Consider the following 114,460-nt stretch of genomic DNA (forward strand, 5'->3'; position numbering starts at 1 on the left):
GTTGTCGGGTTGTCCATTGGCGGTATCATCGCGCAAGGGTTGGCTGCAGAACGGCTGGACCTGGTGCGCGGTCTGGTGATGTCCAACACGGCGGCCAAAATCGGCACGCCCTCGATCTGGGAGGACCGGATCAAAGCGGTGCGTGACGGAGGGTTCGACACGATGGTCGAGGCCACGATGCAGCGCTGGTTTTCTCGCGCAACCCATCGGGACCATCCTGAGGTCGTGAACGTCGCCCGCGCCCGCATGCACGCCACACCAATTGCCGGATACCTTGGGTGCATGGAGGCCATTGCCAATACCGATCTTTACGAAAGCACCGTCCGCCTGCGCCTGCCCACGCTGGTCATCGCAGGGTCGGAAGACGGTTCGACCCCCGCCGATCTGGTGCGTGAAACCGCCGGATTGATCCCCGGTGCCCAGTTCCATCTGATCCGGGGTGCAGGTCACATGCCACCAGTCGAAAATCCAGATGAATTCACCGAAATTCTGTCCTCGTTTTTGGTCAGTATCGGCCATCGTTGACCCACTGCACCATTTGTCTTTTCAAGGCCAGGTATTCACGCTTGGCAATCACCCTTGATTTGCGCCACGATGCTCAACAGCATATGTAGGAGGTCCTGATGGACACAATCAAAGCCGCTGTCTGTCACGCGTTTGGCGACCCTCTTGTGGTCGAGGATATCTCGATCCGCTCTCCCGAGGGCAGCGAGGTCGAGGTGACGCTGGATGCCGTCGCAATCTGCCACAGCGACATTTCCTATATGCAGGGCGATTGGGGCGGCTCTTTGCCCGCCGTCTATGGTCACGAAGCTGCAGGGCGCATCACCGGATTGGGTGATCGCGTCCGGGGTTTGTCCGTCGGTGACCCGGTCGTTGTGACCTTGATCCGCGCCTGTCAATCCTGCCCCAGTTGTGCGTCGGGGTCGCCCGTCACTTGCGAAACGCCCTATGACGGCGATCAGGGACCGATCAAGACGCAGAACGGTGGCAAGTTGCATCAGGCCATGGCCACGGGGGGATTTGCCGAGCGTGTGGTTGTGGAACAAAGCCAAGTGGTTCGGATACCCGACGATATAGCGATGGACGTCGCGTCGCTTCTGGCCTGTGGTGTGATCACTGGCGTTGGCGCAGCCGTGAATGCCGCCAATATTCGTCCCGGCGAAGTTGTTGTGGTGATCGGCGCTGGCGGCGTCGGGCTGAACGCCATTCAGGGCGCGCGCATTGCCGGGGCATCACGCATTATCGCCGTCGACATGAGCCAGGATAAACTGGAAGCTGCGATTGAGTTCGGCGCGACCGACGGAGTTCTGGCCACTACGGACGCGCCATGGAAATCGGCCTTCAGGGCAGCGGGGCGCGGAGCGGATGCGGTGCTTGTTACAGTTGGTGCGATTCCGGCGTACGACGCCGCCCCGCGTTACCTTGCTCCCGGTGGCAAGGTGGTGATGGTCGGAATGCCCCACTCAGGCGGTCTGTCCCACTATGAACCCGTGATCTTGGCAGCCCTTGGTCAGGGCATGGTGGGCAGCAAGATGGGCGATGTTGTAATCCAACGCGACATCCCATGGATGATTGACCTGTATCAACAGGGACGCTTGAAGCTGGACGAGTTGATTTCAGGCCGCTGGCGTCTGGATCAGATCAACGAAGCGATCGCCGACACCAAATCTGGTACGGCCCGTCGCAATGTCATCATCTTTGATCACAGCTAGGAGGTCGTAATGCGCCTGCAAGATCTGGAAATCTTCGTGGTCGCACCACCCGCGCCGGGTTGGGGTGGGCGCTATTGGATCTTCGTCAAGCTGACCTCCGATGACGGGGTTGTGGGATGGGGCGAAGTCTATGCCGCCGCTGTTGGCCCCACCACCATGCGCGCTGTCATCGAGGATGTCTTTGTCCGCCATATGCAGGGCGAAAACCCTGAGAACATCGAGCTGATGTTCCGCCGCGCGTATTCCGCCGGGTTTACCCAGCGCCCCGACCCAACTGTGATGGGGGCTTTCTCGGGCCTTGAAATTGCGTGCTGGGACATTCTGGGCAAAGCGCGGGGGCGGCCGGTTTGGGCGCTTCTGGGCGGTAAGATGAACGACCGCCTGCGATCATACACCTATCTCTATCCTGATCCCGGCCACCCTTTGCCAGCCTTCTGGACTTCACCTGAAATGGCTGCCGAAGCCGCAGCGACCCGCGTGGCCCAAGGGTTTACAGCGCTGAAATTCGATCCTGCCGGACCCTATACAATCCATTCAGGTCACATGCCCGCAATGCGCGATATCACGCGTTCGGTCGAGTTCTGTGCAGCCATCCGCGAGGCGGTTGGAGACAAGGCAGACCTTCTGTTCGGCACCCATGGGCAGTTCACCACAGGCGGCGCGATCCGCATGGCGCAAGCCATCGCACCTTTTTCTCCGCTGTGGTTTGAAGAGCCAGTCCCACCCGACAGCATCGCAGAAATGGCAAAGGTGGCCCGCACCAGCCCGGTCCCCGTGGCGACGGGTGAGCGCCTGACCACAAAGGCCGAATTTGCAGAGGTTCTTCGCCAAGGCGCGGCGTCCATCCTGCAACCCGCTCTTGGCCGTGTCGGCGGTATTTGGGAAGCCAAGAAAATCGCCGCCATCGCCGAAGTGCACAACGCCCTTATCGCCCCACACCTTTACGCCGGGCCCATCGAATGGGCCGCGAATATCCATCTCGGCACCTCGATTCCCAACCTTCTGATGATTGAGACCATCGAACAGGGGGGTGACTTCCACCTTGCCTTGATCGGTCACACGCTGCGTTGGGAACAGGGTTTTGTCATCCCACCAGACGCGCCGGGGCTTGGGATCGAACCTGACGAAGACTTGATGCGCGCGCATCCCTATACCGGCGACGGTTTGCATCTTGAACCGCAAGAAGGGCCGTGCAGTTACACAGAAGAAAACTGCTTTGAAGGCGGTGCACCTGCGCGAAAAGACTGATGTCGATCCTTGCAGGGATTGCACGCTCACCCCGCCGACCTGCAAGTCGGTTCATCGGTGGGTCGTGCGATTTCAGCATGCAGGCCAAAATCCAGTACAACCGGATCATTTGCTTTTCCGCAAAGCCTTTGCAGTCATTTCCAGACCGTCCCCCATCGCACGATAATAGGCTGCGTAATCGGCAACCCGCGCGCGTGGGCCGGCCTCGGACGCAGGAATGTCTCTCAGTGATTCCTCAATATCCGTTGCCGCACGCCGCACACGTGTTGCAGCGGCTTCGACCATGTTGGCGAAAGCGTTGTCAACGACCTGAAAGTAATCCTGACGATCACCCGGCTTGGCGACACGTTTGATCAATTGCTGGCTTTCCAGCATCCGAACACTGGAACTGACGCTGCCCCGACTAACCTGCAAAGCATCGGCAAGTTGTCCGAAGGATACCCGCTCGCCATCATACAACAGCATGGCCAAAACGCGACCGGCGATACGTGGCAAACCTTCTGATTGTGCGATCACACCGATTTTTTCGATGAATTCTGCCCGTGCCGTCTTTGCAGCATTTGCATGTTCGACCCTGTTCACGTCAGGTCTCCTCAATTCGCACGTTGTTGACAAGTTAGCGGCGAAGGCCGTATCTGTCTAGTACGTTCAGTCTAAATTGAACGCCTAAGTCGCGAGATATTGCATGCGGAAGAATACCTTTTCGACCAAGGGTCTAACGAAGGTCTATGGCGAGGGTCGCTCTGCCGTTCATGCGTTGCGTGGCGTGGATCTGGATATCCCGGAAGGTGAGATCGTCGTGCTTCTTGGCCCTTCGGGCAGCGGCAAATCCACTCTTCTGAACATTATCGGTGGTCTGGATCGCGCGACGGAAGGACAAGCATACTTTCAAGATCAAGACCTTTCAGAGATGACCGATAAGCAATTGACACGTTATCGGCGCGATCATGTTGGCTTCGTCTTTCAGTTCTATAACCTGATGCCCAGTTTGACCGCCCAAGAAAACGTCGAACTTGTCACCGAGATCGCCCGCGATCCGATGAACCCCGTCGAAGCCCTGGCTATGGTCGGGTTGCGCGAGCGGATCGACCATTTTCCGGCGCAAATGTCCGGTGGCGAACAGCAGCGGGTCGCCATCGCGCGGGCGGTCGCAAAGAACCCCACTGTGCTGTTTTGCGACGAACCGACCGGTGCGCTTGACAGCACAACTGGACGTGCGGTGCTCAACGTATTGAAAGATGTGAACGAGAAGCTGGGCGCCACCGTGCTGATCGTCACCCACGCAGCCAGTCAGGCCGCGATGGCGGATCGGGTCATCCATTTCGCCGATGGTGATGTTCGCGAAGTCGTTGTGAACAAAACCAAGTTGACACCTGAAGAGATCGAGTGGTGAGCCCTCTCGATCATAAGCTTCTACGCGATTTGTGGCGTATGAAGGGGCAGGCCATCGCAATCGGCATGGTAATCGCCGTGGGCGTAGGCATGCTTGTGATGATGACCGGGCTTGTGACGTCGTTGAACGAAACACGCGCCGCGTATTACGAGCGCTATCGGTTGGCCGACGTTTTTGCACCTGTAACCCGCGCCCCAGATCGGATGGCTCTGCAGTTGGCAGCCATAGACGGCGTCAGATCGGTCGAACCACGCGTCGTTGGCGGTGCTCTCATCGACCTTCCTGATTTCGACCTGCCGGTGCAAGCACAAGCCGTGTCACTGCCCGATCTTCGCAGCCCACGCCTTAACGACGTGTTCCTGACAGATGGGCGGATGATTGATAGCGACCATTCAGATGAAATTCTTTTGCTGCAAGCCTTTGCACATGCCCACAAACTAAGCCCCGGCGATCGCATCAGCGCCACCATGAATGGCGCACGTCGCAGCTTTCAGATTGTAGGCCTCGCGCAAGCACCCGAGTTTCTCTATACAACTGCGCCCGGCGAGCTGATCCCGGACGACGCCCGTTTCGGAGTGATCTGGATGAGCCGCTCGGCGCTTGCCGCGGCTTATGACTTGGAAGGCGCGTTCAACGAGGCGCTGTTGTCGCTGTCACGCGGTGCAAACGAAGCTGCTGTTCAGGACGCCGTGGATCGTATCCTGAACCCCTTCGGCGGCACAGGTGCCTATCCCTTGGCAGACCAGACATCGAACACATTCGTCAGCGAAGAAATCGGCGGGCTGGAAGCTGCGGCCACCGGCGTGCCGCCGATCTTCCTCGCTGTTGCGGCCTTCCTGCTCTACATCGTTATCAACCGCATGGTGCAGTCCGAGCGCGAAGAAATCGGGCTGATGAAGGCGTTCGGCTATACCAACGGAGAAGTTGGCGCGCACTACTTCAAGCTGGTTCTGGCGATTGCAATCGGTGGAGCACTTGCAGGATGCCTGATGGGCATCGCGGGCGGAAGGGCGTTGATTCAGGTCTATGTTGCCTATTTCAAGTTCCCGTTTCTTGTATTCCAGCTTGATCCGGCATCGTTTGTGACAGGCGTCAGTGTAAGCATCCTGTCGGCATCTGCAGGTGGGCTTTTGGTCTTGCGCAGTGTTTTTGCCCTTACGCCTGCGTCTGCTATGCGTGCACCAACCCCTGCCGATTACAGCCGTACGGGCACGTTAGGACACGCCCTGAACCGCTGGCTGGATCAGCCTTCTCGGATGGTATTGCGCCGCATCACACGGCAGCCGGGTCGTATGGCCGGTGCAATGATCGGTATTGCCTGCGGTATGGCGCTAAGTCTGTCGATGATCACGATTTACGCGGGCTTTGACCGAACCATCGACCTGACCTTCAACGTGATAGATCGGAGTGACGTGACCGTCAGCTTTACACATGCGGCTTCTGAAGCGACGATCTTTGAATTGCGTCGTATGCCCGGTATCACGTTGGTCGAACCCGTACGGCACGTGCCCGTAGTGCTTCGAAATAGGCTCGAAACTCATCGGGGCGTCATAAGCGGGCTTGCCCCGGATGCTCGCCTCAGCCGCGCGATCGACAGTGACCTTGCCGAGATACCACTTGAGGGTGGCGGCATTGTTCTATCCAAGGCGTTGGCAGATAAGCTTGATATCCGCCCTGGTGACTCCCTGACCGTCGAGGTGCGCGAAGGTCGGCAACCTGTCTTGCGCATCCCGGTCACCGCGGTCGCCGAAAGTTTGCTCGGGGCGCCTGCCTATATGGATCTTGCGACACTTAATCGGGTTCTGCGTGAACCGAGCCGTGTATCGGGCGCGTATCTATCCATTGATCAAGCACGCGCCACCGATATTTACACAGCCCTTCAAGACATGCCGACCGTTGCGGGTGTCAGCCTGAAGACACAGGCTGAGATCGCCTTTCAAACCCTGATGAACACAGGCGCAGGTGCAATCCGCTACGTCATGGGGGCTATCGCCTTCGTCATCACCTTCGGAATTGTCTACAATGCCGCACGCATCGCTTATGCCGAACGCTCCCGCGATCTGGCTAGCCTACGTGTTATAGGCTTTACAAAAGGCGAAGCCGCGTTTGTCTTGCTAGGCGAATTGGCCATTGTAACGCTGGTCGCCCTACCGATCGGCAGCTTGCTGGGCTACTATCTATCATTCGGCATCGCCGCCGGATTTTCCAGTGAGTTGTATCAGATCCCCGCGATCTTCGATCCGGCAAGCTATGGCTTTGCAGCAATGGTCGTGATCGGGGCTGCTGTTGCATCGGGTTGGCTGGTGAAACGCGATATCGACCGGGCAGATCTCGTATCGGCTTTGAAAACAAGAGAGTGACCAAAATGGCCAAAGCAAAAAAACGATCCCGCCATATCCTGACGACCGGTGTCGTTCTGTTGGTTGCAGGCGCCCTTGCTATTGCCTTCTGGCCCAAACCCACCATGGTCGACATAGGCGAGGTATCACGCGGGACAATGCGTTTGACCATAGACGAAGAAGGCCGCACCCGTGTTCGCGATGCTTACATCGTTTCGACCCCTGTGGCTGGTCAGTTACAGCGGGTCGAAGTGAAGCCGGGTGATCCGGTGATCCGTGGCGAAACCATTGTGGCCCATATGCGCCCCACGAACCCGGCTGCTTTGGACGTGCGCACCCGCGAACAGGCGCAGGCCGCGGTCAATGCAGCCCAGGCTGCATTACGTGTCGCTCGTGCCGATCTGAATGCGGCCGTTGCAAATCGGGACTTGGCGCAGACTGAATTGACCCGCACTGAACAACTGGTCAAGCGCGGCATCTCAAGTGAGGCAGCGCTGGACCGTGCCCGACAGACCGCGCGCGTCGCGCAGGCGAATGTGGATACTTCAGAAGCCGCTATTTCCATGCGCGAAGCCGAGATCGCCAACGCTCAGGCACAGTTGATCGGTTTCGACGACCCACGTCTGGCCGCTGCCATCGGCACAAGGTCAGACGACATTCCGCTCTACGCTCCGGCAGATGGGCGCATTCTGCGCGTCATACAGCAAAGCGAAACGTCTCTCTTAGCTGGGTCGCCAATTATGGAGATTGGAAATATTGAAAACGATCTGGAAGTCGTCGTTGAATTGTTGTCCACCGATGCTGTGCAGGTCAGGCCGGGTGACGCGGTCATCATTGCAGACTGGGGCGGCGGCACTGATTTGACCGGTGAGGTCATTCGCGTCGATCCCTTCGGCATCACGCAGTTTTCGGCCCTTGGCGTCGAAGAACAGCGCGTGAATGCCGTCATCGCTTTCACCAGCCCGCCCGCAGATTATGCAGGCCTTGGTCATGGGTTTCGCGTGGAAACTCAGATCATAGTTTGGGAGGCACAAGACACCTTGATCGTCCCCGCCAGCGCCCTGTTCCGCAGCAAAGACGATTGGACCGTGTTCATTGTGGAAAACGAAACAGCGCAACAGCGAACCATCGAGATTGGCCCGAATAACGGGATCGAAGCGCAAGTTACTTCCGGATTGGCCGAGGGCGATCGCGTGATCCTTTACCCCTCGTCTGGCCTATCCGAAGGAACAAACGTGTCTGAACGGGTGATTAACTAAAGTCTTTCAAATGATCGCGTCGCCAGAACGGGCTCTGTCGATGGTCGCAGAAATAGGAGTTGGTGCTGACTGTCCATAAATTTGCACATCTACCTGACTCGGCAATTTTTTTTTGGGATATCTAAACAAATAACACTACCTTGAAATCTAGCGACTCGGAATCGACAGCATAAATCTGCACGCCGGACAATGATGCAAAACGAAGTCAACCAAAAGTAAGGACACTCCGATGAATGTCGCAGCCCCTGAGGTCGTTTAGCCGATAGGAACCTTGCTTGCGGAACTCATCCACTGCCCGGCAGGCGATGCTTGCATCGCTGAGAGGGAGGGCCCGTGGCAATCGCCACGCAAACAGGCCGGACACACGACTGTACTGACAGACCATAGCAATCGCAAAAACATCTTGCGATGCAGGAGCAACCCTCACAGGACATTCGCACAGCGAGCGGAGTTCTGCGGTGCGGCCCCGGGAGATCTTCCTACGCTGCGAGTGCAAAAACTGAGGGCGTTCGAACTCACACTACGCGGGACAATCCGGACTTACGCTGCTGCGGCAATGTCGCCTAAGTCACTAACACAGCCATTCATCCAAGCCGAAAGACTGCAAACGCAAACCCTGATTTTACTGCGCGGTATTGGAGCCACCCGGACGCGGCATCATGTGCTGTCGGTATGGCCCCAGTAAAAACGCGTCAGGCAGCTTCATACTGCATAAACACTTCTGTGCTGCCATCTGGATGGATCAAAAAGACGTCGTAGGCTTCTCGCTCCTCCTCTGGTCCCATTCCGGGGGACCCGTAGGGCATGTCCGGCACCGAAAGACCTACGGCATCGGGACGCTCGGACAGCAGCCTGCGGATATCGGCAGGCGGGACGTGACCTTCGATGAAGTACTCACCAATCTTGCCCGTGTGGCAAGACATCATGTTCTGCGGAATACCGTTGTCGAGCTTGTATCTAACCAGTTTCGTGCCCAAACTGTTTTCGGTCGTGACGTCAAAACCATCGTCCTGCAATATGTGCACCCACGCGTCACAGCAGCCGCAATTGCGGTCTTTCAGAACGTGGATGGCTGGTGCGCCCTGCGCGTGGCCCAGATGAGGCGCGAATGCGGTAAGGCTGGCAGCGCCGATGAGCAGTTTACGGCGATTGAGCGTTTTCATGTCATATCCTCCAGATTTCATTTCAAGTTACTTTACCCTGCGACGTTCAGCGCCCAGCCAATTACCAGAACCTGCGGCACTGTCAAAAAGCGGCAGCAGAAGTGCCGCCTTTAGCCGTCCCGTGACTTCGCGCAAAATCAGGATTTCGGTATAAACGGTCGCAGCACCATGCGGCTGGCTGTGACGGAACGGCGCGCAACATCTGTTGCAAAGGCCCTGTCATAGCACGTGCTGCGCAGGCCCGCCTTTGCCTCACGCCAGACGTGGAAGTCTGCGGGCAGGTCTTCGCGGTTGGGGTTCGGCCTTACCCTGCCTGCGCGTTCCAGAGCCTCTACGACAAGGCCGGTAGCGAAGGCGATGACCAGAGAAGCGATCAGAAAGATCGCCATCCCTTCCCAGCCCATCAGAACACCGATAATGACTGTTAAAGGCAGCAAATTCCACGGGCTTGCGATCAGGAAGGCAAAGACCTGTCCAAGGCTCGCACCGCGCTTATAAAGCTTTGCACCCACCATCAGCACGCCTTGGTTGCACAGATCAAGCAGCATGCCTACAAGAATGCCCCACCACATCAGGTTCATCATCTCTTGAATGCCATGGGTGAAAACACCAAGCCCAAGGGGGGCATCATGCGGCAGAACAAAGCCTGCGATATAGCTGAGCAGGATAATCGCCCCCGAGCCCCAGAGCATCCAGTCCACACGTCGTCATGTCGGAGCGTCAACGCTTGTGGTCGGACCGCAACAAGAAGACACCGTGGTGTCGACGGTTCCACAGCAGCAGTCCAGTCCCTGCCTGGCCGTCAAACGTGGCGCGCCTTCACCGGGCAGTATGAACCCACCAGTGTCGCACGACCCTGTTTTTGCGTTGATGTTGCTATCACTCATGTCGTCTTCTCCGTTAACGACTCGCAACATAGAGCCTCTAGCTACTGTAGCTTCAAGAGGTTTTTGAAGTTTCTGAATTACAACCCCACGCGGGCTTGTCGAGCATTGTAAGCTCTGACTAAAACCTACATGCACTGCAGCAATCATAAGGCCTTCTATGTCGGCTATCGGCACCCTCGCCGAGCGCACCGGCACCAAGGTGCAAACCAACCGCTATTACGAGCAAATCAGACTTCTGCCTCAGCCGGAACGCACCGATGGCGGGCAGCGGCGATACCGCGACAAGGATCTCGACCGGCTGGCTTTCATCCGGCACGCGCGACAGCTTGGCTTCACGCTTGAAGCGATCCGAGAGTTGCTGGACCTGTCCGACAACCCTGACCGGTCCTGAGCGGACGTCGATAACATCGCGCAGCGTCAGCTTAAGGACGTCGAAGTCCGGATCGCGAGGCTGGAAGCCCTGCGCACGGAGCTTAAGCGGATGCTGCGGGAGTGTCGCAGGGATACGGTGTCCGACTACCGTGTTCTGGAGGTTCTGCGCGATCACTCGGCCTGTCTGACGGATCATGACAAACCCGCGTGACGCGGCGCTTCCCACGACTGGGGCCGATTTCAACAGTCGAGGGGCCGACAAACAAACCCACAGAATCCTGTTCGGAGTGATCATGGTCTGCAGTCGGCCGGGAAAGCCAATCTGATCACCTGTTGCTGTTGGTATGAATGTCACCTTCCAGATAAGAGCGGGGCAGTTCAAACAGACTATTTCTCGAAAAGGGTGGCGAACTTGTGTTCCACAAGTTCCAGAAATCGGCTCGCCACCCGCGATGGCTTGCGCAGAGCCGGTAGCAGAAGATCGTACCGAAACGGCTGCTCGGGAATCAAGGGGCGCACCAGAACCCGACCCGACAACCCGAAGTATGTCGCAGTAACCGGCTCAACAATCGAGATGCCAGCGCCTGCAGCGACCATCTCGCATATCGATGCGGACAGTTGCGCCTCGGCGACAATGCGCGGGCGCGCAGATGCCTTTGACAGAAAGAGATCGGTTTCAGATCGCGTGCCAATCTCAGCCCCAAGGGCGATGAAGGGTTGCTGATCAAAATCCTGAGGTTCCAAAGCCCTCTTTTGTGCCAAGTCATGGCCGATGGGCATGACCGCCAACATTCCGGCTGTGAAGGTCGGTTCTCGGATAACGGCTGGATGATCGGTATCCAATGCCGCAAACCCCAGATCGAACTGCTGCGAACTGAGGTGCCGCAGCACGGCTTGAGAGCTTCGAGCACGCAGCGATACAGTGATGCCAGGCTCTTCAGCGATAAATTCCGCAATCACATCCGGCAAAAACTTCAATGCCAAGGCTGGCATACCCGCAATCAAAAGACTGCCTTTTCGAAAGTCGCGGATGTCTTCGATGACCCGCGATATTTCGGCCATGCCGACAAAGGACCGTTCAACCTCTTCGTAAAGCGCAAGCGCTTCGGGGGTGGGAAAAACCTGTCGACCGCGCCGCTCGAACAGATCAAAGCCAGCGGTGTATTCCAGGTCCGATATCATCTTGCTGATGGATGGTTGCGTTGTCCCAAGGACATCGGCAGCCGCGGTGACCTTGCCGGTTTCAATGACGGCGCGAAAGGCTTCGATCTGGCGATGTGTGAGGCGCTGCAACATTACCAATACATATCCTGAAGGAATGAATAGCACAAATACTACGATTATTCATATGAAGTGAATCTTGCGACAGTGACTGCGGAGGAATTGCATGTCGCCCATCAACCCTGAAATCACCATCGTTGGCGGTGGCGTCGTTGGCCTATCGGTTGCGATGGGTCTGCTGCTCGCCGGACATCGTGTTCGGGTGCTTGACGGCGCGGATAGTGACGCGCGCGCCTCTCAGGGTAATTTTGGATTGGTTTGGGGACAGGGCAAGGGTTGGGACTTTGCACCCTATGCCCAATGGACAAACGATGCCTTGGCCGCATGGCCGGATTTTGCACACAGGCTCACCGAATTGTCTGGAATCGACGTGGCGCTGGATCAATCGGGCGGCTTTGAGTTTTTCACGGACCCTGACGAAATGGACGAATTTGCCGGGATGCTGGCAAAGCAGCAAAGCCATCTTGGCAACCGGTTCAGTCATGAGATCATTGGCGGCGATGAACTGCGCAAACAGATACCCGGTATCGGTGGTGATGTTGTGGGGGCCAGCTATTCCCAACTCGATGGTCATGTGAACCCGCTGCGCTTTCTGCGTGCCTTGCGCCTTTCTGTCAAAGCGCTTGGTGGACAGATCAGAGCAGAGGCGCATGTTTCAAAGATCACACCTGCGTCCGGCGGGGGGTTTGAACTAAATTTGGAAAATGGTGAAAGTCTTGGAACAGACAAGGTTTTGCTTTGCGCCGGATTGGGTGCGATGAAACTGGCCGCAAGCCTTGGGTTCAGCACCCAAATTCGTCCCCAGCGTGGCGAGCTTCTGATCACCGAGAAGCTGGGAGAACGGTTGCCGTTCTTGTCCAGCACCATCCGACAGGTGGACGAAGGCGGTGTCCAAATCGGCGGCACCAAGGCGGATGTAGGGCTGGACGATAGTGAAACGCTTGATGTCATGGCTGGTTTGGCCCGTCATGCCGTTGCGGTATTCCCGGCCTTGGCTGATGTGCGTGTTGTGCGGGCGTGGGGCGCTCTGCGTGTCATGTCGCCTGATGGCTTCCCCGTCTATTCGCATTCGCGGCGGCATCCGGGCGCATATTTTGTGACCTGCCACAGCGGGGTGACCCTTGCTCCGCTGCACGCGTCTGTCCTCACCGATTGGATTGAAAACACACCCGCAGCACCAGATTTGGAGGCATTCGATGAACATCGCTTCACGCTTTCAAACGCCGCTTGAAGACACGCCACAGGTGACGATCCATGTAGATGGTAACGCCATTATGGTATCGCCAGGCATATCTCTTGCTGCTGCGCTTCTCTCGTATTCGGGTGGGCCGACGCGTATGACCGCCAAAGGAAGCGAACGCACCGCGTTTTGCATGATGGGCGTGTGCTTTGAATGTCTGGTTGACGTGGATGGCACACCGAACACGCAAGCCTGTATGATCACCGTGCGCGAGGGTATGGTTGTGAAGCGCCAAATCGGTCTGCGAAGGCTGAACGGGGGCGGTGATGTCTGAGTTTGACCTGATCATCATCGGCGCCGGACCTGCCGGCATGTCTGCAACTGCGACGGCGGCCAAAGGCGGATTAAAGGTGCTGCTCTTGGATGAACAACCGCGTGCAGGTGGACAGATATACCGCAATGTTGGCGAGAATCGCGCGTCGCGCGGGTGGCTTGGTAGGGACTATGCCTCTGGTGCGCGCTTTGTGGACGCCCTTGATCGTCCCCGCGTGACCACTGAATTCGGCGCGACTGTCTGGCGGTTGGAAAGCGGGCCGCGCGTCGTGTGGTCTCGGGATGGTGTCAGCCATATCTCAACGGCTCGACATGTCCTGCTGGCAGGCGGCGCACAAGAGCGTCCGGTGCCATTTCCCGGGTGGACACTGCCCGGCGTGATGACTGCAGGTGCGGCACAGATCTTGATGAAATCGGCAGCGATGCTGCCAAAAGAGGCTGTGCTGGCTGGCTCCGGCCCGCTTCTGTATCTGATCGCCGCACAAATGATTGATGCCGGGTTTCCGCCCAAAGCGCTGGTTGAGACACAAACGCCGCGCATGATGTTAAAGGCTTTGCCACATCTGCCGAAGGCATTGTTCGGCTTGCCGACTTTGATGAAAGGGCTTGGGCTGATCCGTAAAAACCACGCGGCCCGCGTACCCCGCTATTCCGGTGCTTCGCAATTTCAGGCGCAAACCACGGATGATGGATCAGTTGCGTTTTCCTTTTCACATAAAGGTCAACGCAAGACCCTGACCTGCAGTCTGTTGCTGACCCATCTGGGCGTCATCCCGTCCACCCACATGAGCCGATCGGCGGGCATCACGCACGAATGGAATCCAAACCAAGTGACATTCCAACCAATCACGGACATCTGGGGCAGCACAAATCAGCAAGGCCTGCATGTGGCGGGCGATGGTGCTGGCATTGGTGGCGCTGAGGCCGCTGCTGCGTCCGGAGAACTTACTGCCCTGAACATCCTGCATCAGTCCGGTCATATCACCGTCGATGCGCGCAACCAAAGGGCGGCAGCCGCACGCGGCACCCTGTTTCGTGCCAACGCAGTTCGTCCGTTTCTGGATGCAGCTTACCCGCCGCCATCGGAATTCCTGTCGCCCATTGATGAAACGATCGTCTGTCGTTGTGAAGAAATAACTGCGGGCGAGATCCGCACCAGCATAGGTGAAGGCGCGTCAGGTCCCCGTCAGATCAAAACATCGCTGCGCACCGGAATGGGCCCGTGTCAGGGCCGGATGTGTGACGCCACTGTGCGCGGCATTTTATGCGCGGGCAAAACATCCGGTTTAACACAGATCGACCCGCCACGGGCGCGCACGCCCATCACCCCGGTCAAGCTTGGGGAACTTGCCGAAATGGCACCAAATCAGGAGGAAACGGCATGAGCGATCCCGCCGCACTCAAAGTTGACGATCTGCACAAGAGTTTTGGCGCCCATGAGGTGATCAAAGGTGTCTCGATGGAGGCCAAGAAAGGCGAAGTGATCGCCATCCTGGGGGCATCGGGTTCCGGCAAAAGCACATTCCTGCGCTGTATCAACCTGCTCGAGACGCCGAATTCCGGCGATGTGTTCCTTGCGGGTGAAAAAATCCGCATGACGCAGAACCGCCATGGCGAGGTTGTGCCAGAGGACATCCGCCAGGTGGAACGCATGCGCGCGCGTCTTGCGATGGTGTTTCAGGGGTTCAATCTGTGGTCCCACATGACCGTGATGGAAAACGTGCTCGAAGGGCCGCTCTACGTTCAGCATACGCCCAAGGCAGAGGCCCGCGAAAAGGCACTGGCCCTGCTTGAAAAAGTCGGTCTGTCGGACCGTGCCGACTATTACCCGGCGCATCTGTCGGGCGGCCAGCAACAGCGCGTCGCAATCGCCCGCGCTTTGGCGATGGACCCCGACGTGATGCTGTTTGACGAGCCGACATCCGCGCTTGACCCTGAACTGGTCGGCGAAGTGTTGGGCGTGATGCGTGATCTGGCCGAGGAAGGCCGCACCATGCTGGTTGTCACGCACGAGATGGGCTTTGCCCGCGATGTCTCAACCAAAACCGTATTCCTGCACCAAGGTGAGGTCTGTGAAGAAGGCCCGCCGGCGAAATTGTTTGCCAACCCGCAAACCCCCGAGTTTCAGGCGTTTCTATCGCGCATGAATTGACCCCAACCAAGACGTCCAAAAGAGAGGATCCTACCATGATCAGAAGAACTTTTATCTCAACAATCGCCGCCGCGACACTTGCTGTTGCCGCTGTTCCTGCGTTCGCCGAAGACGCGCTGCGCATCGGTGTCGAAGGCGCATACCCTCCGTTCTCGTCGAAAGCCTCGGACGGCACGCTTGAAGGCTTCGACATCGAAATCGCCATGGCTCTTTGCGCCGAGATGAAGCGCGAGTGCGAGCTTATCGAGCAGGAATGGGACGGCATGATCCCGGCGCTGAAAGCCCGTAAATTCGACGCGATCGTCGCTTCGATGTCGATCACCGAAGAGCGCAAGCGCCAGATTGATTTCTCGGAAAAGTACTACCAGACACCTGCCCGTCTGGTTGCAGCAAAAGGTGCTGACTTTGAAAGCACCGCCGAAGGGCTTGCCGGAAAGCGCATCGGCGTCCAGCGTGGCGCGACGCACCAGTGCTATGCCGAGAAGATGTATCCCAATGCGGAAATCGTTCTTTATGGCACACAGGAAGAGGTCTTTCAGGACCTGGCACTTGGCCGGATCGACGCACAGTTGTCCGATAGCCTGATCGCCCAGAACAGCTTCCTGAGCCAGGATGAAGGTGCGGACTTTGCCTTCCTTGGCGGAGACCAGCTTGACCTTGAGTGCTACGGCGAAGGTGTCGGCATTGCCGTGCGCCAGAACGAAGAAGAGCTGCGCGACGCATTCAGTGCTGCGATCAAGGCCATTCGCGAGAGCCGCAAGTATGCCGAGATCAACGACAAGTATTTCCCGTTCGATATCTACGGCGCGCGCCCCGAGGGCAGCTAAGCCACACGTCAGGGCAGCACGCCGCTGCCCTGACACACCCACCTGCCCTGAGGAGCGCATGATGGACCTGATACTGGAATATCAATCCCAGCTGATCGCCGGCACGTTGATGACGATCAAACTGGCGCTTGCGTCGCTTGTCGTCGCGCTCTTTTTCGGGCTGCTCGGCGCTTGGGCCAAACTGTCGTCCAACCGGTTGGCACGGCGCATTGCCAACCTCTATACCACAATCGTGCGCGGCATTCCCGACCTCGTGCTGATCTTGCTGGTCTTCTACGGCGGCCAAGTCACGCTCAACAACATCGGCGCCGCAACAGGCCTTTGGGGCTATGTCGAGGTCAGCCAGTTCATCGCAGGCGCAGGCACGATCGGTGTCATTTTCGGCGCTTATTTCACCGAAACATTCCGCGGCGCGATCATGGCCATTCCGCGCGGCCAGATCGAAGCCGGCATCAGCTGCGGGATGCGCCGCTCGCTTATCTTCCGCCACATCATCTGGCCACAGATGGTTCGCTACGCGCTGCCCGGCTTTACCAACAACTGGCTGGTGCAACTCAAGACAACGGCGCTTGTGTCAGTCATTGGTCTGCAGGATCTGGTCTACAACGCCTTCACGGCGGGCCGCTCGACAGATCAGCTGTTCACCTTCATGGCCGCCGCCTTTGTTATTTACCTGGCTCTGACCGGTATTTCCGATGTGCTGCTGCGCGCACTTGGCCGGCGTTACAGCCGCGGTGTGGTGAGGGCTTAATCATGGAAAACATACTCCCCTACATCCCGCTTGATATTGTCCTTATCGCTGACAATTTCGACCGCTTTCTTTATGGTGTGTGGATCACGTTGAACCTGACGTTCCTGTCGTTGTTGCTCGGCGGGCTTCTGGCCATCCCCATGGCAATCGCCCGGGCTTCGCGACACAAAATCTTCGATCCCATCATCCAAACCTATACCTACGTCTTTCGAGGCACACCGCTGTTGGTGCAGACCTATCTTATTTACTATGGCGTCGGTCAGTTTGATGTGATCCGCGAAAGCTTTCTCTGGGACCCGATCATATCTTCCGCTTGGTGGTGCGCGCTTATTGCATTCACGCTCAACACGGCAGCCTACACAACCGAACTGCTGCGCGGTGCCATCGCGGACACGCCAAAAGGCGAGGTCGAGGCGGCCATCGCCACCGGCCATTCCTATCGCAGCCGTATGCGCCGGATCATCTTGCCATCTGCCTTCCGTCGCGCCATTCCTGCCTATTCGAATGAAGTCATCTTCATGCTGCACGGTTCGGTCGTCGCCAGCACCATAACGCTTCAGGACATCCTTGGCGTGGGTCGTTGGTTGAATGGGCGATATTACCTGGCCTATGAGGGCTTTATCACCGCAGCCCTGCTTTATTTCCTGATCGTGTTGTGCATCACATGGGCCTTCCGCTGGTTCGAACGCCGCTACCTGCGCCACCTCGTGCGGCGCGACGTATCGAACGAGACCAATCTTCCAGCGCAAACAACCACTTAAAGGACCAATCCATGATCACGCGCATGTATACCAACGCTCGCATGAGCAAAATCGTCAAGCATGCAGGTGTCGTATACCTGTGCGGCCAGGTTGGCGACGGAGCAAATGTAACAGAACAAACCCGCGACTGCCTGTCACGCGTCGACGCGTTGCTGAACGAGGCAGGATCATCGCGGGAGCATATCCTTCAGGCAACGATATGGCTCGCCGATATGGCGGATTTTGATGAGATGAACGCAATTTGGGACGATTGGGCTCCAAAAGGCCAAGCGCCTGCCCGCGCCTGTGGAGAGGCAAAGCTGGCTGATCCTGATCTATTGGTCGAAGTTATCGTAACGGCAGCGGTCAGTGCTTAAACTGGTATGAGAAAGAGTTATTCACCGGTGTCTGACGTCAGCGCCTGCCGGACAGAATTTGGGGTTTGAGCAACGGAGGATTTTTGGTTCATCGAAGCCACTATGGAGCGAAGACGAACAAGAAATCCGGGACATCGAAGGACGCCGCTGACAAGTTAGTCAGGGGGATCAAGCGAAAGACGCGTAAACGCTATTCAGCCGAGGAGAAGATCAGGATCGTCCTGGCGGACCTGCGCGGCGAGTAGAGCATCGCCGCCCTGTGCCGCCATGAGAAGATTGCCGAGAGCCTGTATTATTCCTAGTCGAAGGAGTTCCTGGAAGCAGGGAAGGCCCGGCTTTCGTGGGACACCGTGCGCCAGGCGACAGAACCAGAAGTGAAAAAGCTGCGCTCGGAATCCGCTGCCCTGAAGGAAGGGGTCGCCGAACTGACGCTCAAGAACCGTCTGCTCAACAAAACATGATCGAGCCCTCTCGGAAGAATGCTTCGCATTCGCCTGTCGGCTGACGGCTGGGGCAGGATCTATCTCAGCACGTTCCTTGACGACTACAGCCGTTACATCATCGCTTGGATACTCTGTACGACGATGAAGGCTGCAGACGTCACCGATACGCTTGAACTCGCGTTGGACGCATCGGGCTGCAATTGCTCGACAGTCGTGCTGAAGCCACGCCTTCTCAGCGATAACGGGTCATCCTACGTTGCGGCCGATCTGGCTGAGTATCTCGTGGGCAAGGGCTTGGACCACGTTCGCGGTGCGCCGCATCAACCGCAGACACAGGGCAAGATCGAGCGCTGACACCAGACTATGAAGAACCGCGTGCTGCTCGAAAACTACTTCATACCTGGCGACCAGGAACGGCAGATCGGCGCCCTTGTGGATCACTACAACAACCACCGCTAACACGAGAGCCTGGCCAATCTGCCCCCGGCCGATGTCTATCATGGCCGCGGCGCGTAAATCCTGAAGATGAGAGAGGAGATCAAGAAACAGACAATCCGAAAACACCGGTTGCAGCACCAAGCCGCGGTCGCATAAACTCAAACAGAAACCGAACCAGAGCCTCCGTTACAAAGCGGCCCCACAAGTCCGAAAAACTCTGACGACGGACAGCCTTGGGGCGACGGTATGGGTTTGAAAACTTTATGAGCAAGAGTGGCGCACAAGTTCAAATAAGTCATTGAATTATAATCGTTAAATCCACAACGCGTCCGATAGCACCACAAAAATCCGTTTTGTTGTAAAAACGGACTTTGGATGTCGAACGTCAGCAATTTTGGCAATATGGCGATCCCTGAAGGACTCGAACCCTCAACCTGCTGATTAGAAGTCAGCTGCTCTATCCAGTTGAGCTAAGGGACCGCACGACGAAGCCTTACCCCCGGCGCAACACTCCTTTCAACCGTAAAACGACGGATCAGCCTTTGATTTGCTTGGCAACCACCCACGACACCGGCAATGCCACGACAAAACCTGCGATGGCGGCGTAGATGATGGGCTGCGCGGTATCCATGCCGACGGTCAGCGCGGCGATGATGAAAATCCCGGCAAGCGTGGCGCCGAGCAGGATATAGATGACGGCGGCGAGACGGAACATGGCATTCTCCTTCGATACAATCGCGAATACGCACGTGTTGTGGACCGGACGCCGCCGCGCCTCTTTGATCTGGATCAGTCGCCGATCATTGCCTTTGCGACAAAGTAGCTCACTGGCAACCCGACCACGAACCCGACACCCGCCGCGCCCAGCAAGGGCCACAGGCCGGACACGCCGTTGACCAGCGCGACCACCACCAGAACCGAGGCCAGTGTGGACCCGATGATCCCGTAAAATGTCATGACGATCTTAAAAAGCGGTGAACGCATCTGGGGCCTCCTTGCCGGGCGACATAGCCGACCGACCCTGCCCTGCCTACTTCTTCTTCACGAACTGCGTCAGAATGACAATGCGCTGCCCTTCAACGCGACCCTCAATATGCTCGGGGTTGTCGGCCACAAGGCTGATCCCCCGCACCGAAGTGCCGCGTTTCGCCGTGAACCCCGCGCCCTTCACGGGCAGGTCCTTGATCAACACCACGTTGTCGCCTTGGTTCAAAATGGCCCCGTTGGCATCCTTGTGCTGGGACGCGGCGGCGACATTATCGACCCACGCCTGAGTGTCCTCGTCCAGATACACCTGATCCAGCAAATCCTGCGCCCAAGACGCGTCAATCCGCTTGAGCATCCGCACTGACACCACCTGAACCGCCGCATCCTCGGACCACATCGAGGACGCAAGCCCCCGCCAATGGTTCGCCTCGGGCGTGCCGTCGATCTGAGCGGCACAGGTGGCGCAAATATCAACCGCCGCGCCCTCGGGTCCGCCGGGAACGGGGAAAGAGGAGAGAGGGGCGTCTGAGGCGCAGAGGGGGCAGGTCATGGGAGAGGCTCCGGGGTTTGAAAGTGTTTCGTATGTGAAAACTGGATGCAATAAAAGCAAACCCTTAACGAGGACTGAAACTGAATTTTGAAATACTCACTAATTCGAGGCGACCCCAGTGCAATCAGTCTAGATTTTCACACCTAGCAACCCTAGGCTGATTGCATTGAGGTACGGTTACTTATCGAGAGTATTTTTTATGGATATGGGCGGAATTATTGAAGCGGCGACATCTACATGGGAAGAAAGTGATATTCTGGATTTCAAAAGAGAGTTTTCACCACACAAGAAAGCGGCATTTTGGGCTGAAACCGTCAAAGATATTATCGCATTCGCAAATACTCGGGGAGGTATCCTTCTGTTTGGAGTTAACGATGACGGATCGCCATCAGAAATTGATTGCACAGGTTTGTTGACGTTTGATACCGCCTCAATTGCAGATCAGATTAAAAAGTACACCGGTTGCGATTTTGCTCTGATTTCGATCTTAAGCATTGAGAAAGAATCCCGAACTTACCCAGCCATCGCCATTAGCCCTGTCGATTTACCAATTGTATTCACCAAAGTCGGGACATATGAAACCCGGCCCGGCAGTCAAAAAACCGCATTCAGTGTCGGAACCGTTTATTTTCGTCATGGAGCCAAAAGCGAGCCTTGCACAAGAGATGACCTCAAGGCTTTCTTAGACAGACGCCTAGACGCTATACGAAAGGAATGGCTGGGCAACATTCGGCAGGTCGTCGAAGCTCCCTTCGGGACAAACGTTGTCTTGACGCACTCTGGAACGGCTATTTCGGAGGTAAACGTCACAGATAATCCGGACGCACCGTCAGTCAGAATTCCAAACCTAAGGGATAAGTATCCTTACCGACAACAAGATGTGATCAAAAAGATAAATGAGAAGATCGATGGCGGCGCCAGAATTAATACACACGATATTCAGTGCATTAAATTCAAAGAGGGAATTGATGATAACACGGGTGGGATTCACTCCCATCGGCCTCACGCGAAATCAAGCCCACAATATAGTTCTGAGTTCATAGATCTTGTCTGTAGCAAGTATGAGGAAAACAATCTCTACTTTAAGGAATGCCGGAAAGCTTATAAAGAAGCGAAATATTGATGCGGGCTGAGCTAAATCCCCTTTTCCTTGTCGAATCTGGCGTCAGATTAGCAGGTGCGAGAGACACTTGAACTAAAGCAATAGAGTAATTCGTTGCTCATTACTCACGAATACTTCCATGAGTTAATTATCCATCTTCAACGCTGAGATAAACGCTTCCTGAGGGATATCCACTTTCCCGAACTGGCGCATTTTCTTTTTACCGGCCTTCTGCTTCTCCAACAGTTTTTTCTTCCGGGTCGCGTCGCCGCCGTAACATTTCGCGGTCACGTCTTTGCGCAGGGCAGACAGCGTCTCGCGCGCGATGACCTTGCCGCCGATGGCCGCTTGGATCGGGATTTTGAACATGTGGCGGGGGATCAGGTCTTTCAGTTTTTCAACCATGGCGCGGCCACGCATTTCGGCGCGGTCGCGGTGAACCATGGTGGACAGCGCGTCGACGGGTTCGTCATTCACAAGGATCGACATCTTGACCAGATTGTCCTCGCGATAGCCCAGCATTTGATAATCAAACGATGCGTAACCCTTTGTTACGGATTTCAGGCGATCATAGAAGTCGAACACAACTTCATTGAGCGGAAGGTCATAGACAACCATCGCGCGCGACCCGGCATAGGTCAGGTCCATCTGGATGCCCCTGCGGTCCTGGCACAGTTTCAGCACGTCGCCCAGATATTCGTCAGGCACAAGGATCGTCGCCTTGATGCGCGGCTCCTCCAGGTGATCGACCGTTGACAAGTCGGGCATGTCGGCGGGGTTGTGCAACTCATGCATCGTGCCGTCGCGCATATAAATGTGATAGATCACGCTGGGCGCGGTTGTGATCAGCTCGATGTTATATTCACGCTCGATCCGGTCGCGGATCACCTCAAGGTGCAACAGGCCAAGGAAGCCACAACGAAAGCCAAAGCCCAGCGCGGCCGAGGTTTCCATCTCGTAACTAAACGACGCGTCGTTCAGGGCGAGCTTCTCGATGCTGTCGCGCAGGTCTTCGAATTCTGCCGTGTCCACCGGGAACAGGCCACAGAACACCACGGGTTGCGAAGGTTTGAAGCCCGGCAGCGCCTCGGTCGTGCCCTTCTTCTCGTGCGTGATCGTGTCACCCACCCGCGTGTCGCGCACCTGCTTGATCGAGGCGGTCAGGAAGCCGATCTCGCCCGGTCCAAGTTCGTTAATCGGGACCATCTGCGGGGTGAACACGCCGATCCGGTCCACCGGATAGACAGCGTTGGTCGACAGCATGCGAATACGCTCGCCCTTTTTCAGCTTGCCGTCGATCACGCGGATCAGAACGATCACACCCAAGTACGAGTCATACCAGCTGTCCACCAGCATCGCCTTCAGGGGCGCATCGGCATCGCCTTTGGGGGCGGGCAAATGCTGCACAATTGCTTCCAGCGTTTCGTGAATGCCCTGCCCCGTCTTGGCGGACACCTGAATGGCGCCGGACGCGTCGATGCCAATCACGTCTTCGATCTGTTCCGCCACGCGGTCGCAGTCGGACGCGGGCAGGTCGATCTTGTTCAGGATCGGCACAATCTCATGATCCGCGTCGATGGCCTGATAAACATTGGCCAGCGTCTGCGCCTCGACCCCTTGCGTCGAGTCAACGACGAGCAGCGAACCTTCGACCGCCCGCATCGAGCGGCTGACCTCATAGGCGAAATCGACGTGGCCGGGCGTGTCGATCAGGTTCAGGATGTAAGTCTCGCCATCATCCGCGCTGTATTCGATCCGAACGGTGTTCGCCTTGATGGTGATCCCGCGTTCCCGCTCGATATCCATACTGTCGAGCATCTGCTCTTTCATGTCCCGCAAGGACACGGTGTTCGTCTCTTGAATCAGACGGTCGGCAAGCGTGGATTTCCCATGGTCGATATGGGCCACGATCGAGAAATTGCGGATGTGTTTAAGGTCGGTCATAACGGAGGGATATGAGGGGGAATTGTGAGGCAGTCAAGCGGCGTTACAGCCCGCAACCTCAGAACCAAGAAGGAAATATATCATGTTTGGAAGGGCGATCAGGTAAGTGACCATCGAATCTGAAGAAGAACTTCGAAAGTGGTTGGCAGAACAAGAACCAGAGGTCTTCTTGATGATCGCTGTCCGTGCATCTATGCGTGTGCTTCCAATAGGGTTGTTGCCGCAATCGCAATATTTCGTCGAAGAAAGAGCGATATACCCAGCTCTGATCGCAACAAGGCGGCTGCTGACCGCAGCAGTTGCGGCTCGATTCCCGACACACGAGACTAAAGAAGCTGCAGGGTTTGCAGTAGCCAGCGATAAGCGCATCGGCCCACCACGCGGTGGCTATTCAAGAATCGTCGCTACGTACACAGCGGAAGCGGCATACAGTTTTGAAATCGAAAAAGTATTCGAAGTAATCCGCTACGTAAATATGTCTCCAGCAAACGGGTTGGAGAAGGCACAAGTACCAGCAGCAACGCGTGATGTTATGGAGATGATCTACTCCGACACCAGTTTGTCACTATCGCAGCTGCTTACAACACCCCTTTGGCAGAAAGTCGGTGAACCCAAATGGTTGTTAGATAGCAGGCCCTTGGATGACCGGATCATTGAGCAGGGGGACGAATGGTCCTTCTGGCGCGACTGGTATCAAGGTTTCCTCGACGGAAAACCACTGGACTGGGAGCTTCAGCGCCGCGTGGCCCTTATTCCCGATGAGGAGTGGGAGAAGGGGCCGGAGCATATTGCGGAGAAGATCGAAGAGATCAAAACCGCTTGGCTTGCCGAGAAAGCCCCACTTGCCGAGAAGATCGAGTTCAACACCGAGACCCAGAAATTCCGTTCAGTCCCGCTGGATATCGCGAAACCCGATCTGCTGGGCGCAACACTTTCGCAGATTAGGGATGCGTTGGAGGATGTGCTTGTCAGCCCCTCGAACGGGCTGCATGAACACTCGCGAGAAGTCCGCGTCCTCAATCGGGTATTCACCAAGTACGGAAACGATCCACAGCAGATTGAGATGGGTCTAGTCAACGCCCATAGGGGAATCACGCGGCAGTTCCTAAGCGATGAAATGCCCCAGAGCGAGGAGAACCTTGCACTTAGGGACGCTTTGGAAGAGGGCGCGCGGGGCATTCGGGCGACCCACCCTGACGTGGCGGAGAACCGTAAGATCCTAATAGATCAGGCGCTACGAGAGATATCAAAGGAAGACTTGGAGCTTCTGGAGGATGCCAAACCGCTTCTTGTAGCGATGTCGGAAGGTCAATTGGCGGAAGATTGGGAAACCGATATTCCGCAATTGATCAACGATGCAACTTTGCCGCTACCATTTGGTGCTCCGTCGTTACCGGGTGCGGATGAAGCGACGCGGATTTTTAGCAGGGCTGCAAAGATCAGAATTAGCTATAACTGCATGGTTTCCAAAGGGGCCGAGATATTTGATAGCAAAACCATGAAGACTGCACGGTTGGGGCTGACTGTGTCGGCGATGCTGACAGCATTGGTTAGCTTGGGTCTTTGGTTGTTCATTCTGATATGAGAACGTAAGACATCGCCTGACCCTAGGGTGACGTGAAGCGCCCGCCTTGGGGGCGGGGCGGGCGCTGCCCGGCGGGGCCGCCGGGCGAAAAGTGCGCTCCAACCCTCCCCCTACCCCATCGGCAACACATTCCGTCGTACCATCGTCCTCAGCGTGAAGCTTGACCGCATGCGCCTTATCCCCTCGACCCGCATCAGGCGGTGTTCCATGAACTCGTCGAAGGCAGTCAGGTTGGCGACGACGACGCGCAGGATGATGTCGCGATTGCCGCTCATCAGATGGCATTCCATCACCTCTTCCATGCGCGACACGGCGCGTTCAAACAAGGTCAGGGCGTCGCGGTTCTGGCTTTCCAGTTCGACCGAGATGAAGACCGTGACCGGCAGGCCCAACTTCGTCTGATCGACCCGTGCGCTGTAACCCGTAATAACGCCCGCGTCTTCCAGCGCGGCGATGCGGCGGGCGCAGGGCGTGGAGGACAGGCCGACAGAATCGGCAAGCTCGCCCAATTTCTGGCGACCGTTTTCCTGAAGGGCCGCTATGATACGTCGGTCGATGGCATCCATAAGAAAATTCTCATCTTTCCTGATAATACCGAGTAATATCACCAATAATGTGAACTTCCACGCTGTTTTTTGGTGAATATCGCCCACTGACCTTGGGTAATCTCGCGGCAAATTGGGAGGATCTCATGAACATCACGCAAGTGGCTACGGCCACCCACGAAGAAGTTTACCGGGTCGAGGATGCCAAATGTGGGCTGCTCGGCTTTATTGCAATTCATTCAACGGTGCTTGGCCCCGCTGCCGGCGGTTTGCGGATGCGCCCCTACGCCAATGAAGAAGCCGCGTTGACCGACGCACTGCGCCTGTCTGAAGGCATGACATATAAGAATGCCGCTGCCGGTTTGCGGCTGGGTGGGGGCAAAGCCGTGATCATTGGTGATCCGGCCAAGTTGAAAACCCCGGCCTTGCTGCACGCCTTCGGTCGCGCAGTCGAGGCCTGTGAAGGCCGCTATTGGACTGCGGAAGACATGGGTATGAGCCCAGCAGACATGGCCGAACTGGCGAAAAAGACACGCTTTGTGGCTGGTCTGTCCGATGGGGCGTTTGCTTCAGGTGATCCATCGCCCATCACCGCGCGTGGTATCTTCAACGCGGTGTGCCGCGTGGCCCTGCACCAGTTCGGCGACGCTGATCTGACAGGCCGTACTGTGTCGGTTCAGGGTTTGGGCAATGTCGGATGGAACCTGTGTGAATTGCTGACCGAAGCCGGCGCCAAGCTGATTGTCACTGACATTGACGCAGGTCGAGTTTCCGCCGCGACCGAGACATTCGACGCGCAAGCGGTTGGGTTGGATGACATCTATGCTGTCCAAGCTGACATTTTCGCACCCTGTGCCATCGGCGGCATTCTGAACGAAGACACCATTCCGCAACTTGGTGTGAAAGCCGTCGCTGGGGGGGCCAACAACCAGTTGGCGAAACCTTCGGACGCTGACCTGTTGGCCGAACGCGGCATTCTTTATGCCCCGGATTTCGTCGCCAATGGAGGCGGTATCATCAATGTTGCCACTGAAGTTTTGCAAATCGAAGGCCGTGTCGATTGGGTCGCCAAAAAACTTGTCGCGCTGGACGACACGATGGAGGCCATTCTGTCCGAAGCCGCAAAGCAGGGCGTTAGCCCAGCTGCCGTCGCGCAAGACGTGGTGGCCAAGGCTATCAAGGCCCGAGCTGCATAATATCAGCGGGGAAGGCGTTGCCGTGCTTTCCCCAACCGCCTAGTCTGACATCATCTTTCACATGCTGCAGACGCCATGCTCCATCCGATTGCCGACATTCTGACAATCACCCTGAACCCAGCGGTGGACATATCCACCGCGGTGGATGCAGTGCGCGCAGACGAAAAACTGCGGTGCGACGCGCCGGTTCTTGATCCGGGCGGTGGCGGGATCAACGTTGCCCGCGCCATCTGCCGCACGGGTGGCTCCGCCACCGCCTTTGTTGCTTTGGCCGGGTTTCGGGGGCAGCAAATGGCTGCTCTGTTGAAGGACGAGGACATTCCCACGATGGTCTTCTCACTGGCAGGTGAAACCCGCCTGTCGCTGGCGGTCAGTGATCGGCAGGCCGATACCCAATATCGCTTTGTGATGCCCGGTCCGGTCTGGACGAATAACGATGTGGACGCTCTTGTCGACCGACTCCGCAAAATCATCGCACCCGGCATGCAGGTCGTTTTGTCGGGTTCGCAACCGCCCGGTGTGCCGGTTGGGTTTCCCAAGGTGTTGGCGGCAGTCACCCGCAGCAATGCGGCTGTTCTGACGCTCGATACCTCCGGGGCTGCATTGGCAGTTCAAACCACAAATGAAGGGGCTGTGCCGGATGTCCTTAGACTTGATGGCGCGGAAAGCGAGGCGCTGGCGGGGCGGCCCCTCTCATCCAAGAAGGATGTGGCTGAGTTTGCTCGCACTTTGGTTGAAAGCGGCCATGCGGATGCCGTGATCCTGGCGCTTGGCGCAGAAGGATCGGTGCTTGCCTTCGAAAACACTGTGCTACACGCCGTTACCCCACCGGTACCGGTTGTGAGTAAGGTCGGCGCAGGTGACAGCTTTGTCGGAGCGTTCACTTTAGCCCGCGCAACCGGGGCGGACTGGATGGACGCCCTGCGCCACGGGACAGCTGCCGCCAGCGCCGCCGTGATGAGCCCAGCGACCGAGCTTTGCCGCGATAGCGACCTGCGCACCTTGGTGCCGCAGGTCACGATCACGCAGCTTTGAAGCGTATGGCAAATTGCATCCAGCCACAGCTAAGTGTATTATTGTCTGCAAACAGGCACCAAAGACCTGCATAACCCGAGGCAGATTTCGACGAGGACAGCTATGAAACAGGTTCTTCTCACCTTCGCACTAATCTCCGTCATTCTTCCCAGTCAGGCGGCATTTGCCGGTGGGTCGATCGAACGGGCGTGCCTGAGTGCAAATCGCGCCGCAGCGTCGCGCGCATTGTGTGGCTGCATTCAGAATGTCGCTGATTCAATGCTGACGAACACCGAACGCGCAAAAGTTGCCAAGTTTTTCAAAGATCCGCACCGCAGCCAGGCACTTCGCCAGTCGGATCGGGGTTCAGACGAACGCTTTTGGAAGAAATACAAGAAGTTTGGACAGACGGTCACATCTTACTGTCGCTAGGCGTTACCGCATCAACTCTGCAACCAAGCCGCGTGATGCAGCTTCGACAAGGTCCAGAGTCTCATCAAAATTTCGGGTATAATATGGGTCCGGCACATGATCCATCCCTGTGTCCCGCGCGAATTCCGTGAACAGTTCCACTCGCGTCGTTGACCGGTTGGGTCGCAGACGTTCGACATTAGCCAGATTGCTTTCATCCATCGGGACTATCAGGTCGAACCGGTCGAAGTCCTCCACGACAAATTGACGTGCCCGCAATCGAGACAAGTCATAGCCTCTGGTTTGGGCGGCATCCTGCATCGGACCATAAGGTGGCTCGCCAATATGCCAGTCCGAGGTGCCCGCACTGTCAATATGCACCTTCAACGTTGGGTGGTCGGAGGCAATGGCACGCAAGACAGCCTCGGCTGTCGGTGACCGGCAGATATTTCCAAGGCAGACAAACAGAATGCGATAAGTCATGCATCCTTCTAACCACGGCATTGCCAACTGTCACCACCCGTCAGGTGCGCCATTTCATCTTCATGTAATGGGTGCCGCCCGCCAGTTCATCCAGCATCTGAACCACCCGCTTCTCGCGGGTTTCAGGGCGCTTTGCGCGTGCGATCCAGGCCAGATAGTCATTACGCTGATAGGGCGGCCGCGCATCATAGGCGGCGCGCATCCCTTGCGCCCGAAGCCGCGCTTCAATATCCGACGGCATAGGCTGGATTGGTCTTTTCAAAGGCATGCGTAATGGTCTCACCACACAACCGGCCACGTCAAGCTGTTGAGGCAAGAGGGATCGGCGGGCATGGCTTCGCCCATCAACCGTTTGACCCCTTGCAAACCCCAGACAAGGCCGTCAAAACCGCGCCATGTCGCGCGTGAAACCCTATACCATGTCCTGCCCCATCTCGCGGTCGCTCGATCTGTTAGGCAATCGTTGGGCCATTCATGTGCTGCGCGAACTTCACGCTGGACCAGCCAGTTTTGCGCAGATCAAGGCGGGGTTGCCAGGTATCGCGTCCAACATGTTGTCCACGCGTCTGTCTGAACTGTGCGAGGCTGGATTGATTTCCAAATCTCACCGCCTCTACACGTTAACCGATCATGGTTTGTCGACCCGTGGCATCTTGTTCGAACTCGCCCGGTTTGGACGCAATCAACCCGTACCCACTTCCCCAACCGATCCCGATGGCGTCTCTCATCGTGCGGTCATCCTTGCCGGTGCCCTCGAACGTGCCGTTGGTCCGCTTGACGACATACGGGCCGAGATCCTGTTGGATGGCGCCCCATTCTCATTAATCGTCGCAGGTGGTCGCGTGGCCTTTCAGGCAGGTTCATTACCCCTCGCTCCGGTACAGATCAGTTTCGACTGGTCCGACGTCGAAGCCGTCGCGCGTGGGGACCTGCGCGTGGCCAACTTCGCCGCCGAACGAGAAATCACCGCCGAATACCCGTTACAGGTGGCCTCATTGCTGGATCTGCTTCAAAAAGCGATGGACATATACGGGGGCTTCAAGTGACCAACATCGTCATCCTCACCGGCGCAGGCATTTCAGCGGAAAGCGGGTTGGGAACGTTTCGCGACAAGAATGGGCTTTGGACAAAATACGATCTGAACGAAGTCGCGACGCCGGAAGGGTTTGCACGAAACCCTGACCTTGTTCACGACTTTTACAACGCGCGCCGTGCCAACTGCCAAAACGCACAACCAAACGCAGCCCACAGCGCGCTTGCACGTCTTCAAGCGCAGCATTGGGGCCGTGTCACCATAATCACGCAAAATGTGGACGACCTGCACGAACGGGGGGGCGCGACAGATGTGATTCACATGCATGGCAGATTGTCGGGTGCGCTCTGCGCTGCCTGCGATCACCGTTGGGCCGCGCCTGCAGCCATGTCACCCACCGACCTTTGCCCCGCATGCAACAAACCAGTGAGCCGCCCCGACATCGTCTGGTTTGGCGAGATGCCGTATCACATGGACGAGATCTATAAACACCTGTCAGATGCCGACTTGTTCGTCGCCATTGGCACGTCGGGAAATGTTTATCCAGCCGCAGGGTTTGTGGCCGACGCACGTGCGTCAGGGGCTAAGACACTAGAGCTTAACCTTGAGCCGTCCGCCACCGCGGGTATCTTTGACGATGCGCATTTTGGCCCAGCGACAATAATCGTACCACAATGGGTCTCAGAACTCGTCGATGCGTCATAAAGGACCGCACCCATCTGGGTGCGGTCCTGCGTGTCTTGCCCGGTTAGACGGGAAGGAATGCCCTTCCCACCTGCATCAGTTCGACGGTGTGGTGTCTTGTTTCATTTGGTCATTGTTCATATTGCCGTGCTTCATACCGCCGACCATCGGATTGCGCTTCAAGTCGACTGGAATCTCGACCGTCATTTCGCCAGCTTTTTCGAATACAAGCGTGACACTGATTGTCGATCCGTCCTCGAACGGCTGGTTCAGCCCCATGAACATCACATGGTCGCCGCCACGCTCAAGCGCGTGCATCCCGCCTGCAGCAACCGGAAAGCCTTCTTCGACTTCCATCATTTGCATGATACCGTCAGCAGTTTCCTTATGGGTGTGCAATTCAACCCGCTTGGCCACATCCGATTTTGCTGCAATCAGACGATCATCTTTATCGCCATGGTTCATGATCTGAAAAAACGCGGCACCTGCCTTAGCGTTCATTCCCGAAGCGCGTGCGTAGGCGTCTTCGATCGCGATCTCGCTTTCGGCGAACGCAGGCAGGGCAAACAGGGCAGCCGCGGTGGTGGTAAGAATGGTTTTCATAGGGGACATGGTTTTCTTCCTTTAGTCCGTCATAGTGTTGATCTGAAATGAAAAATCATATCAGTACCGGAGGACCTCGGGCAGATGGGGTCAGCGTTGAGCGACCCAGAAAGGATGCACTCTGCAGCGGTGTGATCCGAGTGATCAATCGCGCCACAGGCATGTGAACGACCGGCATATCAAAAGCGGCTGCAAATATCTGCGCCCCATCCGGGCACAAATGAACCGATTCGATGGGTTCACCATCAGGGCCAATCGTGATGGTCTTCATTCCGACACCGGTGCAAACCACCATGTCAATCGCATTACCAACATCAGGGCTGCTGCCGCGCGCGTGCGCCAGCGATATACTGGCGGCGGTCAGCGTCAGTGATAAAGCATATGCAATGACAACACGGATCATAAGCGAAGAGCTATGCTGTCTTTCCCAAGGACACAAGCGACAAAACGTATCAGATCCGGACATACGAAAACCGCCCGAAGCGGCAAGCCTGGGCGGTCTCAATCCGGTCAATCCGGGTCGCGGGTGGGCTTAGGCGGCTGCCAGAGCTTTCGCGACTTCTTTCTTAATCTTCAGCGCGTTGGCCGACAGCTCAACGTCTTTGGCCTTCGCCAGATACGCATCCAATCCACCACGGTGATCTACCGAACGCAGCGCAGCGGCCGAAATGCGCAACTTGAACCCACGGCCCAGTGCTTCCGACTGCAACGTCACATCGTTCAGGTTTGGCAGAAACCGGCGGCGGGTTCTGTTTTTGGCGTGGCTGACATTGTTGCCAGTCATCGGGCCTTTTCCGGTCAATTCGCAAACGCGCGACATGGTCTTTTCCTTGCTCTCTCGGGCCAGATTGGTGAGATGTTCGGCACGCCCTCGCGCCGCTCACGTCCAGCCGGTCAATACAAACGGGCGCCGCACTCGCAGCGCCCCGAATTCCGTCCGCGGTAATTAGACCCCTTCCCCCGGCGCGTCAAGTGAGTCGTGCCCCGGTTCCGGCAGGAATTTCCACCACCCCAAGCAAACCCATTCCTCGCTGTTTCTTCTGGCCCGAAAAATCTTGGGATGAATACGCAGAGCGCAGAGGGGCAAGGCCCCTCCAAGGCTCACATCGTGAGCCGCCGCAGACACCCGCCTCAGTCCTCGCCCAGAAATCCGCCCGACTGCCGATCCCACAATCCCGCATATGTCCCACCTGCCGCCAACAGCTCGTCATGGCTACCGCTTTCGATGATACGGCCCTCGTCTAGGACGACAATCCGGTCCATCTGGGCGATAGTGGACAGGCGGTGCGCGATGGCGATCACCGTCTTGCCCTCCATCATCCCGTAAAGCGTCTTCTGGATTGCGGCCTCGACTTCGCTGTCCAGGGCGGATGTCGCTTCATCCAGCACAAGAATTGGCGCATCCTTAAGCATGACCCGCGCAATGGCGACGCGCTGACGTTGGCCGCCCGACAGTTTCACACCGCGTTCGCCCACATGGGCGTCATAACCACGACGTCCTTGCGGGTCTTCCAGCGTTTGGATGAACTCATGCGCTTCGGCGCGCTTGGCTGCAGCGATCATCTGGTCCTCGGACGCATCGGGGCGGCCATAAAGGATGTTGGCTCGCACCGAGCGGTGCAACAGGCTGCTGTCCTGTGTCACCATCCCGATCTGCGCACGCAGGCTGTCTTGCGTCACATCGGATACATTCTGCCCGTCGATCAGGATATGCCCATCCTCAGGATCACGGAACCGCATCAGAAGGTTCACCAGGCTGGACTTGCCCGCACCTGACCGCCCGACCAATCCGACTTTCTCACCGGGGTGCACGGTCAAGGATATGTTGTCCAGCCCGCCGGAGCCCTTGCCATAGTGATGCGTCAGACCACCAAAGGCGATTTCACCATCCTGGATCACAAGGTCCTTGGCATCCTTGGCGTCCTTCAACTCGTGCGCCACGGCGATTGATCGCAGACCTTCGCGGATGACACCCATATGCTCAAACAGGCGGATCGTGACCCACATGATCCAACCCGACATGCCGTTCAGACGCACCACAAGCGCGGACGCAGCGGCCACCTCGCCCACAGACACTTCACCTTGCGTCCAAAGCCACACTGCCGCACCCAGAACGCCGACGATCAGCAGGCCGTTCAACAGGTTCAGCCCGAAACTCAACTCGGTCATCAGTCGCAAGAAACGTTGGAACCGCAGACGGAGGCGTTTAAGCGAGGACAGCGCATAACGTTCTTCGCCCGCGCCTTGCGAAAACAGCTTCACGCTTTCGATATTTGCATAGGCATCCACGATCCGACCGGTGACCAGTGACCGTGCATCGGACCATTTTTCCGACGCCACAGATACGCGCTTGGCGATGTAGCGCACATAAAGCACGTAGAACACCAGCCAGATCCCCAAGGGCAGCGCCAAGCGAATGTCGACCTGCCCTAAGATCACCATCGCGCTGAGAACATAGGTGGTGGCATAGAAAATGCCTTCGAAGAACATATAGGTGCTGTCTTCAACCGCCGGGCCAAGTTGCATAACACGGTTGGACAGACGCCCGGCAAAGTCATTTTGGAAGAAACCCAATGATTGCCCCAGAAGATGCCGGTGTGCCCGCCAACGCACCTGCTCCTGCATATTTCCGGCTAGTGTTTGTTCCAGAAAGAACCGGTTCAGCGTGATCGCCAGCGGCCTAAGCAAGATAATGAACACCGCCGCCAACAGTAGTTCAAAACCATTGGTGGACCAGAAACTTTCCGGCGAGGATAGGTTCATCAAGTCCACAACCCGCCCGGTATAGAATATCAGGCCGGTTTCAATCAGTGCGACAAGGACCCCGGTCAGCGCCATCCAGATCATCCATTTGCGGAATGGTCCAAGCTGCGACTTGAAGAAAGGCCAAAGGGTCTTTGGTGGCGTGCCCATGTCATGCGGGGCAAATGGGTCGACGAGATTTTCAAAGAAACGAAACATGAAGGCGCTCCGTGCGCTTGGGGGATAGAGATGTGATGGACGGGGCTGACGACAGCCCATCAGGACCGCGACTTACGCTTGATATAGGGTCCTGAAATTTCGCATCCGGCATCTCTCCTTCATGTTCTGGGAGGAACGCTATCCCAGTTGTTAGCGCTGATCAACCCCGGCGAGACGCGTTGTCATTTAGTGAGGGGCGTTGCCCCTCGCGGCAGAGCCGCTCACCCCAGGATATTTTGGCCAGAAGAAGCCGGTCATTTGATCAGCCATTGCGCGGGCGAAGCCGGGCAAGGATGTCTTCGGCCGCGCGGCTGGCCGATATCTGGCCATTGGCCACCTGCCCGCCAAGTGTGTCGATCCGGGCGCGCGTGTCTTTCTGATCGAGGACAGATAGAAGCCCGAGGCGCACGTCTTCTTCGAACCAATGTCGCGCTTGCTGCTCACGCCGCTTGGTCCAGTGGTGGTGCTCGCGACGCCATGCGATCAGCGCCTGCATAGCATCCCATGCGTCTGTCAGGCCATCCTGCGTGACTGCCGATACGGTCATCGCCTTGGGAAACCCTTCCGGATCATAGACGCGTTTGCGCAACAGGCGCAGCGCGCCTGCATAGTCGGCGCAGGTGCGCATCGCCGTTTGTTTCAGGTCGCCATCAGCCTTGTTGACCAAAATTAGGTCGGCAATTTCCATGATGCCACGTTTCACGCCCTGCAACTCGTCCCCACCCGCCGGGGCCAGCAGTAGAAGGAACAAGTCGGACATTTCCGCAACCATGGTTTCCGATTGCCCAACCCCTACGGTTTCGATCAGCACCACGTCAAAACCCGCCGCCTCGCACAACGCCACCGCTTCGCGGGTGCGTCGTGCCACCCCGCCCAGTTGCGTTTGCGAGGGTGAGGGGCGGATAAAGGCGTTTTTCTCGCGACTCAGACGCTCCATGCGGGTTTTATCGCCAAGGATAGAACCACCTGACCGGGCCGAGCTGGGATCGACCGCCAGAACGGCGACCTTTAGCCCCTGTGCGATAAGGAACATTCCGAAGGCTTCGATAAAGGTAGACTTACCCACCCCCGGCGTGCCCGATAGACCAATCCGCAGAGCCTGACGACCCAAAGGTGCCACGGCATCCAGCAACTCACCTGCTTGTGCACGGTGATCAGCGCGGCCGCTCTCAACCAAGGTGATAGCTCGTGCCAAGGCCCGCCGTTCGCCCGCCTGCACACGCTTTGCCAGATCGTGAATGTCCATGTTGCCTCCAGCTTTCCGACAGTCATGCCGCGCATGGGACCATCTGTCCAGAGGTCCAACGACCACATCTGGACGATAGGTGCATGACGGTTGATAAGGGGGCATGAGTGATACGCTGCCCATCCAGGACGCCATACCCGACCTGCTCGTCGCCATTAGACAATGCGGGCGCGCCGTGCTCATGGCACCGCCGGGGGCCGGTAAAACCACTGTTGTGCCGCTGGCCTTGCTTGACGCCGCGGTGTTCGAAGGCAAGCTTGTGATGCTGGAGCCGCGCCGCCTGGCCGCCCGCGCCGCCGCCGAACGCATGGCACAGACCCTGGATGAGCCGGTTGGCAAAACAGTCGGCTATCGCATCCGGGGCGAAGCCAAGGTCAGCGCAGAAACCCGGATCGAGGTTGTTACAGAGGGCATTCTGACCCGGATCCTGCAATCCGACCCATCACTGGCAGGAATAGGCGCGGTGATCTTCGACGAATTTCACGAACGATCCCTGAACGCGGATCTTGGCCTTGCTCTGACATGGGAAGCCATTCAGGCTTTGCGCGACGATCTGAAATTGGTGGTGATGTCCGCCACGCTGGATGCGGACCCTGTGGCGCAACTTTTGAATGATGCGCCCATCGTGCGATCCGACGGGCGCGCTTTTCCAGTCCAGACCCAATATCTGCCCGCGCCACTGCCGAAAACGACTCGCCTGCCCGATGCAACCGCCACACTTGTGCGTCAGGCACTATCCGAAACCGAAGGTGGCGTCCTCGTGTTTCTGCCCGGCGAAGGCGAGATACGACGCACCGAAGCCGCCTTGCGCCCTGACTTGCCAGCAGACTGTCATCTGCACCCACTGTTTGGCGCGATGGACTTTGCAGCTCAACGCGCGGCGATTGCCCCGGCGACTTCGGGCCGCAAGATCGTGCTCGCCACATCCATTGCGGAAACATCGCTAACCATACAGGACATCCGTGTGGTGGTTGATGCAGGTCTTTCGCGCCGCGCCCGGTTCGACCCTGGTTCGGGCATGTCGCGGCTGGTAACAGAGCGTGTTTCAAAAGCTGAGGCTGAGCAGAGACGGGGACGCGCGGGGCGTGTGGCACCAGGCATCTGTTACCGGCTCTGGACGAAGGGGGAAGAAGGTGGGCTGCCCCCCTTTCCACCCGCCGAGATCGAGACCGCCGACTTGGCCCCTCTGGCTTTGGAGCTTGCGGCCTGGGGGTCACCCAACGGAGACGGGCTTGCCTTCCTGACGCCCCCGAATGCTGGTGTGCTGGCCGAGGCGCAATCGCTTCTTCAGACGCTTGAGGTGCTAGATGCCGAAGGGCGCATCACATCGCATGGGCGGACATTGGCCCGACTGCCCATGCACCCGCGTCTTGGGCATATGTTGACCAAGGCCGGTCCAGACGCCGCCGATCTTGCAGCACTTTGGGGCGAGCGTGACCCTCTGCCACGGGCGGCTGCAACCGATCTGTCGCTCAGGCTTGAGGCAATCCGCGATCCGAAAGGCTTTGCCGCTCGTCGTGGCTTCGCGGCCAATCGTGGTGTGATCGAGCGTATCCGGTCAGAAGCTCGGCGCCTGCGCAAGTTGGTCAAACCCGCTCATTCAGACCTGAGCGATGCCCAGATGGCCGCGCTGGCCTATCCCGATCGCGTGGGGCTGCGTCGTCCGGGGGATGCACCCCGGTTCGTTCTGTCCGGCGGCAAAGGGGCAGTGACGGACGAAGGCGATCCACTGGCCAACACCCGTCTGATTGTTGTCACCGACACTGATGGCAACCCGCGCGACGCTCGAATCCGACAGTCCATCCAGATCAGCGAAGCAGAGCTGCGCGAGTTGTTTGAAGTTGACATTATCTGGGTCGATCACTGTGCGTGGTCCAAGCGCGATGGGCGAGTGGTTGCGCGCCGCCAGGAATGCTTGGGCGCCGTCGTAATGGATGATCGCATGTGGAAGGATGTCCCAGACGAGGTCGTTGCGCACGCCATGCTGGACGGGGTTCATGAGCTGGGATTGCGCCCTTCAGACGCGGCCCGCCGCTTCATCGCGCGGGTCGAACTTCTGCGCGTGGGCGGGGCGGAGCTGCCGGACATGTCCGACGCTGCATTGCTGGCCAGTCTGGAGGATTGGCTGCTGCCGCATCTGACCGGCGTCAAGACTACATCGGATTGGAAACGCTTCGACCTGCTGGACGCCCTGCGAGCGCGGTTGGATTGGGCACAGATGTCGCTGCTTGACCGTGAAGCTCCTGCCCATTTCGTTACGCCAATGGGCCGCAAAATCCCGATAGACTACGCTGGCGAGATACCTGAAATTAGCCTGCGACTGCAGGAAATGTTCGGCACGACCCAGCATCCGATGATCGGAAAAACTCCTCTGCGCGTCACACTTTTGTCACCTGCCGGACGACCGGTCCAGACAACGACAGACATCCCGAATTTCTGGGCCACAAGCTATCAGGACGTGCGAAAAGACATGCGCGGGCGATACCCCAAACACCCATGGCCCGATGATCCGACGCAAGCCGATCCAACCTTGCGGGCCAAACAACGAAAGGGCTGATCACGACAAAGTTGGGCGTAAAACGCCCTGTTTTGGTGCAATACTTGCATTTTACCCCATAAATACCATATCTTAACATCTACAATAATAATTGAGCAAAGCTCATAAAGCGCAGGTGCAAAAAATGTCTTCATTGCTAAAACAGGCCTGGAAAGAGGTCGTCGCCCCCATGTTCCAACGCCCCAACCGGGTGCAAGTCGCAGCTCTTTGCTATCGTGGATCTGGCGACGATAAAGAAGTTCTGTTGGTGACATCTCGTGGCACCGGGCGCTGGATCCTGCCCAAAGGCTGGCCAATGGATGGCAAAGACGCCGCCGAAGCAGCCCGTCAGGAAGCATGGGAAGAAGCTGGTGTGTCAGAAGGTCAGTTGGACCATGCCCCAATCGGTGCCTTTGAGTCTGACAAAGAAATGGATTTCGGCGGCATTGCACGCTGTACGACCACCGTTTTCCCGTTGAAAGTCGAAAAATTGTCCGATGACTTCCCCGAAGCCGATGAACGCACACGGACGTGGGTCTCGGCGAATCAAGCGGCGGATATGGTCAAAGAAAAAGACCTTCAGAAGCTTCTGCAGGAATTCTAAGCCACACTCTCTGAAAGCGCGGGTCGGAAGCGTCCGAATCTGTTGCAATCACAGCCCTGACAGTCTAGCGCAGGCGCTGAATTGTAACGGCTGTGTATCAGCCATGTACCAACACGCGAGGCAGGGGGCCACGGATGGGCGCAGAAAAACGCGGCAGCCAGTGGAAAACACTGGATAAGGACCTGAACCGGATCAGCCAGGTCGAATACGCCACGCAATATGTCTCGCGACCATTGGTCGGCATGGGTGTGGCCCTCGCATTTATCGTCATCGCTGCCCTCGCCGCTGCTGTTTTATTCGGTCAAACACCAACATCCCTCGTTGTCGTTATCGCCGCTGCATTCGGTGCCTACATGGCTTTGAACATCGGAGCCAATGATGTTGCCAACAATATGGGGCCGGCGGTGGGTGCAAACGCCTTGACCATGGGGGGCGCCATTGTCATCGCAATCATTTGTGAAAGCGCCGGCGCGCTTTTGGCGGGTGGCGACGTGGTCTCAACTATCTCGAAGGGCATCATTGACCCTTCCGGCTTCAATCAATCCCGCACGTTCGTCTGGGCAATGATGGCCGCACTGATCTCATCGGCCTTGTGGGTGAACCTCGCGACTTGGGTTGGGGCTCCGGTTTCGACAACTCATTCGGTCGTGGGCGGCGTGATGGGTGCGGGTATCGCCGCAGCCGGATTTGCTGCCGTCAGCTGGCCCACCATGGGCAAGATCGCCGCCTCGTGGGTTATTTCACCCGTTTTGGGTGGTGCAATTGCTGCGCTGTTCCTCGCGTTGATCAAACACAAGATTATCTACCAAGACGACAAGATTGCCGCCGCAAAACGCTGGGTTCCGGTGCTAATTGGCATCATGGCAGCAGCGTTTGGGGCTTATCTTTCTATCAAAGGCCTGAAAAGAATCGTCAAGATTGACTTGGGCACCGCCCTCTTGATCGGTGCCGGTGTGGGGGCGGTCGCTTATGTCATAACGGCCCCGCTGATTGCCCGTCAGGCTGAAGGATTGGAGAACCGCACAAAATCCCTGAAAACGCTGTTCGCCCTGCCCCTTATTTTCTCGGCCGCCCTTCTGTCCTTTGCCCACGGAGCGAACGATGTGGCAAACGCGGTTGGACCGCTGGCAGCTATTGTGCATGTGGAAAGCGTCGGCGATTTCGCTGACAAAGTCTCGATCCCGGCATGGGTTATGGTGATCGGGGCTTTTGGCATCAGCTTCGGCTTGATGCTGTTTGGTCCGAAACTGATCCGGATGGTCGGCAGCCAGATCACCAAGCTAAACCCGATGCGCGCCTATTGCGTCGCCCTGTCTGCCGCCATCACTGTGATCGTTGCAAGCTGGCTGGGCTTGCCCGTCAGCTCAACGCACATTGCAGTCGGTGGCGTCTTCGGCGTCGGCTTCTATCGCGAATACCATATGGAGCGTCGCCTCCGCCGCTCCTCGGCAGCACGACCCGAAGTCAAACGCATCGCTCCCGAAGAACGCCGCCGTCGCAAACTGGTGCGCCGGTCGCATTTCATGACCATCGTGGCCGCCTGGGTCATCACCGTGCCCGCCGCCGCCCTGATGTCAGCACTGATCTTCTTTGTGCTGAACACAATCGTGTCCTGATCACTGCCCGCCGGGTTTCTTCTGGCCCTAAATATCCTGGGGTAGGTGCTACGCGTTGCGTGGCGCCGTAGGGGCAACGCCCCTGCTCAGCCTGGCTGTCAGGAATTAAGCGCCCAAGCACCAGCGCATGATCGCTTTCTGCGCATGAAGCCGGTTCTCGGCCTCGTCGAAAATCACCGATTGTGGGCCGTCCATGACCGCATTGGTGACTTCTTCCTCGCGGTGGGCCGGAAGGCAATGCATGAATAATGCATCAGGTTTGGCGTGTGCCAACAGCGCATCATTGATCTGATAGGGGCGCAACAAGTTGTGGCGACGCTCACGGGCCGAGGGCGCATCATGCATCGACACCCATGTATCTGCCACGATCAGATCGGCCCCCTGCACAGCTTGCACCGGATCGCGCACGATCTCGATATTGGCACCTTTATCTCGCGCTTCGTTCATAAACACCATTTCCGGGTCCAGCACTTCCGGGCCGGTAAAGGTCACATCGAACCCGAACTGGCCCGCCGCATGCAGGAACGATGCGCAGACATTATTACCATCACCTGCCCAGACCACTTTCTTACCAGCAATCGACCCACGATGCTCTTCATAGGTCAGGATATCCGCCATGATCTGACAAGGGTGCGAGCGGTTGGTCAGCCCGTTGATCACCGGCACGTCGGCGTATTCCGCCATTTCAAGCAGCGTCGCTTCCTCAAAGGTGCGGATCATGATCATATCGACATAGCGGCTGAGCACTCGGGCGGTGTCAGCCACTGTTTCACCATGGCCCAATTGCATCTCGGACCCTGACAGCACCATGGTCTGCCCCCCCATCTGGCGCACTCCCACATCAAAACTGACGCGCGTCCGTGTCGATGGCTTTTCAAAGATCAACGCAACCATATGGTCTTTAAGCGGCTGTTCATCGTCCAAAGCCCCTTTGGGCTTGCCTGCACGGGCTTGCTTAATGCGATGTGCCTCGGACATCATGCTGGTCAGTTCGGCTTTGTCAGTTTTGTTGATATCCAGAAAATGTGTCATTGGATTTGGCCCTCCACAGCCTTCGCAGCGGTTTCAAGGCGCGTGACGGCCTCGGCAATTTCTTCGTCTTCAATGGTCAGGGCGGGCAGGATGCGTAGCACGTTGTCTGCTGCTGGCACACATAACACATTTGCACCGTAACAAGCGGTCAGAACATTCGTATTGGGGGCTTTGCATTTTAGGCCCAGCATCAGGCCCGATCCGCGCACGGCTTCGAACACAGTCGGATAGGCGGCCACCAAGCCTTCCAGCTTTTGGCGTAGCAACCCCGCTTTACGGTTCACTTCGCTTAAAAAGTCTGGATCGGCGATGATGTCGATCACTTTGGCGCCGATGGCGCAGGCCAGTGGGTTGCCGCCATAGGTGGATCCGTGCGTGCCTGCGACCATACCGCTAGCAGCCTCTTCGGTTGCTAGAACAGCGCCCAATGGGAAGCCGCCGCCGATGCCCTTGGCCACCATCATGATGTCAGGCGTCACACCGGAGTATTCATGCGCGAACAATCGCCCCGTTCGCCCCATTCCGCATTGGACCTCGTCAAAGATCAACAACGCGCCGACCTTGTCGCAGGCCGCGCGGATGGCCTTCAGCGCATCATCCGGCACCGGACGAATGCCGCCCTCGCCCTGCACGGGTTCGATGATCACGGCGGCAACATCGTCCTCGGACAGTGCATTTGTCAGCCCGTCCAGATCACCAAACGGCAGGTGGGTGAAACCGGGCAGAAGTGGGCCAAACCCCTTGGTCAGCTTTTCCCCTCCTGCCGCTGCAATTCCAGCGGAGGAGCGACCATGGAACGAGCCATCAAACCCGATGATGCGCGACCGCACTGGCTGACCTTTTTCATGCCAATACTTGCGCGCCATTTTTACGGCTAGTTCACAGGCTTCGGTGCCCGAATTGGTAAAAAATGCGGTATCAGCGAAGGTCAAATCCACCAGCTTGTCCGCCAGCTTCTGCTGCTGCGGAATGGTGTAGACGTTCGATACGTGCCACAGTTTGGCCCCCTGCTCGGTCAGCACCTCGACCAAGGCAGGATGGGCGTGTCCTAGCGCGTTTACCGCGATACCGGCCCCCAGATCCAAGTATCGCTCGCCCCCCTCGGTCACGAGCCAACTGCCCTGCCCGCGCTCAAACGCAAGGTCAACACGGTTATATGTGGGAAGAAGCGACGGGATCATGTCGGTATCCTTTGTAAAAGAAGCCTTTGGGTGCCGTATGGCGGGCTTCAAGTCAACAATTTCGGAAAGGGTGCGCGTCAACGACGCGGGATCAAACGAAGGCGGACGTCAGGCGCGGGTGCGTCGGCGTCGGGTCTCAGCGATATGCGAGCGTTTGATCATGGGGCGGACTTACGCGAAGGAAACCCGCCTGTCCACCCTTTTCAGAACGTCACCAAACCCTTAAGCGGGTTGAATGAAAACGCGCCCCACCCCCGCTGAAAACCCATTGGCCGCTGCAGGTTTCATGCTGCTGGCATCGTCACTAATTGCAGGCACTACACTGATGGCAAAGCTCGTCGGTCGCGATAGCCTGGGCGACCCACTGCATCCCCTGCAAATCAGTCATGGGCGGTTTCTGTTTGCCTTTCTGGCCATCACAATGGTTGTCATGCTTAAACGGCCTGCGCTGCGCAGCACGAATATCCCCTTGCACATCGCCCGATCCATATCGGGATGGACCGGTATCTCATTGATGTTCGCGGCCGTGGCCTTCATTCCGCTGGCAGACGCGACGGCGATCAGCTTCCTGAATCCGGTTTTTGCCATGGTATTGGCCATTCCACTTTTGGGTGAACGCGTGGGGCCGTGGCGCTTTATCGCGGCAGCCATCGCGCTGATCGGAGCGGTCGTGTTGATCCGCCCTGGTGCGGGTAGCTTTCATCCCGCTGCAATTCTGGCACTGGCCGCCGCCATGGTCATGGGGTTGGAGATCACTCTGATCAAACGCCTGACCGGGCGGGAAGCCCCGCTGCAAATCCTGTGGATCAACAATGGGATCGGTCTGACAGTGGCAACAATGGCGGTGATCTGGGTCTGGGCGCCTGCGACGCCCGCGCAATGGGCAGCCCTCGTCGCGCTTGGCTTCATGATGGCGCTTGCGCAAACGTGCTTCATCCAATCCATGAAACGTGCCGAAGCGAGCTTTGCCGTACTGTTCTCCTACGCCACCTTGGTTTTCGCGGGCCTTTATGATTTCGGCGTGTTCGGCGTCATTCCCCTTCCCACCAGCCTGCTTGGAGCGGCAATCATCATCGCGGGCGGTGTCCTTTTGGTCTGGCGCGAAGGTCGCAGGGCAAACTGATGCCGCTTCTGCGCTTGTATCCCCCGGCACTATGACTAAAATAGCCGCTTGTGAATTCACTGGGCCGTTGGGATAACACAACGGTCCGCCCCCAAGAACGGGAAGAAATATGTCCTGGACCGACGAGCGCGTTGAAATCCTGAAAAAGATGTGGGGCGAGGGGCAATCTGCCTCTGTCATCGCAAAAGAACTTGGCGGCGTGACCCGCAATGCCGTGATCGGCAAGGTGCATCGCCTTGGCCTATCGAACCGGTCCGGTGGTGGGTCGAAAGCACCTGCCAAGGAAAAAGCCGCACCAAAAGCTGCGGACAAGCCGAAGCCCGCGCCGAAAAAAGCGGCCGTTAAGAAAGCGGCCGAGCCTGCTTCCAGGCCTGCAGCGGAAACAAAACCGATCCCGGCGCGCAAGCAGATCATTCCGGCGGGTCAACCCCTGCCCCCGCAACCTTCAGCAAACGAGATCAGCCCCGAGGCCCTGGCTTCGGTGCGCGAGGTTGAAAAGGGCGCGAAGAAGCTGCACCTGATGGAATTGACCGAGCGGACCTGCAAATGGCCCATCGGGGACCCCGCAACCGAGGAGTTTTGGTTCTGCGGCCTGCCCGTGCAGCAAGGCAAACCCTATTGCGAGGCGCATGTAGGCGTGGCGTTCCAGCCAATGTCCTCGCGCCGCGACCGGAAACGGTAAGCCAGCGAAACGACAGTTTCAAAAGCGCGCCCCATCTGGCGCGTTTTTTCATGACGTTGTGGTGTCGCGTGGTTGTGCTTTCCAAGACTCGCCATGCAAGCTATATGCGCGCCATGACAAATCCTGTGAATCCACCCAATCTGCGCCCTGACCTTGCACCCAAACCACGGTTTCGCGAACCCGTCCGTGATGGCCAGCCCACCATCGGTATGGTCAGCCTTGGCTGCCCCAAGGCCTTGGTTGACAGCGAACGCATCCTGACCCGTTTACGCGCAGAAGGATACGCAATCAGCCCGGATTACACCGGTGCGGATGCGGTGATCGTGAACACTTGTGGGTTTCTTGATTCCGCCAAAGCCGAAAGTCTTGAAGCGATTGGCGAGGCGCTGAACGAAAACGGGCGGGTGATCGTCACCGGTTGTTTGGGCGCAGAGGAGGACTATATCCGCGGCACCCATCCCAGCGTTCTAGCCGTCACCGGCCCGCACCAGTATGAACAGGTGCTGGATGCCGTGCACGATGCGGTTCCGCCATCGCCTGACCCGTTTGTGGACTTGCTGCCCGCGACCGGCGTGTCGCTGACCCCGCGCCATTACAGCTATCTGAAGATTTCCGAGGGCTGCAATCACAAGTGCAAGTTCTGCATCATCCCCGATATGCGCGGGAATCTCGCCAGCCGCCCTGCCCATGCGGTGATCCGTGAAGCGGAAAAGCTGGTCGAGGCAGGGGTGAAAGAGCTGCTGGTGATCAGTCAAGACACTTCGGCCTATGGAGTTGATACCAAACACGCAGAAGATCGGGGCCACCGCGCACATATCACCGATCTGGCGCGCGATCTTGGCACGCTTGGTACTGGGCGCGACCTTTGGGTCAGGCTGCATTATGTCTACCCTTACCCACATGTACGCCAGTTGATCCCGCTGATGGCAGACGGGCTGATCCTGCCGTATCTGGATATCCCGTTCCAACACGCCCACCCCGACGTTCTGAAGCGCATGGCCCGCCCGGCGGCCGCGTCGAAAACGCTGGATGAAATCGCGGCGTGGCGCGCGACCTGCCCCGATATCACCCTGCGGTCCACTTTCATCGTCGGCTATCCCGGCGAAACCGAGGCTGAGTTCCAGACCCTGTTGGACTGGATGGACGAGGCACAACTGGACCGCGTCGGCTGCTTTCAATACGAGAACGTAGACGGCGCACGATCCAACGATCTGCCGGATCATGTGCCCGCCGAGGTCAAGCAGGAGCGGTGGGACCGGTTCATGCAGAAAGCGCAAGCGATATCCGAAGCCAAACTGGCCGCCAAGGTCGGACAAACTATGGACGTGATCATCGACGACATCGACGAAGACGGTATCGCCACTTGCCGCACAAAAGCCGACGCCCCCGAGATTGATGGAAATCTGTTCATTGATGAGGGGACAGAAGGGTTGAAGGTTGGCGAGATCGTGTCTGTCGGGGTCGATGAAGCAGGGGAATATGATCTGTGGGGGCGACTGCCCAACAGCTGATCGATGTTGCCCCCGATAGCAGCAAAGTGATCCGATCAAGCCGCATCGTCGTATACTTTTACACGATAGGAGGTGTTAGAGATGCGACTTTTGGCCGTCATACTCGCCCTGACGATGCTGTTTCCCTTCGGGGCCAAAGCACAGGACGTATCAATCGAAGACGTTATTTTACTTCAGATTGATGCCTTCAAAGCGGATGATGTCGACACCGCGTTCACGTATGCGTCGCCCAACATCCGGTCCATGTTCGGCACCGCCGAGAATTTCGGCAGCATGGTGCGTGGAAGCTATCCGATGGTCTGGCGACCCTCGGAGCTCACGTTCCTCGGCCGCGAGGACAAGGGCAATGCCACAATGCAACGCCTAAAGGTTACAGACAGACAGGGAACACCCTTCTGGTTCGTATACGAGATGGTCTTGATCGACGGCCAGTGGCGGATCAATGGCGTGTTTAGGTTGAAAACGCCTGGCCTGACTGCCTGAATTCATCACAGGAACGATGCGTCGGAAGTCTGTTCCTGATAAAGTCATGTGATGATTTCTGCTCGGGAAAGGAGACTACACCATGTCAGAGGCAAAAGAGGTTACTGGCCATTGTCTGTGCGAGAAGGTGAAATTCCGCGCCACTTCAAAGAATCCTACACTTGCGGCCTGTCATTGCGACATGTGCCGTCGGTGGTCGTCTGGTCCATATATTGAGATCACATGCCAAGACGTTTCGTTCGAAGGTGAAAACTACATCGGCACGATCCGTTCATCGGATTGGGCAGAGCGTGGATTTTGCAAGAACTGTGGAACCAACTTGTTTTACCACATCATTGACGCAGACGATTACCTGATGTCTGCGGGTCTGTTGGACGATACATCTGACCTGAGCCTGTCACTTCAGGTGTTCACCGACAGCAAGCCCCATTTCTACACGCTGGCAGAAAAGACAAAAATGATGACCGGGGAAGAGGTCTTTGCGGCTTACGCACCCCCGCAGGACTAACTCTTGGGGCCGTTACAATGACGTTCGGACTTGCGGCTACCCTTCGCGTGACACGCTCAACAATACCCAGCCGTCAATCCGCGCGACCTCTACGCCGCCGGTGTCAGCTTGGAACACACCCAACCCTTCGTAGTCTTCCGGACAGGCTACAAGGTCTGCGGTGTGGTCCAGATACTCGACGGTTTCCGCACTTTCGCCCACGCGGCGGCATTGGTCGCCATCCGCGCGATAGCCGTCACCGAACAGGGGCAGCATGGTTGTGGTTTGCGTGGTGGTCGTCTTGGTCTCGCAAGCGGTCAGCAAGCCAAGGGCAATCAGCGGAAAAAGGTGTTTCATCTGGGGTCTCCTTCTGGATTCCCCTGAGCATATCACACGCCGAAGAGCAGGTCGGCATATGATTTGCCGACCCATTGCGTTCGCTGCCCTATGCGCTTTGCAGCGGCTTGACCTCGATCTCGCGCTCAGATCGCGCTTTCATGGCGCGCGACGCGGCGTGGCTGGCGGCAAGTGTGGTGAAGTACGGAATCTTGTCCATCAACGCGACATTGCGCATTTCTCGGCTGTCGTTCACCGACTGGGTGCCTTCGGTCGAGTTCAGAACCAACTGAACTTCGCCATCCTTCATGCGGTCGATGATGTTGCGCCCCGGTTCATAGTTCTTGGCGACGGTCTCGGTATCGATCCCGTTGTTCGACAAGAACGACGCGGTGCCACGGGTGGCCAGAATAGTAAAACCCTGATCCTTCAACATCTTGGCGGTTTCGACCAGAAGATCAGTCTTGTCACCATCCTTGATCGACAAAAACACGTTGCCGTCGGTCGGCAGTATGGTCCCTGCCCCAAGTTGGGCTTTGAGGAACGCCATGGCGAAATCCTTGTCTGCGCCCATCACCTCGCCGGTCGAACGCATTTCGGGGCCAAGCAAAGTGTCCACACCGGGGAATCGGGCGAAAGGCAGCACGGCCTCTTTCACGGCAAAGCTGTTAATCTCTGGATCAACCAGATCAAAGGCATCCAGCTTTTCACCAGCCATGACACGCGCAGCGATCGACGCGATGGGCGACAGAACAGCCTTGGCTACGAAAGGCACGGTACGTGAAGCCCGTGGGTTCACCTCGATCAGATAGATTTCGTTGTCTTTGACGGCGAACTGCACGTTCATCAGACCCACAACGTTCAACGCCAATGCCAGCGCATTGGATTGCTCGCGCAAGCTATCAATGATGTCAGGGCTAAGCGAATAAGGTGGTAGCGAACAGGCGCTGTCACCGGAATGAACACCCGCTTCTTCGATGTGTTGCATGATGCCGGCAACATGCACACTTTCACCGTCGCACAACGCATCCACATCGACTTCAACGGCGCCGGACAGATAGCTGTCCAAAAGGACAGGGCTATCACCTGATACAACCACGGCTTCGGCGATGTAACGCTCTAACTGCGCCAAATCGCGCACGATTTCCATCGCGCGCCCACCCAATACGTAGGACGGGCGGATCACCAACGGAAAGCCGATTTCCTCGGCGATTGCCAGCGCCTCTGCGTCGGTCGAGGCAATACCATTTTTAGGCTGTTTCAACCCCAATTGGTTCACCAATGCCTGAAACCGCTCGCGATCCTCGGCCAGGTCAATAGCGTCAGGCGTGGTGCCAAGGATCGGAATGCCTTCCGCCTCAAGAGCGTTCGCCAGCTTCAGGGGTGTCTGGCCGCCGAACTGGACGATCACGCCGTGCAGCGTGCCGTTTTCTTGCTCTTTCGTCAGGATTTCCATCACGTGTTCAAACGTCAGCGGTTCGAAATACAGCCGATCCGAGGTGTCATAGTCGGTCGAAACCGTCTCGGGGTTGCAGTTGATCATGATCGTTTCATAGCCAGCCTCGGTCAGCGCAAAACACGCATGGCAACAGCAATAATCGAATTCAATCCCCTGCCCGATCCGGTTCGGGCCACCGCCCAGAATTACGACCTTCTTGCGATCTGACGGACGCGCCTCGCACTCAACCTCGCCCATCATGGGGGCTTCGTATGTCGAATACATGTAAGGAGTCTGGGCTTCAAATTCCGCCGCACATGTGTCGATACGCTTGAACACTGCGTTCACACCGACCTTGCGACGCGCGTTGCGCACATCACTTTCTTTGAAGCCGGTCAGTTTGGCCAGGCGCGCATCGGTGAACCCCATCATCTTAAGTTTGCGCAGTCCAGCCTCGTCCGACGGCAGACCACTTTCCTTGACTGCGGCTTCGGTTTCAATGATCTCGCGAATGCGAGCAAGGAACCACGGGTCAAAGGCTGTGCAGGCCTGAATATCGGCATCTGACATGCCAAAGCGCATGGCTTGCGCGATTTTAAGTATACGATCTGGGCGCTGTTCAGAAATCGACTTGATGATGGCAGCCTGATCGGGGGCGCCGGGGATGTTGACCTCATCAAATCCAGTCAGGCCGGTCTCCATCGACGCCAGCGCTTTTTGCAGGCTTTCGTGGATCGAGCGGCCGATGGACATAACCTCGCCCACCGATTTCATCGCGGTGGTCAGCTCGGGCTTGGCACCAGAGAATTTCTCGAACGCAAAACGCGGGATCTTGGTGACGACATAGTCGATGGTCGGCTCGAACGAGGCGGGCGTGACCTTGGTGATGTCATTGTCCAGCTCGTCCAGCGTGTAACCCACGGCCAGTTTCGCGGCAATCTTGGCGATCGGAAAGCCGGTGGCTTTGGACGCAAGAGCTGACGACCGCGACACGCGCGGATTCATCTCGATCACGACCATGCGGCCATCTTCCGGGTTTACCGCCCATTGCACGTTCGATCCACCGGTTTCCACGCCGATCTCGCGCAGCACGTTGATCGAGTGGGTGCGCATCAACTGATATTCCTTGTCGGTCAATGTCAGCGCCGGCGCGACGGTGATCGAATCCCCCGTATGCACGCCCATCGGGTCCACGTTTTCGATGGAACAGACGATGATAGCGTTGTCGGCGGTGTCGCGCACCACCTCCATCTCGAACTCTTTCCAACCCAGCAGGCTTTCGTCGATCAGAATCTGACTGACGGGCGAAGCGTCCAGACCCGTGCGGCAGTAATGCTCGTATTCCTCGCGGTTATACGCCACGCCACCACCGGTGCCACCAAGCGTAAACGCGGGGCGGATGATCGCGGGCAGACCGACATAATCAATCGCGTCCAGACATTCCTGCATGGTATTGGCGATGGTGGCTTTAGGGTTTTCAATGCCAAGACGATCCATGGCTTCGCGAAACAGCTTGCGATCCTCGGCCATCTCGATGGCATCTCGTTTCGCGCCAATCAGTTCCACATCGTATTTGGCAAGCACGCCCAGATCGTCCAGTTTCAACGCGGTGTTCAGACCAGTCTGCCCACCCATTGTGGGCAACAGCGCGTCCGGGCGTTCCTTTTCGATGATCTTCGCGACAACTTCTGCTGTGATCGGCTCGATGTAAGTGGCGTCTGCCATATCCGGGTCCGTCATAATCGTCGCCGGATTCGAATTGACCAGGATGACCCGATACCCTTCCTCACGCAGCGCTTTACATGCCTGAGCTCCGGAATAATCGAATTCGCAAGCCTGCCCGATAATGATGGGCCCCGCGCCGATGATCATGATTGAGTTGATATCGGTTCTTTTAGGCATGATGACCCCCATCGGCAGACTGGATCGCGGTCGGGATTCTCACCCGCGCGCAAATTGTCGTGGGTTATAGAGATAGAACGGGAAGGCGCAAGGGGACGATGGATCGAAAGTAAGGAAAGTGATGCAATTGATCTCTTCAAACCTCAGTACGGAATTGCATACAACCCAACACTAAAATATGGACAGATCAATCAGATTTGAGAGTTGATAAGAGAGATGACGATTAATCAGTTTCTTCGGTTTGGCATAGGCTATCTACTTATCGCGATTCTCATAGCGTTCTTAGTGCGAGACAATGCCGCTGAAGCCGTTAGTGAAAAAGTAAGGATTATTATCAGCGCGATACCCATGCTGTTGTTTATCGCTTTTACACTTGTGAGTATGGGCCTGGTGGGAAGTGCGATCTATCAGACCAAGACTCCGAAAGAAACAATTGTACATGCGCTACTAGCGTCAATTGGAACAGCGTGCTTTCAGGCTGGCTTCTTGGTAATAAAAACTTCTCTGCCATTTGTGTTACCTTTCTTTGCCGATCCCACGTTCGTGAAAATTGACAAAGTATTACATTTGGGAGCAGACCCTTGGGTGATTTCACATAGTTGGGGTCAACACCTCCCATTGGAGTGGTTGGCGGGTATTTATCTTCACGGTTGGTTGACCATCGCCATCATCCTACCAATTGCCTTGGCAACTCTGGACAGCGACGAAGCTCGTGTGAAACGTATTTTGATATTGTATGCATCCGCGTGGATCATCATAGGAAACCTACTTGCATTGGCCGGACTTTCAGTCGGCCCCATCTTCTTTGACCGCTTCTACGGAGGTGATTACTTCGCTGATTTGCCTGGGTCGTTCTTGCCAATCGGACCCAACATGCAAGTCATTCGCAATGCACAAGAAAGCCTATGGATTCTATACACTCATTTTGGTCAATCACAGGGCACTGGAATCTCGGCATTTCCTAGCGTCCATGTATCAGTCGCCACACTGGTTGGGATCTATCTTTACGAACGCTCTGCCTATCTGCTTCCCTTCGCAGTTATCTGGGTCGCCGCGATCCTGTATATGTCCGTCTACACAGGCTATCACTATGCCATAGATGGCTATGCTTCGATCGCATTCATCGTGGGTTTGTGGCTTTATTTACGCCGTCGCGACAAGAAGGCTGCCCGGTACAGCTGAATAGTGCCCATCGCGCCCTTGACTTTACCTGCCAAGGCAGGTGTATCGGCGCGATACATATGAACCGCTCGACGGGGGCACCCATGCACGCTTTTCGCAGCCACACTTGCGCTGAACTGAACAAATCGAATGTAGGCGACACGGTTCGCCTTTCTGGTTGGGTCCATCGGGTCCGCGACCACGGCGGTATCCTGTTCATCGACCTGCGCGACCATTATGGCATCACGCAAGTTCTGTGCGACCCCGACAGCCCCGTCTTTGCCGAGATGGAGAAGGTGCGGTCGGAATGGTGCATCCGTATTGACGGCAACGTGAAAGCCCGCGACGCCGACCTTGTGAACGACAAGATTCCCACCGGTGAAATCGAAGTCTTCGTTCGCGACCTTGAAGTTTTGGGGGCGTCAGAAGAGCTGCCGTTGATGGTGTTTGGCGATCAGGAATACCCGGAAGAAACGCGGCTGAAATACCGCTTCCTTGATCTGCGACGCGAGGTGATGCAGGAAAACATGAAGCTGCGCTCGGACGTCGTCGCCTCGATGCGCAAGCGGATGTGGGATCAGGATTTCCGCGAGTATCAAACGCCGATCATCACGGCCTCCAGCCCTGAAGGCGCACGTGATTTTCTTGTGCCATCGCGCCTGCACCCTGGTAAATTTTATGCGCTGCCTCAAGCCCCCCAGCAGTTCAAACAGCTGATGATGGTTGCCGGTTTCGATAAATACTTCCAGATCGCGCCGTGTTTCCGCGACGAAGACCCGCGCGCCGACCGGTCGCCCACAGACTTTTACCAGTTGGACATGGAGATGTCCTTCGTCACCCAACAAGACGTGTTCGAAACGATCGAACCTGTGCTGCGTGGTGTGTTTGAAGAGTTTGGCGGCGGGCGCAAGGTCGATCAGGAATGGCCGCACATCTCCTACAAAGACGCGGCGCTATGGTATGGCACCGACAAGCCGGACCTGCGCAACCCGATCAAAATGCAAATTGTGTCTGACCATTTCCGCGGCTCGGGCTTTGCGATCTTCGCGAAATTGCTGGAGCAGGACGGCACCGAGATCCGCGCCATTCCTGCCCCCACAGGTGGAAGCCGCAAGTTCTGTGACCGGATGAACAAATTCGCGCAGGAACAGGGTCTGCCCGGCATGGGCTATATTTTCTGGCGCGAGAAAACGGCAGATGCAGTGGCGCAAGAGCTTGGGATCAGCGTTAAAGAAGCTCAGGCCAAACTGAAGTCGGGTGAAGTGGAGGGCGGCATGGAAGCCGCTGGACCGCTAGCCAAGAATATCGGTCCGGAACGCACCGAGGCAATCCGCCAGCAGCTTAGTTTGAATATCGGGGATGCCGCGTTCTTCCTTGGCGGCAAGCCAAAAGCGTTCGAAGGCGTTGCCGGGCGTGCCCGCACCGTGATCGGCGAAGAGTTGGGACTGACCGACAAAGACCGTTTTGCTTTCGCATGGATCGTCGATTTTCCGATCTTCCAGATGGACGACGAAACCGGAAAGCTGGATTTCGACCACAACCCATTCTCGATGCCGCAAGGCGGGATGGAGGCGCTGGAAGGTGATCCATTGGCCGTTCGCGGGTATCAGTACGATTTGGCCTGCAATGGCTATGAACTGGTGTCGGGCGCGATTCGGAACCACAAGCCCGAAATCATGTTCAAAGCCTTTGAACTGGCAGGCTATGGCGAGGACGAAGTGCGGAAGCGTTTCGGCGGCATGGTCAATGCCTTCCAATATGGCGCGCCCCCGCACGGAGGTTGTGCTGCGGGTGTGGACCGCATCGTGATGCTCTTGGCTGATCAGGACAATATCCGCGAAGTGATGATGTTCCCAATGAACCAACGCGCCGAAGATCTTATGATGAACGCGCCCAGCGAGCCGCAGAATGAACAGCTGCGAGAGCTTCATCTGCGGGTTATTCGGCAAGAGTGATCTGCGCGGGCAACTTGGTGCTCTAGGAAACGAGAAAGGGTGCGTGTGTTATCACGCACCCTTATTTTTCAGCGGCAGCTCGCTGAAAAAGCACTCTTCTCAAACAACCGTTTACCGGACGGGTTTCGATTATATCATCTGTTGCGTCGTCTTTCCGACATAATGTCAGGCGACAGTCAGCACCAGCGCTGTGGCCAACATGGCCGCGCCAGAAACCAAAACTGTCCAGTCAATCACAGCATTGCCGAACTCTTCATCAGCGAAACGTTTAATCAGGCTTTTCATAATACAACCCTCGTCTTAACACTCTGTTCACCCCGTCTAATGTTTTTTGACATCAGAATCGGGCGGAAATGAGGTCTCCAGCGGCCAATTTCGTGCATCGCAAGGGTATTTTCGGGGCAGAAACGCGGTGCCGCTACGTCACCTTCTGGGACTGAATGGATCAAGTCAAATCCATAGCCTAGAGCACGTGCCGATGTGCCAGACGGTCCTGCACAAGGCTTTGTACGCGTGCCAGATCCGCAACCGTCCCACGTCCAGCTGCGCGAGCCTGTGCCAACCCAACGGCGGCTGCCTCTAACGAGTTATCATGGGCACTTCGCGCTATACCCCCCAGAAACTGGGCAATATAGTCCTGCATAGGACCATCAACGCTGTCCCGCATCAATGTAGCGGCGTGACAAAGATCATCTTGAAACGCGAGCTCGTCCGGCGCGATGACGTCTTGCGGCAGAGCACGCGGCGCGATCGGACCCTCAGCGGGTGGCAGCACGTTCAAGATGGTTTGCTGAAAGACAGCGAGGCTTTCGACCGGTTTCGCAAGGAACCCGTCAGCACCGGCTTTGATTGCCTGCTCACGGGTTGTTTCATCACCACTCATCCCCAACAGCACGGGAACTCGCGGTGGATGCGACACCAGTTGCGCGATCAGATCCGCCCCGCATCCATCCGGCAACCCCATGTCGACGATCACGATCGAGGGACGATAGACCCGTAGATGCCGATGTGCAGCGCGCAGACTGTCAGCGCGTCGAATACGCGCGCCAGATCGCAGGCTCAAAAGACGTATCGCCTCAGATGCAAATCGGCTGTCTTCGACCACGAGTACGGTCAAGCCTTGCAAGGGTCGGTCGGATGTTGGGGGGTGTCCCAACATGAATTGTTCCAGATCATCGCTCATCAGCCTACTCCTTTCTAGGGATCAGCCTGCGCCAGAACTGCCTAACAACCGGTTAAGCCTGCAAACGCGGCGTCGATTTCTTTATATGCGGCACTGCAGCACTTGCCCGGCCGCGCCAAGCCCGGCATAAGCAACCCCAGACGACAGAGGGAGAGATTTGATGATTGGACGCCTGAACCACGTGGCCATCGCAGTGCCGGACCTTGAGGCCGCTTCGGCACAGTATCGCGAAACGCTGGGGGCTGAAGTTGGCGCGCCGCAGGACGAGCCGGACCACGGTGTCACCGTTGTATTCATCACTCTTCCCAACACCAAGATCGAACTGCTTTACCCACTGGGTGAAAACTCGCCCATTGCGGGGTTTCTGGAAAAGAACCCAGCAGGCGGCATCCACCACATCTGTTACGAGGTCGATGACATCCTCGCCGCCCGCGACAAGCTACAAGCGGCCGGTGCACGTGTGCTGGGCACCGGAGAACCCAAGATCGGCGCACATGGCAAGCCCGTCCTATTCCTGCACCCCAAGGACTTCAACGGCACGCTGGTCGAGCTGGAACAAGTCTGATGTCCATCACCGCCGCAATCGTTCTGTATGTGGTCATTTGGTTTGTGACCATGTTCGTGGTCCTGCCCATCGGCCTGCGCACCCAAGGAGACGAGGGCGAGGTTGTGCGCGGCACACATGCAGGCGCACCCGCCAATTTCAAACTGGCGCGCACCATGATCATTGTCACGATCATCGGCACAGTGGTTTGGGCGATCGTCGCTGGAATCATCGTATCGGGCTGGATTTCGGTCGAAGATATCGACTGGTTCAACAGGCTGGACGACGCAAACTAGCGTTATCAACCAAGCGTTACAGGGCTGCGACCTTCCGGCGTCAGCAACCAAACCTCTCGCCCTTCGATCACAACTGCGGACAAGGCTTTACTGTGTCCAGCGCCGGTGTCGATATTTACCCGATTTCCGTAATGCGTCACAACGTCCACCGGCGTGTGACCATGAACGATCAACGGGCCGTGATTGACGGTGGAGGCATGAAATTCGCCACGAATCCAGCACAAATCATCCTCGGACTGGGCCTCAAGCGTAATGCCGGGGCGAATGCCTGCATGAACAAAGCACAGATCGCCAAAGCGATACATCGCAGGCAGGTTTTCCAGAAAGTGGCGATGCGTATCAGGAACTGCAGCCCGCGCCTTGGGATGCAGCTGATAGGTGCGGATGCCATCAGGCACCTCGATCCCATAACTGCCCAAAGTCTGGACCCCGCCGATGCCGGGATGCAGCCAGTTGTAGTCAATCAAAAGCTGTGTATCGACCATGGGGTAGTCACGCAGAAACATCTCCATCATTCGGTCATGGTTGCCCTTCAAGACCACCCAGTTTTTACCCTGTGCCTGGCTATTGATAAGATACTCGATCACGCCCGCGCTGTTGGGGCCGCGATCGACAAGGTCTCCGATATGAACGACGGGGGCGTTATCATCACCGACAGCCACGCGGTCCGCTTCGATCAACGCATGCGCAGCCTGAAGCAGATCAAGCTGCCCATGAATGTCTCCAATCGCATAGGCGCGCATTTGCCCCTCCTGTTCGCGCTGAACATGGACCACCGAACCAGAAATGAAAAGCCCCGACACATGGCCGGGGCTTTGTGTATCTATTCGCTGTTAAAGGTCGAATGCCAGCGGTTTGACCGCCTGGAACATTCCGGTCGCAATAAGGCTTTGCAACGCCTTCTGCGGAATCGCTTCGTCCAGATAGAGCAGGGCAATCGCATCCCCGCCCGTATCTTTCCGACCCAAAGTAAAGTTGGCGATATTCACGCCCTGCTCGCCCATCGTCGCCCCCAACGTACCGATGATTCCCGGCATATCGTTGTTGGTTGTGTAAAGCATATGGCTGCCGATCTCGGCGTCGATATTGATGCCTTTGATCTGGATAAAACGTGGCTTGCCATCCGAGAATACCGTACCCGCGATAGAGCGTTCGCGCTTTTCCGTCACAACGGTTAGTTTGATGTAACCGTCAAACGAGCCACCCTTGGCCTGCGTGGTGGTCGATGTCTTGATGCCTCGATCAGCGGCGACGACCGGAGCCGACACCATATTTACATCCGGCAGAACCGGCTTCATCAAACCCGACAACACAGCACAGTCCAGCGCCTTCAGGTTCATCTCAGATGCGACACCGTCATAAAGAATGTTCACAGCTTTAATCGGACCCTCAGTCATCTGCCCGACAAACGCCCCAAGGTGTTCTGCTAGTTTGATCCACGGCCCCATAACCTTGGCCTCTTCAGCAGTGACCGACGGCATGTTCAGCGCGTTTTGCACGGCGCCGGTGAGCAGGTAGTCCGACATTTGCTCGGCCACCTGAAGCGCCACGTTTTCCTGCGCTTCCGTCGTCGCCGCGCCCAAATGCGGAGTGCACACGACATTGGGCAAGCCAAACAGAGGGTTTTCGGTCGCGGGTTCTTCGGCAAACACGTCAAAGGCAGCCCCTGCAACATGACCCGATTTCAGAAGTTCTGCCAAAGCCTCTTCGTCCACCAGACCACCGCGGGCGCAGTTAATGATCCGAACGCCTTTCTTGGTTTTCTCAAGGTTCACGCGGCTCAGAATGTTACGAGTCTGTTCAATCAGGGGCACGTGCAACGTGATGAAATCCGCGCGTTTCAGAAGCTCGTCCAGCTCGACCTTTTCGACGCCCATCTTGTCGGCTTTCTCTTCCGATAGGAATGGATCGAAAGCGATGACTTTCATTTTCAGGCCCAACGCCCGGTCGCAAACGATGCCGCCAATGTTGCCGGCACCGATGACGCCCAGCGTCTTACTGGTGAGCTCAACCCCCATAAACTTGGATTTCTCCCACTTACCCGCATGGGTCGATGCAGAGGCTTCGGGGATCTGGCGCGCCACAGCAAACATCATCGCAATCGCATGTTCGGCGGTTGTGATCATGTTGCCAAACGGCGTGTTCATCACGATTACGCCTTTCTTCGAGGCTGCAACCTTGTCCACATTGTCGGTGCCAATCCCAGCGCGTCCAACGACTTTCAGGTTGGTAGCGGCCTCGAGAAGTTTGTCGGTCACTTTTGTGGCTGAACGGATTGCAAGGCCATCATAGTCGCCGATCTTGGCAAGAAGTGCGTCCTTGTCCTTGCCCAATGCGGGTTCGAAATCAACGTCAATGCCACGATCACGGAAGATCTGAACGGCGGTTTCAGAAAGACTGTCGGATACGAGTACTTTAGGGGCCATTTGCCTGGTCCTTTTCACAAAGATGTAGGGGGAAGCCCTGCGCGCAATCGCGCAGGGTGCAAACTTATTGTGTGGCAATCTCGGCGTTGAACGCCCAATCAAGCCACGGCATCAAGGCCTCGACATCTGACGTCTCGACCGTGCCACCACACCAGATCCGCAGACCCGCCGGAGCATCACGATAGGCGCCGATATCCAGCGCTACGCCCTCGACTTCCAACCGCTTAGCAACCGCTTTGGCAAAGGCCGCGCCGTCCTTGATCCGATCATCGGTAAACTTCAGACAGACAGACGTGTTCGACAGCGTGGCCGGGTCATGCGCCAAAAAGTCGATCCAGTCGCGCAATTCGACAAAATCGGCAATAGCCTTGGTGTTGGCATCCGCACGATGAATCAAGCCCTCAAGCCCGCCCACTGAGCGCGCCCAATCCAGCGCGAACAGATAATCCTCGACCGCAAGCATCGACGGCGTGTTGATCGTCGCGCCCTCGAAGATACCGCCGATCAGCTTGCCACCTTTGGTCAGGCGAAAGATTTTCGGCAGCGGCCATGCGGGGGTGTAGCTTTCCAGACGTTCAACCGCGCGCGGCGACAGGATCAGGATGCCATGAGCCGCCTCGCCGCCCAGCACTTTCTGCCAACTAAACGTGGTCACATCCAGTTTGTCCCACGGCAGGTCCATTGCAAAGGCAGCCGAGGTCGCGTCGCAAATGGTCAGCCCTTCGCGCCCCGCAGGAATCCAGTCACCATTCGGCACGCGCACGCCCGAGGTCGTTCCGTTCCAGGTGAAAACAACGTCATTGGTGAAATCAACCGACGCCAGATCAGGCAGCTCGCCGTAATCGGCGGTCCTGGTCACCGCATCCAGCTTTAGCTGCTTGGTCACATCCGTAACCCAACCGGCGCCAAAGCTCTCCCATGCCAGCACTTCGACCCCACGCGCGCCCAGAAGCGACCACATCGCCATCTCGACCGCGCCGGTGTCCGATGCGGGAACGATGCCGATCTTGTAGTCTGTCGGAATGCCCAACACCTCGCGCGTGCCTTCGATCGCCGCTTTCAGCTTGTCTTTGCCAATGGCGGCGCGGTGCGAACGGCCAAGCGCGGCGTCCGACAAAGCATCCAAGGTCCATGTGGGGGGTTTGGCGCAGGGGCCAGAAGAAAAACGCGGATTTGCCGGCCGCGTTGCCGGTTGTGCAATATCAATCATGATACCCTTCCAGATATGAGCCCCTCGTTGGGGAGGGGTGTCCCACTGATCGAACTAAGACGGGAATCGTGCTGGCACAAGTCGGAAAATGTCGCTATAGCCGCGCCGAGCGTCGGAAAGTGACGCCAATTGTCTACGATCGGAAACTTCCGCATGTACATCGCCACCCTTCTGACGGCCCCGTCGCAACCCCACCTTGACGCCACACTTGTTGAAAGCCTGCGCAACGCGTGGGGCGGCGGAGATGCGGAGTGGTTGTCACCGGACGAAGCGGCCGATTTTCCCTTGCGCCAAAAACCCTCCAACCTCCGGGACGTATGGGCGGACCTGCAAACTCTGGGCGTCGATCTGGTCGTCCAGCCGATGGAAGGGCGGCGCAAGCGGATGCTTTTGGCGGACATGGATTCAACCATGATCCAACAGGAATGCATCGATGAACTCGCGGACGAAGCCGGCGTTGGCGATCGGGTCAAAGACATCACAGCGCGTGCCATGAATGGCGAACTGGACTTCGAAGGCGCGTTGATCGAACGGGTGGGTCTGCTGAAAGACCTGCCCGATGCGGTCATCGCCAAGGTGCTGGATACACGCATCACTCTGATGCCCGGCGGGCGCGAGTTGCTAGGCACAATGAAAGCGAGCGGCGCTTACGCCGCGTTGGTGTCAGGTGGATTTACCGCATTCACTGACCATGTAGCAGATCGTCTTGGATTCGACGAAAACCGTGCCAACAAGCTGCTTATCGAAGATGGCAAACTGACCGGCAAGGTTGCCTTTCCCATACTGGGGCGCGACGCAAAAGTGGCAGCGCTGGAAGAAATCTCGGCCCGACTGGGCCTGTTGCATGAAGAGGTCATGGCGGTTGGCGACGGCGCGAATGATCTGGGTATGCTGGATCTGGCAGGCGCGGGTGTGGCCCTGCACGCAAAGCCAACGGTGGCTGCACAATGTGACATCCGTATCAACCATGGTGACCTGACAGCACTTTTGTACATCCAAGGTTACTCTAAGACCGAGTTTTCGGGTGTTTGACCTGACAACCGAAATCACGGTGCTGCTGCTAACTGCCGCTTTTGTTGCAGGATTTGTCGATGCAATCGCGGGTGGTGGCGGATTGATCACCTTGCCCGCCTTGCTGCTGGCAGGCGTACCACCCGTTACGGCGCTGGCCACCAACAAGGTGCAAGGCCTGTTCGGGGCAGGAATGGCGGCCATCACATATGCCCGCGCCGGGCATGTAAATCTGCAACGGCAACTGAAATCTGCGGCCCTGTCTTTTGTCGCGGCCCTTTTTGGGGCTCTGTCCGTCAACGCGCTACCCACCGACTTGATCCGCTGGATCTTGCCGGTCCTTTTGGTCGCCATTGCTCTCTTTTTCGCGCTGAAACCGGGACTGGACGATACCGACCGCCACCAAAGACTGTCCCCTGCCGTTTTTTCTCTGACTTTTGTGCCACTGATCGGTTTCTATGACGGCTTGCTAGGCCCCGGAACCGGCGCATTTTTCATGCTGGCCTTCGTTGCCATGGCAGGTCATGGCATCCTTCGCGCCACGGCTCACACCAAGCTTCTGAATTTTGCTTCGAATGTCGGCGGGTTGGCGGGGTTCCTGATCGTGCTGTCACCGCTTTGGGCCATAGGGTTGGCAATGGGTGCCGCCCAAATCGCTGGGGCCTATCTTGGCTCCAACCTCGCCTCGCGAAATGGTGCCCGGCTGATCAAACCGCTGTTGGTCATTGCCTCGACCGCCATGGCCTTGAAACTGATCACAGATCTGCTCTGATCAAAGTTTCTTCTGGCCTAAAATATCCTGGGGTGTATGCGCATACGCGCAGAGGAGCAACGCCCCTTACGACTTCAACAATGCCTCAGATGGTCGTATCTCACCCGTGTCCTGCCCCGCACGGTTTTTCACCGCCGGGTTCATCCGCTTCTTCACCATCGGATCGTTCACATCCAATACGCCCAACCTCACCAGGATGGTCGCAATCGCGCATTCCGACGCACGTGTCGCCCCATCCGAGATCTTCAGCGCCACGCCAAGCTCCTGCTCGGGCAAGATCGCGACAAAGAACGCCTCTGCCCCGGTTTTCAGCGCAACCTTGCCTTTCGCGGCGCGCATCAACTCGGTGCACGCGCGGGTTTCACCCGCCACCAGGTCCGGGTGCAACATCATCGCCTCGCGCAGTCGGACCGCCGCCCGCTGACGCGTGTCACCGCCGGGCTTAGCCCCGGCAAACGCCCCCATGGCGCGGCCCATGCCCGCCAGGGTCGCGGCGAAATTCGGGGCTGAACAACCATCAATACCAAAGCCGGGGCTTGTTTCCCCCGTTATCTCTTCGAATGCGACCTTGACCGTCCGTTGCACCGGATGATCCAGATCGACATAGTCCGCCCCGGCCTCCAGATGACGGCTGAGTGTTAGAAAACCCGCATGTTTGCCCGAGCAATTGTTGTGAATCCGGCACGGGCTGGCATCGGCCTTGATCAGGTCGGTCCTAGCGTCGCGATCGTCGGGCATCTGCGGGCCGCACAACAGATCGTCATTTCCCAACCCCATATCGGCAAGCCATCGTGTCACGCGCGTTGTGTGGATCGCCGCACCCTGATGGCTGGCGCAGGATAACGCGAGTTGCTCGGTCGATAGCCCAGCCGCATCCGCCGCTCCGCTTTCCACCAGCGGCAGTGCCTGCAACATCTTGGCCGAGGATCGCGGCAGGATCACTTGGTCGGGATCGCCCCAGCCGTCGACAATCTCGCCCTTGGCATTGCAAATCACCGCATGGCCATGATGTTGGCTTTCAAGGATATCTCCGCGCCAAACCTCGACAAGACGCTCTGACTGACCCATTGGTTGCTCCTTTCCAAACGAAACGCGCGAAAAACCGCCGCAGGGGCTTTTATTACGCGTTCGTTTCGCGCTAAACTCTCGGAACAGACTTGGAAACGACCCAAGCGCAACAGTCAAGGGCCGCGTCAGACGGTGGGGACGCGCAAGGGCTTGAGGCAGAGGCAGCTGGAGGCTGTGTTAGACATGAAACGAACGATTTCAGGCGCGATTTGCGCACTGGGCCTGTCGCTGGCAGCGACGGGCGTTTTCGCTCAGGAAAGCTCGAACCGGGTCGCCGCAAACACCGATTGGAGTGTGTTTGTCGAAGACAACCCGACAGAATGTTGGAGCGTTTCGAGCCCAAAAGAGACCGTGAACACAAGAAATGGCCGTTCGGTCGCGGTAAAACGTGGTGATATTCTGCTGTTTGTCAGCTATCGCCCGGGTGCCAAAGTGAATGGCGAAGTGTCGTTCACCGGTGGCTATCCTTTCGCACCAGGGTCCACCGTGTCGCTTGTGATTGGCGATACGACATTTCAAATGTTCACCGATGGCGAATGGGCCTGGTCCGCTTCTCCTGGTGATGACGCCAAGATCATTGCGGCCATGAAACGTGGCGCCAGCGCGATTGCAAACGCCGAAAGTTCGCGCGGGACCAAAACGCAGGATACGTTCAGTCTGCTTGGTTTCACCGCCGCCGTTGAAGAAGCCGGAAAACGCTGCGGTAGCTAGGCTGTCTGATCTTCACGACATTCTGACACGCCATGGGCATTCCATGGCGTGACAATCAGTGTTTGTTCCTCTATAGACTGCCGCCTTGCACAAACTGGAACGCGCCATGGAACTGACTGCCCCAATCACACAGGATGTTATGACCATCCCCCGCAAGACCGACGAAGGTGGCAAACGCAACCTCGTTGGCCTGACGCGTGACCAATTGCGTGACGCATTGATTTCTGTGGGCACACCTGAAAAGCAGGCGAAGATGCGGACCGGACAGGTGTGGCAGTGGATTTACCAATGGGGCGTGCGTGACTTCGATGTGATGACCAACCTGGCCAAGGCCTACCGCGCGCTGCTGGACGAGCATTTCGTCATCGAAATTCCTGAGGTCGTGACTCGTAAGGTGTCCCAAGACGGCACCCGCAAATACCTTGTTCGCATCGCGGGCGGGCACGAGGTCGAGGTCGTCTATATCCCCGAAGAAGGTCGCGGCACGCTGTGCATCAGCTCGCAGGTCGGCTGCACCCTCACCTGTTCTTTCTGCCATACAGGCACCCAGAAACTGGTGCGCAACCTGACATCGGCCGAGATTGTCGGGCAAATCATGATGGCACGCGACGATCTGGGCGAATGGCCCGAACCCGGTGCGCCCAAGGATGAAACCCGTCTGCTGTCCAATATCGTGCTGATGGGCATGGGCGAACCTCTGTACAACTTCGAAAATGTGCGCGACGCGATGAACATCGCGATGGACGCCGAGGGCATCCAGCTGTCGCGCCGTCGGATCACGCTGTCCACCTCGGGCGTAGTGCCGGAAATCGCCCGCACTGCCCAAGAAATCGGCTGCCTGCTCGCGATCAGCTTCCATGCCACAACGGACGAGGTGCGCGACAAGCTGGTGCCGATTAATAAACGCTGGAACATCGAAACGTTACTGAACGCGCTGCGGGATTATCCGCGTCTATCGAACTCGGAACGGATCACGTTTGAATATGTGATGTTGAACGGCGTGAACGACAGCGATGAAGACGCCCATCGCCTGATCGAACATCTGAAAGGCATTCCCGCGAAGGTCAACCTGATCCCGTTCAACGAATGGCCCGGCTCGCCCTATACCCGCAGTTCGAACAACCGCATCCGGGCGTTTGCCGACATCATCTACAAGGCTGGCTATGCCAGCCCCATCCGCACCCCGCGCGGCGAAGATATCATGGCCGCCTGCGGTCAGTTGAAGTCTGAGACGGAACGCGCTCGCAAGTCAAAACGCCAGATCGAGGCTGAGGCCGGCTTGGGGCAATAGACGGAACCTGCCCGTCGCGCTATGCTTATGGTTCGGGCGGTGCCCGATATGTGGCACCCTCCCCTAATGTGGAGGTTTCAAGATGAGCTATGTTCAAGGTTTCCTGATCCCGGTTCCGATCAAAAGCAAGGACGCCTATCGCGACCTTGCCGCCCAATCTGCACCTATTTTTCAGGAATATGGTGCGACCCGCATAGTCGAGACATGGAGCGAGACGACTCCGGACGGCAAGGTTACAGATTTCAAACGCGCCGTTAAAGCAACGCCAGACGAAGCGGTCGTATTTTCGTGGATCGAATGGCCAGATAAAGACACCTGCGATGCTGCAGCAAAGCGCATGGAATCCGATCCTCGCTGGAAGGATATGGCGCAGATGCCATTTGACGGCAAACGCATGATCTGGGCTGGGTTCGACCCGATCTTCGAGGCCGAGACCTGACGCAAACGGATCCTGCCAGGCGTTAGCGTCCCGGAATGTCGGTGCGCTTGCCCGGTTTACCCCATGCGTCAATCACATCGATGGCTTCTTGAGCTGTTTCGACAAAGCGGAACAGGTCAAGATCATCTGGGCTAATCGTGCCAGCATCTGCCAATGCCTCCCAATTCACAATGCGGGTCCAAAAGTCACGCCCGAACAGCAGGAACGGCACCCGTTTCATACGGCCGGTCTGGATCAGCGTCAGACTTTCAAACATCTCGTCCAGTGTCCCAAATCCGCCCGGGAAGATCGCGATCGCCTCGGCGCGCATCAGGAAGTGCATCTTTCGAATCGCGAAATAGTGGAAGTTGAAGCACAGGTCCGGCGTAACATACTCGTTCGGGGCTTGTTCGTGCGGCAGCACGATGTTCAGACCAATGGACACGCCGCCTGCGTCCACGGCGCCTCGGTTCCCGGCCTCCATTACGCCCGGTCCGCCGCCGGTGACGATCACGTTTTCGCGGTGGTTGTTCACCTTGGAGCGGAGTGTCATAAGCCGCGCAAATTCACGCGCCTCGTCATAAAATCGTGACAGCTCTGCCAGCGTTTCGGTCCGCGCCGTGTCCTTCTGTGCAGGTTCCGGGATGCGCGCGCCGCCAAACAGGACGACTGTGCTCTCCACCCCGTATTCCTGCATCAAAAGCTCGGGCTTCATCAACTCCAACTGCCAGCGCACGGGCCGCAATTCATCGCGGCACATAAACTCCTGATCGTCATAGGCCAGACGATACGCCTGCGCGCGGGTTTGAGGCGTATCGGGTATTTGATGCGCCGCTTCACGGTCCTGATGGCTGTCGCGGAACGGGTGGCTGCGGTCGTCATTCATGGGCACGGATCCTGTTTCTTATGCGTTCTTGCAAGAGCTATCGCCTTTAAGCGCGAAGAACCAGTGCCGCGTTTTCACCTTGTCGCGACACACGCGGGATGGTGCTATTCATTGCACAAACCACCGTTCCGTCTTATAGCCCAACCGAACCCAAATTCGCCCACCCCCACGCACGGAGCCTTTTGACATGTCAAACGCCCAACTCGAAGCCGCCATCGAAGCCGCCTGGGAGGCGCGCGATAGCATTACCCCCGCTACCACCGGCGAATCCCGTGAAGCCATCGAAGACACGCTGAACGCGCTTGACGGTGGCGGGCTGCGCGTGGCGGAACGTCAGGACAATGGTGATTGGCATGTGAACCAGTGGGCGAAAAAAGCCGTACTACTGGGCTTTCGCTTGAAGGACATGGAAGAACAATCTGGCGGCCCGCAGGGCGCTGGCTGGTGGGACAAGGTTGACAGCAAATTCAAAGGCTGGGGCGACAACCAGTGGAAAGCCGCTGGTTTCCGCGCGGTCCCGAATTGCATCGTTCGCAAATCGGCCTTCATCGCGCCCGGCGTGGTTCTGATGCCCAGTTTCGTAAACCTTGGCGCCTATGTGGACGAGGGCACCATGGTTGACACATGGGCCACCGTCGGATCGTGCGCGCAGATCGGCAAGAATGTGCACCTGTCGGGTGGCGTCGGCATCGGTGGGGTGCTGGAACCCATGCAGGCTGGCCCGACCATCATCGAGGACAACTGCTTCATCGGCGCCCGCTCGGAAGTCGTGGAAGGCTGCATCGTGCGCGAAGGATCGGTGCTTGGCATGGGCGTGTTTATCGGCCAGTCAACCAAGATCGTAAACCGCGACACCGGCGAAGTGATGTATGGCGAAGTGCCGCCCTATTCGGTGGTTGTCGCAGGCTCGATGCCGTCGAAGAACGGGGTCAACCTCTACTGCGCGGTGATCGTGAAGCGTGTGGATGCCAGGACCCGTTCGAAAACCGGGATCAACGAGCTACTGCGCGACTGATCGTTGTCACTGTCTAGTTAAAGCAGGCGCGCCGCGTATGATCGGCGCGCTTATTTTCAGAAAAAGTGACGTAAATCTCGTTCTGCGCCGTATAACCTCCAAACAATGGGAGGTCACAATGATACGTCTAATCCTGCTTAGCAGCCTGATCGCGGTCGGCTTTGCCGCTGAAGCAGCGCAAACCCGCAACGCGCAACCCCCTTCGACCTGCACATATTCGGTCTGAACCGGCAGGGCTTGATCCCGGCGCGGATGCGGCCTAAGCCCGGCGCATGAGCAAAGAGAAAAAACCGAAGAAGCCGCATCAAGTCTATACCCTTCTGGTCGAGGTGGGCCGCAAGGATGGCGACGGGTTGCCTGAGGGTGCAACCGGTGCCGCACTGGTCTGCTATGCCTCGGGTGTGGACGAAGCCGAAGCGGTGCGCGAGACCGTCGCCATTCTGAAACAAGCCGATCTGGCCCCGCTGGATGTGAACGGTTATGGCAGCCTTGACGAACGTCTGGCCGAAGGGCACGACATCCCGGGCGACGAACGCACTTTGATGGGGCGCGCGTTGAAAGAAAACAGCGTGATCGTGGCCCAGATGACCCCGTTTTTTGGCGAGAACACCTGATGGGCACCGTTTTTTGGGACCTTGATGGTACTCTGACCGACCCCAAACCCGGCATCACCGGCAGTGTCGTGAAAGCACTGCAGGAACTTGGGCTGAACGCACCATCGCCTGACGATCTGGAATGGGTGATCGGTCCGGCCCTTTTATGGAGCTTCGAGAAGCTGGGCACTCCAGACCCTCAGATCGCGCTGGAACATTACAGAGTGTTCTACGAAGACAAGGGCGGGATGTTTGACTGCACTGTCTTTGACGGCATACCCGAAGCGCTGACCACCATTGGTGCGCGTCATGCGATGCATATCGCCACGGCAAAGCCCCACGTCTATGCCCAAAAAATCACGGCTCATTTCGGGTTGTCGAAGTTCATGACCCAAGAATTTGGCCCTGAACTTGATGGCACCCGTAATGACAAGGCCGAATTGCTAGCATATGCCCTGACGATGACCGGGGATGACCCTGCACGCTGCGTCATGATCGGAGATCGGCACTATGATCTGAATGCCGCGCGCGCCGTGGGTATGAAGTTTATCGCGGTTGGCTGGGGCTATGGTAGTGGCGACGATCTGTCAAAAGCAGACGCACATGTAAAAACGCCCGACGCGTTGCCGGGCGTTGTTGATCGGTTTCTGTCCTAGCGAACCATGCGTCATTCGGTCTGCACGATGGTCACGAACTGATCTGGCAAGTTCGTGTCCGGTTCGATCAATGCACGCAGTGGGATGATGATCTCGGCGGTTCGTCCGTCATCCGACAACATTCCGTTTGTCTCAACAATATCCTTGCCAGTGATTTTCATGCGTATGCGATGCCCCTGGAACGCCTGTTGCAGCATTCCCATCATGGATGCGTCTGCGCCGCTTTCGGCAGCGGCCTGTTTCAGCTCTGCCAGATCAAAGAGCAGTTTCACGTAAGGGCCGTCCATTCGTTCGACGGTGACACCCTGATTGTGATTGACCCCACCGGATGCTGCATTCTGTTTGCCTGTCTCAATCTCGGCAATCAGATTGTCGATCGTGTCGGTCTTTTCCACCCGGCAGCTGAAGGTTCCGTCTGCATTCACTTTGCCGACGCCCTCTTCGCATGGGTCCTGACCGCTTTGCGCGATCATGCCATACATTTCCGGCCCTAGCAGCATATGCGCCGACATAGTTGCCGTTTCATCGTCATGTACCACAAAATCCAGATCAGCATCAAAACAGGCCGATAGGGGAAGAACGACCAGAAGGAACAGAAGTTTTTTCATGAATGGCTCCGAAGCGGGCGGTGGATTTCACGCCGAGGTTAGAGCGACCTTCGCACAAGGTCCAGCTTGACCGTTCTCAATCCGCCCGGCCGATTGCCCTGCCCCCACCAACCCATTACAGATGTTGGAAAGGAGCGCGCAAACATGCCCGACACATCCCATTCACCAGTCGATCCGATAGCCCTGACACGGCAGCTGATACGATGTCCATCAGTCACGCCTGAAGAAGGAGGGGCATTGATCCTGCTGGAAGAATTGCTGTCAGATGCGGGATTTTCCTGCACCCGGATTGACCGGGGGGGCGTGTCGAACCTGTTTGCCCGTTGGGGGTCTGGCAATGCCCGCACGCTGGGCTTTAACGGCCATACGGACGTTGTTCCCGTAGGCGACGCTGACGCTTGGACGGTGGATCCGTTCGGGGCGGAGATTCGCGACGGATACCTTTATGGGCGTGGCGCGACAGACATGAAATCTGGCGTCGCCGCATGGGTCGCGGCCGCAATTGACTTCATAGCAGACGCACCCGCGGATGCCTCGCTTGTCATCGCCATCACCGGTGACGAAGAAGGCGATGCCACCGACGGCACCACCGCCATACTGGACTGGATGGCCCAAGCGGGCGAAAGCATGGACGATTGCATCGTTGGCGAGCCGACCAGCCCGAACGAAATGGGCGAAATGATGAAAATTGGGCGTCGCGGGTCGATGACGACATTCTTCACGGCACGCGGTGTTCAGGGCCATTCCGCCTATCCCGACCGAGCTTTGAACCCAGTTCCCGCGCTGGCGCAATTGATCGCTGATCTTGCCGCGCACGAGTTAGACAAGGGCACCGATCATTTCGATGCTTCAACACTAGCGGTAACGACCTTTGACACGGGAAACCCTGCGACGAATGTCATTCCCGCCGAATGCAAAGCCACAGTGAATATCCGTTTCAACGATGCCCATACATCGGAGGAACTGATCCAATGGCTGGGCAAGGAAGCTGCCCGCGTCGGCCAATCCTCCGGCGTTGATATTGAATTGACGACGATGGTATCGGGTGAAAGTTTTATCACGCCCCCTGGTGCACTTTCAGACCTTGTTGCCGATGCAGTGGAAGCCGAGACAGGACGACGGCCAGAAGCATCCACAACCGGGGGCACATCCGACGCACGCTTCGTCAAGAACGTTTGCCCAGTCGTCGAATTTGGTCTGGTCGGCAAAACCATGCATCAGGTGGACGAACGGGTGAAGGTGGCCCAAATCAGCCAACTTAAAACAATTTATTCACGCCTTATCCGGGACTATTTCAAATGAGCCAGATTCCAAGCAAGCAAGAGATTCTGGACTGGATTTCAGAGAATCCAACCCAGACCGGCAAGCGCGACATCGCGCGCGCGTTCGGGATCAAAGGAGCGGCGCGTATCGACCTGAAACGTCTGCTGAAAGAGCTGGAGGCCGACGGCCATCTGGCAAAGCGCGGCAAGACCTACCGCGACCCGGATAAGCTTCCACCTGTCGCTGTGCTGCGTGTGGATGCCCCCGATGCCGATGGCGACATGTATGCCACGCCGATGGAATGGGCGGGCGAAGGCGCGGCCCCTCGTGCGCTGCTGATCATGAAAAGCTCGGACCCCGCATTAGAGCAGGGTGAGCGTATTCTGGCCCGCATGAGCGAAGTGCAGGATGAACCCTATGCCTATGAGGCACGGTTGATCCGACGCATCGGCACCAATCCGATCCGTATTCTGGGCATCTATCGCACAGGGTCCGAAGGAGGACGGATCGTGCCGGTCGACAAAGGGCAGGACAAAGAATGGCGCGTTGATCCCGGTGCTGATGAAGGTGCGAAAGATGGCGAACTGGTCGAGGCACAGCAATCCGGTCCGAAATCCCGTATGGGATTACCCCGCGCGCGCATTGTCGCGCGCCTTGGCGACCCCACCGCCCCCAAAGCCGTAAGCCTGATCGCGATCCACCAGCACGGCATTCCCGACTCATTCCCCGACAATGTGATCGAGGAAGCCGACAACATGAAACCAGCGGGCCTTAAAGGACGCGAAGACCTGCGCCACCTGCCCTTGATCACCATCGACCCGGCAGATGCCCGTGACCATGACGACGCCTGTTATGCGCATGCCGACGACAATCCGAAGAACCCCGGCGGACATGTGGTATGGGTCGCTATCGCGGATGTGGCGCATTACGTAACACCCGGCTCGGATCTGGATTTCGAGGCCCGGAGACGCGGTAACTCGACCTATTTCCCTGACCGTGTGGTGCCGATGCTGCCCGACCGGCTTTCTGGTGATCTGTGCAGCCTGCACGAAGGTGTACCGCGTGCCTGCATCGCTGTACGCATGGTGTTGGATGCGCAAGGCCAAAAACTCAGCCACAGCTTTATCCGCGGGTTGATGAAATCACACGGCTCGTTGAATTATGCCGAGGTGCAAGCAGCGCAGGATGGCAACCCAAACGAAAAATGCGCACCGTTGATGGACGAGGTCATTGCGCCTCTATTTGCCGCCTATGACGCGACCAAACAGGCTCGTGCATCCCGCCAGCCGCTTGATCTGGACCTGCCCGAGCGCAAGATCATTCTGGACGAGGACGGAAAGGTTGCATCCGTTGCCTATGCAGACCGGTTTGACGCACACCGGTTGATTGAGGAGTTTATGATCCTTGCCAATGTGGCCGCGGCCGAGGAACTGACTCGGCTCAGACGCCCGCTTCTGTTCCGTGTCCATGAAGAACCCAGCCCCGAAAAACTGGAGGCGCTGCGTGAAGTTGCGCAGGCATCCGGGTTCACTCTGGCCAAGGGGCAAGTGTTGAAGACCCGCCACCTAAACAACCTGCTAGCACAGGCTCAGGACACCGAGTTTGACGAATTGGTTAACCTGTCGGCGCTTCGGTCGATGTCGCAAGCCTATTATTTCCCCGAAAATTTCGGGCATTTCGGGCTGGCGCTACAATCCTATGCGCATTTTACCTCGCCCATCCGGCGCTATTCCGACCTCATCGTGCACCGGGCACTGATAGCCGGCCACGGTTGGGGCAAGGACGGTCTCAGCCCAGAAGACATCGAAAAGCTAGAAGCCACGGCCCAGCATATTTCAGAAACAGAACGGCGGTCGATGGCAGCGGAGCGTGATACCACAGACCGCTATCTGGCCGCCTTCCTAGCCGAACGTGTTGGTAATGAATTTACTGGCCGCGTGTCCGGCATTGCGCGATTTGGCCTGTTCGTAAAATTGGACGATACAGGTGCAGACGGGCTTGTGCCGATAAGCTCTCTGGGAAACGAGTATTTCCGCCATGACAAGGACGAACAGGTGCTTGTGGGCGAACGATCCGGATTGGTCATCGGGCTTGGACAACGCGTGACCGTGCGATTGGCTGAAGCTATTCCAACTACCGGTGGATTGACCCTAGAGCTTTTGGAAATTGAAGGGCGCAAACTGACCCCCAACAGAACCCGTAAGGGGGGGAAGTCAGCACCAAGGAAACCCATGACAACAAAGCGGAAATCCGCAAAGCTGAAAAAGAAAGTGAAACGTTCCCGTAAGTAGTTGGTAAGGTCCATTTGGGACATAAGGTTTGAGTTGGTGTTGAACAGTACAATGTTAGAGCAAGAATTTCAGGCATGGTGTCATGCCTTCCACAAACGCGCAGGTCAAGCCGGGGTTTCAGCCCGGACACTAGAGCTTTGCGCAAGCTATCTGCGGCCCGACCCGATGGTGCTTGAAAAGCAATCCAATCAGTCGGAGTTTACGCTGAACATATCACAATATCTGGATCGCGCGGTTTCGGATAAGCGCATTCGCAAGGGACGTGCGTGCTATCGCGAAAACCGGACGCTTTTGAACAGTATTTCAGAACAGTATGGCGTTGATGCACAGATCATTCTGGCCATCTGGGGGCTGGAGTCCGATTACGGCGCGACACGCGGTGACTGGCCGGTCTTGACGGCGCTTGGAACGCTGGCACAGTCTGGCCACCGTTCCGACTTCTTCGAAGATGAATTGATCGCTGCACTGTTGATCATTGATGCGGGCGACATTGCCCCTGCAGCAATGCTTGGATCCTGGGCCGGGGCGATGGGCCATGGGCAGTTCATGCCGTCAAGTTTTCAACACTTTGCTGTCGACAATGACGCGGACGGGCGGCGCGACATATGGGGTGATGATCCGCAAGACGGGTTAGCCTCGGTCGCGAATTATCTTGCCGAGCACGGCTGGCGCATGAGCCGCCCCTGTCGTGTCGAGGTCAAATTACCCGACGCTTTCGATCATGCCCTCGCAGGGCGGCAGACAAGCTTTCCAGTCGCAGAATGGGCTAGAATGGGTGTCAGTTCGGCGGATGGTGGCCCTGTTCCCGATTATGGTAACGCGTCGGTCATATTACCCTCTGGTGCCAGCGGCCCGGCTTTCATGACATTTGGGAATTTCGATGTGCTACTGACCTACAACCGGGCCGATGCCTATGCGATCGCGGTCGGGCTGCTCGCGGATCGGGTGCAAGGCGGGCGACCAATCAAAGCCAAATGCCCGGATGATCTGATTGTGTTGACGCGCGATGGGATGCGCGAGCTTCAGGAGCGATTGACAGCGGCCGGGTATGACACGTTGGGTACCGACGGTTTCCCCGGCCCCAATACGTCGGCTGCACTGCGTAAATATCAACGTGACAACGGGTTGGTCGCAGACGGGTTCGGGTCTGGCGCGATGCTGGAGCTTCTGCGCAACCAGAACTGACGAGAGAGTTATTCGAACTCCATTTCGGTGAACACCTGACCGGCGTTCTTGGTCGCCAATTCCTCAAACGTGTCATGGTGTGCGAACGGCGATTGATCGACGTAATAGGCATCTTCCAAGGTGCCTCCATTCTCCAGCAGCATCGCGATCTCACCACGCAAATGTTTCAGATAGCCGATCGTATGCGCCTCGACCTGGGCCATGTTGGTGGGATACCCGTGGCCCGGGATTACGTAGGTCGCGCCGAGCGGGGCAAAGGTGGTTTCCCACGTCTCGATCCAGCAGCTTGTGCAGGTGTCTTCGAAAATCGGGGGGATGCGGTTGTGAAAGGCCATGTCGCCCGCGATGATCAACTCGTCTTCGGGCAACCAGACTTGAATGTCACCGGGGCTATGGGCTGGGCCGGAATACAGTACGTCGATGATCTTGCCGCCCATCGAAATCGTTTCGTTTTCGTCAAACGTGCGGGTCGGTCCCATCGGGTCAGTGCCTTCGGCATTTTCGCGCGCGTAGCGGGTCATGCCGTCATAAATCTGAGCAGAGTATTCTTCGAACTCGTGGGCCGCATCGACATGGGCCAGCACGTCAACCCCTTGTTCGATCCAGTAATTGTTGCCCAGCATCGCATGTCCCTGCCCGTTCTCGTTAATCACGAGCTTGACGGGCTGGTCTGTAATCGCCTTGATCTCGTCGTGCAGAGCTTGCGCCAGCTTGTAGTTGGCGCCAGCATTGACCACGACGACCCCATCACCGGTGATGATGAAGCTAAGGTTATTGTTATGCCCGGCATTCTCATACCCCGGAGGAGCCGTGGCACCGATCGCGGACCAGATGCCGGGAATGACCTCAACCGGTTTTTCATAAAGGACCGAGCCTGGGTATTGGTCCGCGATATCCTCATCTGCGAAGGCAGGCAAGGCGATCAGGGTCAGGATGGCTGTGATGATGCGAAACATGGTGTCCTCCGGCAATCTGTTCGGATCAGATTGTCACATTCGAATGTGATTATCCAGCGTCAAGGCAGGGGCGCTGCCCCTACGGTCCAATTTGTCAATTGGACCCACCCCGGGATACTTCCGGCCAGAAGAAACAGTCAGGTGCGCGCAGTTTCGGCGGCAGTGCGGATGGCGCGGATGTTTTCGCCATAGATCTGCGGCTTGGCCACCGAGCCACCCTTGAAGACTGCAGAACCCGCGACCAGAACATCGGCGCCCGCTTCCGCCACAAGAGGAGCGGTTTCCGTGGTGACACCACCGTCAATCTGGATGTGGATCGGCCGGTCGCCGATCATCTGGCGCAAGCGCCGGGTCTTATCGACGCCGGAGCGAATGAATTTCTGCCCACCGAAACCGGGGTTCACCGTCATGATCAACACCATGTCTACAAGGTCGAGCACATATTCAATGCTTTCCAATGGCGTGCCCGGGTTCAGGCTGACACCCGCCTTGACACCTTGCGCCTTGATAGCCTGCAGGGTGCGATGGATGTGAGGCCCGGCCTCGACATGGGCGGTGATCATATCGGCGCCCGCTTCAGCATAGGCTTCGATATAGGGGTCGATCGGCGCGATCATCAAATGCACATCCATGAAGGTTTTTACATGCGGGCGAAACGCTTTCACAGCGGGTGGACCGAAGGTGAGGTTTGGCACGAAATGACCATCCATAACGTCCACATGCACCCAATCCGCGCCCTGAGCTTCGATGGCCTGAATTTCCTGACCAAAATTGGCGAAATCAGCAGAAAGGATTGAAGGGGCGATCTTGATGGAACGATCAAAGGACATAATGGGATCTCCGGCAGCGTTGGTTGCGCTTCTTATAACGGGATTATCGGATTTGCGAAGCGCGAATGCGCCCCGCATGCGCTACAGTCGAGACCTGAAACCCGCCAAAACCTGTGCATAGATGTCGCGCTTGAAGGGCACGATATTGGCCACCACCTCATCTGGATGCATCCAAGCCCATTGGCTGAACTCGGGGTGATCTGTTTCGATGTTCACTGCGCTGTCGTCGCCCAGAAAGCGCGCAAGATACCAGCGCTGTTTTTGCCCCTTGAAACGGCCCTTCCAAATTTTCGGCACGATGTCATGTGGTAAGTCATACGGCAGCCAGTCGGGAAACTCGGCTTCGATCTTCACGAGGTCTTGAGTGACACCGGTTTCTTCCCACAACTCGCGCAGGGCTGCGTCGCGCGGATCTTCGTCCTTGTCCACCCCGCCTTGGGGCATCTGCCAGGCTGTTTTGGTGCCCAGCCTTGGCGCATCGAGCCGTTGCCCGACGAAAACCTTTCCTTCACGATTCACCAGCATAATGCCGACACAGGGACGATAGGGCAGCTTTTCTATTTCAGCAGGTGTCATGGTAACTTCCTGGCCCAATGAGTTTTGTTAACGATACAGCGTTGTCATAGCGGGTCGAAACACAAAAGGGCCACCCTTAAGAGCGGCCCTTCAGTAAATTCCACGTCCGCCTATTGCGCCATGGCAATGGTCGACAAACCTTTGATCAAGTCAACCGCATAAGACAGCTGGAAGTCATCATCGCGCAGCTTGGCGGCTTCTTCAGCGGCTTCTCGCTCTTCTTCGATCTGACGCTGTTCGTCCTCGGTCAGGCTGTCATTGTTCAGACTGCCGCGCAGGTCCGCTTCGGTGCGTTGAGGTCGAGCTTCCTCTTCGTTCTCGGCTTCGGGCAGGCGTGGTGGCTGTTGCACTACGATATCGGGGGACACGCCAAGTGCCTGGATCGAACGACCCGACGGCGTATAATACCGCGCGGTGGTCAGACGCATCGCCCCATCGGAAGCCAACGGCATCACCGTCTGCACCGATCCCTTGCCAAAGCTCTTGGTGCCCACGACGATGGCGCGGTGGTGATCCTGAAGTGCACCTGCGACAATTTCAGACGCCGAGGCCGAGCCGCCATTGATCAGAACAACCATCGGCTTGCCTTCGGCCAAGTCACCAGCTTCTGCGTTCACACGTTCGCTTTCGCCGGGGTTGCGTCCGCGGGTTGAAACGATTTCGCCGCTTTCAAGGAAGGCGTCGGAAACTTCGATTGCCTGGTTCAGAAGTCCGCCAGGATTGTTGCGCAGATCAAGCACGATGCCCTCGACATTCTTCATCCCACCCAAGGCTTCCACCTCGCGCGCTAGACCATCAGACATGTTGGCGTAGGTTTGATCGTTGAACGTGGTCACACGCAGCACGATCGTGTTGCCGACCGAACGGGCTGTTGCCGCCGTCAGCTTGATCGTATCGCGAATGATCGACACATCGAACGGTTCATCCACGCCTTCGCGCACAACGGTGATTATGATTTCAGATCCAACGGGGCCGCGCAGCATGTTCACTGCCTCGTCCAGTGTCAGGCCCATCAGGGCTTCGCCATCGACATGTGTGATATAGTCGCCGGATTCCACACCTGCATCATCGGCCGGCGTTCCGTCCATCGGGGACACGACGCGCACGAAGCCTTCTTCTTGCGTCACCTCGATGCCCAACCCTCCGAAGGAACCGCGTGTCTGCACACGCATGTCGGCCGCATCTTTGGGGGACAGATAGCTGGAATGTGGATCAAGTGAACTGAGCATCCCATCAATCGCGGCTTCGATCAGATCGGCCGAATCCACCTCTTCTACATACTGCGCGCGGATTCGCTCGAAGATATCGCCAAACAGGTCCAACTGCTCGTAAACGCTTGTGTTTTTGGCGGCGTCTTGTGCAAGAAGCGGCCCTGCCACCTGCGTGGTCAGCACTGCGCCTGCTAAGGTGCCCCCAAGGGCGGCCATTACGAATTTCCTCATCAGTTCATTCCTTGCCTGCCGCAAACCAGTCGCTGGGGTCCACGGGCGTTCCGTTCTCTCTTAGCTCTATATAAAGCGTTTCCGACGCGTCCGCGCCAGTTCCTTCCTCCGCTGCGATCAAAAACGCTTGATCACCGCTGTTATCTGCACCTGCCATCAGTCCGATGGGCGCACCTTTCGGCAACACTTCACCCACTTCGCCATATAACTGTCCTAACCCGGCCAGAACCATCAGATAGCCGTCACCTGGTTCGATGATGGCAACATTGCCATAGTCCAACAACGGTCCCAAGTATCGGACGGTTGCGGGCCATGGCGTAGTGACAATGGCCATCGGGCGGGTGGCGATTACATATCCGGGGCGGCGCACTCCGGCGGCGTCAACCTCGTTAAAGCGGCGAATGAGCTTGCCCAGCGCGGGCATGGCCAGCCGACCTTTTACACTGGTAAAGTCTTGCGTGACGGCGGCATTACCCCGTGGCACGGGTTCAGACATCAGCCCATCCGCAAAGCTGGCCAAGGTGTCTGCGCTTTCCACCAGAGTTTGCATACGTGCATCGTCGGCGACGAAACGGCGCGGCAGCTCAGTGCGCCGGGCAATCGCTAGGCTGAGTTCAAAACGCGCGTCTTGCGCCCCCTCCAGTCCCGATTTTAGGGTATCCACCGCGTTTTCCTGCAACGCACGCAGGGTTTTCAGCTCTTCCAGATCGCGACGCAGGCTTTCAGCTTCCTTTTGCAGAGCTGGGGCCACGTCAGACAGGATCATCCCTGACCGTGCCGTCCCAATCGGTCCGGCGGGGTGAACCAGCAATGCCGGTTCCGGTGCCCGTTCGATGGTTTGTAGCACCCCCAGAAGTTGGGAAAGCTGGTTGCTTTCGGCACTCAGAGCCCCTTGGATCGAAGCCTCACGCAAGCTGGCGCGGCGCAGCCCGTCCCTGAGCGTGGCTAGCCCTTCTTCATAGGCTTGAACAGTTTGCGTTAAAGCGGAAATCCGGTCGTTAGACTTCTCGGCCTCGGCCAACGCAACTGTCGCTTTATCCAGCGCCAGCATCGCGGCCCGTGCAGTTTCGGTCGGATCCGTTTGCGCGCGCGCCGAAAAGGTTGGCGCCAGCGCCAACAAAACCGCCGCCGCCAACCGGGGCAAGAGGCGTCTAGCCTGCATCACCGGCGGATCAGGCTTTCGCCGGTCATTTCAACAGGCTGCTCCAGCCCCATTAACTCAAGTAATGTAGGGGCAAGATCGGCCAAGCGACCCGAGGCGAGAGTGGCACCTTCGGGGCCGCCAAACATGATGACCGGCACCAGATTGGTGGTATGCGCTGTATGGGGGCCGTTGGTTTCTTCATCCCACATGGTTTCACAATTGCCGTGATCTGCTGTCACAATCATCGCGCCACCCACGTCTTTCAACGCGGCAATCACCTGCCCCAACCCTGAATCAACAGCTTCGCAAGCCGCGATGGCCGCATCCAGATCACCGGTATGCCCGACCATGTCGGGATTGGCATAGTTGGTGACAATAAGATCGAAACGATCGCGGATTGCACCGACAAAATGTTCGGTCACTTCTGGAGCAGACATTTTAGGTTGCAAGTCATAAGTCGCGACCTTGGGGCTGGCGGCCATGTAACGCACTTCTCCCTCGACCGGGGCCTCCTTGCCGCCATTCAGGAAGAATGTGACATGTGGATACTTCTCGGTTTCGGCGGTGTGGAACTGGCTTTTACCATGTTTTGCAACCCATTCTGCCAATGTGTTCACGATGTCCCGCTTGGGAAAACAGGTGGTCATATAGGCATTATGGGCGTCGGAATACTCGACCATGCCCAAAAGCGCCGACAGCGTTGGACGCGGACCCGTGTTAAACTCGCTGAAACTCGGCTCTCCGATTGCACGAAGGATTTCACGGGCGCGGTCCGCGCGGAAGTTCACAAAAAACAGCCCGTCGCCGTCCTTCATACCAGGATAGCCACTGATCACTGCGGGTTGGATGAACTCGTCCGTTTCACGCTTGTCATAGGCGGCAGCGATGGCGTCATCTGCGCTTGAAACGGCATCGCCCTGTCCTTTGACCATGGCGTCGAACGCGCGGCTGACCCGATCCCAACGATTGTCGCGATCCATCGTGAAGTAGCGGCCAACAACGGTGACAACCTGTGCGCCCTCGGGCAGCGCCTCCTCAAAAGCAGCAACCTGTTCGCGCGCGGATTGCGGGGACACGTCGCGCCCGTCGGTGATTGCATGAACCATCACTGGCAGCCCTGCGGCTGTCAAAGCCTTAGCAGCTGCGACAAGGTGATCTTGGTGGCTGTGCACACCACCGGGGCTGACAAGACCAGCGATATGGGCTGTGCCGCCTGCGGCATTCACCTTGGCTGCAAACTCCAGCAACGCCACATTCTTGAAAAACGAGCCATCTTCGATTGCCAGATCAATCTGACCCAAGTCCATCGCTACGACACGACCAGCTCCGATATTGGTGTGCCCTACCTCTGAATTCCCCATCTGTCCGGTCGGAAGACCCACATCAGGGCCATGGGTGATCAAGGTGTTGTTCGGGCAGTTTTGTATCAGCCAATCGAAGTTGGGTGTGTTGGCAAGTGCGGGTGCATTATACTCGTGGGCATCACGCAGCCCCCAGCCATCAAGAATGCACAGAACGACGGGCTTGGGCGTGGTCATGTCAACGGATCCTCTGGCTGCTTATAGACTGTCTATTGCGCGACAAGTCCGGGTGCAAGGCAAGCTGCCATCGCCGGGTAGATCAGGTGCGGTGATAGGGGCTGCCCGCCAAGATCGACGCGGCGCGATAAATTTGTTCGGCCAGCATCACCCGAACCAGCATGTGCGGCCAAACCATCTTACCAAACGACAGGCTGAAATCGGCCTGCGTCCGCAACACAGGATCAATCCCATCCGCACCACCGATGACAAAAGCCACATCGCCGCGCCCTTCATCGCGCCAACGCCCCAACAATTTTGCAAAATCAGGCGAGGACATGACCTTGCCGCGTTCATCCAGAGTGCAGATCAGCGCGCCTTTCGGAATGGCGCGCTCCAACAAGTTAGCTTCGGCGGACATGCCGCCGCCCTTCTTGTCTTCAACTTCGTGGATATTGGCAAGCCCAAGCCCCAACGCACGGCCCGTGCGATCAAACCGGGTCAGATAATCATCAATCAGGTCGCGCTCAGCGCCGCCACGCAAACGACCAACGGCGCAAATATGCACCCTCATAACGACGCACCCTTGAAGATCAGGTCGATACGCCGGTGGTGCCCGGCTCCAACCACATCTTTTCAAGCTGATAGAACTCGCGCACTTCCGGGCGGAACACATGGACGATCACATCGCCTGCGTCGATCAGAACCCAGTCGCCCTGATCCTTACCTTCGATCTTCGAAAAGACACCCATTTCCTGCTTGAGTTTCTCGGTCAGCTTTTCCGAGATCGCCGCGACCTGACGGGTCGAGCGACCGGAGCACACCACCATATGATCGGCCATCTCTGATTTGCCGTGCAAATCAATGATCACCACATCTTCGGCTTTGTCGTCTTCAAGTGAGTTAAGAACCAGCGACAGGATATCGTCGCTGACATTGGTCTGAGGGGCCGCCGTCATTGCGGATTTCCCTGCAGTCGCATCTTTTGCGACTTCTGTTTGCGGAGACAGGACATTGTCCTCCTATCGATGCGCGCCGATACGCCCCGACGCTGGGCACATAAGAATCGTAGCATCACATGGGGGCGATCTCAACGCTCGTCAAGCAACTGCAGCGAAACAGCAGTGCAAATGGGTCACGCCCGCGGGTTTTCGCCGGTTTCAGTTCCGTCTGGCAACGCGTCTGCCAGGTCGTCCGGCAACAGTCGGACTTCGCGCTGAGGGAACGGGAACGATATGTCGTTCTCATGAAACGCATCCCACAACGCCAGATAGACATTGCCGCGAATGTTGGTCAGACCGCCGGTTGGGTCATCGATCCAGAAGCGCAGGATGTAATCGACTGAACTGTCGCCAAACCCGACGATGTGACAGACCGGAGGGCGGAAGCTCAGCACGCGAGACACGTTGCTGGCGGCTTCGATGGCAACCTTGCGCACTTTGTGCGGGTCATCCCCATAGGCGGTGCCAAAATAGATATCCAGCCGCACGAACGAATTGGTATGCGACCAGTTCACCACCTGCCCGGTGATCAGGTCTTCGTTCGGGATCAGGTATTCGCGCCCGTCGCGCGTCACGACCGACACATACCGCGCACCAAGCTGCTGGATCCAACCAAATGTCTCGCCCAGACTAATCACATCGCCGGGCTTGATCGACTTATCCAACAGGATGATCACGCCCGACACGAGGTTGGACACGACCTTTTGCAGACCGAAACCAAGACCCACACCGATGGCGCCGGACAGAACCGCAAGCCCCGTCAGATCGACGCCAATCACTTTCAGACCCAGAAAGAACGCCGCGCCATACAGCAGAAGCTGAATGAACTTGACCGCCAGCACCTGCATCGACGGAGATATATCGTCATTGTTCTGGATCTTCTCAGCCGATCCTCGACTGAACATGCGCGCCAAGGCAAACAGGGCTGCCGTGACCACCACCGCCCGCAGAACGTCCAGAAGCGAGATATGGAAATCCCCAGTCGAGATCGCGAGATTATCCAGCACATCGCCAATTTCATCTGTTATGCCCAGATAATACAGCGTGACATAGATCCACAGCCCCCATTTCGTCGTGCGCCGAAGAACCCGGTTCTCGACGATGACAGAGGCAAACCCAACCAGCACCCAGGCCAATGCCAGCGTGCCGATGGCTGCGATCAAGTATGATCGGGACGGCCACGTCACCTCGCGCATTGCGGAAACGATCAGCCAAGACATCAGCACGAACAGGATCATCGGCACGCGGCGCTTGGTGTGAATGGCAAAGCGCAACCGGCGCTTCGACCACCCCTCGCGCGACCGCAGCCAATGGTCGATCTTGGGGTTCAGCATCTTGCCAACCGCCCAAGATATCACGGCCAGAAGGATGACAATCGCGATCTGATAGAGACGCCAAGTCTGACTAAGGCTAAGGATGAAGGCCGAGCCGTCATTCCACAGCGGCATCAACTGGTCGCGCAGCGTGTCGATAGTGTCTGTCGCAAGCTCTGGCAGATTATCCGCCCCGCTGCTTGGTTTGGGTGATGTGCCGGATTGCGGCGTTGGTTCGGGCTCCATGCGGTGACTTTTACATGCGCCCTTCGCCGCGTCCAGAGGTCGAACACACTACATCGCCCGACACCCTTGCGACGACGCTGGCAAAAGAGTATCTCAGCAGCATGACTCGGGTTTTCGATATGGACGATCGTGCGCGCCTGCCTTGGCGATTTTTCGGTGCGACACGGAATGTGCAAGCCCACCTATAAGGTGGCGCCCCCTTGCCTATCGCAACCTGACAGACATCCACGCCCATCCACGGAGAGCGAAATGACCGCCCCGAAGACACTCTATGATAAAATCTGGGACGCCCATGTGGCCCACGAAGCCGATGACGGCACCTGCCTTTTGTATATCGACCGCCATCTGGTGCACGAAGTGACCAGTCCGCAGGCCTTCGAAGGCTTGCGTATGGCCGGCCGTCAGGTGCATGCGCCTGACAAAACCATTGCCGTGCCGGACCACAACGTGCCCACAACGCTGGATCGGACCAAGGGCATCGAAAATGAAGAAAGCCGCATTCAGGTTGAAGCCCTGGACAAGAACGCCAAGGATTTCGGCATTCATTACTATCCCGTTGACGATGTGCGCCAAGGCATCGTGCATATCGTCGGGCCCGAACAAGGCTGGACCCTGCCCGGCATGACGGTCGTCTGCGGTGACAGCCACACCGCGACCCACGGTGCGTTCGGCGCACTGGCGCACGGCATCGGTACTTCGGAAGTTGAACACGTGCTGGCGACGCAAACGCTGATCCAGAAGAAGTCAAAGAACATGAAAGTCGAAATCACCGGCAAGCTGAAGCCCGGTGTGACCGCCAAGGACATCACCCTGGCCGTGATCGGCAAAACCGGCACCGCCGGCGGCACCGGCTATGTCATCGAATATTGCGGCGAAGCGATCCGTGATCTGTCGATGGAAGGCCGCATGACCGTCTGCAACATGGCCATTGAGGGTGGCGCCCGCGCCGGTCTGATTGCGCCGGATGAGACCACCTTTGAATACGTCAAAGGCCGCCCCCATGCCCCGAAAGCGGGTCAGTGGGAGCAAGCACTGGAATACTGGAAGACGCTTTACACCGACGAAGACGCACATTTCGACAAGGTCATCACCCTGAAGGGCGAAGAAATTGAGCCGGTCGTGACCTGGGGCACCTCGCCCGAGGATGTTCTGCCGATTTCCGCCACCGTGCCCAGCCCCGAGGATTTCACCGGCGGCAAGGTCGAAGCCGCCCGCCGTGCCCTTGATTATATGGGGCTGACCCCCGGACAGAAACTGACCGATATCGAGATCGACACGGTCTTTATCGGCTCCTGCACCAACGGGCGTATCGAAGACCTGCGCGCCGTGGCCGACGTGGTCAAGGGCAAGAAGATCAAGGACGGGCTGCGCGCGATGATCGTGCCGGGATCAGGACTTGTGCGTGCGCAGGCCGAAGAAGAAGGTTTGGCGGAAATCTTTCAGGAGGCCGGTTTCGAATGGCGCCTGGCTGGGTGTTCGATGTGCCTTGCCATGAACCCGGATCAGTTGGCCGAGAAAGAGCGCTGTGCCTCAACCTCGAACCGGAACTTCGAAGGGCGTCAGGGCTATAAAGGCCGCACCCACCTTGTGTCGCCCGCTATGGCCGCGGCGGCGGCATTGACGGGTCGTTTGACAGATGTTCGCGAGTTGATGTGATTCAACCAACCGGCCACGGCCGGGAAAAACATCCAAGCTAAGTGGTATTGTGCGCAACTGAGAAACAGTTGCGCACATTTCTCATCTGTCCTTTGCTGATTCCACTACTTTGAATTGATAATGCCTCAGTTTTGACGAAATTCTTTGAAGTCGCCCTTTCGAACCTAATAGAATTAAATCATTCGAGCATCGTGAAGGGGTCACGGTGGGTTATTTAATCAGTTACATGTTTAAAGGGGTAACTATGAACAAGCTGTTTGCTGCTGCGGTCATCGCAGCTGGTTTTGCAACCACATCCGACGCAGCCGTCCTGAAATTGGACAGCTACACATCTTCCATCCAATCCGTTTCGGTAAAATCTTCGCCGGTGGCGAATACACCGGGAACTGTTGGGGCCACGGGTTTCAACCTGACCGACACCACCGGGGATATGGGCAGCTTTGTCGGCTGGTGTCTCGACATTGCGCACTATCTTATGAACAAAGGTTCTAGCCAGAACTATACGCCAACCAACGATCCATTCTCCAACAGCTTCGGCCTGACTGACGTGGGTCGCGACCGTGTGCAATCGGTGTTTGATGCCAACTATGGCCGACTTGATACCTCAAACGGCGATCAAGCTGCGGCATTCCAGATGGCTTTGTGGGAAGCTGCCTACGAGGATGACAATACTGCGCTTAGCGTGTCTTCCGGTCTTTTTAAGGCCAGCAGCACTGGCAGCACGAATCTTGCCAACCGGTATCTGATGGCCGCCTCGGCTTACTCGGGCGATATGGTCTGGAACTTGTCGTTCCTTGAAGTGGATGGCGACGCAGATCGCGGTCGCTACACCGGACAGAACCTAGTTTCGGTGTCGCCCGTTCCGGTGCCTGCCGCTGGCCTGCTTCTGGTGACCGGCCTGTTCGGCATGGGGGCCATCACGCGCCGCCGCCGCAAGGCTTGAACCATTCGATCTGAACACAAACCCCGGCGCTCAACACCGGCGCCGGGTTTTTCATGCGCGGCTGACTTGGAATCGCCGTCAAAACCTGCATAAAGCAATGGACTGAATGACGCAGCCACGACCCATCGGGCGTGACGGATGCAGAAAGGTGCGTGCTATGGACAAGTTCCAAAAACTTCATGGGATCGCGGCGCCCATGCCGCTGGTGAATATCGACACCGATATGATCATCCCCAAGGTCTTTCTGAAGACCATCAAGCGGTCCGGCCTAGGCGTGAACCTGTTTGACGAAATGCGCTATGACCGTCAGGGCAACGAGATCCCGGATTTCGTCCTGAACAAACCGCAATACCGTGATGCCGAAATTCTGGTAGCCGGTGAAAATTTCGGCTGCGGCTCCTCGCGTGAACACGCCCCATGGGCCATAGCTGACTTCGGAATCAAGTGCGTGATTTCGACCAGCTTTGCCGACATCTTCTTCAACAACTGCTTCAAGAATGGCATTTTGCCGATCATCTTGCCGCAAGAACAGGTCGAGATTCTGATGGCCGACTCCGAGAAAGGTGCCAATGCCCGGATGACCGTTGACCTCGAATCACAAGAGATCACGACCTCGGACGGAGAGGTGATTCCCTTCGAAGTTGACGCCTTTAAAAAGCATTGTCTGCTGAACGGACTGGATGACATCGGCCTGACGATGGAAAAACAAGGCGCAATTGAATCATTTGAGGCAACAGCTGCCACCCAGCGTCCATGGGTCTAAACACCTGAAAAGTTGAATGAATCATGGGGTCATCCGCTGAGGTGGCCCCATTTTCACCTTAATTTGGTGCAAAGTCGCACCAGTTTCCCCTTAAATCGACCACATTTGGCAACGCATTTTAGGCACAACTTGAAGTGGGACTAAGATGCAACGCAGTATGTTGCGATAAGAAGCAGTGACCCGCTGAATGAGGAAACGCTGACATGGATAAAGGGTGCGGCAGGTAACAGCACCCGTCCAGGTGGAAGGATTAAGGTAGTGGTAAGCCGAATGATTGGCGCAATTGCGCGAGCATTCCTGATGGTGATCTTGATTGCAACGCCGTCCATTTTGGTACCGGGGGTCAGTCAGGAATCCGGCCAGATCGTGACCATCGTCGCATTGTTTGCGGCGGCATTGACCATCTTCGAATATGCTTCGACCTATCCCGGACTGGTCGAATTTCGCGACGCCCCTCCTTTTAACCGCATCCGCTTTGCCGCGCTTTTCGCGACCGTGTTCTGTTTGTCTGTGATCGTTCGCGGCCAAACCGATCATTCCACCGCTACACAGTTCATGACCTCGGTCGGAATGCTGATCGGTCAGGCCATCGACTTCCCCTACAGCCCAGTACGCTTCGTGGTGTCGATGCTGCCCGATACGGCCAGTTTCAATGACATGGTGCTGCTACGCGCTGCAGCCGGAATGAGCTATCTGATTTCACTTCTGTCGATGGCCGTCTTCCTGATGGCGCTGCGTTTCACAGAATGGCCTGCAAAATCGACGGGAGCATTCAACGTATGGGTCAACCTTCCAACTTTCGATCCGACGACCGGGGGCGACGTCGTCCGCCGACTGGTGCGCGATGCCCGGTTCAACATTGCTCTTGGCTTCCTGTTACCGTTTGCCACGCCTATCATCATCTCTGCCGCTGTATCGCTGTTTGGCTCAGTGTCGGTGGAAAACCATCAAACCATGATCTGGACGGTTGCCGCATGGGCCTTTCTTCCCGCCAGCCTTTTCATGCGCGGCATCGCCATGCTGCGTGTTGCCCTGATGATCAGCAGCGAGCGCAAGCGCAACAAGCGCCGCGCCACCGATGGCGGGATGGCGCACGCCTGATCGGCGCAGGTTGCAAGTCTACTTTTTGCTATAATTGGATCGCTACCGCGGCACTGGCCCTTGTGGTCGGCATCGCGCCCGCCGGTGCAAAAGCGATCGACTTGCGCATCGCAACCTATAATGCCGAGATGGACAGGAAAGGCCCCGGCCTGCTGCTGCGCGAAATTCTGTCGGGCAAAGACCAACAGATCGCAGCCGTACTCTCCGTCATTACCGCTGCTAAACCCGATGTCCTAACACTTCAGGGTTTTGACCACGACATGGAAGGGCATGCACTACGTGCCTTCCAAACCAAATTGGCCGATCAGGGTCACGACATGCCGCACGCGTTCGCGGCCATGCCTAATTCGGGCTTGGCCACGGGATTGGATATGGATGGTAGTGGCCGCACCCAAGAGCCGCGCGACGCTCAGGGCTATGGCCGCTTCACCGGTCAGGGAGGGATGGTTGTTCTGTCCCGGCACCCCTTGGGCGAGGCGCGTGATTTTTCTGCCTTTCTGTGGAACGATCTGCCGGGTGCGATACCTCCGTCCCAAAATGGTGCCCCTTTCCCGTCCTCGGAAGCCTTCGTTATTCAGCGGCTAAGCAGCGTCGCCCATTGGGATGTGCCTGTGCTTCTGCCTGACGGGAGCAATCTGCACCTGTTGACCTTCCATGCAACCACGCCTGTGTTTGATGGAGACGAAGATCGAAACGGACGGCGCAACCACGATGAGATCACCTTCTGGCAACTTTATCTGGATGGCGCGCTTCCCTTTCCTTCCCCTGAAGGTCCGGTGGTTATCTCAGGCATCGCCAATCTTGACCCCGCTGACGGAGACGGTCGCCGCAACGCGATTGCACGATTGCTGCGCGACCCCCGGCTCCAAGACCCGGCACCGCGCCGCACAGGCAAGATCGCGGCGGATGACACAGGACAATCTGGTGACCCAGCGCTGGACACAGTCGACTGGCCGGAACCAACTCCGGGGAATTTGCGCGTCAGCTATGTCCTGCCCGCTCGCAACCTTCAGGTGGTAGGGTCGGCCGTGTTCTGGCCGGCAGACGATGACCCAATGCTGGATACGGTCAACACCGCCTCGCGCCACCGTCTGGTTTGGGTTGATCTGCGCTTCTGACCCTTCGTTTCTTGACGGAACATCGCTGACAGGCTAGGCCGATCCGCGATGTATTTCTCAGCAAGGACAGACCCATGACCAACCCCTCCCTCCTTATTCTGCCCGGCGATGGCATAGGCCCCGAAGTCATGGCCGAGGTCCGTAAGATCATCGGCTGGATCGGCGACAAGCGCGGTGTGACCTTCGACGTAAGCGAGGATCTTGTGGGCGGTGCAGCCTATGACAAGCATGGTGTCCCGTTGGCAGACCAGACCATGGCCAAGGCGCAAGAGGTCGATGCCGTCTTGCTGGGGGCTGTGGGTGGTCCGAAATACGACGAACTGGATTTTTCGGTGAAACCCGAACGTGGCCTTCTGCGACTGCGCAAAGAAATGGACCTGTATTCCAACCTGCGCCCGGCGCAGTGCTTTGATGCGCTGGCCGATTTTTCGTCGCTGAAGAAGGACATCGTGTCAGGTCTTGATATCATGATCGTGCGCGAACTGACTTCAGGTGTCTACTTCGGCGAACCGCGTGGCATCTTCGAAGAAGGCAACGAGCGTGTTGGCATCAACACCCAGCGCTACACCGAAAGCGAGATCGAGCGCGGTGCGCGTTCAGCGTTCGAACTGGCCATGAAGCGCGACAAGCGTCTGTGCTCAATGGAAAAAGCCAACGTGATGGAATCGGGTATCCTGTGGCGCGAGGTCGTGACCCGGGTGGGCAAAGAATACCCTGAAGTCGCGCTGTCGCATATGTACGCCGACAATGGTGCCATGCAGCTTGTGCGTGCGCCCAAGCAGTTTGACGTGATCTATACCGACAACCTGTTTGGCGACATCCTGTCCGATTGTGCTGCCATGCTGACCGGTTCGCTGGGCATGTTGCCCTCGGCCTCTCTGGGGGCGCCGATGGCCAATGGACGCCCCAAGGCCCTTTACGAGCCCGTTCACGGCTCGGCCCCCGACATCGCAGGCGAAGGCAAGGCCAACCCTTGCGCCTGTATCCTCAGCTTTGCCATGGCTCTGCGCTACAGCTTCGACATGGGTGAAGAAGCCACGCGCTTGGAAACCGCTGTCGAGAAGGTGCTGGCCGATGGCATTCGCACCGGCGACCTGCTGAACGATGAAGGCGTGACGCCAGTGTCGACGTCGGCAATGGGTGATGCGATCATTACAGCGTTGGACGCCAGCCTCTGATCTGACGCGACATTGCAACGGGCGGCCCGGCTTCTGCGTGGGCCGCTTTTCTTTTGCACATTGCATACCCATATGATCTGCATGTCAGACGTGATTTTGTATCAAGAACTACCGCGCGGACACGAAGCGGACGCTGCTGCGCTTTACTGGGAAGCCTTTGGCGGCAAACTTGGAAAATTACTTGGGCCAGACGATAGGGGACGTCAGTTCTTTACAAAGACGGTCAATCCGGCGGCCGTGATCGCCGCAACCGACGGGGCTGGTCAGCTTTTGGGTATCGCAGCACACAAAGCCGGGACCCAAGGGTTCTCAACCGCCACAACTGCCGATCTGTTTCGCCACTATGGTTTGGGGTCACTTTGGCGGCTTATCCCACTTGCAGTGCTGGAAAGGTATGCCCCGAAAGGGACCTTGCAGATGGATGGGATCTGCGTGGCGGAAACCGCACGTGGACAGGGTGTTGGATCGGCTCTGTTTGACGCCCTTTTTGGTTATGCGCGACAGAATGGATTCACACATATCACGCTTGACGTGATCGACACAAATCCCCGCGCCAAAGCGCTTTACGAGCGGCTTGGATTTATCGCAACGGACGAAGTAACAACCGGGCCATTGAGGCCGCTTCTGGGATTCAACAGCGCCACCAAAATGGTCCTGGCCCTTTAAACGCGGCAATTTGGGTCTTGCTCTTGCGCCCGGTTGAGGATATCCCGCGCGTCACGGTCGGGCTGTAGCGCAGCCTGGTAGCGCACCTGCTTCGGGAGCAGGGGGTCGGAGGTTCGAATCCTCTCAGCCCGACCATTTTCTTAACCGATGTGGCATACAACTGATCGAAACCACCCTGTCGTGGCTCGTGTCTGATCTGGTATTGGGTCAACTTACTATATGTTGAAATAAACATATTTCTCAGGGTTTCGTTGTTAAGAGCAACACGTCTTTGTTTGCTTTCACGCAACAGTCCGTGCGAACAAGACGCTTTTATACCAGACAGTAACCGACCAACGTTGACAGGGTGGCCAGCCAAGCGCTTGACTGGTGAGCGCGGAGTTTTTTAGTGAACAGGTTGGATTTATGAAAGGGTCAAGATCACATCGGCTGGCATTGTCGATTGTATCGGTCCTGGTCATTATGGGCGGGCTGTTCGTGTCTTTGGCAATTTATGCATCTAAGATGATCTGGCCAGACCCGCTGACATATCAGCACGAGATTGCTTCGGTTGATTTGTCTCCGGACGTCTTAGAGGCCGCAGACCAGCCCAATCCGGCATCCGCTTCAAAAGAGAAACAACCCAGTTCACACCTGCCGAATACAATCGCAACACTACGCAAGCCCAATACACCAGACACCGGTGGCGACACCCATCTGGTCATTTCATCTCTTGCGGCCAATGTTTCGGCACACCCGCCCTCGGCCCTGCTTGACCCGCACAGCTTTGGAACATCTTTGCGGTCAGATAATGATATATCCAACTTGCTCCCCAAACGCATTGCACAGGTAACTTCGACCGAGGCGAGTGACAAAAACGAAGGTGATGCACCTGTTTCGGTCTACTCCATGGGGGCGCCAGTCACTGACACTCCACCTAACCCTGAAATCGGCGAGATCGCAAAACCACTGGCACCAATGGCTTCCCAAATGATTCAAGCTATGGAAGACGTAGAGTATCAAATGGATATGCAGATTGCTGCTTTGGCCCGCCCGATTGACATGCCTATCGTGCCTGCGCCGCCCACCGAAGTATTTGCTTTGGCCAATACCACACCTCAGCCATTGGCCGAGACGGTATTCGCAATGGCCGAGCTGGACATCCGGCCCCAACGGGTTGACCATGTTGAGGTGCTCGCCGTGTCGCAATCGCTCAGCACGCCAGACCTTGTCGTCATCCCTGCCCCTGCGCCGGCAGCGATTGTCTACAGCGAACCTCGGCATAGCAAACCCTTGCCAATTGCCACACCAGCAATTCTGTTGGCCGCACGTTCTGACGATCTGAACCTTAGCCCACCAGAAGCCTCATCACGTGAAAGCTATGATGATCTTGTTCATCATCTGGCGAAAGTTTTGGCAGCTACGCCGCTCCCCTTACCCGGTGCCGGTATCGATGTTCTTCAGCGATCCGCACCCATCACCTCTCCTCGGCCGCAAGAAAGATTGCGCCCTGACCCGGCCCTGCCTCCTGCCCCGGAACGGATCGCCGAACCGACGCAACCGTCAGCCGAACCAACGGTCGCTGTAGTCACGCCAGCATCCGCACCCGCCCCCACATCAATCAGGTCTGATGACGGCCGCAATCGATTGTCGATCATCGGCATTTACACCACAGATGCCGCTGCTTGGGCACTTTTAGAGATGAGCGATGGCCGCATTATTAAAGCCACCAAGGGTACTCGTTTTGACGGCCTTCGAGTGACGCGCATTGGAGGCGACAAGATCTGGATACGTGATGGTGGTATGGAGAAGGGTCTGACGACCGGTCAGGTTGTCGTGCTGGAGTAGCGGTTTCGTGAGTCACTATTCTTCGTTACGCAAATAATAGTCCATCCGTTCAGTCTGATATACCAGCGTGTAGTTTTTCATTTCTTCAACAAATCGCGGATCGGCTCTCATAAACGTCATCCAAGTGGCCGAATCTGCGGCTAAGCTGATAACAGCTCGGTCTGACACGATAAGATCAGGTTTGTGGTCGAGGATATCGTTCAGGTTGTCCGTTCGATTACGCTCTACGATGTCACGAAGTTCGGCACAAAGCTCGGCTTCTTTTGCGCAATCGGTTTCCACTAAACTCCTTAACGCACCGGGATACAGCCAATTCGCAGGATAACGGCTGGTCCAATCGATCCCAAGGCGCAGAGCGACGGGCGCACCAGAATCTAACTGCATTGAATCAGACACTATACTGTCAATCGGCCCGAATTTCTGGGCAGCAAAGATCACTTCATCGGTTAATGCGCTGACATATTTTCCGCGCTCATAAAGTACAGTTATCGACAGCGCGCAGGCTAATGAGGTCAGAGCGACACTCAGCGGGCGGGACCGCGCATTGACCAACCACCATGCACCCGCCAACAACGAATAAATGATGAAAGGCACCAGTTGATAGCCAAAGCCGGTGCTTTGGACGAGAAACCCGAGCAGCGCCGAACCAGCAGCCAAGGTGAAGGTTGTATCGCCGGTATTCTGCCCTTTCCAACGAACAAGCGGCACCATTATTATCAAACCCAGCAGGATCGAAATGAACGAGATGCGCAGGACGACCCAAAGGGGGTTTTTGTATGCCGCATAGACCTTTCCTGCCATCGGCACGATGTCCGTCAGGTATTCAGGATGCCATGCAATAACCAGCCCGACATAGATCACGCCAATCGTGAGCATCAGCAGATAACGGGGATAAAGTATGGGCGCTAAGGAGCGACAGCGCCACATGTCCCGGATCAGAAACACGATCGGAAACAGCAGAAAAAATGGTTTGATGCAAATACCGATTGCAGCGAACGCGCTGCTGGCCAAAGAAGGTCCTTGCACCGGACGAACGAGATACCACATCAACCACGGGGACAAAAACAACACCAGAAGATGTTCCCGCTGTGCAATATCGCTTGCTGCACCCAGAACATAAACCACTGCCATAAACGCGAAGAACAAGGTTCGGCGCAGTGGGCTGAGATCAGAAGCCCTCCGAAAGATTGCGCCCGACCATAACAAGCTGACGCCGTACAGTAGCGCTACAAAGAAGTATTGCCCATTGGTGTCACTTATTCTTAGGCCGTCTGCGATCAGAATTGCCGGGATGGTCAGATAGAAATTCAGGGGGGGATTGACCTCGATCAGGTCAATATAAAGCTGTGCCCCATCAAGCATCTTGCGTGTCGCCACCAGATACCAAGCGGTGTCATGATTGATCGGCCAGTTCCAATAGACCATGATGAACAATGCCATGCCGCAAATGACGATCAAAACCATCGGCCATGTTGGCAAGAACGGTGTGCCGCGATGCGAAAACACCCAAAACCGTAGCGCAAGAAAGGTTGCCAAAGGTACGATCACCGCAACCAACATCATCGCCAGATAGAAGCTGCCTGTAGTGAACGTGGCGATCAGCCACACGATAAAACTGCTGGTCGCCAGCCCGGTCAAAGATACGAAGACAAACTTGGGCAAATGCTGTTTGTGATCTGGCGCGGCCACAAATGTGAAGCTTGAATGGCCCAGATATGAGATTACGACCGATACACAGAAGCCACTGAAATTCGCCCACAGTTCCGGCGCGGAGAACAGCCTGTGTGCTGTGGTGGCCACGAAGACATGTGTGATTGTCGCCACACCGCCGACACCAATGAATCGAAACAACTGAGCTAACAAAGGTCAGGCCTTTTCAAGAACGGCGCCAAGCGACAGTCCAATTGGCAGCGGTATGCGCCCCAGCACAAACTTTTCTGCCCCAAAGATCCGCCGCATCATCCCGTTCAGCCACTTTGGCGGCATGCTGTCATCAGGCGCATCACTACCGGTGAGTTTCTTGATCGCGCGTGCTGTGATCGCAAGCGGAAACAGCAGCGTGTTGAAATAGCTGCTATAGGTTACTTTCAGGCCTGCCTGAGCCGCGACCGCGGCAAGGCTGGCACGAGTGTATCGGCGATAATGATGGTGGGCTTCATCATGGTTCGACCAGAGGAACGGAAAAGCAGGCACCGTGACCAGCAGTTTGCCACCCGGTCGCAATCGTTCCGAAAGCGCACGCAGTGATGCAACATCAGGCTCGACATGCTCAAGCACATCAAAAAGCCCAATCAAATCATATGCCTGACCGTCAAACGGCACATCATCTGGCAAAGCGCCAAAAACAACATCCAAGTTAGATTTCTTGATTGCATCTGCGCGCGCAGTCTCATCAAATTCGAACCCGTCAACCGATCCAAATCTTTGCAGCAATGCCAAATTGCCGCCACTGCCGCAGCCGGCTTCCAAAATGCGTGCTTCTACCGGAAGGTTGGCGCGTCGTTGGATCAGTGTCTCGATCATGTCGCGACGTGCGACAAACCACCAATGATGCGCCTCCAACTCATTCATACGCTCATAGACGTCACGATCCATGTTGTGTCCCTTCGGCGTTGTTTTGCGGAACATATGAGCGCACGATATAAAGTGGGCGCTGTCGTACCTCGGTATAGATGCGACCGACATATTCCCCGATGATGCCCAGCGCGAACATATTCATACCGCCAAATGTCAAAATCAGAATGGCAGTTGAGGCATAACCGGGTGTGTCGACGCCAAGCAAAATGGTCCGAAAAAACAGGAAGGCGGAGTAGAGCAAGGACGCGATAGCCATCGACAGCCCAACATAGGTCCATATTCTCAGTGGCGTGGTGGAAGAGGCGAAAATCCCATCCAACGCCAGTTTCCATAACTTCCAATATGACCACTGGCTGTCGCCCTCGACGCGGGCGGGTCGATCATACTCGACCTCGGTCGTTTCAAACCCGACCCAACTAAAGATCGCCTTGTTAAAGCGCGACCGTTCGCCCATCGCACAGATGGCATCCACCACTTCACGATCAAGAAGGCGAAAATCACCCACACCGCTTGGAATGGGGTAATCGGCCAGCGTGTTGAACAGGCGATAGAACAAACCAGCGCTGGTGCGCTTGGTCCAAGTATCTGCATCACGCCGTGCCCGACGGGCATTCACAACCTTGGCGCCTTCTTGCCAACGCTCGACCATTTTCGGGATTACTTCGGGTGGGTCTTGTAAGTCTACGTCGATCGGGATGGCAGCATCACCACTTGCGTGGTTTAACCCTGCCGACAAGGCGGCTTCTTTACCAAAATTACGCGACAGACTGACCAATGAGATTTCTGGCCAGTTCGCGCGACAGGACAGGACCGTACGCTCAGTCGCGTCTCGGCTGCCGTCATTTACGAATAGATATTCAACATCGAACCTATCGCGCAGCGGGTCCAACACATCGGCGGTGCGTTCCAGAAAGACACGAATGCTTTTTTCTTCGTTGAAGACAGGAATGATCAACGAGATCAAGGGCCGGTCCCGTTCCTTCGGGCTGCTGTCATCCAGCAGCGTATCGCGGCTTGATCCTGCCATACATAAAACGCCTCAAATAAGTGCCCAAAACCGCGCGGGCGGTGGGCCTAAACTATTTGAGGCAGATTATGATAAGCCAGAGTCGCGTGGCAAGTCGCGCCAATGATTTAGTGTGCATTCGCTCACAAGCGCGGCGCTGACGCTACGCATGTGGTACGCGCACGGGCTTGCCGGTGGTCAACCCCTGCACTTTCTCGACAATCGCATCGGCATCGATGCCGTGGTGGCGATAAAGGTCGCCGATGGCGCCCGTCTGACCAAAATGCTCGACCCCCAGAGGAAGGGTCTGATGACCGACAACACTGCCCATCCACGCCAAGGTCGCGGGGTGACCGTCAATGACGGTGATCAGCTTGCAATAGGACGGCAGATCTTGCATCAGGTGCTCGATATGCGACAAAGCACCGTCATTGCCACGCGCGCGCGCGCGTTGTGCGGCGGTCCATCCGGCGTTAAGCCTGTCCGCCGATGTCACAGCCAATACACCAACGTCCCGCCGACCCTCACCGATCATACCTCCTGCCATGATGGCCTCGGATGCGACCGATCCTTGATAGGCGATCACGATCTCACAATTGGGTCCCGGTTGGCGCAGCCAATAGGCTCCGTCAATGGCACCTTGCCGGAACGCTTCGTCATGGCGTTTTCCGGGCTGCTCGATCGGGTTGGTCGTCAGGCGCAGATAGACGCTGCCGCCGGTCTCATCGCGCAGCCATGTGCGTTCGTCAGGGTCGCCTTCGCCGTCGCGTTGCAGATAGTCAAAAGCCCATTCCATGATCACAGCCAATTCGTCCGCGAAAGCAGGTTCGAACGCCGCCAGCCCATCCTGAGACATGCCGATCAACGGTGTGCCGACCGATTGGTGCGCGCCGCCTTCGGGTGCCAGCGTCACACCGGACGGCGTGCCCACCAGTATAAACCGCGCATCCTGATAGCAGGCATAGTTCAGCGCATCGAGGCCGCGGCTCACGAACGGGTCATAGACCGTGCCGATGGGGATCAGCCGTTTGCCGAACAAGCTGTGGCTCAGCCCAGCCGCGCCCAGAAGCAGCATCAGGTTCATTTCAGCGATGCCAAGCTCGATATGCTGGCCTTCGGGGGTAAATTCCCACTTCGCGGTTGATGGAATGCGGTGCTCAATGAATGCGTCCGCCTGCGCGGTGCGCGCAAACAGCTTGCGCCGGTTGACCCATGGGCCAAGGTTCGTCGTTCCCGTCACATCGGGCGAGGTCGTCACGATCCGCGCCGCCAGATTGCTGTCACCCTTGGACAGGTCGTCAAGGATTTTACCAAACGCCATCTGGGTCGAGATTTCGCGATCCGTGGCGATTTCTATTGTCGGCACGTCCAACTTGGCGTCGCTGAACCGCCGGGTGCCCTTGGCGAAGAACGGCACATCTTGCAGGAACGTCGCCAGTGCATCGGGGTCGTCCACGGTGGCAAACTGCTCCCACTCCTCGCCCTCGGCGACGCCCATATGGGTCTGCCATTTGGCAAACTGAGTCTTGTTCATCAGCCCGCCGTGGTTGTCCTTGTGGCCCGCAATCGGCGTGCCCCAGCCCTTGATCGTATAGGCCAAAAAACAGGTCGGGCGATCGTGGTCGATGGCGGTGAAGGTGTCGGCCATTGTCTGAACGCAGTTGCCGCCAAGGTTCTCCATCAACTCGGCCAAATCATCGTCCGAACGCCGGTCAATTAATGCGGTGACGTCCCCCTGATCGCCCAGATCATCCATCAGCCGCTTGCGCCACACCGCACCGCCCATGAAGGTCAGCGCCGAGTATTCAGCGTTGGGGCAGGCGTCGATCCAGTCGCGCAGCGCCTCGCCGCCCGGCTCTGCAAACGCCACGCGTTGCAACGCGCCATGCTTGATGCGGACCACGTCCCAACCGAAGGCGTCGAAAATCTTTTCAACCCGTTCAAACAGCCCTTCGCGCACGATCCCATCCAGCGACTGGCGGTTGTAATCAATGATCCACCACGTATTGCGCAGATCGTTTTTCCAGCCCTCTTGCAAGCATTCATAGATGTTGCCCTCGTCCAGTTCCGCGTCGCCGACAAGGGCCACCATCCGACCCATGGGCGCATCCTTGCCCCAGGATTTCGCTGCAATGTAATCCTGCACCATGGACGCAAAAGACGTGATCGCAACGCCCAGCCCGACGGATCCGGTCGAGAAATCCACATCGTCGATGTCCTTGGTGCGCGACGGATAGCTTTGCACCCCGCCGTAGCCGCGGAAGTTCTCCATCTTCTCGCGGGTTTGGTTGCCCATCAGGTATTGCATGGCGTGAAAGATCGGGCTGGCATGGGGCTTCACCGCGACCCGGTCTTCGGGTTTCAGCGTCGTGAAATACAGCGCCGTCATGATCGACACCATTGACGCCGACGACGCCTGATGCCCACCGATCTTGATCCCGTCCACCTTGGGCCTGATGTGATTGGCGTGGTGAATCATCCAGTGCGACAACCAGAGCAGACGTTGTTCAATAATTTTCAGCTGGGTCACATCAGTGGGCATGGTCAAATCCTTCGATCAAACAAGGTGCGACACCCGCAAATACCACGGATGTGCAAACTTTGTGTCGCCCCTGACCTGCTTACCGGTTCTTCAAGACGCTTCACAGGCGATGGCTGCTGGCATTGGCCTGGTTTACTCAGCGGCGTGCTGCATCGCCGGGGTGAGGGCTGCTTCCAGATCGGACAGGATGTCCTCGACCTCTTCCAGCCCAACGGACAGACGGATCAACCCATCTGAAATACCATGCTCAGCGCGTTCTTCCGGCGTATAGGTCGAATGGGTCATCGACGCCGGGTGTTGAATCAGTGTCTCGGCATCACCCAGTGACACTGCCCGCTGAATCAACGACAGCCGATTCATCATGGCAATTCCGCCGGCAACGCCGCCTTCAACTTCGAAGGCTATCATGGCACCCGGTTGGTCCATCTGACCTTCCGCAACGGCGTGCTGAGGGAAGCTATCGAGCCCCGGAAAGTGAACGGTTTTGACCGCAGGATGAGCTTCAAGCCAATGCGCTACAATCCGCGCCGATGCACAATGCCGGTCCATTCTCAGGGCCAACGTCTTCAGTCCGCGCAAGATCAGCATCGCATTGAATGGCGCCATTACAGCGCCGGTCATATCCTTCATACCGACAAGGCGGATTTCGGTGATCTGCTCCAGCTTGCCAACCACCAGACCAGCGACAACATCACCATGGCCGCCCAGATACTTGGTGGCAGAATGCAGCACTATATCTGCACCATGTTCGATTGGGCGCGTCAGGTATGGTGTGGCATAGGTGTTGTCGACCACAACCGTAGCCCCCGCCGAATGGGCAATGTCCGACACTGCGGCAATATCAACCAGACGCATGTTTGGGTTTGCAGGGGTTTCGAAGTAGACCACACGGGTTTTATTGCTGATCACACCGCGCAGGTTTTCAGGGTCGGTCATATCCACATGGGTGATCGTAACGCCCCATTTCGCCAACCCATGCTGCATGAAAGCAAAGGTGCAACCGTAAAGTGTTTTGTCCACGATCACTTCGTCACCAGGCGACAGAAGCGTCCACAGAACCGCTGTAATCGCCCCCATGCCCGATGACAAGGCCAAACCGGCTTCAGCGCCTTCCAGCGTCGCGATACGTTGTTCAAGCAAATCGCAGGTCGGGTTTGAAATGCGCGAATAGATATGGCCCGGTCGATCGCCCGCGAACATCTCGCCCCCGGCTTCGGCGGTTTCGAACGCGAATGTCGAGGTCAGATGAAGGGGTGGCGTCAGCGCGCCTTCGTTGTCCTGAGGATCATAGGCGTGATGGATGGCGCGGGTAGCGAAACCGGATGTGGGGGACGATGTCATGGCAAACTCCTTTGCGAATCTTGCCTACATCATGCCGCATCCGGGCTTTTAGAAGATTGCGTAATATGCCACTATTCATGTCTAAATTAGCATATACTGCCAATGAGGCCCTAATGGACCGCAAAGATCGTCAAATTATTCGCGCCCTGCAGCAGAATGGGCGTATGACCAATCAGGATTTGGCCGAGGCTGTAAGCCTGTCTCCGTCGCCTTGCCTGCGGCGGTTGCGGAACCTCGAAGCTTCGGGGGCTATTCGCGGGTTTGCAGTCGACGCCGACGCCGCGACATATGGCTTGCCAATCACGGTCTTTGTGCGCATCCGGTTAGAGCGTCACAACGAAGACGACGTAAAACGGTTCGAAAGGCGCGTCTTGTCCATTGACGAAGTGCTGGAATGTCACGTCCTGACCGGCGCGACAGATTACCAGCTTCGCGTCGTGGTATCCGATCTGGATGCGTATGAGGATTTTATCCGCAACCGCATACATCCGATTGGCGGCATCGCCTCGATCGACACCAGCTTTGTCTATGGGACGGTCAAGAAAACCGCCGTTTTTCCATTGCTGGATTAACCAAGCGTCGCGCGATCATGTGGGGCTTCAAAGTCGATATTCGGTCCTTTCGGCACCACGCCACTGGGGTTAATCGTCTTGTGACTACCGTAATAGTGGTTTTTGATATGATCCATATTCACGGTCTCTGCGACGCCGGGTTGCTGATACAGATCACGCAGATATCCCCACAGGTTCGGGTAGTCGACAATCCGGCACAGGTTGCATTTGAAATGTCCGACATAAACAGGATCGAACCGCACAAGTGTTGTGAACAGGCGCCAATCGGCTTCGGTTATGGTTGACCCAGTCAAATATCGCCGCGAGGCCAGCCGTTGGTCCAGAACATCCAGAGTTTCAAACAAAGGCTCCACCGCTTCTTCATACGCTTCTTGCGAGGTTGCAAAGCCAGCTTTGTACACCCCGTTATTGACGGTGCTATAAATGCGATCGTTTAGCGCGTCGATTTCATCACGCAGGGTGGAAGGGTAGAAATCTCCGTCCTTCGCCCCGACATCATTAAAAGCCGAATTGAACATCCGAATGATTTCGGAGCTTTCGTTGGACACGATGGTCTTATTTTTCTTATCCCAAAGAACGGGCACCGTTACCCGGCCGGTATAATCGTGCGCAGCAGTGGTATAGATCTGGTGCATGAACTCGACCCCGTTCACCGTGTCTGGCACGCCACCTTCAACGGGGTGAAAGGTCCAGCCGTCCTCGGCCATGAGCCAATGCACGACCGAGATCGGGATCATTTCCTCCAACCCTTTCAAGGCGCGGAAGATCAGCGTGCGATGCGCCCAGGGGCAAGCAAGCGAGACATAAAGGTGATAGCGATCCGGCTCAGCTTTGAAGCCGGCCTCGCCGCTGGGGCCAGCCGATCCATCAGTGGTGATCCAGTTGCGGAACTGCGCGTCCTTTCGTTTGAACCGCCCACCGCTGGATTTCGTATCGTACCATTGGTCGACCCATTTTCCGTCTTGCAGCAATCCCATGCCATGCTCCTTTGTGGTATCAGACACATGGTATGTGTTCTGAACCGGACAGCAAGGGCGGGTTTGGTAAATCCACGAAACTGTCAACTCGGCGTCATGCAGATCAGACTGACATCACACGCCCAAGCGCAGCATCAGCCATGGGTTTGCCCTTGGCAACCGCATCACGCTTGACAGGACCATAGCCGCGCATGTCCAGCGGTACGGACAGAAATGCCATCGCGTCGTCGATATTATCCTCGGTGATCTTACCGGTGAGTTGCACAAGACCGTTTTCATACCAGTCGACCAACGCCACCTCTTCTTGGCGCTCGGCGGTAAAGCCAAACGGGTCAAACATGGTACCGCGCAGGCCTTTGAACCGCGCCAAGCGGGTCAATACCGGAGTCATCCATGCGCCGAACGCGCGTTTCAACGGCCGGCCCCGCGCGTCCTTGCCCAAGGGCAGAAGCGGTGGAGCGAAATGGTATTTGACGGTGAAGCCGGGTTCAAATTCTTGCTTCAACTGCGCGTCGAAACCCGTTTGGGTATGCAGTCGTGCCACCTCGTATTCATCCTTATAGGACATGAGCTTGAACAGGCTTTTCGCCGCGACGGTTAAGACTTCATCGCGCAGACTTTCAGGTAAACCCGTCGCGAACCTGGTCAGCGTGTCCCGATAACGGTCCGCATAGGTGACGTCCTGATACTGGGTCAGAAAATCTGCGCGTTTCTCGATCAGGTCGGCAGGTGTCGCGGGCGTGTCGGGTTTCGGGTCGGTCAGCGACACGCGGTCGGGCGCGGCGGCCAAAACCCGACCCAGATCGAAGGCGCGGGCGTTCTCGGCAATCTTCACGCCGTTCAGCTGGATCGCCTGTTTCAGCGCAGCTTCAGACACAGGCACCAGCCCCATCTGCCACGCATAGCCCAGCATGATAACGTTGGCATAGACAGCATCGCCCAGCAGAGTTTCTGCGGCACGGTTGGCGTCAAAGCCAGACACGTTGCCCGACCCAACTGCCGTACGTATCGCCTGCTCGCGAACATCTATCCGCAGGCTGGCGTCGCGAGTTAGGACCAGATCGCCAGTCGGCATCTCGGCTCGGTTCAACACAACCTTGCTGCCCGGCTTGTAGTGTACCGACGCCTTTGGCGATGACGATACGACCATATCGCAGCCAATAACCGCATCAGCCGATCCCGTATCAATCCGCACTTGATGCACCTGATCTGGCGATACGCCCAGCCGGATATAGCTCAGCACCGTGCCAAACTTCTGTGCAAATCCGGTGAAATCCAGAACGCTGGAGCCTTTGCCCTCCAAATGTGCGGCCATAGTGATCAGGGCGCCAACGGTCACGACACCGGTCCCACCAACTCCGGTGACCAACAGGTCGAATGGCTCGGCGACATTTGGCAAATCGGGGCGTGCGACATCCGCGAGCATAGCAGCCACGTCCAGCTTGGATGTATCACGCTTGCGCCGCGTCGCCCCTTCGATGGTCACGAAACTGGGGCAAAAGCCGTTCAGGCAGGACATATCCTTGTTGCAGGAGGATTGGTTGATCTTGCGCTTGCGCCCGAACTGGGTTTCCAGCGGCTCGACACTCAGGCAATTGCTTTCGACCGAACAATCGCCGCAGCCTTCACAGACCAGCGGGTTGATGTAAGGCACCGTTTTCGGATCCTCCATCGTGCCACGTTTGCGACGGCGACGTTTTTCCGTGGCGCAGGTCTGTTCATAAACCAGAACGGAAACACCCGGCACCTCGCGCAATTCTCGCTGCACCTGGTCCATCTCGGACCGGTCATGGAAGGTCACGCCGCCCGGAAACTCGGCGCGGGTGAATTTGCTGATATCGTCGGACACCAGTGCGATCCGCCGGACGCCCTCGGCACGGCAGGTCTGCACGATGCCTGCCACGCTGATCGGACCATCCACGGGTTGCCCGCCGGTCATCGCCACCGCGTCATTGTAAAGGATCTTGTAGGTGATGTTGGTGCCCGCCGCGATGGCCTGTCGGATCGCCAGCGAGCCGGAGTGATACCAGGTACCTTCGCCCAGGTTCTGGAAGATATGCTTACTCCCGTTATAGAGCGACCGGGCGATCCACGGCACGCCCTCGCCCCCCATCTGCGCATAACCCGTGGTGTTGCGGTCCATCCAACTGGCCATCACGTGACAGCCAATGCCGGATGCGGCAACACTGCCGTCGGGCACCTTTGTCGAGGTGTTGTGCGGACAGCCCGAACAGAAATAGGGCGTGCGCGTCGCACCTTCGGTTTTCAGGATGCAGGGGGGCTGCGCCGTTAGCGCCTTGGCCCGCGCGGTGAAGTCTTCGCCGGGAAACACCTTGTCCAGGCGTGCAGCTACGATCGGGGCCAGCATTAGGGGGCTCAGTTCGCCTGTCCACGGGATCAATGGTTCTCCCTGACTATCGTATTTTCCAACCATCCGATTGGGTTTGGTGCCCGGCCAGTCATAGAAATACTCTTTGAACTGACTTTCGATGATGCCGCGCTTTTCTTCGACCACCAAAACTTCGGTCTTCCCGCTTACAAAGCCCAAGGCATCAGTTCGGTCCAGAGGCCAAACCATACCGATCTTGTAAATGTCGATGCCCAACGCCCTGCATTTGGCCTCGTCTACGCCCAACAATCGAAGTGCTTCCATCAGGTCCAGATGCCCCTTGCCGGTGGTAACAAACCCGAAGGTTGCGTCCGTGATGTCATAGACTGCCTTGTCAATCGGGTTGGCCTCGACAAATGCGCGCACAGCGTTGAGCTTGTGACCGATCCGTGTCTCGATCTCGGGGCTGGGAAGATCAGCCAGCCGAACATGCAATCCACCGGTCGGCACCTCGATCTCGGGATAGGTGAACTGACGATCCGGCAGCAGATCGACCGATTGACCGGATTCGACCGTTTCGGAGATGGCCTTGAACCCGACCCATGTACCGCTGAACCGCGACAGCGCGATCCCGTATTCTCCAAAGGCCAGATACTCGGCCACGGAAGCGGGATTCAACGTCGGCATGAACCACGACATGAAGGCCACGTCGGACTGGTGCGGCATGGAGGAGGACACGCAGCCATGATCGTCGCCTGCCACCACCAGAACACCGCCCTTGGGGGCCGAGCCATAGGCATTGCCGTGTTTCAGCGCATCGCCCGACCGGTCCACCCCGGGCCCCTTGCCGTACCACATCGAAAAGACCCCCTCGACTTCGCAATCGGGGTCAAGGCTGGCTTGCTGTGCACCCAGAACGGCGGTGGCGCCAAGGTCTTCGTTCACAGCGGGCAGGAAGGTGATGTTGTGATCGGCCACACGTGCCTTTTCACGCCACAGCTCAAGGTCCAGACCGCCCAGCGGCGAGCCGCGATAGCCCGAGATGAAACCCGCCGTGTTCAATCCCGCCGCCCTGTCGCGTCGCGCCTGATCCAGCATGATGCGCACCAATGCTTGTGTGCCGGTCAGAAAGACGCGGCCGGTCTCGCGGGCATAACGGTCGGACAGTTGATAGGTTGGAAAGTCGGGGTCTTGGCGTGTCATAGCTGGCTCCACAGATTCAAGACCAAGATATTTCATATGGCTTGGTGGTTTGTACCTTTCAGAGCCAGCTGTATTGCGTTAATTGGTAAACTATACCGATCAGATGCCTATCCGAGGATATTTTCACCATGAAGCTCGACAGAAAGGATCGACGCATTCTGGATCTGTTGCAACGGGATAGCACGATCTCGAACGCTGAGCTTGCCAGTGCAGTGGGCATGTCGACCTCGGCCTGCTGGCGCAAAGTGCGCGCCTTGGAAGACGCGAAAATCATCGAGAGATACGGCGCTTACTTGAACCCCGCAAAGGCCGGGCTGAGTTTTCAGGCCATTGTCCACGTACAGCTGACCCGCCATGACCCCGACAAGGTCGAGGATTTCATTCAGGCCGTGAACCGTCGACCCGATGTGGTAGAATGCTTCGCCACCACCGGGCAAGCTGACTATCATCTGCGGGTGTTGTGTCGCGATCTGGTGACGTTCAACGCGTTTTTGGAAGGTTTTTTGTTCAAACAGACAGCGGTTGAAAGCGCACAGACCAATGTCGTACTGCGCGACATTAAAAAACACTCACCCATTCCGGTGTGACCAGTGTGTCATGACCTTCGCAGGCCGGACACTGCACACCAGCCCAGCAGCAAGATGCCAAGAGCCGCGATTCCGATCACTGGCCAGTTTTGTGATGGCCAGTTGGCGGTGATCACCCCCGCCAGTGCCCAAATGATCGCGGCAGCATAAGACCATGCGCCTGGTCGCAACGACTGCACGGAAATCGAGGCGACCAGCACCACGATCAACATCACCAGCGCCGCGGTTTGGTGGGACAAAACCTCGTAGCCGCCCAGCACCACCCCGGTGCCCACACCGGACGCGGCTGTCAGCCACCCGGCATAAAGCGCTACGGGGCTCAACTGCCACCACGGGTTCCGGTCACCTGTGCGCAACATCGCTGTAATAGCCGTCACCGCCATGACAAGGATCATCACAGTCGCCCAGACCGGCGAGGCATTGGCCGCCGCGATCCAGAAACAGCCCAAGAACAGACTTACAGCCAGTGGGCTGCGCATCCTTTGCCAATCCATATCCTGAGGTGCATTTAGTAGCCCCCAAGCAGCCCCGGCTATCAGCCAAAGATAAATCAGCCCCCAGATTCCGAATGCCCAACCGGCAGGCTGCACCGGCCAGAAGGTTTCCGTGCTGGGAAACTGGTCAGGCGAATACCCGGCGAAATTACTGCTGAACCACGGGGACACCGCGAACAGGATCGACAAAAGCAGAATGGCAATGGCCAAATAGGGGATGGGACGGGACATGGCGCTCTTTCTGTTCTGAGTTCTTTTGCTCGGGTCAACGCAAAAGTCAGGGTTTCGTTCCCTCAACCGGGCGCATCGTGGCAATCAGCTCCGCAACTTTCAGACCATATTTACGCATCTCGGACTTGTTCATGATGACGCCATCTTCGGTCAGATACAGCCAGTCGGTGGCGCTGAGCGTGTGCCCGCCAGCCTCGGGAGGCAGAACGATTTTGTAACGGATCATTACAGTCGACCCGGAAACAACACCCCGTCCTTCACCCACGATATCGTCGGCAGTGGCAGTGAAGGAGTTGTCGTCGCCAAGCTTTAGGAACCATTTCCGGTTCTGGGTGCGACCATTGGAATAGGTGAAGCTCTCAGTCAACGTGCCGGTATCGCCATCCCATTCACCCACCATCTGGGCGACGAAACTGTTGGTCATCTTGCCCGTCGGTCCAAAGATCAGACCCTCTGACGAAAACGTTCCGGACAGGTGCTCTTTCATCGAAAATGCTGGGCCGGTCCCGGTATAGTCCTTCGGGCTTTGGGCGCGGAAGCTGAACAGGACAGTCTTGGCGAAGACAGCCATCAACAGAATAAGCAGCAGCGCAGTCATGAGTTTCATTTGGGTCCGTCCTCGGTTGGAAGCGCCAGCACAAGGCAAAAGGCGCAGAGCTTCAGGATGCAGGGCACGACAGCATAGGCAATGTTCAGCGTGGTCAGGGCGCCTTGGCTGTTTACTTGTCCGGGCTGAAAGCCTTGGCTTTCAAGCAGAGGCAAAACAGCAAATGCTGCCAGCGCCAAGCCCAGTTTGCCTGCAAATGACCAGATGCCAAACGCGGCGGACGCGTTCAGACCTGCCCTAGTCAACACGACCGAGAACATGGCGGGCAAGACTACCATATCCGCCCCCAGCGCCGCCCCGGACGCCACGCAAATAATGGCAAACCCGATAAGGTTTCCGGGGTCCAGAAACGCGGCACCGATAAACCCAAGGATCGCAAGCGGCATGGAAATGACAAGTGTCATCCTGGTTCCCACCCGACGGCTGAGCCGGGTCCACATCGGCACGCTTAGCCCGGCGCACAGGAAAAACAAGATCAAAAGCGGGCCTGCTTTTCCCGGCAGTTGAAGGCGATCTTCGACAAAGAACAGAAACAGAGTGGAGGTAACCGCGACGGGCAGGCTGTTAACCAGTGCCAGCACCAAAAGGCGCAACGCCCCTGCACCAGCCAACCCGGACAAAGACAGCCCTTCTCCCACGACAGGTGTGCGTCGCCAGATCGGATAGCTAACCAAAGCAACAGTCACAGCCACCACGCCTAGGAACCACCCAAAGGCGGGATAACCCTGACCACTTGCGCCCAACCCCGTGAATAAAGCGGGAGCAATTGCGGCTACGATGACGCCCGCCAACATACCCGCTTCGCGGTATCCAGCAAGGGTCATCAAATCATGCGCTTCGCTCGACTTGGCCAATGTCGCACTGCGGCCATAAAGCAGGATCATGCCCAAGCTATAGGCTGAAAATAGAAGCACCAGAACTCCCGCCAGCCTGATCGAGACAGCCCCACCGGGCTCAAGCGTGAAAAGGATGGGAAAGCCGATGGCCAGCCCTGTGGCGGCGAGTATCGCAAACAGACTTTGCGCTTTGGGCCAGCGGTCGATTGCCCAGCCCAACAACGGATCCTGAACAAGATCAACCAGCCGGATGAACAACAAGATCACCCCGATCACACCCAATCCAACACCCAGATTGACCGACGCAAACTGCGGCAAATGGATATATAACGGAATGCCGGCCGCAGCCAGCATCAGGGCATACAGGCTGACACGCGGATATACCATTTAGGTTCCCGTCAATTTGCGGGTAAAGGATTTCGACCGGGTGTTGTCGCCCACGAATATTCCCATGAAACGGCGTTTGATCTGAGGATGAGACAGCGTGCAGGTGCGCGCGCCGTTGCGCCAGAACGCAATCCTGTCGTTCCCGTCCGAGACAGCCAGATAACGGTCGCCCTTATCGACAGCGTCGAAACAGGCGTTCAACTGCTCCCTAAGCGGCAGCGCATCCCCGGTACGCTTAAACTCGCGCAACGTGGCCTCGACCAGATCATGCTGCGTTAGATTTCGCAGATAGGTCAGCTCGATCCCGAAGTCCTGTTTCCAATCCAACGTCGCACCGTTGACGGTAAACAACCGTGCTTGATACAGCGGCAAACCAAGGAAACGGAGCGTGGCCGTGCCGCGCACTTCGGCCCCGGGAAGGGCAGAGGCGACCACGCTGCTTTGCGCCACGACAGGGTTCGCGCCAGTGGCCAGCAGGAAAAGTATCGCAAAGACTTTAAGCGCGTGCATGGGCCAGCTCCACCTGAACGACATTGGTGTGTCCGACAGCGAAGGACGCAGCACAGATTTCAAGATAATACTGCCAGTTGCGCAGGAAGGTATCGCCATAGCCCATTTCAGCGATCTTGCGCTTCTGCGCTGTGAACCGTTCGGCCCAGATACGGCAGGTCTTTGCATAGTCCTGACCAAAGGCGAAGTTGTCCTGCACCTGTAAACCCGATTGCCGTGCTTGGTCTTCAATCACGCTGTCCGACAGCAGCATACCACCGGGAAACACATACTGCCGGATATAGTCGGACGACGTTTTATAGGTGTCAAAGAAGCTGTCCTTGACAGTAATTGCCTGCAACAATATCCGCCCACCTTCGGCAAGATTGTCTTTCAATACCGAGAAGTAACTGGGCCAATATCGTGCGCCGACGGCCTCGATCATTTCGATCGAGACGATATTGTCATATTTGCCATTGATGTCGCGATAATCACGCAGCTGAATATCAGCCCTGCCGTCCAAGCGGCACTCGGCATAGCTATGCTGGTTGCGCGAAATTGTGACACCGGTCACGTCGCGCCCCTGATGGGTGGCATGCTCTGCAAACCCACCCCATCCGCAGCCGATTTCCAGCACTCTTTCGCCCGACCCAAGCCGAGACAAAGCGCGCGCATTTTTGCGCGACTGGGCATCGCTTAGATCGTCGCTGCCATTGGCAAACAAACCGGATGAATAAGTCATCCCTTCGTCCAGCCAAAGCTGATAAAACTCGTTGCCCACGTCATAATGCGATCGAATGTTCTTGCGCGATCCGCGGCGGGAATTGGCGCGCAGCATCGTGTCAACCAGACGAAACTTTGCTCGATTGAACATACTGGCTTGATCATAGCTGCCAACGTAATCACGGTTGCGCATGGCAACTGACATCAGCGATTCAATCGACGGTGTATCCCACATGCCTTGCACATAAGTTTCGCCCAGACCCACCTGCCCGTGCGCGGCCATGGCTGAGACTGCGGCCCAATCATTGATTTTCATTTCCGCTTCCTGGCCTGCGGATCCGAAGTGAAAGGTGTCACCCTCGGGCGTGCGCAGGGTCAACTGCCCGTCACGCAGCCGCTCACAAGTGGACAGGAATTCTGACTTCAGGGCCTTGTTCGTCAAACGCAATGTCCGATCCTTTCACTGGCTGGTCTTGATTGATCATCCGAACGATCCGCATTGCGCTGGCAATGCCATCTTCGTGAAACCCATGGCGGTGATACGCGCCGGCAAACCATGTCCGGTTCATACCTTGCATCGCACGAAGTTCTTTCTGCGCACGCAGGGCTGCTTTGTCAAAAACCGGATGGGCGAACTCCACCTCGTCATAGATCTTGTCCGCCGCTATTGGGGTTGAGGGATTCAGCGTCACGAAAAGTGGATCATCTTCAGGAATGTTCTGCAGCTTGTTCATCCAATAGGTGACACCAATCGCCCCCTTTTGCGAGCGATAGGCCCAGCTTGACCACGCCGCACGGCGTTTTGGCATTTGGCCAGCATCACAATGCAGAACCGCTTTGTTCGGCTGATAGCGGATGCAACCCAACGCACTGGCTTCAAGTTCGGTCGCTCCATCACCCAGCATGGCAAGCGCCTGATCCGAGTGGCACGCCAGGATGATGTCGTCATAGCCTTTATCTTCAGCCCCGGCGGTTTGCACAGTGACGCCGTAGGGCATCCGCGCAACCCGCGTGACCGGAGCACCCAAGCGTATGTCGACACCCCGCATCCGCAGTGCAACTTCTAACCGGTTTACATACTCGACGCTGCCGCCTTTGACGGTCCACCATTGGTGCTCGCCCAACCCCGCCAGCAAGGCGTGATTGCGAAAGAAATGAACAAGTGACTTTGCGGGGAACTGATCGACTTCGTTCAAAGGCGTCGACCAGATCGCACCGCACATCGGCATCAGATAATTGTTGCGAAACCACTTCCCAAGACCCAGCTCATCCACGAGTTCAGAGATCGTCTTATCATCGTCTTTCGCGGCGGCCTCAGCGTGCTTTCCAAACCGCAGGATATCCGCGATCATTTTATAATACTGTGGCCGCAGCAAATTGCGCTTCTGGGCCGCGATAGATGTGAGGTTGTTCAGGCCGTACTCAAGCCAACCATCGTCGATACTCGCCCCGAAGCTCATCTCGCTTTTAACAACGGGCACGTCTAATTCGCGAAACAGGCGCGTGAGATAAGGATAGGTGACATAATTGAAGACGATGAACCCGGTATCAACTGGCTGATCGCCGTTCTTGCCCGCCATGACAGTGCGAGCGTGTCCGCCCAAACGGGGCGCGGCTTCGTATATTGTTACATCGTGGTTCGGCGACAAATAGTAAGCGGCGGACAGGCCAGAAATACCACCACCAACAATCGCTATCTTCCTACGTGGGCCGAGCTGTTGATCAAGCATTGACGCCTCTTTTTTGCAAACTACTTGAAACGACTACGGTGCGCAGGGCGGCTTGGATCAGTCAGATCAAAAAAAAATGTACTTTCTGGCGCAGCATCAGCGGAAAACGTGATCCAGATCCGAAGTTCACGCGTAAACAAAACAAATGGTCGAACATGTCCAAGCCCAAACGCTGCACGCAAGACGCGGCAAGCTGAAGAACGCCTTCACCTATGGCGTCGATTTTGTGCTGTGTGACCTGACAAACAGCCAGACACCTGCGTTGCTATCGCGTAACCGGTTCAACCTTTGGTCTCTTTGGGACAAACACCACGGTGGCCCGCGCGGAGACGGGCGCGGGGTGGATTGGTTTCGTGAAGAACTTGCGACACGAGGCCTGACAGGCAACGAACTGCGCCTTTACCTGCTCACCCAGCCCAGTTTTCTTGGCTTTCACTTCAACCCTGTCAGCTTCTGGATTGCAGCGAAAAACGGTACACCCCGCGCGTTCATTGCCGAGGTCAACAACACATTCGGACACCGTCACTGCTATTTCTGTGCCCACGAAGATTTCGGGCCCATCGCGAAACGTGATGCGATCATTGCCGAAAAGCTGATGCACGTGTCCCCCTTCCAGAAAGTCGCCGGGCAGTATCGCTTCAACTTTGGCATGACGGACACAAAGTTCGACATTCGCATACTATATGAAAACCAAGACGAAGGCGTTCTGGCCACGCTGGTCGGTGACCGGCGACCCGCTACCAATCGCTCGCTGATCTGGGCGGCCGTGCGTCGCCCCCTTGGCGCACTGCGTGTCGTGACGCTGATCTATTGGCAAGCCCTGATCCTATACCTCAAGCGCGCACCATTTCTGCGCAAACCCGCCCCGCCAAAACCGCTGGTGTCGGATAGCAAAACGTACCGAGGCACAGAGTGATGGTGGATTTCAACGGAAAAACCTATTGGTTAATTGGCGCCAGCGAAGGTCTTGGCCGCGCTTTGGCGCATGATCTCGACAAAGTGGGCGCGAAGCTGGTGTTGTCAGCGCGCAGCCAAGATCGCCTGAACGATCTGGCAAGCGATCTTACCAACGCCCGTGTGGTTCCCATCGACGTTACCGACCCAGAGAAAGTAAAACTCGCGGTCAAGCAAGTCGGTGACATCGACGGCGTCGTCTATATCGCGGGAGCGTATGACCCTATGTCTGCCACTGAATGGGACGGCGCATCGGCCATGTTGATGTGCAATGTCAATTTCATTGGCGCGATGCACGTGATGGGACATGTGGTGCCCGCAATGGTCGCAAAAGGTAGCGGGGACATAACGCTAATCGGATCCTTGGCAGGATATCGCGGACTGCCCAAATCCATCGGCTACAGCGCCAGCAAGGCCGCGTTGGTCAGCCTAGCCGAAACTCTGCGGTTCGACCTGAAAGACACGGGCGTGTTGGTTCGGATCGTCAATCCGGGGTTCATCAAAACCCGCCTGACTCAGAAAAATTCGTTCAAGATGCCGATGCTGATGACGCCCGAGTATGCGGCACAGCAGGTGCTGAAGGCGATGCGTCGAACCCGTTTTCGCACCGAATTTCCCGCGCCATTTTCCTGGGGCATTCGTCTGCTGGACTATCTGCCGGACGTCATCGTCTATCGCGGAAAATAAGAGCGCTGAGGACACACTAGTCACGAACCGGTCTTTTCCAAAAGCAATGCCGCCCGAACTGGGCGGCATTCTTTGGGTAAGGTGGTGGTGAAGGCTAATGAATTAGTGGCAGGTCGGACGTGCCCCCGGAAGCAGGACCTTGTCGATCACGTGGATCACACCATTGTCTGCCATGATGTCAGCAATGATGACATTGGCCATCTCGCCGGTGCTGTCTGCGATCTTCACGCCATCCGCACCAGCTGAGATGCACAGACGTGCGCTGGCCAGCGCGGGCTTGAAGTAGTTTGATCCTAGCGGAATCATGCCAGCGGTCAGCTTGCGATCATCAACGTGATACAGCAACACATCGGTCAATTGGCCCTTGTTCTCGGGCTTCAGCAGGGTTTCCACAGTGCCTTCAGGCAGGGCGGCAAAGGCATCATTTACCGGGGCATAAACGGTAAATGGACCCGGGCCGGACAGAGTTTCTGCAAGGTCGGCAGCAGTGACCGCCGCGACAAGGGTCGAGAATCGGTCGTCAGCCGCAGCGATCTCGACGATATTGTCGGCTTGGGCTGCGTTTGCGGCAACGGCCATGGCAAGCGCAGCAGCGGTGGTTTTGAAAAGCGATTTCATAAGATAGTCTCCTAGTTGGCAGGCAAAATGCCTTTTTGGTAACTCGTACTTATGAAAGGGATACGGCTCGGCCAGGCCTGCGGTTCACTGTATTTCAGAAGGTCACGCGAACGTGAGGAGAAGCGCATCAAGTTATTGTAAATAAAAAAGGAATCAGAGCTTTTGCACTGTTTCCATACATAAGATTTACAGCGATTTGAGGGTGAATCAGATCCTGAACAGCGGCTGTAACAAGCGCGGCACCAATGCGTTGAACCGCAGCCGCGCATCGGTGGCAGCAAGGCAGATACATGCGTCGCCGGGATCGGCAATCGGAGTGTGCTCAAGATCCTCATTCGCAATCTCGATATCGCCTACCCCAAAGCGCCCGGTGTCGTCGCTGAAACTGCCCTGAAGCACCAATGTCATCTCAAGCCCGTTATGCCCATGATCGGGCACAGCCTGACCACCGGGAATGTATAGCAGCCGGACTGACCCTTGCTTATCCTGAGACAGAATTGACTGGCGTACCCCCATGCCAAGGGATTTCCATTTTGGCTCTTGCCCTTTCAGTGCTGCGACCACCGGACCGGGGTAAATCCCGTGTCGCGTGTAAACAGGCTTGGGCGTCACGGGCGCATCCAGTTGGGCCAGAAGATCAGCCTTCATATTTCCCGAAACCGCCACACGTTCGGTCGCTTCAAGCAGCGCGCCACCCAAAGATTGATGGGCCTCAAGCGATGCGCGACATTGCACGCACAGCGACACATGGCTGGCCACGGCCACCGCATAGTGATGCTGCAAACTGCCCGCGGCATATGCCGCCAGAATAGCGTCAGGGATATGATGGGTGATTGCGGTCATTCGCGCAGTCCCTTCAACTCATGTCTCAACCGCTCCAACCCAAGCCGGATGCGGGATTTGATTGTTCCAAGTGGCAGGCCGGTCTGGTCGCTGATCTCTTGATGTGTCAGTTCGCCCAGATAGGCCTTTTCGATCATTTCTCGTTGCTCTGGCCGTAAAGACGACAGGGCATTTTTCAGTTTTCCAGCCTCTTGCTCAACAGCGAGGATCTGGCTCGCATCAGGTTCAGCTCCGGGATCTTCGGCCAGTTCGTCCGGCACAGGGCGGTTTTCCTTGCGCACGATGTCGATATGCCGGTTGCGGGCAATCTGGTATATCCATGCCGACACTTGTGCGCGGTGGGGGTCGAACATTGACGCCTTGCGCCAAACGGTCAGCATTACATCCTGTACGATCTCTTCGGCTTGCGGAGCCGAGCAGCCTGTCCGCATGATGAACCCCTTCAGACGCGGCGCGAAGTGATCAAACAGCGCGCAAAATGCGTCTCGATCTTGATTATCCCGAACGGCGAGCATCCATGTGGTCTGCTCTGAGATTTCGGTCTTGTTCTGCGGCACCGGGTTTCCTTCAAGACGACGCACGGGTGGCGCAGGGGGCCGGGTGCTCGGATGATCAAGGGTCAGTGTCAACATAACCTCAATACGAGGCGTTTTGTAAACTGGATCAATTCGCGCGACTCTTTTTTGCCGCCCGTGTTTTTACCTTATCGGCGCGACACCCGGTGAAACAGATGCGTAAATGTGGCAGCACCCAAAATGGGGATCAGCAAGTTCACCAAAGGAATCGACAATGGTATAGCCATCAGGGTGCCCGCCAACCATATTTGCAAGTTGTTGCCGGACCGCAGGCGGTTGGCTTCAGCCCGCCCGACACGGCGCATTGCGGCAAGCTGAAAATACTCACGTCCCAGAAGATACCCGTTCACGACCCAGAACAGGATCGGTGCCAGCGGACCGACAAAAAAGAAAAGGATCAGGGCAATCAGGTTAACCCCGACAATGACGCCCAGAAAACCTAAGCTGTCGCGAGTGGTCTCGACCAGCGGCACTTCGGGCGCGGGGGGCAACTCGGGATAATACCGCGCCTCGACCGCGTCGGCCACGTCGTCCAGAAAGATGCCCGTAAAGGCTCCTGCCACGGGAACCATTAGCACGACGGACAACACGATCATCAGCAGGAACGACGCCCACCACGCAAGGCCATCAACCCAAGACACTTCACCGATCAAGGGCAATGACAGCGTATCAGGCACCAAAAAACCAACCAGCCAGGTCATCGCCACCGTTATGGTGATCAGAAGGCCGACGGTAAGTGCCAGACCTTTCATCAACACGCTACGAAAACGCGGATCGGCCATCTGACCGACCGAGCGGAAGAAATCGTCAAGGATCATGTCTCTACCCATGTGGCAATTGCCGATACATCAGGGCGCGGGCGCTCAGTTGGTGCACTTGTTTCTGTGCCAATATGGATGATGCCCGCAACCGTTTCGTGGTCGTCCAGACCCAATCCATCGTGCAGGAAAGCGCGGTCGTGGCTGGCCCAGCCAGTCAGCCAGTTGGCCCCCCAACCCGACGCAAGCGCGGCGTTCAAAAGTGCAAGGCAAACTGCCCCGGCGGAATAAAGTTGCTCAATCTCGGGTACTTTCGGAGAGGGAACAGGCGACGACACCACCACCACCGCCGACGGGCTGTCGGCAAACGCGGATTGCGCTTTGGTGATCTGTTCTGGCGC

Annotated in this window: 110 protein-coding genes, 2 tRNA genes and 2 pseudogenes (2 of these 114 only partly in view); 59 read left to right on the top strand and 55 right to left on the bottom strand. The window is 57.0% G+C overall.

Features of this window, described 5'->3' with window-relative positions:
• The 3 genes from pcaD to MWU51_RS11030 form a co-directional block, all read left to right on the top strand.
• A protein-coding gene (gene pcaD / locus MWU51_RS11020) for a 3-oxoadipate enol-lactonase (protein WP_247037182.1) crosses the window boundary here: on the top strand, positions 1-525 show its 3' portion. It extends 273 nt beyond the left edge of the window; 525 of the gene's 798 nt are visible here — the last part of the coding sequence; its start codon lies off the left edge, out of view; the stop codon is at positions 523-525.
• A 98-nt stretch (positions 526-623) separates the two neighbouring features.
• Entirely contained in the window at positions 624-1,715 is a 1,092-nt protein-coding gene (locus MWU51_RS11025; protein WP_247037185.1) for an alcohol dehydrogenase catalytic domain-containing protein, read from the top strand.
• A 9-nt stretch (positions 1,716-1,724) separates the two neighbouring features.
• The gene (locus MWU51_RS11030; RefSeq protein ID WP_247037187.1) at positions 1,725-2,963 is read left to right on the top strand and encodes a mandelate racemase/muconate lactonizing enzyme family protein; all 1,239 of its coding nucleotides are present in this window, start codon (positions 1,725-1,727) and stop codon (positions 2,961-2,963) included.
• 105 nt (positions 2,964-3,068) lie between these two features.
• Here the strand turns inward: MWU51_RS11030 and MWU51_RS11035 are convergent, their stop codons facing one another.
• The gene (locus tag MWU51_RS11035; RefSeq protein ID WP_247037189.1) at positions 3,069-3,545 is read right to left on the bottom strand and encodes a MarR family transcriptional regulator; all 477 of its coding nucleotides are present in this window, start codon (positions 3,543-3,545) and stop codon (positions 3,069-3,071) included.
• Between the two features lie 103 nt (positions 3,546-3,648).
• Here MWU51_RS11035 and MWU51_RS11040 point away from each other — a divergent pair, with 103 nt between their 5' ends.
• Genes MWU51_RS11040 through MWU51_RS11050 form a run of 3 tightly spaced genes read left to right on the top strand, consistent with a single transcriptional unit; the run spans position 3,649 to position 7,954 of the window.
• Entirely contained in the window at positions 3,649-4,356 is a 708-nt protein-coding gene (locus MWU51_RS11040; protein ID WP_247037190.1) for an ABC transporter ATP-binding protein, read from the top strand.
• Entirely contained in the window at positions 4,353-6,716 is a 2,364-nt protein-coding gene (locus tag MWU51_RS11045; RefSeq protein ID WP_247037192.1) for an ABC transporter permease, read from the top strand. Before MWU51_RS11040 ends, MWU51_RS11045 begins: the two co-directional genes overlap by 4 nt.
• A 5-nt stretch (positions 6,717-6,721) precedes the next feature.
• On the top strand, positions 6,722-7,954 hold the full coding sequence (locus MWU51_RS11050) for an HlyD family efflux transporter periplasmic adaptor subunit (protein ID WP_247037194.1): 1,233 nt from the start codon (positions 6,722-6,724) through the stop codon (positions 7,952-7,954).
• Positions 7,955-8,646: 692 nt separating this feature from the next.
• On the opposite strand, the gene MWU51_RS11055 is transcribed toward MWU51_RS11050, so the two are convergent.
• On the bottom strand, positions 8,647-9,117 hold the full coding sequence (locus MWU51_RS11055) for a DUF411 domain-containing protein (protein ID WP_247037196.1): 471 nt from the start codon (positions 9,115-9,117) through the stop codon (positions 8,647-8,649).
• A gap of 137 nt (positions 9,118-9,254) precedes the next feature.
• A complete protein-coding gene (locus MWU51_RS11060; RefSeq protein ID WP_247038822.1) occupies positions 9,255-9,809 on the bottom strand; it encodes a permease in 555 nt (184 codons plus the stop codon).
• Between the two features lie 352 nt (positions 9,810-10,161).
• On the opposite strand from MWU51_RS11060, the pseudogene MWU51_RS11065 reads away from it, so the two are divergent.
• A pseudogene (locus MWU51_RS11065) lies at positions 10,162-10,587 on the top strand (helix-turn-helix domain-containing protein).
• Between the two features lie 176 nt (positions 10,588-10,763).
• Here MWU51_RS11065 and MWU51_RS11070 read toward each other — a convergent pair.
• Positions 10,764-11,672 (bottom strand): LysR substrate-binding domain-containing protein, encoded by a 909-nt coding sequence (locus MWU51_RS11070; protein WP_247037199.1) that lies wholly within the window; start codon positions 11,670-11,672, stop codon positions 10,764-10,766.
• Between the two features lie 91 nt (positions 11,673-11,763).
• Between MWU51_RS11070 and MWU51_RS11075 the strand changes: the two genes are divergently transcribed.
• The 9 genes and pseudogenes from MWU51_RS11075 (at position 11,764) to MWU51_RS11115 (ending at position 19,054) form a co-directional block, all read left to right on the top strand.
• The gene (locus MWU51_RS11075) at positions 11,764-12,888 is read left to right on the top strand and encodes an FAD-dependent oxidoreductase (protein WP_247037201.1); all 1,125 of its coding nucleotides are present in this window, start codon (positions 11,764-11,766) and stop codon (positions 12,886-12,888) included.
• Entirely contained in the window at positions 12,854-13,171 is a 318-nt protein-coding gene (locus MWU51_RS11080; RefSeq protein WP_247037203.1) for a (2Fe-2S)-binding protein, read from the top strand. Before MWU51_RS11075 ends, MWU51_RS11080 begins: the two co-directional genes overlap by 35 nt.
• Entirely contained in the window at positions 13,164-14,555 is a 1,392-nt protein-coding gene (locus MWU51_RS11085; RefSeq protein ID WP_247037204.1) for an NAD(P)/FAD-dependent oxidoreductase, read from the top strand. Before MWU51_RS11080 ends, MWU51_RS11085 begins: the two co-directional genes overlap by 8 nt.
• Positions 14,552-15,322 (top strand): ATP-binding cassette domain-containing protein, encoded by a 771-nt coding sequence (locus MWU51_RS11090; protein ID WP_247037207.1) that lies wholly within the window; start codon positions 14,552-14,554, stop codon positions 15,320-15,322. The genes MWU51_RS11085 and MWU51_RS11090 overlap by 4 nt, the downstream gene beginning before the upstream one ends.
• 35 nt (positions 15,323-15,357) lie before the next feature.
• Entirely contained in the window at positions 15,358-16,149 is a 792-nt protein-coding gene (locus MWU51_RS11095; RefSeq protein WP_247037209.1) for a transporter substrate-binding domain-containing protein, read from the top strand.
• Between the two features lie 61 nt (positions 16,150-16,210).
• Positions 16,211-16,900, top strand: coding sequence for an ABC transporter permease (locus MWU51_RS11100; protein WP_247037211.1), 690 nt, complete (start codon positions 16,211-16,213; stop codon positions 16,898-16,900).
• A gap of 2 nt (positions 16,901-16,902) precedes the next feature.
• Entirely contained in the window at positions 16,903-17,661 is a 759-nt protein-coding gene (locus tag MWU51_RS11105; protein WP_247037214.1) for an ABC transporter permease, read from the top strand.
• An 11-nt stretch (positions 17,662-17,672) separates the two neighbouring features.
• Positions 17,673-18,017: a RidA family protein gene (locus MWU51_RS11110; RefSeq protein ID WP_247037216.1), complete on the top strand. Its 345-nt coding sequence runs from the start codon at positions 17,673-17,675 to the stop codon at positions 18,015-18,017.
• 167 nt (positions 18,018-18,184) lie between these two features.
• Positions 18,185-19,054 (top strand): annotated as a pseudogene (locus tag MWU51_RS11115) (DDE-type integrase/transposase/recombinase).
• A gap of 247 nt (positions 19,055-19,301) precedes the next feature.
• On the opposite strand, the gene MWU51_RS11120 reads toward MWU51_RS11115, so the two are convergent.
• The 4 genes from MWU51_RS11120 to MWU51_RS11135 form a co-directional block, all read right to left on the bottom strand.
• Positions 19,302-19,378, bottom strand: a tRNA-Arg gene (locus tag MWU51_RS11120).
• Between the two features lie 55 nt (positions 19,379-19,433).
• Positions 19,434-19,613 carry a CTP synthetase gene (locus MWU51_RS11125; protein WP_247037218.1) on the bottom strand — a complete coding sequence of 60 codons (180 nt, stop codon included), beginning with the start codon at positions 19,611-19,613 and terminating at the stop codon, positions 19,434-19,436.
• Positions 19,614-19,687: 74 nt separating this feature from the next.
• A complete protein-coding gene (locus MWU51_RS11130; protein ID WP_242114757.1) occupies positions 19,688-19,882 on the bottom strand; it encodes a CTP synthetase in 195 nt (64 codons plus the stop codon).
• Between the two features lie 46 nt (positions 19,883-19,928).
• Entirely contained in the window at positions 19,929-20,435 is a 507-nt protein-coding gene (locus MWU51_RS11135) for an alkylphosphonate utilization protein (protein WP_247037220.1), read from the bottom strand.
• 199 nt (positions 20,436-20,634) lie between these two features.
• Between MWU51_RS11135 and MWU51_RS11140 the strand changes: the two genes are divergently transcribed.
• The gene (locus tag MWU51_RS11140; protein WP_247037222.1) at positions 20,635-21,558 is read left to right on the top strand and encodes an RNA-binding domain-containing protein; all 924 of its coding nucleotides are present in this window, start codon (positions 20,635-20,637) and stop codon (positions 21,556-21,558) included.
• Positions 21,559-21,681: 123 nt separating this feature from the next.
• Here the strand turns inward: MWU51_RS11140 and lepA are convergent, their stop codons facing one another.
• Positions 21,682-23,481: a translation elongation factor 4 gene (gene lepA / locus MWU51_RS11145; RefSeq protein WP_247037224.1), complete on the bottom strand. Its 1,800-nt coding sequence runs from the start codon at positions 23,479-23,481 to the stop codon at positions 21,682-21,684.
• A 106-nt stretch (positions 23,482-23,587) separates the two neighbouring features.
• On the opposite strand from lepA, the gene MWU51_RS11150 reads away from it, so the two are divergent.
• A complete protein-coding gene (locus MWU51_RS11150; protein WP_247037226.1) occupies positions 23,588-25,066 on the top strand; it encodes a hypothetical protein in 1,479 nt (492 codons plus the stop codon).
• Between the two features lie 110 nt (positions 25,067-25,176).
• On the opposite strand, the gene MWU51_RS11155 is transcribed toward MWU51_RS11150, so the two are convergent.
• Positions 25,177-25,632: an Lrp/AsnC family transcriptional regulator gene (locus MWU51_RS11155; protein ID WP_247037228.1), complete on the bottom strand. Its 456-nt coding sequence runs from the start codon at positions 25,630-25,632 to the stop codon at positions 25,177-25,179.
• A 125-nt stretch (positions 25,633-25,757) separates the two neighbouring features.
• Here MWU51_RS11155 and MWU51_RS11160 point away from each other — a divergent pair, with 125 nt between their 5' ends.
• The 3 genes from MWU51_RS11160 (at position 25,758) to MWU51_RS11170 (ending at position 28,253) form a co-directional block, all read left to right on the top strand.
• Positions 25,758-26,807 (top strand): Glu/Leu/Phe/Val dehydrogenase dimerization domain-containing protein, encoded by a 1,050-nt coding sequence (locus MWU51_RS11160; RefSeq protein WP_247037230.1) that lies wholly within the window; start codon positions 25,758-25,760, stop codon positions 26,805-26,807.
• Between the two features lie 75 nt (positions 26,808-26,882).
• Entirely contained in the window at positions 26,883-27,842 is a 960-nt protein-coding gene (locus MWU51_RS11165; protein ID WP_247037232.1) for a 1-phosphofructokinase family hexose kinase, read from the top strand.
• A 102-nt stretch (positions 27,843-27,944) separates the two neighbouring features.
• Positions 27,945-28,253, top strand: a complete 309-nt coding sequence (locus tag MWU51_RS11170; RefSeq protein ID WP_247037234.1) for a hypothetical protein — start codon at positions 27,945-27,947, stop codon at positions 28,251-28,253.
• Between the two features lie 3 nt (positions 28,254-28,256).
• Here the strand turns inward: MWU51_RS11170 and MWU51_RS11175 are convergent, their stop codons facing one another.
• Positions 28,257-28,715, bottom strand: coding sequence for a low molecular weight protein-tyrosine-phosphatase (locus MWU51_RS11175; protein WP_247037235.1), 459 nt, complete (start codon positions 28,713-28,715; stop codon positions 28,257-28,259).
• Between the two features lie 40 nt (positions 28,716-28,755).
• Positions 28,756-28,983 carry a YdeI/OmpD-associated family protein gene (locus MWU51_RS11180; protein WP_247037236.1) on the bottom strand — a complete coding sequence of 76 codons (228 nt, stop codon included), beginning with the start codon at positions 28,981-28,983 and terminating at the stop codon, positions 28,756-28,758.
• A 127-nt stretch (positions 28,984-29,110) separates the two neighbouring features.
• Here MWU51_RS11180 and MWU51_RS11185 point away from each other — a divergent pair, with 127 nt between their 5' ends.
• Both MWU51_RS11185 and MWU51_RS11190 read left to right on the top strand, forming a co-directional pair.
• Entirely contained in the window at positions 29,111-29,761 is a 651-nt protein-coding gene (locus MWU51_RS11185) for a helix-turn-helix domain-containing protein (protein WP_247037237.1), read from the top strand.
• Positions 29,758-30,453, top strand: coding sequence for an NAD-dependent deacylase (locus MWU51_RS11190; RefSeq protein ID WP_247037238.1), 696 nt, complete (start codon positions 29,758-29,760; stop codon positions 30,451-30,453). Before MWU51_RS11185 ends, MWU51_RS11190 begins: the two co-directional genes overlap by 4 nt.
• Positions 30,454-30,528: 75 nt before the next feature.
• Here MWU51_RS11190 and MWU51_RS11195 read toward each other — a convergent pair whose 3' ends face one another.
• From MWU51_RS11195 to meaB, 5 genes are all read right to left on the bottom strand, one after another.
• Entirely contained in the window at positions 30,529-31,035 is a 507-nt protein-coding gene (locus tag MWU51_RS11195) for a copper chaperone PCu(A)C (RefSeq protein ID WP_247038823.1), read from the bottom strand.
• A 55-nt stretch (positions 31,036-31,090) separates the two neighbouring features.
• Complete coding sequence (locus MWU51_RS11200) at positions 31,091-31,438, bottom strand: hypothetical protein (RefSeq protein WP_247037239.1); 348 nt, start codon at positions 31,436-31,438, stop codon at positions 31,091-31,093.
• Between the two features lie 129 nt (positions 31,439-31,567).
• Entirely contained in the window at positions 31,568-31,855 is a 288-nt protein-coding gene (gene rpmB, locus MWU51_RS11205) for a 50S ribosomal protein L28 (RefSeq protein WP_247037240.1), read from the bottom strand.
• 311 nt (positions 31,856-32,166) lie between these two features.
• Positions 32,167-33,996: an ABC transporter ATP-binding protein gene (locus MWU51_RS11210; RefSeq protein WP_247037242.1), complete on the bottom strand. Its 1,830-nt coding sequence runs from the start codon at positions 33,994-33,996 to the stop codon at positions 32,167-32,169.
• A gap of 262 nt (positions 33,997-34,258) precedes the next feature.
• Positions 34,259-35,242 carry a methylmalonyl Co-A mutase-associated GTPase MeaB gene (gene meaB / locus MWU51_RS11215; RefSeq protein ID WP_247037243.1) on the bottom strand — a complete coding sequence of 328 codons (984 nt, stop codon included), beginning with the start codon at positions 35,240-35,242 and terminating at the stop codon, positions 34,259-34,261.
• A 103-nt stretch (positions 35,243-35,345) separates the two neighbouring features.
• On the opposite strand from meaB, the gene hrpB reads away from it, so the two are divergent.
• The 3 genes from hrpB to MWU51_RS11230 all read left to right on the top strand — a co-directional run bounded on the left by hrpB (position 35,346) and on the right by MWU51_RS11230 (position 39,998).
• A complete protein-coding gene (hrpB, locus tag MWU51_RS11220) occupies positions 35,346-37,799 on the top strand; it encodes an ATP-dependent helicase HrpB (RefSeq protein WP_247037244.1) in 2,454 nt (817 codons plus the stop codon).
• Between the two features lie 124 nt (positions 37,800-37,923).
• Positions 37,924-38,382 (top strand): NUDIX hydrolase, encoded by a 459-nt coding sequence (locus MWU51_RS11225; RefSeq protein ID WP_247037245.1) that lies wholly within the window; start codon positions 37,924-37,926, stop codon positions 38,380-38,382.
• A 134-nt stretch (positions 38,383-38,516) separates the two neighbouring features.
• On the top strand, positions 38,517-39,998 hold the full coding sequence (locus tag MWU51_RS11230) for an inorganic phosphate transporter (protein ID WP_247037246.1): 1,482 nt from the start codon (positions 38,517-38,519) through the stop codon (positions 39,996-39,998).
• A 105-nt stretch (positions 39,999-40,103) separates the two neighbouring features.
• Here the strand turns inward: MWU51_RS11230 and argF are convergent, their stop codons facing one another.
• Together argF and MWU51_RS11240 are read right to left on the bottom strand one after the other, a co-directional pair.
• Positions 40,104-41,030 carry an ornithine carbamoyltransferase gene (gene argF, locus MWU51_RS11235; protein ID WP_247037247.1) on the bottom strand — a complete coding sequence of 309 codons (927 nt, stop codon included), beginning with the start codon at positions 41,028-41,030 and terminating at the stop codon, positions 40,104-40,106.
• A complete protein-coding gene (locus MWU51_RS11240) occupies positions 41,027-42,211 on the bottom strand; it encodes an aspartate aminotransferase family protein (protein ID WP_247037248.1) in 1,185 nt (394 codons plus the stop codon). Before MWU51_RS11240 ends, argF begins: the two co-directional genes overlap by 4 nt.
• Positions 42,212-42,446: 235 nt before the next feature.
• Here MWU51_RS11240 and MWU51_RS11245 point away from each other — a divergent pair, with 235 nt between their 5' ends.
• The 5 genes from MWU51_RS11245 to MWU51_RS11265 all read left to right on the top strand — a co-directional run bounded on the left by MWU51_RS11245 (position 42,447) and on the right by MWU51_RS11265 (position 46,518).
• The gene (locus MWU51_RS11245) at positions 42,447-43,334 is read left to right on the top strand and encodes a DMT family transporter (RefSeq protein WP_247037249.1); all 888 of its coding nucleotides are present in this window, start codon (positions 42,447-42,449) and stop codon (positions 43,332-43,334) included.
• Between the two features lie 109 nt (positions 43,335-43,443).
• Entirely contained in the window at positions 43,444-44,016 is a 573-nt protein-coding gene (locus MWU51_RS11250; RefSeq protein ID WP_247037250.1) for a GcrA family cell cycle regulator, read from the top strand.
• 113 nt (positions 44,017-44,129) lie between these two features.
• Positions 44,130-45,527: a 30S ribosomal protein S12 methylthiotransferase RimO gene (rimO, locus tag MWU51_RS11255; protein ID WP_247037252.1), complete on the top strand. Its 1,398-nt coding sequence runs from the start codon at positions 44,130-44,132 to the stop codon at positions 45,525-45,527.
• An 81-nt stretch (positions 45,528-45,608) separates the two neighbouring features.
• Positions 45,609-46,010 carry a DUF4864 domain-containing protein gene (locus MWU51_RS11260; RefSeq protein WP_247037254.1) on the top strand — a complete coding sequence of 134 codons (402 nt, stop codon included), beginning with the start codon at positions 45,609-45,611 and terminating at the stop codon, positions 46,008-46,010.
• Between the two features lie 82 nt (positions 46,011-46,092).
• Entirely contained in the window at positions 46,093-46,518 is a 426-nt protein-coding gene (locus MWU51_RS11265) for a GFA family protein (RefSeq protein WP_247037256.1), read from the top strand.
• A 36-nt stretch (positions 46,519-46,554) separates the two neighbouring features.
• Here MWU51_RS11265 and MWU51_RS11270 read toward each other — a convergent pair whose 3' ends face one another.
• Together MWU51_RS11270 and carB are read right to left on the bottom strand one after the other, a co-directional pair.
• Complete coding sequence (locus tag MWU51_RS11270; protein WP_247037258.1) at positions 46,555-46,854, bottom strand: hypothetical protein; 300 nt, start codon at positions 46,852-46,854, stop codon at positions 46,555-46,557.
• Positions 46,855-46,942: 88 nt separating this feature from the next.
• Positions 46,943-50,173: a carbamoyl-phosphate synthase large subunit gene (gene carB / locus MWU51_RS11275; RefSeq protein ID WP_247037260.1), complete on the bottom strand. Its 3,231-nt coding sequence runs from the start codon at positions 50,171-50,173 to the stop codon at positions 46,943-46,945.
• Between the two features lie 216 nt (positions 50,174-50,389).
• Here carB and MWU51_RS11280 point away from each other — a divergent pair, with 216 nt between their 5' ends.
• Together MWU51_RS11280 and aspS are read left to right on the top strand one after the other, a co-directional pair.
• Entirely contained in the window at positions 50,390-51,355 is a 966-nt protein-coding gene (locus MWU51_RS11280; RefSeq protein WP_247037263.1) for a phosphatase PAP2 family protein, read from the top strand.
• An 83-nt stretch (positions 51,356-51,438) separates the two neighbouring features.
• Positions 51,439-53,289, top strand: a complete 1,851-nt coding sequence (gene aspS / locus MWU51_RS11285; RefSeq protein ID WP_247037264.1) for an aspartate--tRNA ligase — start codon at positions 51,439-51,441, stop codon at positions 53,287-53,289.
• Positions 53,290-53,752: 463 nt separating this feature from the next.
• On the opposite strand, the gene MWU51_RS11290 is transcribed toward aspS, so the two are convergent.
• Positions 53,753-54,472 carry a response regulator gene (locus MWU51_RS11290; RefSeq protein WP_247037267.1) on the bottom strand — a complete coding sequence of 240 codons (720 nt, stop codon included), beginning with the start codon at positions 54,470-54,472 and terminating at the stop codon, positions 53,753-53,755.
• A 160-nt stretch (positions 54,473-54,632) separates the two neighbouring features.
• On the opposite strand from MWU51_RS11290, the gene mce reads away from it, so the two are divergent.
• Both mce and MWU51_RS11300 read left to right on the top strand, forming a co-directional pair.
• Complete coding sequence (gene mce, locus MWU51_RS11295; protein ID WP_247037269.1) at positions 54,633-55,037, top strand: methylmalonyl-CoA epimerase; 405 nt, start codon at positions 54,633-54,635, stop codon at positions 55,035-55,037.
• Positions 55,037-55,312 (top strand): DUF1467 family protein, encoded by a 276-nt coding sequence (locus MWU51_RS11300; protein WP_247037271.1) that lies wholly within the window; start codon positions 55,037-55,039, stop codon positions 55,310-55,312. Before mce ends, MWU51_RS11300 begins: the two co-directional genes overlap by 1 nt.
• 5 nt (positions 55,313-55,317) lie before the next feature.
• Here MWU51_RS11300 and MWU51_RS11305 read toward each other — a convergent pair whose 3' ends face one another.
• The 3 genes from MWU51_RS11305 to MWU51_RS11315 form a co-directional block, all read right to left on the bottom strand.
• Positions 55,318-56,055 carry a metallophosphoesterase gene (locus tag MWU51_RS11305; protein ID WP_247037273.1) on the bottom strand — a complete coding sequence of 246 codons (738 nt, stop codon included), beginning with the start codon at positions 56,053-56,055 and terminating at the stop codon, positions 55,318-55,320.
• A gap of 90 nt (positions 56,056-56,145) precedes the next feature.
• Positions 56,146-57,738, bottom strand: coding sequence for a phosphoglycerate dehydrogenase (gene serA, locus MWU51_RS11310; protein WP_247037274.1), 1,593 nt, complete (start codon positions 57,736-57,738; stop codon positions 56,146-56,148).
• Between the two features lie 64 nt (positions 57,739-57,802).
• Complete coding sequence (locus tag MWU51_RS11315; protein WP_247038826.1) at positions 57,803-58,945, bottom strand: phosphoserine transaminase; 1,143 nt, start codon at positions 58,943-58,945, stop codon at positions 57,803-57,805.
• A gap of 156 nt (positions 58,946-59,101) precedes the next feature.
• Here MWU51_RS11315 and serB point away from each other — a divergent pair, with 156 nt between their 5' ends.
• Complete coding sequence (serB, locus tag MWU51_RS11320) at positions 59,102-59,980, top strand: phosphoserine phosphatase SerB (RefSeq protein ID WP_247037276.1); 879 nt, start codon at positions 59,102-59,104, stop codon at positions 59,978-59,980.
• Positions 59,973-60,731: a TSUP family transporter gene (locus MWU51_RS11325; RefSeq protein ID WP_247037278.1), complete on the top strand. Its 759-nt coding sequence runs from the start codon at positions 59,973-59,975 to the stop codon at positions 60,729-60,731. The genes serB and MWU51_RS11325 overlap by 8 nt, the downstream gene beginning before the upstream one ends.
• A 66-nt stretch (positions 60,732-60,797) precedes the next feature.
• On the opposite strand, the gene MWU51_RS11330 is transcribed toward MWU51_RS11325, so the two are convergent.
• A complete protein-coding gene (locus MWU51_RS11330) occupies positions 60,798-61,799 on the bottom strand; it encodes an asparaginase (RefSeq protein ID WP_247037280.1) in 1,002 nt (333 codons plus the stop codon).
• A 183-nt stretch (positions 61,800-61,982) separates the two neighbouring features.
• On the opposite strand from MWU51_RS11330, the gene MWU51_RS11335 reads away from it, so the two are divergent.
• The 3 genes from MWU51_RS11335 (at position 61,983) to MWU51_RS11345 (ending at position 64,240) form a co-directional block, all read left to right on the top strand.
• A complete protein-coding gene (locus MWU51_RS11335) occupies positions 61,983-62,510 on the top strand; it encodes an invasion associated locus B family protein (RefSeq protein ID WP_247037282.1) in 528 nt (175 codons plus the stop codon).
• 106 nt (positions 62,511-62,616) lie between these two features.
• Positions 62,617-63,801: a 23S rRNA (adenine(2503)-C(2))-methyltransferase RlmN gene (gene rlmN / locus MWU51_RS11340; RefSeq protein WP_247037283.1), complete on the top strand. Its 1,185-nt coding sequence runs from the start codon at positions 62,617-62,619 to the stop codon at positions 63,799-63,801.
• A gap of 82 nt (positions 63,802-63,883) precedes the next feature.
• Positions 63,884-64,240 (top strand): DUF1428 domain-containing protein, encoded by a 357-nt coding sequence (locus tag MWU51_RS11345; RefSeq protein ID WP_247037286.1) that lies wholly within the window; start codon positions 63,884-63,886, stop codon positions 64,238-64,240.
• Positions 64,241-64,262: 22 nt separating this feature from the next.
• Here the strand turns inward: MWU51_RS11345 and MWU51_RS11350 are convergent, their stop codons facing one another.
• Complete coding sequence (locus tag MWU51_RS11350) at positions 64,263-65,105, bottom strand: TIGR00730 family Rossman fold protein (RefSeq protein ID WP_247037287.1); 843 nt, start codon at positions 65,103-65,105, stop codon at positions 64,263-64,265.
• Positions 65,106-65,292: 187 nt separating this feature from the next.
• Here MWU51_RS11350 and dapD point away from each other — a divergent pair, with 187 nt between their 5' ends.
• The 3 genes from dapD (at position 65,293) to MWU51_RS11365 (ending at position 67,369) form a co-directional block, all read left to right on the top strand.
• Positions 65,293-66,120: a 2,3,4,5-tetrahydropyridine-2,6-dicarboxylate N-succinyltransferase gene (gene dapD, locus MWU51_RS11355; protein WP_247037289.1), complete on the top strand. Its 828-nt coding sequence runs from the start codon at positions 65,293-65,295 to the stop codon at positions 66,118-66,120.
• 272 nt (positions 66,121-66,392) lie between these two features.
• A complete protein-coding gene (locus MWU51_RS11360; RefSeq protein ID WP_247037291.1) occupies positions 66,393-66,734 on the top strand; it encodes a hypothetical protein in 342 nt (113 codons plus the stop codon).
• On the top strand, positions 66,734-67,369 hold the full coding sequence (locus MWU51_RS11365; RefSeq protein WP_247037294.1) for an HAD hydrolase-like protein: 636 nt from the start codon (positions 66,734-66,736) through the stop codon (positions 67,367-67,369). The genes MWU51_RS11360 and MWU51_RS11365 overlap by 1 nt, the downstream gene beginning before the upstream one ends.
• Positions 67,370-67,380: 11 nt before the next feature.
• Here the strand turns inward: MWU51_RS11365 and MWU51_RS11370 are convergent, their stop codons facing one another.
• The gene (locus tag MWU51_RS11370; RefSeq protein WP_247037296.1) at positions 67,381-67,977 is read right to left on the bottom strand and encodes a hypothetical protein; all 597 of its coding nucleotides are present in this window, start codon (positions 67,975-67,977) and stop codon (positions 67,381-67,383) included.
• A gap of 144 nt (positions 67,978-68,121) precedes the next feature.
• Between MWU51_RS11370 and dapE the strand changes: the two genes are divergently transcribed.
• The 3 genes from dapE to MWU51_RS11385 are packed head-to-tail and all read left to right on the top strand — an operon-like array spanning position 68,122 to position 72,716.
• Positions 68,122-69,279: a succinyl-diaminopimelate desuccinylase gene (gene dapE / locus MWU51_RS11375; protein WP_247037298.1), complete on the top strand. Its 1,158-nt coding sequence runs from the start codon at positions 68,122-68,124 to the stop codon at positions 69,277-69,279.
• Complete coding sequence (gene rnr, locus MWU51_RS11380) at positions 69,276-71,531, top strand: ribonuclease R (RefSeq protein WP_247037299.1); 2,256 nt, start codon at positions 69,276-69,278, stop codon at positions 71,529-71,531. Before dapE ends, rnr begins: the two co-directional genes overlap by 4 nt.
• Positions 71,532-71,567: 36 nt before the next feature.
• On the top strand, positions 71,568-72,716 hold the full coding sequence (locus tag MWU51_RS11385; protein WP_247037300.1) for a lytic murein transglycosylase: 1,149 nt from the start codon (positions 71,568-71,570) through the stop codon (positions 72,714-72,716).
• 8 nt (positions 72,717-72,724) lie between these two features.
• On the opposite strand, the gene MWU51_RS11390 is transcribed toward MWU51_RS11385, so the two are convergent.
• The 9 genes from MWU51_RS11390 to MWU51_RS11430 form a co-directional block, all read right to left on the bottom strand.
• Complete coding sequence (locus MWU51_RS11390) at positions 72,725-73,672, bottom strand: MBL fold metallo-hydrolase (protein ID WP_247037301.1); 948 nt, start codon at positions 73,670-73,672, stop codon at positions 72,725-72,727.
• A 137-nt stretch (positions 73,673-73,809) separates the two neighbouring features.
• Positions 73,810-74,502, bottom strand: a complete 693-nt coding sequence (gene rpe, locus MWU51_RS11395; RefSeq protein WP_247037302.1) for a ribulose-phosphate 3-epimerase — start codon at positions 74,500-74,502, stop codon at positions 73,810-73,812.
• A gap of 81 nt (positions 74,503-74,583) precedes the next feature.
• Positions 74,584-75,078 carry an RNA pyrophosphohydrolase gene (locus MWU51_RS11400; RefSeq protein WP_247037303.1) on the bottom strand — a complete coding sequence of 165 codons (495 nt, stop codon included), beginning with the start codon at positions 75,076-75,078 and terminating at the stop codon, positions 74,584-74,586.
• A 110-nt stretch (positions 75,079-75,188) separates the two neighbouring features.
• Positions 75,189-76,520, bottom strand: a complete 1,332-nt coding sequence (locus MWU51_RS11405) for a S41 family peptidase (RefSeq protein WP_247037304.1) — start codon at positions 76,518-76,520, stop codon at positions 75,189-75,191.
• A gap of 4 nt (positions 76,521-76,524) precedes the next feature.
• A complete protein-coding gene (locus tag MWU51_RS11410) occupies positions 76,525-77,682 on the bottom strand; it encodes a peptidoglycan DD-metalloendopeptidase family protein (RefSeq protein WP_247037305.1) in 1,158 nt (385 codons plus the stop codon).
• On the bottom strand, positions 77,682-79,202 hold the full coding sequence (gene gpmI, locus MWU51_RS11415; RefSeq protein ID WP_247037307.1) for a 2,3-bisphosphoglycerate-independent phosphoglycerate mutase: 1,521 nt from the start codon (positions 79,200-79,202) through the stop codon (positions 77,682-77,684). Before gpmI ends, MWU51_RS11410 begins: the two co-directional genes overlap by 1 nt.
• 82 nt (positions 79,203-79,284) lie before the next feature.
• Positions 79,285-79,755, bottom strand: coding sequence for a 23S rRNA (pseudouridine(1915)-N(3))-methyltransferase RlmH (rlmH, locus tag MWU51_RS11420; protein WP_247037308.1), 471 nt, complete (start codon positions 79,753-79,755; stop codon positions 79,285-79,287).
• 19 nt (positions 79,756-79,774) lie between these two features.
• Positions 79,775-80,140 carry a ribosome silencing factor gene (gene rsfS / locus MWU51_RS11425; RefSeq protein WP_247037309.1) on the bottom strand — a complete coding sequence of 122 codons (366 nt, stop codon included), beginning with the start codon at positions 80,138-80,140 and terminating at the stop codon, positions 79,775-79,777.
• A gap of 176 nt (positions 80,141-80,316) precedes the next feature.
• Complete coding sequence (locus MWU51_RS11430; RefSeq protein WP_247038828.1) at positions 80,317-81,630, bottom strand: mechanosensitive ion channel domain-containing protein; 1,314 nt, start codon at positions 81,628-81,630, stop codon at positions 80,317-80,319.
• A 360-nt stretch (positions 81,631-81,990) separates the two neighbouring features.
• Between MWU51_RS11430 and leuC the strand changes: the two genes are divergently transcribed.
• From leuC to MWU51_RS11475, 9 genes are all read left to right on the top strand, one after another.
• Complete coding sequence (gene leuC / locus MWU51_RS11435) at positions 81,991-83,397, top strand: 3-isopropylmalate dehydratase large subunit (RefSeq protein ID WP_247037310.1); 1,407 nt, start codon at positions 81,991-81,993, stop codon at positions 83,395-83,397.
• A gap of 244 nt (positions 83,398-83,641) precedes the next feature.
• Complete coding sequence (locus MWU51_RS11440; protein ID WP_247037311.1) at positions 83,642-84,340, top strand: VPLPA-CTERM sorting domain-containing protein; 699 nt, start codon at positions 83,642-83,644, stop codon at positions 84,338-84,340.
• Between the two features lie 157 nt (positions 84,341-84,497).
• Positions 84,498-85,103, top strand: a complete 606-nt coding sequence (gene leuD, locus MWU51_RS11445; RefSeq protein ID WP_247037312.1) for a 3-isopropylmalate dehydratase small subunit — start codon at positions 84,498-84,500, stop codon at positions 85,101-85,103.
• Between the two features lie 270 nt (positions 85,104-85,373).
• Positions 85,374-86,204 (top strand): hypothetical protein, encoded by an 831-nt coding sequence (locus tag MWU51_RS11450; RefSeq protein ID WP_247037313.1) that lies wholly within the window; start codon positions 85,374-85,376, stop codon positions 86,202-86,204.
• Between the two features lie 101 nt (positions 86,205-86,305).
• Entirely contained in the window at positions 86,306-87,322 is a 1,017-nt protein-coding gene (locus MWU51_RS11455) for an endonuclease/exonuclease/phosphatase family protein (protein ID WP_247037315.1), read from the top strand.
• Positions 87,323-87,396: 74 nt separating this feature from the next.
• Positions 87,397-88,500, top strand: coding sequence for a 3-isopropylmalate dehydrogenase (leuB, locus tag MWU51_RS11460; protein WP_247037317.1), 1,104 nt, complete (start codon positions 87,397-87,399; stop codon positions 88,498-88,500).
• Positions 88,501-88,581: 81 nt separating this feature from the next.
• The gene (locus MWU51_RS11465) at positions 88,582-89,166 is read left to right on the top strand and encodes a GNAT family N-acetyltransferase (protein ID WP_247037318.1); all 585 of its coding nucleotides are present in this window, start codon (positions 88,582-88,584) and stop codon (positions 89,164-89,166) included.
• Between the two features lie 58 nt (positions 89,167-89,224).
• Positions 89,225-89,301, top strand: a tRNA-Pro gene (locus MWU51_RS11470).
• A 270-nt stretch (positions 89,302-89,571) separates the two neighbouring features.
• The gene (locus MWU51_RS11475; protein ID WP_247037319.1) at positions 89,572-90,993 is read left to right on the top strand and encodes a hypothetical protein; all 1,422 of its coding nucleotides are present in this window, start codon (positions 89,572-89,574) and stop codon (positions 90,991-90,993) included.
• Between the two features lie 15 nt (positions 90,994-91,008).
• Here MWU51_RS11475 and MWU51_RS11480 read toward each other — a convergent pair whose 3' ends face one another.
• The 5 genes from MWU51_RS11480 to MWU51_RS11500 all read right to left on the bottom strand — a co-directional run bounded on the left by MWU51_RS11480 (position 91,009) and on the right by MWU51_RS11500 (position 98,459).
• Positions 91,009-92,457, bottom strand: a complete 1,449-nt coding sequence (locus MWU51_RS11480) for a hypothetical protein (protein WP_247037320.1) — start codon at positions 92,455-92,457, stop codon at positions 91,009-91,011.
• 402 nt (positions 92,458-92,859) lie between these two features.
• On the bottom strand, positions 92,860-93,588 hold the full coding sequence (locus tag MWU51_RS11485; RefSeq protein ID WP_247037321.1) for a class I SAM-dependent methyltransferase: 729 nt from the start codon (positions 93,586-93,588) through the stop codon (positions 92,860-92,862).
• Positions 93,578-94,597, bottom strand: a complete 1,020-nt coding sequence (locus MWU51_RS11490) for a glycosyltransferase family 2 protein (protein WP_247037322.1) — start codon at positions 94,595-94,597, stop codon at positions 93,578-93,580. The genes MWU51_RS11485 and MWU51_RS11490 overlap by 11 nt, the downstream gene beginning before the upstream one ends.
• A 142-nt stretch (positions 94,598-94,739) precedes the next feature.
• Positions 94,740-97,118, bottom strand: coding sequence for a 1-deoxy-D-xylulose-5-phosphate synthase N-terminal domain-containing protein (locus MWU51_RS11495; protein WP_247037323.1), 2,379 nt, complete (start codon positions 97,116-97,118; stop codon positions 94,740-94,742).
• 132 nt (positions 97,119-97,250) lie between these two features.
• Positions 97,251-98,459 carry a methionine gamma-lyase gene (locus MWU51_RS11500; RefSeq protein WP_247037324.1) on the bottom strand — a complete coding sequence of 403 codons (1,209 nt, stop codon included), beginning with the start codon at positions 98,457-98,459 and terminating at the stop codon, positions 97,251-97,253.
• A 113-nt stretch (positions 98,460-98,572) separates the two neighbouring features.
• Here MWU51_RS11500 and MWU51_RS11505 point away from each other — a divergent pair, with 113 nt between their 5' ends.
• Positions 98,573-99,031, top strand: a complete 459-nt coding sequence (locus MWU51_RS11505) for an Lrp/AsnC family transcriptional regulator (protein WP_247037326.1) — start codon at positions 98,573-98,575, stop codon at positions 99,029-99,031.
• Here MWU51_RS11505 and MWU51_RS11510 read toward each other — a convergent pair.
• Positions 99,028-100,008: a glutathione S-transferase family protein gene (locus tag MWU51_RS11510; protein ID WP_247037328.1), complete on the bottom strand. Its 981-nt coding sequence runs from the start codon at positions 100,006-100,008 to the stop codon at positions 99,028-99,030. The two genes, MWU51_RS11505 and MWU51_RS11510, sit on opposite strands and share 4 nt — an antisense overlap.
• 103 nt (positions 100,009-100,111) lie before the next feature.
• Positions 100,112-103,540 (bottom strand): indolepyruvate ferredoxin oxidoreductase family protein, encoded by a 3,429-nt coding sequence (locus tag MWU51_RS11515; RefSeq protein ID WP_247037329.1) that lies wholly within the window; start codon positions 103,538-103,540, stop codon positions 100,112-100,114.
• 128 nt (positions 103,541-103,668) lie between these two features.
• Here MWU51_RS11515 and MWU51_RS11520 point away from each other — a divergent pair, with 128 nt between their 5' ends.
• On the top strand, positions 103,669-104,127 hold the full coding sequence (locus tag MWU51_RS11520) for an Lrp/AsnC family transcriptional regulator (RefSeq protein WP_247037330.1): 459 nt from the start codon (positions 103,669-103,671) through the stop codon (positions 104,125-104,127).
• 8 nt (positions 104,128-104,135) lie between these two features.
• On the opposite strand, the gene MWU51_RS11525 is transcribed toward MWU51_RS11520, so the two are convergent.
• From MWU51_RS11525 to MWU51_RS11550, 6 genes are read right to left on the bottom strand one after another with little or no spacing between them, the layout of a single operon-like run.
• Entirely contained in the window at positions 104,136-104,852 is a 717-nt protein-coding gene (locus MWU51_RS11525) for a hypothetical protein (protein ID WP_247037331.1), read from the bottom strand.
• A 46-nt stretch (positions 104,853-104,898) separates the two neighbouring features.
• Complete coding sequence (locus MWU51_RS11530) at positions 104,899-105,459, bottom strand: DUF3833 domain-containing protein (RefSeq protein WP_247037332.1); 561 nt, start codon at positions 105,457-105,459, stop codon at positions 104,899-104,901.
• Complete coding sequence (locus MWU51_RS11535; RefSeq protein ID WP_247037333.1) at positions 105,456-106,682, bottom strand: MFS transporter; 1,227 nt, start codon at positions 106,680-106,682, stop codon at positions 105,456-105,458. Before MWU51_RS11535 ends, MWU51_RS11530 begins: the two co-directional genes overlap by 4 nt.
• On the bottom strand, positions 106,683-107,192 hold the full coding sequence (locus MWU51_RS11540; protein ID WP_247037334.1) for a hypothetical protein: 510 nt from the start codon (positions 107,190-107,192) through the stop codon (positions 106,683-106,685).
• Positions 107,179-108,342 carry a cyclopropane-fatty-acyl-phospholipid synthase family protein gene (locus MWU51_RS11545; protein ID WP_247037335.1) on the bottom strand — a complete coding sequence of 388 codons (1,164 nt, stop codon included), beginning with the start codon at positions 108,340-108,342 and terminating at the stop codon, positions 107,179-107,181. The genes MWU51_RS11540 and MWU51_RS11545 overlap by 14 nt, the downstream gene beginning before the upstream one ends.
• Positions 108,293-109,624 (bottom strand): FAD-dependent oxidoreductase, encoded by a 1,332-nt coding sequence (locus MWU51_RS11550; RefSeq protein WP_247037336.1) that lies wholly within the window; start codon positions 109,622-109,624, stop codon positions 108,293-108,295. Before MWU51_RS11550 ends, MWU51_RS11545 begins: the two co-directional genes overlap by 50 nt.
• 145 nt (positions 109,625-109,769) lie before the next feature.
• On the opposite strand from MWU51_RS11550, the gene MWU51_RS11555 reads away from it, so the two are divergent.
• Together MWU51_RS11555 and MWU51_RS11560 are read left to right on the top strand one after the other, a co-directional pair.
• Positions 109,770-110,540 carry a DUF1365 domain-containing protein gene (locus MWU51_RS11555; RefSeq protein ID WP_247037337.1) on the top strand — a complete coding sequence of 257 codons (771 nt, stop codon included), beginning with the start codon at positions 109,770-109,772 and terminating at the stop codon, positions 110,538-110,540.
• The gene (locus tag MWU51_RS11560) at positions 110,540-111,265 is read left to right on the top strand and encodes an SDR family NAD(P)-dependent oxidoreductase (protein WP_247037338.1); all 726 of its coding nucleotides are present in this window, start codon (positions 110,540-110,542) and stop codon (positions 111,263-111,265) included. Before MWU51_RS11555 ends, MWU51_RS11560 begins: the two co-directional genes overlap by 1 nt.
• Positions 111,266-111,367: 102 nt before the next feature.
• On the opposite strand, the gene MWU51_RS11565 is transcribed toward MWU51_RS11560, so the two are convergent.
• The 5 genes from MWU51_RS11565 to MWU51_RS11585 all read right to left on the bottom strand — a co-directional run.
• Positions 111,368-111,883 (bottom strand): fasciclin domain-containing protein, encoded by a 516-nt coding sequence (locus MWU51_RS11565; protein WP_247037339.1) that lies wholly within the window; start codon positions 111,881-111,883, stop codon positions 111,368-111,370.
• A gap of 207 nt (positions 111,884-112,090) precedes the next feature.
• Positions 112,091-112,726: a ChrR family anti-sigma-E factor gene (locus MWU51_RS11570; RefSeq protein WP_247037340.1), complete on the bottom strand. Its 636-nt coding sequence runs from the start codon at positions 112,724-112,726 to the stop codon at positions 112,091-112,093.
• Positions 112,723-113,358, bottom strand: coding sequence for a sigma-70 family RNA polymerase sigma factor (locus tag MWU51_RS11575; protein ID WP_281502662.1), 636 nt, complete (start codon positions 113,356-113,358; stop codon positions 112,723-112,725). Before MWU51_RS11575 ends, MWU51_RS11570 begins: the two co-directional genes overlap by 4 nt.
• A 71-nt stretch (positions 113,359-113,429) precedes the next feature.
• Complete coding sequence (locus tag MWU51_RS11580; protein ID WP_247037342.1) at positions 113,430-114,119, bottom strand: EI24 domain-containing protein; 690 nt, start codon at positions 114,117-114,119, stop codon at positions 113,430-113,432.
• A protein-coding gene (locus MWU51_RS11585; RefSeq protein WP_247037344.1) for a nitroreductase family protein crosses the window boundary here: on the bottom strand, positions 114,116-114,460 show its 3' portion. The gene runs 234 nt beyond the window's last position; 345 of the gene's 579 nt are visible here — the last part of the coding sequence; its start codon lies off the right edge, out of view; it ends in the stop codon at positions 114,116-114,118. The genes MWU51_RS11580 and MWU51_RS11585 overlap by 4 nt, the downstream gene beginning before the upstream one ends.

Origin of the sequence: Aliiroseovarius sp. F47248L (genome assembly GCF_023016085.1) — a bacterium.
Lineage (GTDB): Bacteria > Pseudomonadota > Alphaproteobacteria > Rhodobacterales > Rhodobacteraceae > Aliiroseovarius.

Bases quoted from the DNA above. Each gene is read 5' to 3' on its own strand.
- MWU51_RS11305 (WP_247037273.1), bottom strand. From the start codon at position 56,055: ATGCGCGCCTATGCGATTGGAGACATTCATGGGCAGCTTGATCTGCTT.
- aspS (WP_247037264.1), top strand. From the start codon at position 51,439: ATGCACGCTTTTCGCAGCCACACTTGCGCTGAACTGAACAAATCGAAT.
- MWU51_RS11070 (WP_247037199.1), bottom strand. From the start codon at position 11,672: ATGTTGCAGCGCCTCACACATCGCCAGATCGAAGCCTTTCGCGCCGTC.
- MWU51_RS11100 (WP_247037211.1), top strand. From the start codon at position 16,211: ATGGACCTGATACTGGAATATCAATCCCAGCTGATCGCCGGCACGTTG.
- MWU51_RS11175 (WP_247037235.1), bottom strand. From the start codon at position 28,715: ATGACTTATCGCATTCTGTTTGTCTGCCTTGGAAATATCTGCCGGTCA.
- MWU51_RS11365 (WP_247037294.1), top strand. From the start codon at position 66,734: ATGGGCACCGTTTTTTGGGACCTTGATGGTACTCTGACCGACCCCAAA.
- serA (WP_247037274.1), bottom strand. From the start codon at position 57,738: ATGGCCCCTAAAGTACTCGTATCCGACAGTCTTTCTGAAACCGCCGTT.
- MWU51_RS11025 (WP_247037185.1), top strand. From the start codon at position 624: ATGGACACAATCAAAGCCGCTGTCTGTCACGCGTTTGGCGACCCTCTT.
- MWU51_RS11555 (WP_247037337.1), top strand. From the start codon at position 109,770: ATGGTCGAACATGTCCAAGCCCAAACGCTGCACGCAAGACGCGGCAAG.
- MWU51_RS11110 (WP_247037216.1), top strand. From the start codon at position 17,673: ATGATCACGCGCATGTATACCAACGCTCGCATGAGCAAAATCGTCAAG.
- gpmI (WP_247037307.1), bottom strand. From the start codon at position 79,202: ATGACCACGCCCAAGCCCGTCGTTCTGTGCATTCTTGATGGCTGGGGG.
- rsfS (WP_247037309.1), bottom strand. From the start codon at position 80,140: ATGACGGCGGCCCCTCAGACCAATGTCAGCGACGATATCCTGTCGCTG.
- MWU51_RS11450 (WP_247037313.1), top strand. From the start codon at position 85,374: ATGATTGGCGCAATTGCGCGAGCATTCCTGATGGTGATCTTGATTGCA.
- MWU51_RS11250 (WP_247037250.1), top strand. From the start codon at position 43,444: ATGTCCTGGACCGACGAGCGCGTTGAAATCCTGAAAAAGATGTGGGGC.
- MWU51_RS11075 (WP_247037201.1), top strand. From the start codon at position 11,764: ATGTCGCCCATCAACCCTGAAATCACCATCGTTGGCGGTGGCGTCGTT.
- MWU51_RS11240 (WP_247037248.1), bottom strand. From the start codon at position 42,211: ATGATCCCGTCGCTTCTTCCCACATATAACCGTGTTGACCTTGCGTTT.
- MWU51_RS11280 (WP_247037263.1), top strand. From the start codon at position 50,390: ATGACGATTAATCAGTTTCTTCGGTTTGGCATAGGCTATCTACTTATC.
- MWU51_RS11345 (WP_247037286.1), top strand. From the start codon at position 63,884: ATGAGCTATGTTCAAGGTTTCCTGATCCCGGTTCCGATCAAAAGCAAG.
- MWU51_RS11080 (WP_247037203.1), top strand. From the start codon at position 12,854: ATGAACATCGCTTCACGCTTTCAAACGCCGCTTGAAGACACGCCACAG.
- mce (WP_247037269.1), top strand. From the start codon at position 54,633: ATGATTGGACGCCTGAACCACGTGGCCATCGCAGTGCCGGACCTTGAG.
- MWU51_RS11210 (WP_247037242.1), bottom strand. From the start codon at position 33,996: ATGTTTCGTTTCTTTGAAAATCTCGTCGACCCATTTGCCCCGCATGAC.
- MWU51_RS11160 (WP_247037230.1), top strand. From the start codon at position 25,758: ATGAACATCACGCAAGTGGCTACGGCCACCCACGAAGAAGTTTACCGG.
- MWU51_RS11580 (WP_247037342.1), bottom strand. From the start codon at position 114,119: ATGATCCTTGACGATTTCTTCCGCTCGGTCGGTCAGATGGCCGATCCG.
- MWU51_RS11535 (WP_247037333.1), bottom strand. From the start codon at position 106,682: ATGGTATATCCGCGTGTCAGCCTGTATGCCCTGATGCTGGCTGCGGCC.
- MWU51_RS11300 (WP_247037271.1), top strand. From the start codon at position 55,037: ATGTCCATCACCGCCGCAATCGTTCTGTATGTGGTCATTTGGTTTGTG.
- MWU51_RS11575 (WP_281502662.1), bottom strand. From the start codon at position 113,358: ATGTTGACACTGACCCTTGATCATCCGAGCACCCGGCCCCCTGCGCCA.
- MWU51_RS11200 (WP_247037239.1), bottom strand. From the start codon at position 31,438: ATGATCCGTGTTGTCATTGCATATGCTTTATCACTGACGCTGACCGCC.
- MWU51_RS11090 (WP_247037207.1), top strand. From the start codon at position 14,552: ATGAGCGATCCCGCCGCACTCAAAGTTGACGATCTGCACAAGAGTTTT.
- MWU51_RS11370 (WP_247037296.1), bottom strand. From the start codon at position 67,977: ATGAAAAAACTTCTGTTCCTTCTGGTCGTTCTTCCCCTATCGGCCTGT.
- MWU51_RS11135 (WP_247037220.1), bottom strand. From the start codon at position 20,435: ATGACCTGCCCCCTCTGCGCCTCAGACGCCCCTCTCTCCTCTTTCCCC.
- MWU51_RS11400 (WP_247037303.1), bottom strand. From the start codon at position 75,078: ATGACACCTGCTGAAATAGAAAAGCTGCCCTATCGTCCCTGTGTCGGC.
- MWU51_RS11170 (WP_247037234.1), top strand. From the start codon at position 27,945: ATGAAACAGGTTCTTCTCACCTTCGCACTAATCTCCGTCATTCTTCCC.
- MWU51_RS11330 (WP_247037280.1), bottom strand. From the start codon at position 61,799: ATGGGTCAGTCAGAGCGTCTTGTCGAGGTTTGGCGCGGAGATATCCTT.
- MWU51_RS11560 (WP_247037338.1), top strand. From the start codon at position 110,540: ATGGTGGATTTCAACGGAAAAACCTATTGGTTAATTGGCGCCAGCGAA.
- rimO (WP_247037252.1), top strand. From the start codon at position 44,130: ATGACAAATCCTGTGAATCCACCCAATCTGCGCCCTGACCTTGCACCC.
- MWU51_RS11570 (WP_247037340.1), bottom strand. From the start codon at position 112,726: ATGACCGCAATCACCCATCATATCCCTGACGCTATTCTGGCGGCATAT.
- MWU51_RS11055 (WP_247037196.1), bottom strand. From the start codon at position 9,117: ATGAAAACGCTCAATCGCCGTAAACTGCTCATCGGCGCTGCCAGCCTT.
- MWU51_RS11030 (WP_247037187.1), top strand. From the start codon at position 1,725: ATGCGCCTGCAAGATCTGGAAATCTTCGTGGTCGCACCACCCGCGCCG.
- MWU51_RS11225 (WP_247037245.1), top strand. From the start codon at position 37,924: ATGTCTTCATTGCTAAAACAGGCCTGGAAAGAGGTCGTCGCCCCCATG.
- MWU51_RS11465 (WP_247037318.1), top strand. From the start codon at position 88,582: ATGTCAGACGTGATTTTGTATCAAGAACTACCGCGCGGACACGAAGCG.
- rlmN (WP_247037283.1), top strand. From the start codon at position 62,617: ATGGAACTGACTGCCCCAATCACACAGGATGTTATGACCATCCCCCGC.
- MWU51_RS11430 (WP_247038828.1), bottom strand. From the start codon at position 81,630: ATGCCGCTGTGGAATGACGGCTCGGCCTTCATCCTTAGCCTTAGTCAG.
- MWU51_RS11360 (WP_247037291.1), top strand. From the start codon at position 66,393: ATGAGCAAAGAGAAAAAACCGAAGAAGCCGCATCAAGTCTATACCCTT.
- MWU51_RS11130 (WP_242114757.1), bottom strand. From the start codon at position 19,882: ATGCGTTCACCGCTTTTTAAGATCGTCATGACATTTTACGGGATCATC.
- argF (WP_247037247.1), bottom strand. From the start codon at position 41,030: ATGACACATTTTCTGGATATCAACAAAACTGACAAAGCCGAACTGACC.
- MWU51_RS11165 (WP_247037232.1), top strand. From the start codon at position 26,883: ATGCTCCATCCGATTGCCGACATTCTGACAATCACCCTGAACCCAGCG.
- MWU51_RS11475 (WP_247037319.1), top strand. From the start codon at position 89,572: ATGAAAGGGTCAAGATCACATCGGCTGGCATTGTCGATTGTATCGGTC.
- MWU51_RS11495 (WP_247037323.1), bottom strand. From the start codon at position 97,118: ATGCCCACTGATGTGACCCAGCTGAAAATTATTGAACAACGTCTGCTC.
- MWU51_RS11085 (WP_247037204.1), top strand. From the start codon at position 13,164: ATGTCTGAGTTTGACCTGATCATCATCGGCGCCGGACCTGCCGGCATG.
- carB (WP_247037260.1), bottom strand. From the start codon at position 50,173: ATGCCTAAAAGAACCGATATCAACTCAATCATGATCATCGGCGCGGGG.
- rpe (WP_247037302.1), bottom strand. From the start codon at position 74,502: ATGTCCTTTGATCGTTCCATCAAGATCGCCCCTTCAATCCTTTCTGCT.
- rnr (WP_247037299.1), top strand. From the start codon at position 69,276: ATGAGCCAGATTCCAAGCAAGCAAGAGATTCTGGACTGGATTTCAGAG.
- hrpB (WP_247037244.1), top strand. From the start codon at position 35,346: ATGAGTGATACGCTGCCCATCCAGGACGCCATACCCGACCTGCTCGTC.
- MWU51_RS11105 (WP_247037214.1), top strand. From the start codon at position 16,903: ATGGAAAACATACTCCCCTACATCCCGCTTGATATTGTCCTTATCGCT.
- rlmH (WP_247037308.1), bottom strand. From the start codon at position 79,755: ATGAGGGTGCATATTTGCGCCGTTGGTCGTTTGCGTGGCGGCGCTGAG.
- MWU51_RS11530 (WP_247037332.1), bottom strand. From the start codon at position 105,459: ATGAAACTCATGACTGCGCTGCTGCTTATTCTGTTGATGGCTGTCTTC.
- MWU51_RS11040 (WP_247037190.1), top strand. From the start codon at position 3,649: ATGCGGAAGAATACCTTTTCGACCAAGGGTCTAACGAAGGTCTATGGC.
- MWU51_RS11490 (WP_247037322.1), bottom strand. From the start codon at position 94,597: ATGGCAGGATCAAGCCGCGATACGCTGCTGGATGACAGCAGCCCGAAG.
- MWU51_RS11245 (WP_247037249.1), top strand. From the start codon at position 42,447: ATGAAAACGCGCCCCACCCCCGCTGAAAACCCATTGGCCGCTGCAGGT.
- MWU51_RS11230 (WP_247037246.1), top strand. From the start codon at position 38,517: ATGGGCGCAGAAAAACGCGGCAGCCAGTGGAAAACACTGGATAAGGAC.
- MWU51_RS11290 (WP_247037267.1), bottom strand. From the start codon at position 54,472: ATGAGCGATGATCTGGAACAATTCATGTTGGGACACCCCCCAACATCC.
- MWU51_RS11060 (WP_247038822.1), bottom strand. From the start codon at position 9,809: ATGCTCTGGGGCTCGGGGGCGATTATCCTGCTCAGCTATATCGCAGGC.
- MWU51_RS11180 (WP_247037236.1), bottom strand. From the start codon at position 28,983: ATGCCTTTGAAAAGACCAATCCAGCCTATGCCGTCGGATATTGAAGCG.
- MWU51_RS11550 (WP_247037336.1), bottom strand. From the start codon at position 109,624: ATGCTTGATCAACAGCTCGGCCCACGTAGGAAGATAGCGATTGTTGGT.
- MWU51_RS11350 (WP_247037287.1), bottom strand. From the start codon at position 65,105: ATGAATGACGACCGCAGCCACCCGTTCCGCGACAGCCATCAGGACCGT.
- leuD (WP_247037312.1), top strand. From the start codon at position 84,498: ATGGACAAGTTCCAAAAACTTCATGGGATCGCGGCGCCCATGCCGCTG.
- MWU51_RS11440 (WP_247037311.1), top strand. From the start codon at position 83,642: ATGAACAAGCTGTTTGCTGCTGCGGTCATCGCAGCTGGTTTTGCAACC.
- MWU51_RS11540 (WP_247037334.1), bottom strand. From the start codon at position 107,192: ATGCACGCGCTTAAAGTCTTTGCGATACTTTTCCTGCTGGCCACTGGC.
- MWU51_RS11140 (WP_247037222.1), top strand. From the start codon at position 20,635: ATGGATATGGGCGGAATTATTGAAGCGGCGACATCTACATGGGAAGAA.
- MWU51_RS11505 (WP_247037326.1), top strand. From the start codon at position 98,573: ATGGACCGCAAAGATCGTCAAATTATTCGCGCCCTGCAGCAGAATGGG.
- MWU51_RS11500 (WP_247037324.1), bottom strand. From the start codon at position 98,459: ATGACATCGTCCCCCACATCCGGTTTCGCTACCCGCGCCATCCATCAC.
- MWU51_RS11095 (WP_247037209.1), top strand. From the start codon at position 15,358: ATGATCAGAAGAACTTTTATCTCAACAATCGCCGCCGCGACACTTGCT.
- MWU51_RS11050 (WP_247037194.1), top strand. From the start codon at position 6,722: ATGGCCAAAGCAAAAAAACGATCCCGCCATATCCTGACGACCGGTGTC.
- MWU51_RS11390 (WP_247037301.1), bottom strand. From the start codon at position 73,672: ATGTTTCGCATCATCACAGCCATCCTGACCCTGATCGCCTTGCCTGCC.
- meaB (WP_247037243.1), bottom strand. From the start codon at position 35,242: ATGGACATTCACGATCTGGCAAAGCGTGTGCAGGCGGGCGAACGGCGG.
- MWU51_RS11515 (WP_247037329.1), bottom strand. From the start codon at position 103,540: ATGACACGCCAAGACCCCGACTTTCCAACCTATCAACTGTCCGACCGT.
- MWU51_RS11525 (WP_247037331.1), bottom strand. From the start codon at position 104,852: ATGTCCCGTCCCATCCCCTATTTGGCCATTGCCATTCTGCTTTTGTCG.
- lepA (WP_247037224.1), bottom strand. From the start codon at position 23,481: ATGACCGACCTTAAACACATCCGCAATTTCTCGATCGTGGCCCATATC.
- MWU51_RS11270 (WP_247037258.1), bottom strand. From the start codon at position 46,854: ATGAAACACCTTTTTCCGCTGATTGCCCTTGGCTTGCTGACCGCTTGC.
- MWU51_RS11265 (WP_247037256.1), top strand. From the start codon at position 46,093: ATGTCAGAGGCAAAAGAGGTTACTGGCCATTGTCTGTGCGAGAAGGTG.
- leuB (WP_247037317.1), top strand. From the start codon at position 87,397: ATGACCAACCCCTCCCTCCTTATTCTGCCCGGCGATGGCATAGGCCCC.
- MWU51_RS11195 (WP_247038823.1), bottom strand. From the start codon at position 31,035: ATGAAAACCATTCTTACCACCACCGCGGCTGCCCTGTTTGCCCTGCCT.
- MWU51_RS11185 (WP_247037237.1), top strand. From the start codon at position 29,111: ATGTCGCGCGTGAAACCCTATACCATGTCCTGCCCCATCTCGCGGTCG.
- rpmB (WP_247037240.1), bottom strand. From the start codon at position 31,855: ATGTCGCGCGTTTGCGAATTGACCGGAAAAGGCCCGATGACTGGCAAC.
- MWU51_RS11565 (WP_247037339.1), bottom strand. From the start codon at position 111,883: ATGAAATCGCTTTTCAAAACCACCGCTGCTGCGCTTGCCATGGCCGTT.
- MWU51_RS11260 (WP_247037254.1), top strand. From the start codon at position 45,609: ATGCGACTTTTGGCCGTCATACTCGCCCTGACGATGCTGTTTCCCTTC.
- MWU51_RS11335 (WP_247037282.1), top strand. From the start codon at position 61,983: ATGAAACGAACGATTTCAGGCGCGATTTGCGCACTGGGCCTGTCGCTG.
- MWU51_RS11485 (WP_247037321.1), bottom strand. From the start codon at position 93,588: ATGGATCGTGACGTCTATGAGCGTATGAATGAGTTGGAGGCGCATCAT.
- dapE (WP_247037298.1), top strand. From the start codon at position 68,122: ATGCCCGACACATCCCATTCACCAGTCGATCCGATAGCCCTGACACGG.
- MWU51_RS11155 (WP_247037228.1), bottom strand. From the start codon at position 25,632: ATGGATGCCATCGACCGACGTATCATAGCGGCCCTTCAGGAAAACGGT.
- MWU51_RS11410 (WP_247037305.1), bottom strand. From the start codon at position 77,682: ATGCAGGCTAGACGCCTCTTGCCCCGGTTGGCGGCGGCGGTTTTGTTG.
- MWU51_RS11510 (WP_247037328.1), bottom strand. From the start codon at position 100,008: ATGGGATTGCTGCAAGACGGAAAATGGGTCGACCAATGGTACGATACG.
- dapD (WP_247037289.1), top strand. From the start codon at position 65,293: ATGTCAAACGCCCAACTCGAAGCCGCCATCGAAGCCGCCTGGGAGGCG.
- serB (WP_247037276.1), top strand. From the start codon at position 59,102: ATGTACATCGCCACCCTTCTGACGGCCCCGTCGCAACCCCACCTTGAC.
- MWU51_RS11520 (WP_247037330.1), top strand. From the start codon at position 103,669: ATGAAGCTCGACAGAAAGGATCGACGCATTCTGGATCTGTTGCAACGG.
- MWU51_RS11480 (WP_247037320.1), bottom strand. From the start codon at position 92,457: ATGGTTTTGATCGTCATTTGCGGCATGGCATTGTTCATCATGGTCTAT.
- leuC (WP_247037310.1), top strand. From the start codon at position 81,991: ATGACCGCCCCGAAGACACTCTATGATAAAATCTGGGACGCCCATGTG.
- MWU51_RS11405 (WP_247037304.1), bottom strand. From the start codon at position 76,520: ATGAGGAAATTCGTAATGGCCGCCCTTGGGGGCACCTTAGCAGGCGCA.
- MWU51_RS11125 (WP_247037218.1), bottom strand. From the start codon at position 19,613: ATGTTCCGTCTCGCCGCCGTCATCTATATCCTGCTCGGCGCCACGCTT.